The sequence below is a fragment of the Dactylosporangium darangshiense genome, assembly GCF_039537565.1.
Taxonomy (GTDB): domain Bacteria; phylum Actinomycetota; class Actinomycetes; order Mycobacteriales; family Micromonosporaceae; genus Dactylosporangium; species Dactylosporangium darangshiense.
Window position 1 is genome coordinate 168,839 of sequence record NZ_BAABAT010000009.1, and the last position, 110,061, is coordinate 278,899.

Below are 110,061 nucleotides of genomic sequence, written 5' to 3' on the forward strand. Positions count from 1 at the left end.
TGCGCTGCGTGGAGCAGGACCGGGTCGCCGGTACGCGCGTGCTCCCGGATCGCCGCCTCGGCCAGCTTGATCACATGCTCGTCGCCGTGTTCGACCGCACGCCCCAGCACGGTCTCCGGCGCCGGGGCCCGGTCGGGGACCTCCCGGCTCAGCCCGTCGGCGGCCGCGTCCGGGGAACTGGCGGCGATGATCCCGGCCAGCACCTGCCAGGCGGCGGCGATGGTGGGCCGGTGCTGGACCGCCGGCAGGTGGGACAGCACCAGCCGGATGGCCGCCGGAGCGGTCACCGCGTGACAGAAGCCGATGGGCTGGTCAGGATGGGTCCACAGCACCCGCGCCGCCGCGGCGATCAGCTCGTCCAGCGCCTCGTCGGGGTCGGCGGGAGCGCCGTAGGTGTCAAGCGCCGGAGCGAAGCCGTCCAACCGGACGAGCCGGCCCAGGGCACCGCCGATGCCGGGACCGGTGACCGGCTCGTCGGCGTCGCTGCGAGGCAGCCGTGCCAGCGCGTCGCGGGCACCGTACGGGCCGGCGAGGCGCGGGTTGCCCGGCAGCGGCTGGTAACGCGCTCCCCACAGCGCCAGCCCGTGCGCGAGCTCGTCCACGAGCAGCGGATCCGGATCGGCGCCCGCGTTGGCCAACGACCGGACCGCGTGGGCGGTGCGGATGACACCGTGGGTGGCGCTGGCCGCCAGCCCCGGCAGCAGCCGGGGCCACCAGGTGGCGAGCACGTCGCCCCACGGCGCCTCGGCCAGGTCGCGGCGGGTGGTGGCCACCCACCGGGCCAGCAGCCGGACATCGCCGGTGGCCTGCCGCCACTCATCGTCATGCAGCGGCCGGTCCGGCGCCGGCGCAGCCTCCAGGTCGCGGGCGCGCCGGTACCGGGTCGTCCACCCGGGTGCGTAGTCCCCGGCCCCCAGGGTCACCAGGGCCTCTGCGCCCATTGGCCCGTGGTTGGCGAGGAACCCGGCGAACTCGCTCCCGGTGCCACGTAGGCGCTCCAGCGAGTCGAGCAGTGTCTCCGACGTCATGGCGTGACGTTAGGACATATAGCCCGCTTGAGGTCAAGGCGGTGCCCGCCCCCGGCCACGCTTGGTGAAGGTCTAGGCCCCGCGGAGCCGGGCCCGCAGCTGGGCCTTGGCGATCTTGCCGCCGGAGCCGCGCGGGAGGTCGTCGACGATCTCCAGGCGCTCCGGCCAGTTCTCGCGGGACACGCCGCGGGCGTCGAGGTGGGCGCGCAGGGCGTCCAGGTCCAGGGTCGCGGCCTCGCGCAGCACGACGAAGGCGCAGACGCGCTCGCCGAACGTCGGGTCGGGCACCGCCACGGCGGCGACCATCGCCACCGCCGGGTGGGTGCCGACCTGGTCCTCGACGGCGGCGGCGCTGATGTTCTTGCCGCCGCGGATGATGAAGTCCGACACGCGGTCCACCACGCGCAGGTACCCGTCGGCGTCGATGGTGCAGATGTCGCCGGTGAGCATCCAGCCGTCCGGCGTGAAGAGGCGTTCGTTGGCCTCCGGGTCCGCGAAGTACCCCAGGCAGGTCGCCGGCCCGGCGCAGGCCGCCTGCCCGGGGCCGCCGGCGGCGGTGACGTCGGTGCCGTCGGCGGCGAACAGCCGCACCCGCATCTCGTCGATGACCCGCCCGGCGGTGCGCAGCCGCTGCTCGGTGGTGTCGCGCACCGACGTGCGCGACAGCGCGCCGGTCTCGTTGGAGCCGAAGAACTGCAGCACCTTCGCGCCGGTGCGCCGCTCGAACTCGGCGGCCCGCTCGAACGGCACCGCCTCGCCGCCGGTGAACATGCAGCGCAGCGAGGAGAGGTCGACCTCGTCGGCGACGGGCGAGTTGAGCATCATGATGAACTGGGTGCTCACGCAGCAGACCACGGTGACCCGTTCGCGCTCAATGAGGCGCAGCGCCTCGCCGGCGTCGAAGCGGGGCATGACCACTGTCGGCGCGCCGAGCAGCGTCGGGGTGAAGTTCGCCGTCCACTGCGCGAAGCCGTAGGGCGCCGGGATGACGGTCAGGAACACGTCGTCGCCGCGCAGGTCGCCGCACTCGACGGCGAGCTCGTGGTAGTAGAACCACCGGTTCTGGTTGTGCACCACGCACTTGGGCATCCCGGTGGTGCCGGACGTCGAGTTGAGCAGGTGGATGTCGCCGAGCCCGAGCTCGCGCCCGGCCAGGTCCTGTTCCGGGGTTTCGGCCGCCCAGTCGCCGTCGACGATGATGTGCCGCTCGATGCCGAGCCCCTCCACCATCTCGGCCACCGGCGCGCCGCGGTGCTCGGCCGGCGACACGAGCGCGGTGGCCCCGCCGACCGTGAGCAGGTGCCGCACCTCGAGGCGGGCGGCCCGCGGCCCGATCGCGACGACGACCACGCCGGCCTTCATCGCGGCGAGGTACACCACGTGCACCCCGACCCCGTCCGGCAGCAGCACCCCGACCCGCGCACCGCGCTCGAGCCCGGCGCCGGCCAGCCGCCCGGCGAACGCCGTCGACCACGCGTCGAACTGCCGCCACGTCATCCGCTCGTCGCCGGCGATGAACGCGAGCCCGTCCGGGTTCTGCGCGGCGTGCCCGCGCACCACGTCCGGCAGCGTCCGCGTCCCCCAGCGCCCGACGTCGGCGTCGCGCTCGGCGACGTACTTCTCGTGGACGCTTCCGGCCTCGGGAGCCGTTCCGGGTGGGAACTGCACGAGCCGACCCCTTTCCGCCTCTACCAAACAAGCGCTTGGTTGTGCCATTCTGATTCGGTCGGAGAGATCGTGTCAAGGCGGGAGCGCGCGTGGACGACATCTGGCTGGCACCCATCGGCAGGCCGCTCGACGTGCCGGTGAGCGCGGCGCTGCCGCCCATCCCGGTCCCGGAGGGCGACCACATCGAGCAGCTCCTGTGGCACGGCGACCCGCCCGGCACACATCTCGGCGCCCATGTCGCGGCCCGCGACGCCCGCACGGTCACGGTGCGCCTCACCGACGCCGGCCGGATCGTCGCCGACCTGCGCGTGCGCCGCGGCGCGGCCCGGGTGCCGCGACCGCACCCGCTGCTGCGCACCGAGCCGGCGCCCGGCACGACGTACACGCGCCTGTTCGCGGTGACCGCGGCCGACACCACCGACCACGTCCCGGACGCCGAGCCGGTCCTGAGCACCCCGTCGCTCATCGCCTTCATGGAGGACACCGCGGCGGACATCCTGCGCGCCCGCTTCGCGCCCGGCACGGCGTCGCTGGGCACCTGGATCGGCGTGCGCCACACCGGCCCGGCCCGCACCGGCCAGGAGGTCACCGTCACGGCCGTCGTGGCCGAGGCCCGCGGCCGCCGGTACCTCTTCGACGTCCTCGCCACCGTGGACACCCGCCCGATCGGCGACGGTCAGGTCGCGCAGACCCTCATCCACGTCCCGCCCGCCTGACCCGCCGCCGGCGCTACGGTCGAAGGGACCGGAACCCTTCGTCGCACGCGGGATGGCCAGTGGGAGCGCAGGCCGTGGTCGAACTGCCGGGGCGCACCGACGAGCTGCAGCGCATCGACTCGCTGCTGGCCGGGCGGTCCGCGGTGGAGCCGTGCCTGCTGCTGCGCGGCGAGCCCGGGATCGGCAAGACGGCCCTGCTGGACGCCGCCGCGGCGCGGGCCGAGGCGGCCGGGATGCGGGTGCTGCGCGCCGCCGGCGCACGATCTGAGGCCGGGATCGCCTTCTCCGCGCTGCACCAGCTGCTGTATCCGCTGCACGATCGCGGCGGCGGACTGCCGGGGGTGCCCGACCTCGCGCGCGCCGGCTCCCAGGACCCGGTTGCCGTCGCGACGGCGGTGCTCGCCCTCTTGGTGAAGATCGGCGCCGAACTCCCGGTGCTACTCACCGTCGACGACGTGGCTCGGCTGGACGACGCCAGCGCCAGGGTTCTCGGCTTCGTGGCCCGCCGCCTCGCCGGCACCGGCGTGACCTTCCTGGCCGCCGCGCGGACGGGGCCTGCCGGCGTCCTCGACGGCGCGGGGCTGCCGGAGGCGACGGTCGGGCCGCTGGCCGAGCGCTCGGCGGCCGCCGTGCTTGACGCCGAGGGCGACGACCTGGCGCCGCCGGTGCGGCGCCGGCTGCTGGACGAGGCGGGCGGCAACCCCCTCGCGTTGCGGGAACTGCCCGGGGCCCTGACCGAGCGGCAGCGCAGCGGCCAGGAGCCGTTGCCGACCTTCCTGCCGCTGTCGGGCCGGCTGGAGGCCGCCCTTGCGCCCGCGGTCGAGCGGCTGTCGGTGCCGACCCGGCGCCTGCTGCTGCTGGCCGCCCTGGAGCCCGGCGCGGGGCTCGCCACGCTGCTGCCGGCCGCGCGCGGGCGCGCGAGCGCCGACGACCTCGAGCCGGCGCGCCGTACCGGCCTCGTGCACGCCGACCCGGTCGGCATCCGCATCGCGTTTCGCCCGCCGGTGGTCCGCTCGGCGATCGTCCAACTGTGCGCGCCGGCCGACCGTCGATGGGCGCACCGAGGGCTGGCCGAGCGGGCCGAGGCGGCGAGCGACCGGGCGTGGCACCTGGCCGCGGCCGCACAGGGGCCGGACGAGGCGGTGGCCACCGCGCTGGAGCAGACCTTCCTCGCCGACTTCCGGCGCGGCCGTGCGGCGATTGCGGTGACCGCGCTGGTCCGCGCCGCCGAGCTGAGCCCGCGCGCGGCCGACCGCGCCCGGCGGCTGATTGAGGCGGCCTACCTGGCCAGCAGCACCGGGCCGCTGGAGCGGGTGACCCACCTGCTCGCCGACGCCCGGATGGCCGCCGACGCCCGATCGGCCTCGGACGCGCGCAGCGGATCGGTGTTCGCCGCGGCGACGGCGGTCTACCTGCTCAACGCCGACGGCGACGTCGATGGCGCCTACCGGCTGCTGTCGCGCGCCATCGAGGACGCCGACGCCGCCCAGACCGCCAGCCGCTAAATCGACGACCTGCTCGCCGCGCTGCTGTTCGTGTGCATCTACGCCGCCCGCGGCGACTTCTGGGACCTGCTTGGCGGCGCGCTGGCCCGGCACGACCCCGGACCGGCGGTGCCCCTGCGGCTGTGCTACGACGCCTTCACCCATCCGGAGCGGACCTACTCGACGCTGCATGCCGGCGTCGACCGTGCCTTCGCCGCCCTGCCCGCCGTGACCGCCCCCCGCTGGCTCATCCCGCTGGCGTTCGCGGCCCTGCGGCTCGACCTGCTGGGCGACTACCGCCACGCCTGCAAGGTCATGATTGAGGCGGAGCAGCGCGTCGGCGGCTCGAACGCGGTGGTGCTTGCCGGGCTGCTGCTGCTGAGCACCGACTCCTTCGCACACGGCCAATGGGACGACTCGGAGGCCCTCGCGCGGGAGGGGCTGGACCTGGCCGCGGCGTACGGGTACCACCTCATCGAGGCCCAGCTGCGCATCAGGCAGGCCTTCGTCGCGGCCGTGCGCGGCGACGCGGCCGCCGCCCGGGCCCTGACCGACGAGGTCACCACCTGGGCCGTGCCGCGGGGCCTCGGGCTGACCCAGGCGTTCGCCCGGCATGCGCGGGTCCTGGCGGCGCTCGCCGAGGGCGATTACGAGGAGGCCTACTCCCAGGCCTCCTGGATCGGCCGGCCCGAGATCCCCAGCACGGGCATCCCGGGCCGGTGGCTGGTCCTGGACCTGGTCGAGGCGGACGTCCACACCGGACGGACCGAGCGGGCCCGTGCCCACGTCGCCGCCGCCCGGCGGGCGGGGCTCTTCCACGCCTCGCCGCGCACCGAGCTGATCGCCGCCGGGGCGGCGGCGCTGGCAGCGCCGGACGACGAGGCCGGCCCGCTGTTCGCGGCCGCCCTGTCTCGGCCCGAGGCCGAGCGGTGGCCGTGGGAACAGGCCCGCATCCACCTCGCGTACGGGCGGTGGCTGCGCCGCGCCCGCGACACCACGGCGGCCCGCCTGCACCTGCGCGCCGCTGCCGAGACCTTCGAGCGACTGGGCGCCCGGCCGTGGGCTCGGCGGGCCCACGACGAGCTGCGCGCCACCGGGCTCGCCGCCGGAACCCCCGAGCGGCGCCCGGCGGCGCTGACCGCGCAGGAGCGGCAGATCGCCGAGCTGGCCGCCACCGGCATGACCAACAAGCAGATCGGCGAGCGGCTGTTCCTGTCGCACCGCACGGTGGGCGCCCACCTGCACCGGTTGTTCCCGAAGCTCGGGATCACGTCCCGCGCGGCCCTGCGCGACGCGCTCCGGGCGGTCAGGCCACAGGAGCCACCGCCGCCGCCGTGAGCGCCCCGGTCGCGCCGTGGATCGCGTCGCGCACCTTGTCGACGGTGCCCATCCCGTCGACACTGACCAGAACGCCCCGCCGGCCGTACCAGTCGAGGATCGGCGGCGTCGAGCTGTGGTACTGCCGCAGCCGGCGGTCGATGACCTCCGGCGTGTCGTCGCTGCGGTGCTCGACCGCCGCCCGCGCGAGCATCCGCCGCCGCACCTCGTGGTCATCGACGCGCAGGTGCAGCGCCATGTCGATCGTCATGTCCAGCCGCCGGGCCATGTCGAACCCGGCCCGCGCCTGCGCGATGGTGCGCGGAACCCCGTCGAGCACGTATCCGCGGCCGGTCGCCTGTGCGGCGACCATCGCCTGGCGGACCATCTCCAGCACGATGTCGTCGGGCACGAGACGGCCGTGGTCCAGATGGATGCGCACCGCCTGGCCGATCGCCGTGCGGCGGGCGACGTGGTCGCGCAGCAGGTCGCCCGTGGCGATGCGCGGGACGCCAAGGTCGGCGGCCAGCAGCGCGCCCTGCGTGCCCTTGCCCGCACCGGGCGGCGCGATCATCACGACTCTCATGTGTTCCTCCTGGCTCGGCGATGTGACCGCGGATGCATCGAATCCTGCGGCGGCCGGCAAATGGCCGGCATGGGTCAGATGACCGCATGCGCGTACGTCGCATCCCCGCCGCCGGACGGGTGCGTCGCCCATACGGTCATCTGACCCATGCGGCGGACCGGGCCGGTGCCGGACGGTGCGAGGAGGAACCACAGTCTGTCGCTGGAGGCGAGACAATGCGGATCATCCTGCTGGCATCGCCCGGCGCGGCCGGGAGCGCGTGGGGCGCGGCGATCGCAGCCCACTTCGACATCGCGCACCTGGCGATGCGGGAGCTGCTGCGCGACCAGATCGTCCGCGGCACCGACCTCGGCCGCGCCGCGCGCGAGCGACTGCTGCGCGGCGAGGTGGTGCCCGACCGGATCGCGCTCGAGCTGTTCCGCCGGGAGCTCGCCGGCGTGCGCGCCGGCGGCCAGTACCTGATGGAGGGCCTGCCGTGCACCCTGGACCAGGCCCGCGAGGGCTACAAGATCGCCCTGGACCTCGGTCTGACGGCGGACGTCGCCCTGCTGCCGAGGGCCGGGCACGACGCGGTGAGCGGGCCGCTCGTCGCGTGGTACCGCAGCCGGGGCATCCTGCTCAGCGCCGAGGCGCTCGGCACCGCACCCGAGGCCCGGCTCGAGATCGTCGCGGCGCTCGAGGCGATGCGCCCCCTGCTGGAGCACGTGCCCGAGCACATGCGCCGGCCGGTCGAGCTCAGCGGTGCGGGAGGTTTGCCGGGGGACCGGCCGGGCAGTGCGACGTGTCGGCCGATTCCGGAGGTGCGGCTATGCGGGTCGTAGTGAACCTCACGCGCTGCCAGTCGTACGCGCAGTGCGCCTTCCTCGCGCCGGATGTGTTCCGGATGCGCGGGACGGACTCGCTGATGTACGACCCGGCGCCCGACGACGCCCAGCGCGAACGCGTGCTGCGGGCCGCGGCGGCCTGCCCGGTGCAGGCGATCCTCGTCGACCGCGTCGACGACCCCGAGGCCGCCGTGGAGTCGGCGATGACCGTGGCCGGGATGCCCGAGCGGCCGCACACGCCGCCGTCGCACGACGGGCACGACGCCGCGACCGAGTCGCTGCGGCGCGCGGGACGGATCGTGGTCGTGGGCGCATCCCTTGCCGGGGCGGTCGCGGCGGCGACGTTGCGGCGTGAGGGGTTCAAGGGCTCGCTCACGCTGATCGGCGACGAGCCGTACCGGCCCTATGACCGGCCGCCGCTGTCGAAGCAGGTCCTGGGCGGGTGGGTGCCACCCGACCACACCGCGTTCCCGCGCGTCGACGAGCTCGACGTGCGGTGGATGCTCGGCGTGCCGGCCATCTGGCTGGACCAGCAGGCGCGGCAGGTGCGGCTCGCCGACGGCGGCGCCGTCGGCTACGACAAGCTGCTCATCGCCACCGGCACCCGGGCGCGGCCGTGGTTCGACCCGGACGAGGCGGCCCTCGACGGGGTGTTCGTGTTGCGCACCCGCGACGACGCGACCGGGCTGCGGGAGCGGCTCGCGCAGCGGCCCGGGCGCGTGCTCGTCATCGGCGGCGGGTTCACCGGCTCGGAGGTCGCCTCCGCCTGCCGCGACCAGGACCTGCCGGTCACGCTCGTCGAGCGCGGGTCCGCGCCGCTCGTGGGCGCGCTCGGCGGGGTCATCGGCGCCGTCGCCGCCGACCTGCAGCGCGAGCACGGCGTCGACCTGCGCTGCGGTGCCACCGTCACGCGGCTGGAGGGCGACACCGAAGGGCGGCTGCGCCGCGCGCACCTGTCCGACGGGACCACCGTCGACGCCGAGGTGGCCGTGGTCGCGCTCGGCGCCGTGCGCAACACCGAGTGGCTGCGCGACAGCGGCCTCGCCGTCGGCGACTGGGGCGTCGGCTGCGACGCCGGCTGCCGCGTCTTCGACTCCGCGGGCGTGGTCACCGACGACGTGTTCGTGGCCGGGGACGTGGCGCGGTTCCCGCACCCGCTGTACGACTTCCAGTTCCTGGCCCTGGAGCACTGGGGCAACGCCGTCGCGCAGGCGCAGATCGCCGCGCACAACATGGTCAGCCCGGCGACGCAGCGCTGGCCGCACCTGGCGGTGCCGGTGTTCTGGTCGGCGCAGTTCGACACGAACATCAAGTCCGTCGGGGTGCCGACGCTGGCCGACGAGGTCGTCATCGCGCAGGGGTCGGTCGCGCAGCGGCGGTTCGTGGCGGCGTACGGGTACCGTGGCCGCCTCACCGCTGCCGTCGGCTTCAACCAGACGCGGTGGCTGGAGGCGTACCAGGCGCTGATCGAGGCCGGCGCACCGTTCCCGCCGCAGCTGCACGGGGTCGACGAGCCCGCCGACGGCCGGCCGGAGCCGGCGCAGATCCCCGACCACACGACCCGCGGCCGGCACGCCACCGTCGCGGTGACCGGGCACGACCCCAGCGAGCGGCGCGCCGCGCTGATCCACAGCAGTTGAGCGAAGGGGATCGACATGGCGTCCGCCACCCTCTACCAGCAGGTCCTCGACCCGGCCAACCGGGCCGACCCCTATCCGCTGTACACCCAGATGCGCGAGACGCCGGTCGGGCGCGAGCCCGACGGCACCTACGTCGTCAGCACGTACCGCGAGATCGTCGCCCTCCTGCACGACCCGCGGCTGAGCTCCGACCCGCACAACCATCCCGACATGCCCGCCGAATCGCAGCAGGAGAACCCGACGGGGCTGCCGGCGGACTTCATCCGCCGCGACCCGCCCGAGCACGACCGGCTGCGTGAGCTGGCCACCCGCCCGTTCGGCCCGCCGTGCTCGCCCGGCCGCATCGACGGCATGCACCCGTGGCTCGCCGGGACGACCGAGCGGCTCATCGACGAGCTCGGCGGGCGGGACCGCGCCGACATCGTCGAGGACTTCGCGTACCGGCTGCCGGTCGCCGCGATCTGCGAGCTGCTCGGCGTGCCGCTGGAGGACCAGCCGCGCTTCCACCGCTGGGCCGACGCGTTCGTGAACACCTTCGACCCGGGCACCGGCACGTTCGCCGAGCGCCAGCAGGAGCGCAACCGGGTGCAGGGCGAGCTCGGCGGGTACCTCGCCGGGCTGATCGACGCCCGCGCCGACCGCCCCGGGAACGACCTCATCTCCGGCATGCTGATCGACACCGGCCCGGGCGCGCCCATGTCGCGCGCCGACCTCATCAGCACCTCGGTCCTGCTGCTCGTCGCCGGCCACGAGACCACCGTCAACCTCATCACCAACGGCATGCTCACGCTGCTGCGCCACCCGGAGATCCTCGACCGGCTGCGCGACGAGCCCGAACTCAGCACCCGCCTGGTCGAGGAGTTGCTGCGCTTCGAGCCCCCGGTGCAGATGCTCACCAACCGCAGCGCCCTGGCCGACATCGACGTCGCCGGCACCACCATCCCGAAGGGCGCCCCGATGGCGCTGATGCTCGCCGCCGGCGACCGCGACCCCACCCGGTTCCCCGACCCGGACCGCTTCGACCCCGACCGGGCCGACAACCCGCACCTGGGCTTCGGCAACGGCATCCACTACTGCTTCGGCGCGCCGCTCGCCCGGATCGAGGCGCAGATCGCACTGCCGGCGCTGGCCCGCCGGCTGCGCTCGCCGCGCCTGGCGGCGGACCCGCCGCCGTACCGCCCGAACCCGATCCTGCGCGGCCCGCGCCACCTGCCGATCGAGCTCGACGGCGTCGTACGCGGTCGCTAGATGGGCAGCACGCCGGGCGGCAGCGGCGCGCGCTCCTGCGCGTCGAGGAACGCCTTGACCACGGCGCTGTCGGCGCGCCGGCGCAGCCAGAACAGTGCCACGTTGCGGTGCGCGGTCGGCGAGTCGATGGTGCGGATCGTCAGCCCCTCGGTGCTGGTGGTCTGCAGCGCGAGGCGGTTGATGACGCCGATGCCGAACGCGGCGCGCACCAGCGCGACCAGCGTCGTGGGCTGGTCGGTCAGGTAGGCGATGCTGGCCCGGCCGGCGGCCTCGCCGAGCGTGTTGCGCAGGTCGAAGCCGCCGCCGTCCTCCTCGGTGCCGGCGGGGTTGCCGATCAGCGGCCGGGCCAGGAGGTCCTCGACGCCGACCGACTCCTGCGCGGCGAGGGGGTCGTGCTCGCGCATGACCACGACGATGTCCTCGTGCCAGATCGTGCGATGGCACAGGGTGGTCTCGCGCATCTTCGGCAGCAGCGGCCGGAAGGCCAGGTCGACGGTGCCGCTCGCGACCATCTCCTCGAGCGTCGCGGCGGTGCCCTCGTGCAGCTCGACGGTGACGCCGGGGTGGCAGGCCTGCAGCTCCTGCAGGATCCCCGGCAGGTAGGTCGAGCTGACGCTGGGGTAGCTGCCGATCGTCACCTGCGCGACGACGTTGTCCAGCGTGCTGCGCACGGCCTCGACGCCGCGCTGCAGCTCCAGCAGGGCCGCCATGGCGTGACCTCGGAACAGCTCGCCGGCCGCGGTCGTGCAGATCGGCCGGGCCTTGCGGTCGAACAGCGTCACGCCGAGGGTGTGCTCCAGCGCCGCGATGTGCGCGCTGACCCGCGACTGCGACAGGTGCAGCGCGGCGGTGGCGGCGCCGAAGCCGCCCTTGTCGGCCACCGCGAGGAAGCTGCGCAGCCAGGCGGTCTGCAGCGACATGGCATCGCGGGGGTCGCGCGGGACCAGGTCGCCCACGTCGAGGTCGTCGGGCTCCTCGGGCGCGCTCACCGGCGCTCGTCCCGGGCCGCGGCGACGAGCTCCGCCAGGTGCACCACCCGGGTGCGCAGCCCGGCGCGGCGGACCGCCGTCGTCAGCTGGCGCTGGCATCCCGGGTTGACCACGACCAGGAAGTCTAGATCCAGATCGGCCAGCGCGGCCAGCTTCGCGGCCAGGACCCGGCGCCCGTCGCGTGGGCGGAGGATGGCGTACGTCCCGGCGGCGCCGCAGCAGTCGCCGGCGCCCGGCACCTCGACGTAGTCGCCGAGCCGGCGCAGCACAACGCGCGGCGCCTCGTGCACGCCCAGCGCGTTGCGCAGGTGGCAGGACTCCTGCAGGCCGATGCGGGCGGGCCGGCCGCCGACGAGGACCGGGCCGGGCACCTCGCCGCGCTCCAGCAGCGCCTCGGAGTAGTCCAGCACCCGGTCGCGGCCGGCGACCGCGGCGAGGTGGGCCGAGCAGCCGCCGGCGGTGGAGACGATCCGCCCGGGCCGGTCGGCGAGCTGCTCGGCGAGGCGCTCGCCGCGGGCCAGGTCGCCGTTGTGGGCGTGCAGCGCGCCGCAGCAGCCCTGGTCGGGCGCGGCCCGCACACCGGGGAGGGTGTCCGCGGCCGCACGGCTGACCCCGGGGTACAACACCCGCTCGAAGCAGCCGAGCAGCAGCGTGTCGCCGTCGGCGGGCGTCGGCTCCGGCGGCGTGAACCGCGCATGGCGGCGCAGGCGGCCCAGCAGGCGGATGAGGCGGCGGCGTTTGGCGAAGGCGAGCAGGGGACGCACCAGCAGCGGGCGGCGCCGGCCCGTCCACTGCGCGTCGCGCAGCTGCTCCAGGAGCCGGCCGTACGGCACGCCGGCGGGGCAGGCGGGCTCGCAGGCGCGGCAGCCGAGGCAGAACGAGCCCTGATGGCGGGCGGCGGCGTCGAAGACGTCGACGGTGCCGTCGTCGATGGCGCGCATGAGCGCGATCCGGCCGCGCGGCGAGGACGCCTCGTCGCCGGTGAGCCGGTAGGTGGGGCAGGCGGGCAGGCAGAACCCGCAGGCGATGCAGGCGTCGAGGCCGGCCGGGTCGAAGACGCGTCCGGCGGTCATGAGCCGAGCTTCCCGGGGTTGAGGATGCCGGCGGGGTCGAAGGCGCGCTTGATGGCGGCCAGCAGCGCGGTCTGGCGCGGGCCCAGCTGTGCCTCGAGGTACGGCAGCTTCGCCGCACCGACGCCGTGCTCGCCGGTGATGGTGCCGCCGAGCTCGATCGCGGCGGCGAAGATGTCGTCGAACGCGGCCGCGACCCGGGCCCGCTGCCCGGCGTCGCCGGGTGCGAAGCAGCCGACGGGGTGGGCGTTGCCGTCGCCGGCGTGCCCGAAGGTGGCCATCGTGACCTCGTGCCGTTCGGCGATGGCGTCGATGCGCCGGACCAGCTCGGGCAGGCGCGAGCGCGGCACGCCGACGTCCTCGAGCATCGTCGCACCGCCGAGGCGCGACAGGGCCGGCAGCGCGCAGCGGCGGGCCGCGAGCAGCGCGTCGGACTCGGCGGCGGCCGTGGCGACCTGCACGGACGAGGCGCCGTGCGCGCGCATCACATCGGCCATCGCCGCCACGGTGCGGCGCACCTCGGCCTCGCCGCCGTCGTCGCCGAACAGCAGCATCGCGCCGGCCGTGGTGTCCAGGCCGAGCCGGGCGTGTGCCTCGACGGATCGGATGCACTTGGCGTCGAGGAACTCCAGCGTTGCGGGCAGGATGCCGGCGCCGATGACGCCGCGCACGGCGTCGCCGGCCGCCTCCAGGCCGGCGAAGTACGCCAGGCCCGTCGCGGCGGCCGCCGGCGCCGGTCGCAGGGCCAGGGTCAGCTCGGTGAGCACGGCGAGGGTGCCCTCGGAGCCGGTGAGGAGACGGACGAGGTCGTAGCCGGCGACGTCCTTGAGCAGCCGGCCGCCCGCGCGGATGACCTCTCCGTCGGCGAGGACGGCCTGCACGCCCAGCACGTAGCCGCCGGTGTTGCCGTACTTGAGCCCGTGCAGCCCGCCGGCGTTGGTGGCGACGTTGCCGCCGAGCGTGGACACGTGCCGGCTGCCGGGGTCGGGCGGGTAGTGGAGGGCGAGCCCGGCGGCCGCCCGGGCCAGTTCCTGCGTGGTGACGCCGGGCTGCACGACCGCGGTCAGGTCGACCGGGTCGATCGACTCGATGCGGTTCATGCGGGTCAGGGCGAGCACGATGCCGCCGCGGACCGGCACCGCGCCGGCGGCGAGGCTGGTGCCGGCGCCGCGCGGCACGACGGGGACGCCGTGCCGGTTCGCCCACGCCAGAATCTGCGACACCTCCTCGACGCAGCCGGGCCGCACGACGGCCGAGGGCGTGCCGGAGAAGCCGAACGTGGCGTCGCTGCGGTAGGGGACCAGGGCCGCCGGACGCACCTCCACGTTCGCCGCGCCGACGATGCTGCCGAGGTCGCCGGCCAGCGCCGAGGCGGTCATGCCGCCGTCATCCCGCCGTCGACGACGAGCGCCGCGCCGTTGATGAACCGGCCCTCGGGACCGGCGACGAACGACACCATGGCGGCGACCTCGTCCGGGGTGCCGAGGCGCCCGTCGAGCTGGCGGGCCGCCATCGCCTCGCGGGCGGCCGCCGGGTCGGGCGCGTTGGCCAGGATCTTGCCGATCCACTCGGTCTCCACCGTGCCGGGGCAGATCGCCACGCAGCGGATGCCGTCGCGGGCGTGGTCCACGGCGATCGCCCGCGTGAGCCCGATGAGGCCGGCCTTGGAGGCGCAGTACGCGGCCCGGCGGGCCAGCCCGACCAGGCCGCCGACCGAGGCGATGTTGACGATGACGCCGCTGCCCCGGTCGAGCATCAGCGGCAGCGTGGCGCGGGTGGTGAGGAATGGCCCGGTGAGGTTCACGGCCAGGACGCGGCTCCAGTCCTCGTCGCTGGTCTCCAGCACGGTCGCGGCCACGCCGATGCCGGCGACGTTCACCAGCACCTCCGGGGCGCCGATGGTCACGGCGATCTCCCGGGTGACGGATCCGACGGCGAGGGGGTCGCACAGGTCGAGGGCGAACTCGTGCGCCTTGCCGCCGCCGTCCTCGATCCGCTCGCGCGTGCCCGTCAGCCCGGCACCGTCGAGGTCGACCAGGGCGACCTCGTAGCCGTCGCGGGCCATCGTCAGCGCGGTGGCGCGGCCGATGCCGGAGGCGGCACCGGTCACCACGGCGACCGGGCTCACGAGTACGCCGTCCCGGGCAGCGAGCCGTCCATGGCGTAGCCGCCGTCGACGTCGAGGCTGGCGCCGGTGGTGTAGCAGGCCTCGTCGGAGGCGAGGTAGCAGATGGCCGAGGCCACCCACTCCGGCGGCGCGATCTTGCCCAGCGGGATCTTCGCCTGCAGGGAGCGCACGATCTGCGGGGTGTAGATGGGCGCGCTCATCCCGGTCCGGGTGGCGCCCGGGCGCACGCAGTTGACGGTGATGCCGTGCGGCGCGAGCTCGGAGGCCAGGGTGCGGGTCATGGCCTCCAGGCCGCCCTTGGTCGCCGTGTAGGGCGCCGCGTTGGGCTCGGAGACCACGGCGTGCACCGACGAGACGTTGACGATGCGCCCCTCGGTGCCCCGCTCGACCATGATGCGGGCGACGGCCTGGCTGAGGAAGAACACGCCGGTCAGGTTCACCGCGAGCACCCGGTCCCAGTCGCCGCGCTGAACCTCCAGGAAGGGCGCGATGTGCAGGACGCCGGCGACGTTGGCCAGCACGTCGACGCCCCCGGCCTCCTCGCGCAGCCGGTCGGCCAGCCGCTCGGGGGCGTTGGGGTCGGCGACGTCGAGCTCGACCGTGTGGAGCTGTCCGGCGCCGGACTCCGGCCACGGCTCGGTGTGGCGCAGGTCGGCGGCGTAGACGGTGGCCCCCTCGGCCAGCAGCCGCACCGCCGTGGCACGGCCGATGCCGGAGTTGGCGCCGGTGACGACGGCGACCTTGTCGGTGAATCGCATGGTGGTGCCCTTTCGATCGGTGGTGTTCACAGCACGGCCCCCATCCGCCACGGCACGATCTCATCGGTGCCGAAGCCGAGCGCCTCGGACCGGCTCGGCGCGCCCGAGGCCATGTCCACCAGGGCCTCGAACAGGCGGATCCCGTGCCGGATCTGATCGTCGCGCGACATGGCGGGCCCGGCGTCGAAGTCCATGTCGCCGCGCATGCGCTCGAAGAGCCGCGAGGTCGTGCTGATCTTGAGGCAGGGCGTGGGGCGCGAGCCGAACACCGAGCCGCGCCCGGTGGTGAACGCCAGCAGGTTCGCACCGCCGGCCACCATGCCGGTCGCCGACACCGGGTCGTAGCCGGGGGTGTCCATGAACGTCAGCCCGGGCGCGGTGACCGGCGCGGCGTAGGCGACGACGTCGTTGAGCGGGCTGGTGCCGGCCTTGAGGACCGCGCCCAGCGACTTCTCCCAGATCGTGGTGATGCCGCCGGCCTTGTTGCCCTTCGATGGATTGCTGTCCAACGCCGCGCCGTTGCGCGCCGTGTACTCCTGCCACCACCGGATCAGCTCGTCGATGCGCCGCGCGGCCTCGGGCGTGGCGGCCCGGTCGCGCAGCAGGTGCTCGGCACCGTAGATCTCCGGGGTCTCGCCGAGCACGACGCGGCCGCCGGCGGCGACGAGCAGGTCGGCCGCCACGCCGAGCGTCGGGTTGGCGGTCAGGCCGGAGTACGCGTCGCTGCCGCCGCACTGCAGCCCGAGCACCAGCTCCGAGACCGGGATCGGCTCGCGCCGCAGGTGCGCGACGCCGGCCACCATCTCCGCGACGCGCTCCAGCGCGACGTTGACGGTGGCGGCGGTCCCGCCCAGCTCCTGGATGCCCAGCGTCGCGGCCGGCACGTGCTCGCCGAAGACGTTCTCGGGCTGGTTGACCTCGCAGCCGAGGCTGATCGTCAGCACCGCGGCGATGTTCGGGTGTGCGGCGTATCCGCGCAGCGTGCGCCGCAGGATGTCGTCGCCGGTGGTGCCCTCGGCCATGCCGCAGCCCAGGTCGTGGGTCAGCGCGATCACGCCGTCCAGCCCCGGCGCGCCGGCGTGCGCGGCGGTGGCGGCCTGCGCGACCAGCCGGGCCACCGTCGCCGAGCAGTTGACCGTCGGCAGCACGGCGATGTAGTTGCGCGTCGCGGCCCGCCCGTCGGCGCGGCGGTAGCCCAGGAAGTGCTCGCGGGTCGGCGCGGCCGGCGGGCGCCAGGAAGCCGGCGCGCGGCGCGGCGCGGCGTGGGCCGCACCGTGCGGCCCGACCCCGAGGTTGTGCAGGTGCACGTGGGCCCCCGGCGGGATGTCCTCGCTGGCCGTGCCGATCACCTCGCCGTACTTGTGCACCGGCGCTCCCGCGGCGACCGGCCGCACGGCGACCTTGTGCCCGGCCGGGATGTCGTCGAGCGCGGCGACCACGCCCGCCGCGGTGCGCACCGGCGTGCCGCGGGCGACGTCGGCCTGGACCAGGCCGACGTCGTCCACCCCCGCCATGGGCACCAGCGGATCCACGACGCCGGCCGACGCGGTCGTCGTCATGAAAACACGACCCGGCGGACGATTCTTTCCGGCAATTCGGCGGCTCGATGCGGCGGCGTCATGTCACCGACCATAGGGGCCCGCGCGGCCGCGGCGAAGCGTGAGTAACAGAACGCCGCGATCCGTATCGCGAATGCCGCGGCCATCCGATTTTCGGATCGTCGCCTGCCGAAACATGCGCTTCACCGCGCATGATCGCCGGGCGTAACGTCGGGCCCACCTCGAGCCGGCCCAGGGCCGATTCCCGAAATGCACTGGAGGCCATTGATGATTGTGGCGCCCGCGGCGCCGGCCATCGCGGTCGGCAACGTGTCGAAGTCGTTCGGCGGCATCGCCGCCGTCGACGGCGTCTCGTTCACCGTCTCCGGCGGCGAGGTCGTCGCGCTCGTCGGGGAGAACGGCGCCGGCAAGTCCACCATCAAGAACATCATCGGCGGGACGCTGCGCCCCGACTCCGGCGGCGTGAGCTTCGGTGCCGGGCACTCCGCGGTGGCCACGGTGCACCAGGAGACGAGCCTGTTCCCGGACCTCACGGTGGCCGAGAACATCCTCATCGACCGGCTGCGCGCACCCGGCAGCGCGACGGTACGCCGCGCAACCCTGCGCCGGACCGCCGCGCCCGTGCTGCAACGCGTCGGCGCCGGTTTCGGCCCCGAGGCGGTGGTGCGCGACCTGTCGGCCGGGCAGCGGCAGCTGGTGGAGATCGCCAAGGCGCTCGCCGCCGGCCCGCGCGCGATCGTGTTCGACGAGCCGACCGCCTCGCTCAACCTCGTCGAGCGCGAGCTGGTCATGGGGATCGTGGAGCAGCTGCGCGCCGACGGCGTCGCCGTGCTCTACATCTCCCACTACCTCGAGGAGGTGGCCCGGCTCAGCCAGCGCGTCGTGGTGATGCGCGACGGGCGGGTGGTCGCCGACCGGCCGACCGGGGAGCTCGACCGGGCCGCGCTCGAGTCGCTCATGGTGGGCCGGGAGCTGGCCCGCGGCTATCCGGAGCCGGCGCCGCCGCGCGAGACGCCGGCGCTGTCGGTGCGCGACCTCGGCGACGGGTCCCGGGTCGCGGGGGTCTCGTTCGACGTCGCCGAGGGCGAGATCTTCGGCCTGGCCGGGCTGATGGGCTCCGGCCGCACCGAGGTCGCCCGCGCCGTCTTCGGCCTGGCCGGCGCGATCGGGCGGGTCGAGGTGTGCGGCCGGGCGCTGCGCCGCGGCAGCGTCCGGGCCAGCATCGAGGCCGGCATGGCGTTCGTGACCGAGGACCGCCGGCACGAGGGGCTGTTCCTGGACCGGCCGATCCGCGAGAGCCTGTCGATCGTCGGTCTCGGCGCGGTCTGCCGGTCCCGGCGCCTCGGATGGCTGGACCGCGGCCGCGAGCGGCGCCTGACGGAGGAGCTGGCCGGCCGGGTGCGCCTGGTCGCCCGCGGCGGCCTCGGCGCCGGCGGCGGCTCGCTCAGCGGCGGCAACCAGCAGAAGGTGGTCCTGGCCAAATGGCTGGTGGACCGGCCGCGCCTGATCATCCTCGACGAGCCGACCCGCGGCATCGACGTGGGCGCCAAGGCCGAGATCTACCGGCTGCTGGTCGACCTCGCGGGCGCCGGCACGGCGATCCTGCTGATCAGCTCGGAGATGGAGGAGGTGCTCGGGCTCAGCCATCGCGTCGGCGTCATGCACGACGGTCGCCTCGCCGGCGTGCTCGGGTCCGGGGCGACGCAGCAGGCCGTGATCCGCCTCGCCACGGGCGGTGCGGCGTGAGCGCGGTGTCCGGCGCCGCCGGGCGCCTGCGCGCGGCCGTGCGGCGCGAGCCGCTGCTGCCGGTGCTGGTCGTGCTGCTGCTCGGGCTGTCGCTCGCGTACCACGAGTTCGCGACCCTGGCGAACCTGCGCAACATCGCGGTGCAGGCGAGCCCGCTGATCGTCGCCGCCGTCGGCATGACCTACGTGATCATGACGGGCGGGATCGACCTGTCCGTCGGGTCGATGCTGTTCCTCGCCGCGGCGATCGAGACCGGCCGGGCCCTCGCCGGCCTGCCCACCGCCGCCGTCTTCGCCGTCGTCGCCCTCGTCGGCGTCGGCATGGGCCTGCTCAACGGGCTCGCCGTCGCCTTCACCCGGGTGCCCGCGCTCGTCGTCACCCTCGCCACGATGCAGGTGTTCCGCGGCGCGGGCGGCCACGTCACCGGCCAGCAGAACATCGACCTGCCGGCGCGCCTGCGCGGCATCGGCACCGCGAGCCTGCTCGGCGTGCCGGCGCCGGTCCTGCTCGCGGCGGCCGTCGCGCTCGCCGGGGCATTCGTCTTCGGCCGCACCACGTTCGGCCGGTACGTCCAGGCGGTGGGCTCCAGCCCCGACGCGGCGGCCAACGCCGGCCTGCCGGTGCGCGGCGTGCTCGTCGGCGCCTACGCGGTGGCCGGCCTGCTCGCCGCGGTCGCCTCGCTGACCCAGACCGCCCGGCTCGGCGCCGTGCAGCCCTCGATCGGGCAGGGCTACGAGCTGACCGTCATCACCGCCGTGGTCCTCGGCGGCACGACCCTGCTCGGCGGGCGGGGGAGCATCGGCGGCACCGTCCTGGGCGCGCTCGTGCTCACCACCGTCCAGACCGGCCTCGTGTTCTCCGGCGCCTCGCCGTACGTCTTCGACATCGTCCGCGGCGGCGTGCTGCTCGCCGCGGTCCTAGCCGCCGGCGCCCGATGGTTCGCGCGCCGGCGCGACCACACACCCCGTGCAGCACTCGGTTGGAATCGAATGGAGTTGTCGTGAAACGGTTCCGTGTTGTCAGTTGCCTTGCCGCGGCCGCCGCCGCGTCACTGTTGCTCGCCGCGTGCGGATCTTCCGCGGGCGGGAGCGGCTCGGACTCCGCCGCCAAGAAACGCACCATCGGCGTGAGCTTCGACCTGCTCAACGCGATCCGCCAGGCGGAGAAGGCGTCGATCCAGAAGGCGGCCGACGCCGCCGGGTACTCCGTGGTCTTCAACGTCGCCGACCAGGACGCCCAGAAGCAGGCCGCCCAGATCCAGGACCTGATCCAGACCAAGAAGGTCGACGCGGTCATCGTCATCGCGCAGGACGGCCAGCAGATCGCCGCCTCGGCGAGCCTGGCCAAGGCCCGCAACGTCCCGTTCCTGGCCATCGACCGCGCCGTCGCCGACCAGCAGAACGTCACCTTCCAGATCACCGGTGACCCGGTGGCCGACGGCAAGGCGGTCGCCGACGAGTTCCTCGCGGCGGCCAAGACCACCCCGCTCAAGGTCCTCGAGCTGGTCGGCGGCCTGACCGACCAGAACGCGATCGGCCGCCGCGACGGGTTCAACGCCGCCCTCGCCGGCCAGCCGAACATCACCGTCGTCAGCCAGGTGCCCACCGACTGGAACCCGGCGCAGGCCCTCGACGGCACGTCCAACGCGCTGCAGAAGGACCCCTCGATCAACGCGATCTACGTGCCGTCGGACTTCCTGCTGCCCTCGGTGCAGTCGGCGCTGACCGCGGCCGGCCGGCTCGCGCCGATCGGCGACCCCAAGCACGTGTTCATGGTGACCATCGACGGCGACCAGAACGGCTGCAAGGCCATGCAGGCCAAGACCCTCGACGCCGACATCGCCACACCCGTCGACGACTTCGGCAAGCAGTCGATCGCCGCGATCACCACGGCGCTGGGCGGCCAGCCGGTCGCGCCGAAGAGCGTCCAGGCCAAGGGGCTCACCCTCAACCAGGCGAACTTCGCCGCCACCAGCTCGCAGGTGTGGGGCTGTGCGTCCTGAGGCACTGATGTTGGCGGTGCGGGCGGCGGGCCAGGCCCGCCGCCGGCCCGAGTGGCTCGCCGACCTGGCGATGCTGCCCGCGCTGGTGGCGCTGGTCGCCGTCCTGAGCGTCGTGACCGACGGCGTGCTCAGCGCCTCGAACCTGGTCAACGTGCTGAGCCAGTCGGCGGTCGTGGCCATCGCGGCGATCGGCGCCACGTTCGTGATCCTGACCGGCGGGATCGACCTGTCGACCGGCAGCGTGATCGGGGCCAGCGGGGTCGCCGGGGCGTGGGTCATCACCGGCACCGGCAGCCTCGCCGGCGGTATCGCCGCCGGCCTGGCCACCGGGGCCGCGATCGGGCTGCTCGTCGGGGTCGTCGTGGCGCGGCTCGACGTCGTGCCGTTCGCCGTGACGCTCGCCGCGCTCTACGTCGTCGGCGGCGCCACCACGCTGCTCAGCCACGGCCGGACGATCGCGCCGATGCCGATCGGCTTCATCCGCTTCAGCATCGACGGGCCCGGCGGCGTGCCCTTCGCCGTCTGGCTCGCCCTCGCGCTGTACGTCGTCGCCCAGGTCGTGCTGACCCGCACCGCCTGGGGCCGCCGGGTCGTGCACGTGGGCGCCAACGCCGAGGTCGCGCGCATCAGCGGCGTCGACGTGGCCCGCACCCGCATCGGCGTCTACGCCGTCGCCGGGCTCTTCTCGGCGGTCGCCGGCATGGTGCTGACGTCGGGCCTGGCCGGCGCCGGCGCGAGCATGGGCGGCCCGCTGCTGCTCAACATCGTCGGCGCCGTCGTGCTGGGCGGCACCCGCCTCACCGGCGGGCGCGGCAGCCTGCTGCGCACCGGCATCGGCGTGCTGTTCCTGGGATTCCTCTCCAACGGGATGAGCCTTCTTGGGCTCGCGAGTTTCGATCAGCAGATGGTCACCGGCGCATTCATCTTCGCGGCGGCGGCCGCGGACGGAATCGTGCGGTGGCGGCGGCGTCGCAGCAAAGAGGCGTAGTCATTCGCCATACAGATCAGTCAATTCGAAAGATGCGATCGACGCGCATCTGCGGGGTCGCTAGCTTCATTTCCAACCGGTTGAATCCGCCGTACCGGAAAGGAAAGCCATGGCCGTTTCCGCACATGGGCTCAGACGCCGCCTGCTCACATTGGCCGCCGCCGCGCTCACCACCCTCGCGTCCGTCACGCTCGCGGTGGTGGTCGGCGCCGCCCGGTCCGAGGCCGCCGCGCCGCTGGACCCCAGCCAGTTCCGCGGCGTGCACTGGTCCCGCCTGGGCGACAACTTCAGCCCCGACCGGCTCGTCCTGCAGGGGCTGTCCGCGAACGACGACTACAACACCGCCCGCGGCAAGGCCGACGCCATGTTCGCGGCGTTCGCCAGCTCGCTCGGCGCCAACACCGTCCGGCTGCCGATCAACCCCGCCACCACGAGCTGGAACACGTACAACGGCGTCATCGACGCCGCCACCGCCCGCGGCTTCAAGGTCATCCTGTGCTACTGGTCGCAGGACGGCACCAACATGGTCCCGGCCGGCCTGCTGCCGGCCTGGAACCAGATGTGGGACACCCTCGCCGCGCGCTACCAGGCCAACCCGCTCATCTACTTCGACCCGATCAACGAGCCGATCGGCTTCAACACCACGCAGTGGCTGGACTTCGCCGCCACCTGGATCACCCGGATGAACGGGGCCGGCATCCCGAGCGGCCGGCTGTTCATCGAGGGCGCCCAGCTCGACGGCGGCGGCTGGGGCAGCGACCTGCGGCCCCTGTGCAACGACGCCCGGTTCAACGGGGTGTACCTCGGCATGCACCGCTACGCCTTCCCCTACGGCTCGCGGACGTACGCGCAGTGGGTCAGCGACATCACGACCCTCATGGGCAACTGCTCCTCGCGGACCGTCATCGAGGAGTTCGGCGCGTCGGCCGACACCGGCGTCGACTTCAACGCCACGCCCAGCGGCTCGACCGACAAGGAGGTCGCGTACCTGCGCGCCCTCACCGACGTCGTGCGCAACTACCACCTCGGCGCCATCTGGTGCCACGTCATCGGCGGGCGGACCACCACCCCCGACCACGACACGCTCAACATCCTGCGGCTGAACAGCGCCTTCGGCGGCGGCTCGGCGAACGTGCCGCTGTGGGTGCAGAACACGACCGCCGTCGACCGGCTCGAGTACGCCTGGGGCGGCCTCGGCTCGGGCACCACCGAGCTGCGCAACGCCGGCCTCAACACCTGTCTCGACGTGCCGAACTCCTCGCAGGCCAACGACGTGCAGGTCCAGGTGAAGGCCTGCCAGAACGCCACCAACCAGCGCTGGACCAGGCAGGCGAACGGTTCGATCACCGTCTACAACGGCACGAAGTGCCTGGACGCCTTCGGGTTCGGCAAGACCAACGGCACCCGGGTGGTCATCCATGACTGCCTGGGCAACGCCAACCAGCAGTGGCGGTTCTTCTCCGACGGCACGATCCGCGGCGTCGACTCCCGCCTCTGCCTCGACGCCGACCCGGCCAACCCGCAGAACCTGCGGCTGTGGGCCTGCGGCGGCGGCACGAACCAGAACTGGCGGCTCTTCGGCTCGGTGGTGGGCCTGCGCGCACACGCCAACGGCCAGATCGTGACCGCCGAGTCCGCCGGCGCCCAGCCGCTGATCGCCAACCGGGCCGTCGTCGACGGCTGGGAGACGTTCGACCTGATCGACAACGCCGACGGCAGCGTGAGCCTGCGCGCGCACGCGAACAACCGCTACGTCGACGCACCCAACGGCGGCGCCTCGTCGCTCATCGCCGACAGCACGGCCATCGGCGCCGCGCAGTCGTTCGACCTGGTGTACAACGGCGACGGCAGCATCAGCCTGCGCGCCCGCGTCAACAGCCGGCTCGTGGCCGCCGAGTCCGCCGGGGCCCAGCCGCTGATCGCCAACCGCACCGCGGTCGGGCCGTGGGAAGAGTTCGACCTGCTCGTGTAGCACCTCGACGGGCCGCGGCGCGGCGATCTATGCTGCGCCGCGGCCGCTGTGAAGGAGTACCCGTTGCCCCGCATCGACGCTCACCACCACTTCTGGGACCCGGCCCGGTACAGCTATCCCTGGATGACCGGCGAGGACCTGGACCCCGTCCGCCGCGCGTTCGGCCCCGACGACCTGCGGCCCAGCCTGCGCGCGGCGGGCATCGACGCGACGGTACTCGTGCAGACGATCTCCAGCCTCGCCGAGACCCGCGAGTTCCTGCAGGTCGCGGCGGACACGGCCGAGGTGCACGGCGTCGTCGGCTGGGTCGAGCTGACCTCCCCGTCCGTCGGCGACGACCTCGACGAGCTGCTCGCCGGGCCGACCGGCCGTTGGCTGGTCGGCGTGCGCCACCAGGTCCACGACGAGCCGGACCCGGACTGGCTGCGCCGCGACGACGTGCGCCGCGGCCTCGCCGAGGTCGAGCGCCGCGGCCTCGCCTACGACCTGCTGGTCCGCGCGCGCGAGCTGCCGGCGGCGATCGACACGGTGCGCCGCCTGCCGGGCCTGTGCTTCGTGCTCGACCACATCGCGAAGCCGCGCATCGCCGACGGCCGCGACGACCCGTGGACCGCGGCCATGCCGGCGCTGGCCGCCGAGCCGAACGTGTCGGTGAAGCTGTCCGGCATGGTCACCGAGGCCGACTGGGCGCGCTGGACCCCCGGCGACCTGCGCCCGTTCGTCGCCCGGGTCGTGGACTGGTTCACGCCCGGCCGGCTGCTCTTCGGTTCCGACTGGCCGGTCTGCCTGCTCGCCGCCTCCTACGAGTCGATGCTGGCGGGCCTGCGCGACGCGTTGCCCGCGCTGAGCCAGGACGAGCTCGAGCAGCTCTACGGCGCCAACGCGGCCCGTGTCTATCGCATCGCCAGCGCGTAGTCGGTGAGCAGCCGCAGCGCCTCGTGCGAGGGGCTGTCGTGTTCGGCGGTGAAGCACACGAGGTACTGGTCGCGCATCGGCACGGCCAGGGTGTCGCAGTTCAGGCGCAGGGTGCCGACAACCGGGTGCTGCATGATCTTGTAGTGGTGGAACCCCGTCTCCACGTGGTGGTCGTCCCACAGCTGCGCGAACTCGGCGCTGTGCTCGCGCAGCGTGGCGACCAGGGCTCGGGTGCGCGGATCGTTCGGGTAGCGCCCGGCCGCCGCGCGCAGCTGCCCGACGGCGAGCCGGCCGAACTCCTCCGCGCCGCTCATGCCGTAGTGGCGGGTGGCCGGATCCGGATGCATGAAGTGTCGGTACACCAGGTTGCGCCGCGAAGGCGGCACCGCCGAGAAGTCCTCGAACAGCGCCGCCGCGAGCGGGTTCCAGGCGATGACGTCGTAGCGCGCGTTGACCACGAACGCCGCGATGTCGCTCATGTGCTCCAGCAGGTTGAGCACCGTCGCCGGCACCTCGGACGGCGGCCCCTCCGGCGACTCGGGCGCCGCGCCGGCCAGCTCGAACAGGTGGCCCCGCTCGTCGGCGCTCAGCCGCAGGGCCCGGGCCAGCTCGCCGAGCACCCGCCGCGACGGGCTGGCCCCGACGGCCCGCTCCAGCCGCGCGTAGTACTCCACCGAGATGTGCGCCAGCCGGGCGACCTCCTCGCGGCGCAGCCCGGGGGTGCGCCGCGAGGAGCCGGCCGGCAGCCCGACGTCCTGCGGTCGCAGCCGTTCGCGGCGGCTGCGCAGGAACTCGGCCAGGTCGTTGCGGTCCATGCCCCCAGTATGGTCCGCGGTCAGGCATGCACCTGCGAGCCGAAGCCGAGGTCCAGCCGGATCGACTCCAGGATCGTCAGCGTGCTGCTGGCGGTGAACACGTCGGCGGCGGCGAGCACGCCGGTGTACTTGGCGATCACCGGCGCGGCCGCGAGGTCGGTGACGGCGTCGAGGTACGTCTTCACCGCCGCCCAGGTGTTCGCCCCGTACTTCACGAAGTACGGCGTCGGGTCGACGCTGGCCAAAGAGGTGCGCACGTTGGCGGCGATGTCGGCGACGTACTGCTGATGCAGCACGACGTCGTCGCGCGTGCCCAGCCGCCCCAGGTGCCCGGCGACGTAGTGCTTCCACGGGTACGACAGCGCGGTGCCCGGCGCGGCCATGAAGCCGGCCACGTCCTCGCTGAGGTTGAGGTTGTAGATCGGCACCCAGCCGGGCAGCGCGACGTCGACGAGCATGAGCGTGTCGTGGTCGGGGAAGTGGATGTACACGTTGTCGGGCGTGTGGTTGGTGCCGTGCCACGCGAGGTTCACGCGCTGCCCGCCGACCCGCAGCGTGTACCGGTCCTCGAAGGTCACGTCCGGCGCCGGCCGCGCCGGGTCGTTGTCGCGCCGCAGCAGCCGCTTGGTCTCCGCGTGCCCGATGCGCACCACGTTGCGCCCGAACAGCGACGAGGCGCCGAGGTGGTCGGCGTGGTGGTGGGAGTACACCAGATGCGTCACCTTGTTCGTCACGCCGTTGGCCGCGGCGATCTGGTCGATCGCCCGCTGCAGGTTGTGCCCGATCGTCGGCGGCGCGTCGAACAGCACGACGCCGTCCCGCGTGGTGAGGAACGCGGCCTGGTAGGTGCCGTCGGTGACCCAGTACAGGTTGCGCTCGATGCGCCCGACGTAGTACCCCTGCGCGTTGAGGGCCGGCCCGAGCGCCGAGGGCGGGATGGGCGCGTAGTCGGGCAGCGGGTCGGCCGCCGCGGCGGGCTCGCCGCCCGCGAGCGCGGCAACCACCGGCACGGCCACGACGGCAGCGGCGGCGGAACGCGCGATGAACGAGCGCCGGCTGTTCTCGGACACAATGATCTCCTTCATGCCTGCAGGGCATCCTTGTGCGCGCCCAGCCAGTCGCGGAAGGTCTGCAACCCGGGGTGCAGTTCGCGGACGAGGCTCAGGTCACGCGCGCCGGTGAACGCCTCGGCGGCGTCGGTGTAGAACTGGAACATGTTGCCGATCTCCGCGGCGGCGGGAATGCCGAACGCGCGGAACTGGTCGTGGGTCGGCGGCCGATAGTCGACGGGCTCGCCGTACAGCTCGGCGAACGCCGCCGCCATCTGCTCCCCGGTCAGGTGCTCCCCGGCGATGCTGACCGTGGCGCCGATGAGCTCCGGCCGCTCGAAGATGCCGAGGGCCACCCGCCCGATGTCGGCGGCCGCGATGCCGGCCAGCGGGCTCTCGCCCATCGGCAGGCTCAGCACCAGCCGCCCGTCCTCGCCCCGCCGCGGCGCGAAGCCCTGCAGGAACGCCTCCCAGTAGAAGGTGGTGCGCAGCAGCGTCGTCGGCACCCCGAGGTCGAGGAAGAACCGGTCGGCCTCAGCCTTGGCGTCGAAGTGCGGCACGCCGACCGGCAGGCGCTCGCGGGTGTCCTCGAGCGTCGACCAGATCACGTGCGCCAGCCCGGCATCCCGGGCCGCCCGCGCCGCGTTGCCGGCCTGGGCCAGCTCGACCTGCGCCGACATGGCCTCCCAGTAGTTCGTGACCACGTAGGCGCCGTGCGCGCCCTCGAACGCCCGGCGCAGGCTGCCCTCGTCACCGAGGTCCGCCTCGACGACCTCGGCGCCGCGCTCCGCGAGGTCCCGCGCCCGGTCCGAGCTCGCCCGCCTGGTGACCGCGCGCACCGCGAACGCCCCGCCGGGGTCGTCCAGGATGGCGTCGGCGAGCCCGCCGCCCTGCGCCCCCGTGGCCCCCAGTACCGCAATGATCCTTTTGTCCGTCACGGCTCGATCGTGCGGGCCCGCCGCGGGACGAGCCAGGCACAAATTGGGCGTGGCTCGCGCGCTCAGGAGGCTGGGCCGCGGCCAGCAGGGCATGCCCCGCCCGCCTCGAACCGATCCACCGGCCCATCATGGCTCAACGTGCTCGCGCGACGGCCGTCTACGCTGCGCCCATGCGTACGAGCCGTCGCTGCGTCAAATGCCAGTGCCCGCGCCTGTGGCACATCGACCCCGTCCTGCTCCCCGACACCGACAGCCGCAACTCCGTCGAGCTCCTGCCGGGCATCACCCGGCTGGCTTCCGGATCGGCGGTCGGCACCGACCTGGGCAAGCGCACCGAGGCGGGCCGCTTCGAGGTCTGGATCTGCACCGCGTGCGGCTACACGGAGTGGTATGCGCACCAGATCAACGAGGTGCTCGCCTGGCTGACGCGCAACCCGCGCTCGGGCGTGCACTACTACGACGCCGACGCGCCAACTGTCTAGGACGACTCGTCGCCGGTCACGGTCTTGACGAACCCGGCAGACCCCTGGTCATTCGGCTTCAACTGCCAACCGGGAGGGAGCACGGTCGTCGTCTCGAGCTGGGCGACCGCACCCGCCATGTCCGGTTCGTCGCTGAACGTGGCGTCGTCGAACGACACTTCCGCGCTGAAGGAGGCTTTGGCAAAGCTGACTCTTGCGCGGAAGCTGGCCTCGGTGAAGTGCGCTGCTGCGCCGAAGCGAGTGTCGACGAACCATGCGTCGGCTTCGAAGTCGCAGCCGCGAAACCACGCGTCGGCCTGGAACTGCGCACCGCCGAACACCGCAAAGCCCTCGAAGGTCGCGGACCCGAAATACGCTTCGCCCACGAACGTCACGTTGATGAAGGTTGCATCACGCAGCCGGCAACCGTGGAGGTTCCAGTCGAACAACGCGGCCCCGGTGAGGTCGACGTCGACATCCAGCCAGAGGCTGTCGGGCGGACCCGACATGCGCAGATGGCGGCAGATCACGCCCTGAGCCGCGCGACGCACATGCCGCTCGTTGTCGTCTTCGGAGCCGGCCGCGTCGGCCAACGGCATCCGCAGGTAGGCGCACAGCAGATCGACGATCGTCTGCCGGTGCTCCGGGTTGCCCTGCGCGAGTCGTTCGAGCGCCAGGAGGCCGGCCATCCGAACCGCGGCCTTGTCCGAGCCGAGCTGCTCCGCGGACTTGACGTACAGCTCAGTGACGCGCTTCTCGGCCGCGTCGTGCTCGATGCCCACCGCCGCCGCCTCCTGGTGGCGTTGACGCCTGAACGCCAGCATGAGCGCGGCGGCCGCTCCGACACCGCCCGCGCCCGTCAGCCCGGTCCGCACCGCCTCGATCCGCGCAGAAGCAGGATCGGCCGCCGATCGCGCATCCCTGAGCAACCAGTTGGTGGTCGCCCACATCGCCAGGAGGACGGCGGAGGCGGCCACAACCATCCACCAAGCGGACACGGTTCGCATCATGCGAACCCCGGGCGGCGTCAGCGGCGAGAAGCGATAGACCGGCCGCAGCCTGAAGGCCGCAACCAGACACGCTGTCGCCAACCCGAGCAGGACGAGACGGACCGCAGCAGTGGTCGAGACGATCCTGACCAACTCCGACCACGGCAGCAGTCCAACCAGTGCGGTTGCGGCGCCGAACAGGCCCAACGTCCAGCTCGCCCTGACGCTTCCACTCCAAATGGCATTGTCCCGATCCCCCGGCATGGCATCAGTTTGGTCAATGCCCCACCGGACGTCGATCCGCGAGACGGCCAGCTTCGGCGCTTGTCGCCTGACGCCGCAGGACCGCCGGAGCCCCGGCGCGGAAGCGGCGCCAGAATGCAGCGTCCTCTTCGAGCTGCGCCGCTCGCTTCTTCGCGGCCTCCGCGTGGAACAGCTCGACCGCCTCGCGGACGCGTCCCTGCCCGATCAGCACCTTGGCCAGGTGCGTCCTGATCGTGGTGCTTTGCTCGCCGGCTCGCAGAACCGCAACGGCCTCGTCCGCGCGTGCCGCATCAACGAGCAAGTCGGCCAGCATCGTGGTCACGTAGTCGGCGCCGGAGTCGGCGAAGTCGCGCAACTGGGCGATGGCCTGCTCGACCTGGCCGGACCGGGCCAGGACCTTGCTGCGTTCGCGGGCGATGTCGATCCTTGTGCCACCGCCGCGCGCCGCGAGGTCCTCGATGACGGCGAGCGCCTCGTCGGCCCGGCCTTGGTCGATCAGCAGGTTGCACAGCATGTCGACGATGCATTCGGGGTCGGCCGTCGCCTGCGGTACCGGACGTAGGACCTCGATCGCCTCGTCGACGCGGCCGTGCCGGACCAGCAGCCCGGCCAGCGCCGCGGCCGCGTTCGGCGAGCCGGCCGTTGCCAGAGGCCGCAGTACATCGATCGCCTCATCGGCGCGGGCCTGCTCCTCCAGCCAGCCGGCCAGGCGAAAGGCGGCCCCTTCGTCGCCCGGCCCGGCGGCGAGGTCGCGCTGCTCCGCCTCACGGTTGTGCCGGGCCAGCAGGTCGGCGAGCTGCTCGACGTAGTTGAGCGGCGCTTCGCCGCTGCGCAGGTGCGCCTGCAGCAACGCCACCGCGTCGCCGACCCGCCCCTGTCGCTCCAGGACCACGACCAGCAGCTCCTCGGCGTTCGACGGTTTGCTCCGCCATGGATCGCCGCCGTGCCAGTTTGGCGTCGATTCGGGCCCGCAGCAGCGAGGCCAACTCATCGTCATGACCCGCGCCGGCGGTCAGCGTGACCAGGGCATCGGCGTAGTGCGACTCTGCGATGTGCGGGCGGAGCATTGCGAGCACCTCGTCGGTGCGCCCCTGGCGAGCCAGCAGCGCAGCGAGCCGCGTTCCCGCGTGCGGGCCGCCGGCCGCGCCGTGACGGCGTACGAGCGCGATCGCCTCGTCGGTGAGGCCGCGCCCGTCGAGGATGCCGGCGAGCATCTCGACCGCGTTCCAATTGCCCCGGTCGGCGAACGGGCGAAGGATGTGGAGCGCCTCGTCAACCTGCTCCCGCTCGAGCAGTCCTGCGCCAGGGCGCGGAGCAGTGCCAGTCGCCGTGATCGGCGAGCTGCCGCGCCTCCGCCAGCTGGTCGTGCTCGACCAGCGCCGTCGCCACGTCCGGCGGGAGCCAGCTGTCAGCATCGCGAGGGCGCCGGTTCGACGCTTGGTCCGTCACGCCAACGCACGATACGGCTCGGTCGCTTCTGGCGGACTCCTTGCGGGAACCGGTCTCCGCTTAACCGCGACATTGCGGACGCCACGTGCCATCGAGCGGGACGCCGGCGGCCGCCGCGATTCGGTCGCGGGACTCGAGCAGGCGCGTCCTCAGCGCCGGCAGGTCCACGCCCACCAGCATGCCGTCGCGTTTGACCACGCGGCCGGCGACGAGCACCGTGTCGACCAGGCCGGGATGGCCGGCAGTGACGATCGTGCCGACCGGGTTGTTGGCCGGGAACACGGTCGGGTCGTCGGCGCGTAGCAGGATGATGTCGGCGTCCTTGCCGGGCGTGATGCTGCCCGTCCGGGCGCCGAGGCCGCACGCCCGGGCGCCGTCGATCGTTGCGAACTCCAGCACGTCCCGGGAACGCAGGCCCCCGTCCAGGCCGCGCTGCACGGCGTACGCGGTGCGCATGGTCGAGAACATGTCGCCGCCGCTGGCCGGGCAGTCGTCGGTGGACAGCGTCGGACGCAGGCCGGCGGCGAGCATCCGGCCGGTCTCCGGCCAGCCGATGCCCATCTTCAGCTCGACGTCGGGGCTGATCGACACCGAGCTGCCGGCGTCGGCGAGCATCCGCAGCTCGTCGTCGCCGATCCCGTTGGCGTGCACGAACGTCGTGGTGTCCCGCAGCAGGCCCTGCTCGAGGAGCTCGGCGATCGGGCGGCGAGTCCCTCCGGATTCGATGTGCACGCTGGTCCGCAGCCGGAGATCGGCGGCCAGCCTCAGCTCGTCCGCGACGGTGTCCATTGTGGTCAGTTCGGGCCCGCGCAGCCCCAAGGCCATGGTGACCAGGCCGTCCCCGGGAAGTGCAGACCGGACGCGGCGGACCTCGGCCTCGATGGGGTCGGTGGTGCCCCATCCCGCGCCGTAGCAGAAGATCGACCGTCCCGGCGTGTCCCGCAGTGCCGCGACGGCGGCGTCGGCGTGTTCGGGGCTCTGCGCGCAGTGGAACCAGTCCAGCATCGTGGTCACGCCGGAGTGCAGGGCCTCCAACCGGCCGAGCAGGTTGCCCAGGTAGACGTCCTCGGGCCGGTACCGGGGCCGCAACGTGCCGTGTACCGCCGCCAGGTACTCGGCGAAGGTCCAGTCCGCGCCGACACCGCGAAACGCGGTCTGCCAGGTGTGCCGGTGGGTGTCGACGAAGCCGGGCATCACGATCCGGTCGGTCGCGTCGATCACCTCGGCATCCGGCGCGTCGATCCGGTCGGCCACCTCGGCGATCACGCCGTCGTCGAGCAGCACGTCGGCGCGGTCGAGATCGCCGACCTCCGGGTCCATGCTGATCACGGTGCCGCCAGTGAGCAGGGTCCTCATCGGGTGAGCTCCTCTACGAACGCGTTGCAAGGAAGCGCGGCGAGCGCGTCGGCGACCAGATCGGCCGTGTCCTCGATGCCGGCGGCCAATCGGACCAGGCCCAGCGGTACCCCTGATGCGGCAATGTGTTCCTCGCTGAGCATCCCGCGCCACATGGACGCCGGGTGCACGGCCAGGGTCTCCACGCCGCCGAGGCTGGCCGACCGGCGGGCGTGACGCAGGCGGCCGAGGAACGCGTCGGCCGCCTCGAAACCGCTGGCGAGCTCGATGCCGAGCACCCCGCCGAAACCGCTCATCTGGCCGGCCGCCAACGCGTGCTGCGGGTGCGTCGCCAGGCCGGGATAGTGCACCCGGGCCACGGCCGGATGCTCGTGCAGCGCCTCCGCGAGCGCCTGGCCGTTGACGTTGTGCCGTGGCATGCGCAGCGGCAGGGTGCGCAGGCCGCGCAGCAGCAGCCACGCATCGAACGGGCCGAGCACGGCGCCGGTGAGCAGCGCGACGTCCCAGATCCGATCCAGGATCCGCGCCGGGCCGGCCAGCACTCCGGCGGACACGTCGGAATGGCCGTTGAGGTACTTGGTCGCGCTGTGCCAGACCAGGTCGATCCCGAAGTCCGCGGGCCGCTGGTTCATCGGGGTGGCGAAGGTGTTGTCCGCCATGGTCAGCACGTCGTGTGCGCGGGCCAGGTCCGCGACGGCACGCAGGTCGGTGATCTGCAGCAGCGGGTTGCTGGGCGATTCCAGCAGGATCAGGCGGGTCCGCGGGGTCAGCGCCTGCTCGAACGCCTCCGGGTCGGTCTGGTCGACCTGCGTGGTCGACACGCCCAGCCGCGGCAGCAGGTTGAGCAACACCGACGCCGTGCCCCCGTAGGTGGACCTCTGCCCGATCACGTGGTCGCCGGCGGACACCAGGGCCAGCACGGCGGTGGTCAGTGCGGCCATCCCGGACGCGGTGACCATCGCCGCCTCGGTGTGCTCCAGTTCCGCGACCACGGCCGCGACCTGCGCGTGGTTCGGGTTGCCGAAGCGGGTGTAGAAGTCCCGGCCCCGGCGGTCGACGGCGGCCCGCGCGAACTGCTGCGCATCCTCGGCCCAGAAGGCCGCCGTCCGGTAGATGGGCGGTGCCACGGCCCGGCTGGGATGGAGGTCGCGATCGGCGTGAACGGCGACCGTGCTGCTGCCCGACATGGTTTTCCTCCCGTGGACCACCTGCTGCGACGCGACCAGCGTGGCCGACCGGCGCGCCGCCGAGGAATCAATCCGGGCAACTTTGGCAGCAAATAGCGCCTCAGGCTGGGGCATCTGATGTGCTAGGGGCGGCGATGACGCAATATTCTGCCAAGGTGGATGATGTGGACCGGTCGATACTGGCCGTGCTGGAAGCGGACGGCCGGATCAGCAACGCCGACCTTGCCGCCCGGGTCGGCCTGTCGCCGTCGCCCTGCCTCCGGCGCGTGCGCCGGCTGGAGGAGACCGGGGTGATCCGCGGCTACCGGGCGGTGGTCGATCCCGCCGCGGTCGGCCGCAGCCTGCGGGTGTTCGCCGGTGTCCGGCTGGTGCGCCATACCCGCGCGGATGTGGTCGCCTTCGAGCGTGCGGTCGTGCGACTGCCCGAGGTGGTGCACACCCACCACGTCACCGGCCACTACGACTACCTGCTGCACGTCGAGGTCGCCGACCTGGCCGCCTACGAGGACTTCCACGCCAACCGGCTGGCCGGCCTGCCCGGCGTGGCCGCGGTGACGAGCTACGTCACCATGAAGACGCTCCCCGCCGAGGCTTCACGAGCCGGTGGCCGAAGCCGGGGCTGAGGAGGCGTAGGCGCCGACGAGCGAGGCGTCCTCGCGGGTCGGGCCCTCCGCCAGGCGGGCCGAGATGTCGCGCTGGAACTCCTGGAATGCGGCCACGCCGGGCAGGCCGTCGCCGTCCACGACGTGGACGAAGGTGACGCCGTCGGACAAACGGTAGGCGCTGTAGCGCAGGCCCGGAGGCGCGGCGGCGGCCAGCTCGGCGAAGACGGCCTCGATCAGGCGCTGGTTCTCCTCCGCGGCCTCCGGGCGGACGCGGTAGCGGATCACTGCGGTGCTCATGTCTGTACTCCTCCGTTGTGGGTTGCGTCACCGGTACAGACCGGGCGGACGGGACGGACTCATCGCCGCGATGAGTTTGCGATGCCGCCGTTGTCAGTACTCATGACAACGGAACAACTGGGGGAGGACCCTCGTGAACGGCAAGGAACGAACGACCGCCGAGCAGCGCTGGGTGCTGGCGCTCACCTCGATCGGGTCGGTCATGGTGGCGCTGGACGTGCTCGTCGTCGCGGCCGCGCTCACCACCATCCGCAACGATCTCGGCGCCGGCGTCGAGCAGCTCGAATGGACCGTCAACGCCTACAGCCTCAGCTTCGCCATGCTGCTCATGAGCGCGGCCGCGCTCGGCGACCGGTGGGGGCGGCGGCGGACGTTCGCCGCGGGGCTCGGGCTGTTCGCCGCGGCGTCCGTCGTCTGTGCGCTGGCGACCTCCGTGCCGATGCTGGTCACCGCCCGCGCGGTGCAGGGCGTCGGGGCCGCGGTCGTGATGCCGCTCGCGATGAGCCTGCTCGGTGCCGCGTTCCCGCCGCACCGGCGGGGGTGGGCGATCGGCGTGTTCAGCGGGCTCACCGGGCTCGCGGTGCTCGGCGGGCCGATGATCGGCGGCGCGGTGACCGAGGGGCTCGCCTGGCAGTGGATCTTCTGGATCAACGTGCCGGTCGGGGTCGTGGCCATTCCGCTGGTACTGCGCTTCGTCCCCGAGAGCCGCGGCGCCGCCCGCCGGCTCGACCCGGGCGGCGCGGTGCTCATCACGCTCTCGGTGCTCGGGCTCGTGTGGGGTACCGTGCGCGGCGCCCAGGCCGGCTGGGACAGCGCGGAGGTCGTCGGCTCGTTCGTGCTCGGCGCCCTGCTGCTGCTGGGCTTCGTGGTGTGGGAGCGGCGCGCGCCGCAGCCGATGGTCCCGCCGTCGTTCTTCCGCCACCCGGCCTTCACCGCCGGCAACGCGGCCGGCTTCTTCCTCACCGCCGCGCTGTTCGGCGCCGTGTTCTTCATGGCGCAGTACATGCAGGTCGCCTTCGGCTCCGGGCCGCTCAAGGCCGGCCTGCAGCTGCTGCCCTGGACGGCGACGCTGTTCATCGTGGCGCCGGTGGCCGGCAGGCTGGTCGACCGGATCGGCGAGCGCCCGCTCGTGGTCGCCGGGCTCGCGCTGCAGGGCGCCGGCATGTTCTGGATCAGCCAGGCGGCGAACGGCCGTGCGGACTACGCCGACCTGATCCTGCCGCTGATCGTCGCGGGATGTGGGGTGTCGATGGCGATGCCGGCGACGCAGAGCGCCAGCATCGGCGCGCTGCCCCGCGAGGCGGTGGGCATCGCCTCCGGCATCTACAGCATGATGCGCCAGCTCGGCGGCGTCGCCGGGGTCGCCGTCCTGGCCGCGGTGTTCGCGGCGGCGGGCGGCTACGGCGCCTTCGCGACCGGGTTCACCCGTGCGCTGGCCGTGTGCGGCGTACTGTCACTGCTCGGCGCGCTCGCCGGCCTCGGCATCGCCACCCGGCGCGGCACCGGCCCGCAGACGCCGGCGAGCGAGCGGGAGCTGGTGACGGAGCAGGTATGAACCTGGAGGACGAGTTCGCGCAGTACCGGGGCGAGCTGGTCGCGCACTGCTACCGCATGCTCGGCTCGCTGCACGACGCCGAGGACGCGGTCCAGGAGACCTACCTTCGGGCGTGGCGCGGCTTCGGGGAGTTCGAGGGGCGGGCGTCGGTCAAGACGTGGCTGTACCGCATCGCCACCCGCGTCTGCCTCAACGCCCTGCAGCACAGCAGCCGCCGGGTGGTGCCCTCCGCGCTGGGCGCCCCCGGCGCCGATCCGGACCGGCTGGCGCCGCACGCGCTGGAGACTCCGTGGCTGGAGCCCTTCCCGGACCTGATGCTGGCCGCCGACCCGGCGCGGATCGTCGGCACGCGGCAGAGCCTGCGCCTGGCGCTCGTCGCGGCGATGCAGCACCTGCCGCCGAAGCAGCGGGCCGTGCTCATCCTGCGCGACGTCCTCGCCTGGCCGGCCGCTGACGTCGCCGGCCTGCTCGAGACGACCACCGCGGCGGTCAACAGCTCCCTGCAGCGGGCCCGGGCCGAGATGGCCCGGCTCGCGCCGGAGGAGGAGCAGTTCAGCGAGCCGGCCGAGCCGGTGCGCCGGGCCCTGCTCGACGACTATGCGGCGGCGTTCGAGCGGGCCGACTTCGCCGCCCTGGAGGGGCTGCTCACCCGGGACACGCGGTGGGAGATGCCGCCGATCCCGACCTGGTTCCTCGGCCGCGACGCGGTGCTCGGCCTGCTCAAGGCCAAGATGTCCCGGGGCGTGGGCAAACGGATCATGGTGGAGACGCTCGCCAACGGCGGGCGGGCCTTCGCGTGGTACAACCGCGGCGGCGACGGCGCGTTCCACGCACACTCGATCCACGTGCCCACGGTCACGGCGGCCGGCGTGTCGGCGGTCATGGACTTCCATCGGGCCGACCTGTTCGCCGCGTTCGGCCTTCCCCTGCACCGCCCGGCACGAGACCATGACACGGCATAGAAAATCGTGAAATGTCCGATAAGTCAGGCGCGCCAGCGCCGGACTTATCGGACTACCAGTGGTTATCGGACTACCAGCGGTTACGAGCCTCCTCGGCCCAGCCGGTCAGCCCGTCGAGGTCGATGCGCGAACCGTCGTCGGTCTCGGCCCAGCCGGAGAAGTGGCCGAAGCACTGGTGCGTCTCGCTGGCGATCACGCCGAGGTTGGTGCGGGCGACGCGCTCGTGGAACGGCTCGAGGCGGGCGTCGACCCGCTCGCCGGCGATGCGCCACGGCCGGCGCCAGTCATTCCGGTCGTACGTCCACTGCAGCTCGGCGCCGATCTTGTGCAACCGCCCGTCGACGAACAGCGCGTTCTCGGTCAGGCCGGTGCCGTCCGTCCAGGCGCCGCCGAGCTGGATGGCGCGCCCGGGCCCGCTGCCGGCCGCCCAGTTCCAGCGCACGCTGTACGGCCACTTGCCCCGCCCGTGGTCGAGCACCGCGAACGCATCGTCGCCGACGCGGTGCTCGACGCCCTTGAGCCGCAGCGTGCCGTGGACGGGCCGTCCGACGTCCTTGACCGTGTACTGGAAACGGCGCGGCCCCCACGGCACGACCACGCCGAGCGACTGGTGGTCCGGCGGCAGCGGCACGTCGAGGTCGACCTCGACGCCCGGCGCGGTGGCGTGGATGACGCTGCCGCCGGGCCCCTGGTCGATCTGGATGGTCAGCCCGGAGCCCCGCGCGACGACGCGCCCGGCCCCGCTGCGCGCCGGCAGCTCGACCCCTCGGGCGAACGGCACGACCGCGTCGTGGTTAAGCTCGTCGCCGGTGGCGCGATCGAGCACGTAGACGCCGTGCACGCCCGCGTAGTCCAGCGACGACGCGACGAGCCCGACGATGTGCGCAGGCGTGACGATGCCCCAGTACTCCCACCGCTTGGCCCGGCCCCAGCCGCGCAGGTTGGCCCGGTGCAGCGGGCGCCGGCTCCAGCCGACCGCGGCGGGGTTGAGCCGCCCGTCGGGCCGGCACAGGTCGACCGGCTGGACGATCTCCTTCTCGTGCGTCACCGCCAAACCATAAGATGCGTCACCGCCCGACCATAGAATCAGCCGGCGTCACCGCCACGGGCAGGCTGGTCGGGCTGACCATCACCCACGGGTTGCGGAACGAGGCGGGCCGGGCGCGGTCGACGGCGATGTCGGCGTACCGGTGCAGGAGGATGCCCATCGCGACCCTCGCCTCGAGGCGGGCCAGCGGCGCGCCCAGGCAGAAGTGCAGTCCGTGGCCGAAGCCCAGGTGCGGGTTCGGGGTGCGCCGCGGGTCGAAGCGGTCCGGTTCGGCGAACACGCGCTCGTCGCGGTTGGCGGCGGCCAGCCACGGCACGACCAGCGCGCCGGCCGGGATACCCACCCCGGCGAGCTCGGTGTCGGCGGTGGCCCGGCGGACCAGGCGCGGGAACGGCGTGCGCAGCCGGATGACCTCCTCGATCGCCCCCGGCAGCAGCGCCGGGTCGGCCCGCACGTCCGCGCCGGCCGACGGGTGCTCGTCCAGGCACAGCACCGTGTTGCCCAGCGTCGCGGTCGTGGTGATGTGCCCGGCGAGCAGCAGCAGCCCGACGAAGCCCACGATCTCCTCGTCCGACAGCCGCGCGCCGTCCGCCTCGGCCTGCACGAGCCGGCTGGTCAGGTCGTCGCCGGGCGCGGCGCGCCGGGCGCGGATGTGCGCCAGCAGGTAGGCGTTCATCTCGCGGATCGCCGGTGCGAGCGCCGCCACGGCTTCTTCGTTCGCCAGCTGCGGCAGCGACTCGTCGGGCCCGGCGTCGTCGCGCTCGAAGAGGCGGTCGGCCCAGCTGCGAAACAGCGGCCGGTCCTCGGCCGGGATGCCGAGGAGCTCGGCGATCACGATGACCGGCAGCGGGTACGCCAGGTCCTCGATCAGGTCGAACCCGCGCTCGCCGCGGCGGGCCTCCAGCAGCCCCTCCGTCACCTCGACGATGCGCGGCTCCAGGTTGGCCACCACCCGGGGCGTGAACGCCTGGCCGGCCAGCCGCCGCAGCATGTCGTGGCGGGGCGGGTCCATGCGCACGAAGTTGCCCCGCTGGAACAGCTCGAAGTCCTCCTGGTCGGGCGTGAGCTCGTCGAGGTCGGAGGAGTACGTCGCAGCGTCCCCGAGCACCGCGAGGGTCTCCGGATGGCCGAGGACCGCGACGGTGCGCTGCTGCGGGTCGTAGGTGACCTGGCCGTCGCGGCGGCGCTGCTCCAGCCAGGCGTGCAGGTCGTCGAGGGTGAGGGTAGGCATCGGAGGCGGATACCCGCCCCTCGAAGGGGCAAACGCGCTGGTCAGCGGCGGGCGAGGCCGTCCAGGAACAGTGACGTGCAGTCCTCGGCCAGGCGGGTGATCGGGTACGCCGCCGTGGGCTTGAACCAACGCACGGACAGCCACACCGCGTCACGCATGAGGCGGTACAGGATCTTGGGGTCCAGGTCGTCGCGGATCACGCCCTGCGCGATGCCGGCCTCGATGACCTCCAGCCAGGTGGCCTGGACCTCCTTGCCGGCGTTGCGCAGGTATCCGAAACGCTCGATCTGGATCAGGTAGTTGACGTCGTTCTGGTAGATCTCGGTGGCATGCGGGTGTGCCTCGACCACCTCGAGCGAGGCCACGATCAGGTCGTGCAGCCGGGTGCGGGGGTCCGTGTCGGCGGCCATCACCCGCTTGTACCGCGTCCGCAGGTCGTCCAGGTAGGAGGTGACGATCTCGTCGACCATCGCCTCCTTGGACTCGAAGTGGTGATAGAGGCTGCCGGAGAGGATGCCGACCTCGTCGGCGATCTCGCGGACCGTCGTGGCGGCCACGCCCTTGTTGGCGAACAGCGCCGCCGCGCTGGCGAGAATCCGCTCGCGCCGGTCCCCAGATTCCCGCGCCATCCCGTGTCCTTTACAGAGAAGGTGATATATCCCGCCGAACCCAAGCACGGAGTGTACCGACCCGGTGAGAAACCGAGTGTAGCGTAATCAAGCAAGCGCTTGGTACGGTCATCGGGCAAGTCAGCCTGCGGGAGTTAGGCGGCCTAAAAGCAATGGTGAACAAACAGATGTCCCCAGACGAGGTCGTGTCCCGGCTGCGTTCGGGCATGACCATCGGGATCGGCGGGTGGGGGTCGCGGCGCAAGCCCATGGCCCTCGTGCGAGCCATCCTGCGCTCCGACCTCACCGACCTCACCGTCGTGAGCTACGGCGGACCCGACGTCGGGCTGCTGCTGGCGGCGAAGAAGGTCCGGCACCTGGTGTACGGCTTCGTGTCGCTGGACTCGATCCCGCTCGAACCGCACTTCCGGGCGGCCCGGCAGGCCGGAGCGCTCGAGGTGAGCGAGTACGACGAGGGGATGCTGCGCTGGGGGCTCTACGCGGCCACCTGCCGGCTGCCGTTCCTGCCCAGCCGGGTCGGGCTCGGCTCCGACGTGCTGCGGGTCAACCCGGGGCTGCGCACCGTCGCCTCGCCCTATGGCGGCGAGGAACTGGTCGCGATACCGGCGCTGCACCTCGATGCGGCCCTGGTGCACCTCAACCGGGCCGACGAGCACGGCAACGCCCAGTACCTCGGCCCCGATCCGTACTTCGACGACCTGTTCTGCACCGCAGCCGAGCGCGCCTACGTCTCCGTGGAGCGGATCGTGCCCACGGAAGAGCTCACCCGGCAGGCGCCCGTGCAGACCCTGCTGCTGCAGCGCTGGATGGTGCACGGCGTCGTCGAGGCGCCCGGCGGCGCACACTTCACCTCGTGCGATCCCGACTACGGCCGCGACGAGGCGTTCCAGCGCGAGTACGCCGACGCCGCCGCCGACCCGCAGCGCTGGACCGAGTTCTACGAGCGTTACCTGGCCGGCGACGAGGACGCCTACCGCGCGGCCGTCGAGCACCGGGGGGTTGCCGCATGAGCACAGCTACCAGGGCCGAGATCTGCATCGTGGCCTGCGCGGAAGCCTGGCGCGGCGATGGCGAGATCCTCGCCAGCCCCATCGGCCTGGTGCCGATGATCGCCGCCCGGCTGGCCCGCGCCACGTTCGAGCCCGACCTGCTGCTCTCCGACGGCGAGGCGATGCTGGCCCGGGGCACCTGGGCGATCGGCGAGGCGCCCCCGATGATCGAGGGCTGGATCCCGTTCCGGGCCGTGTTCGACCTGCTCTACGGCGGCCGCAGGCACGTCATGATGGGCCCGAGCCAGATCGACCGGTACGGCAACGCCAACATCTCCGCCATCGGCGACTTCGCCCGCCCGACCCGCCAGCTGCTCGGCGTGCGCGGCGCGCCCGGCAACACGGTCAACCACCCGACGAGCTACTGGGTGCCGCGCCACGGCAAGCGCTCGTTCGTCGCCGTCGTCGATATGGTCAGCGGCGTCGGCTACGACCGGGCGGCGGCGAACCCGGACGCCGGGCGCTTCCACGAGCTGCGGCGGGTCGTGAGCAACCTCGGCGTGTTCGACTTCGCCACCGCGGACCACCGCATGCGGCTGGTGTCGGTGCACCCCGGCGTGACGGTGCAGGAGGTGCTGGACGCCACCGATTTCGATTTGGTGGTACCCGCTGAGGTGCCCCGGACCCGCGAGCCCAGCGACGCCGAGCTGCAGCTGATCCGCGAGGTGATCGACCCCGCCGGCGTGCGCGCCCGGGAGGTGGCCGGGTGAGCCCGGCGGCGCTGCACACGCCGATCTGCGACCTGTTCGGGGTGCGGTACCCGATCGTGCAGACCGGCATGGGCTGGGTCTCCGACGCCCGCCTCACCGCCGCCACCGCCAACGCCGGCGGCCTGGGCATCCTGGCCAGTGCCACCCTCTCCTACGACGAGCTCGTCACGGCGATCGCCGACGTGCGGGCGCGCACCGACCGGCCCTTCGGGGTCAACCTGCGCGCCGACGCGCCCGACGCCATGAAACGGGCCGACCTGCTCATCCGGGAGGGCGTGCGGGTCGCCTCCTTCGCGCTCGCCCCGAAGCCGGAGCTCATCGAGCGGCTCAAGACGGCCGGGCTGGTCGTGGTGCCCTCCGTCGGCGCCCGCCGCCACGCCGAGAAGGTCGCCGCCTGGGGCGTCGACGCCGTCGTGGTCCAGGGCGGCGAGGGCGGCGGGCACACCGGCCCGGTGCCGACCTCGCTGCTGCTGCCGCAGGTCGTCGACGCCGTCGACATCCCGGTCATCGCCGCCGGCGGCTTCTACGAGGGCCGCGGCCTGGTGGCCGCCCTCGCCTACGGCGCCGCCGGCATCGCCATGGGCACCCGGTTCCTGCTCACCACCGACAGCCCGATCGCCGAGGACGTCAAGCGCCGCTACCTGGAGGCCACCGTCACCGGCACCGTGGTCACCGAGGCGCTGGACGGCGTGCCGCAGCGCGTGCTGCGCACCCCGTTCGTCGACGCGCTCGCCGCGCGCAGCGGTGGACGGCGGCTGGCCCGGGCCGTGGGCAGCGCCCGGGCGTTTCGCAAGCTGACCGGCCGGTCGTGGCTGTCGCTGCTGCGGGAGGGGCGCGCCATGCGCGGGCACGGGCTGCGCTACGACCAGGTGCTGCTGGCCGCCAACACGCCGATGCTCATCCGCGCCGCCATGGTCGACGGGCGCGCCGACGCCGGGGTGATGGCCAGCGGCCAGGTCGCCGGGCTCATCGACGACCTGCCCAGCTGCGCCGAGCTCGTCGAGCGGATCATGGCCGAGGCCGAGGCCGCGCTGAAACGGCTGGCCTGATGCCGTTCTACGCCATCGAGGGCGTCGTGCCGGTGGTGCACCCGACGGCCTTCGTGCATCCGACCGCCGTGATCATCGGCGACGTGCACGTCGGCGCCGGCTGCTACGTCGGCCCCCTGGCGAGCCTGCGCGGCGACTTCGGGCGCATCGAGATGCTGGACGGCTCCAACCTGCAGGACTCCTGCGTCTTCCATACGTTCCCGGGCACCACCGCGGTGCTCGGCCGCGACGGGCACGTCGGGCACGGCGCCGTGCTGCACGGCTGCCGGACGGGCACCGGCGTGCTCATCGGCATGAACGCGGTGGTCATGGACGGCGCCGAGGTCGGCGACGAGGCGTTCGTCGGCGCGCACGCCTTCGTGAAGGCCGGCTTCGTGGTGCCGCCGCGCACGCTCGTCGCCGGTTCGCCGGCCGGAGTGGTGCGCGACCTGACCGTGCAGGAGATCGCCTGGAAGGCCAACGGCACTCGGGTGTACCAGGAGCTGGCCGCCCGCAGCCGGGCCACCCTGCGCGAGGTCGCCCCCTTGGCCGAGGCCGAGCCCGGCCGCCCCGCGCTGTCCACGACGGCGGCCACCGCGGTACCGCTGGACGTGGCTAGAAAACCAAACAAGCGCTTGGTAGAGTGATCGCATGCTGAGCAAGACCCCCGGCCACGGCCTGCTCGCCGGGCGCACCGTCCTCGTGACCGCCGCCGCCGGCACCGGCATCGGCTACGCCACCGCCGAGCGCTGCGCGGAGGAGGGCGCCACCGTCGCCATCAGCGACCGCCACGAGCGGCGCCTCGCCGAGGCCGCCGAGCGCCTCGGCGCCCTCGCGGTGCCCTGCGACGTCACCGACGAGGCCCAGGTGCAGCGCCTCTTCGACACCGTCACCGACCGGCTCGGCGGCCTCGACGTGCTGGTCAACAACGCCGGCCTCGGCGGCACCGCCAACATCGTCGACATGACCGACGAGCAGTGGTCCGCGGTGCTGGACGTGACCCTGACGGGCACGTTCCGCTGCACCCGGGCGGCGCTGCGGCACATGATGCCGCGCGGGCGCGGGGTCATCGTCAACAACGCCTCCGTCATCGGCTGGCGGGCCCAGGAGGGGCAGGCGCACTATGCCGCGGCCAAGGCCGGGGTCATGGCGCTCACCCGGGTCTCCGCCGTCGAGGCGGCCGGCGGCGGGGTGCGGGTCAACGCCGTCGCGCCCAGCCTGGCGATGCACCCGCACCTGGCCAAGGTCACCAGCGAGGAGCTGCTCGCCGAGCTCGCCACCCGCGAGGCCTTCGGCCGGCCGGCCGAGCCGTGGGAGGTCGCCAACGTGATCGTCTTCCTGGCCAGCGACTACAGCACGTACATGACCGGCGAGGTCGTCTCCGTCAGCAGCCAGCACCCCTAGGAGGTTCCATGGTCGACGACAGCGCCGCCGGGGTGACCGGCGAGCCCTTCGTCCTCGACGTCGAGCGGGGCAAGATCCGCGAGTTCGCGGCGGCGACCCACTCGGCCAATCCGGCCTACCTCGACGAGGAGCGTCCGGTGGTACCGCCGACGTTCCTGACCACCGCGTTCTTCTGGCAGTCGGGCGCGAGCGACCCGTGGGCGGCGGTGGCGATGGACCAGCACCGCGGCCTGCACGCCGAGCAGGAGTTCGTCTTCCACGGCCCGCCGCCGCGCGCCGGCACCCGGCTGGTCGGGCAGTCCCGGATCGAGTCGGTGACCCGCAAGGAGGGCCGCTCCGGCCCCCTCGCGTTCGCCGTGATGGTCACCGAGTTCCGCGACGAGGCCGGCCGGCTCGTCGCCACCGCGCGCCTGACGGGGGTGGAGACCGGATGACGCCGTTCGTGGTCGGCCCGCTGACGCGTACCGACCTGGTCCGCTACCAGGGCGCCTCGGGCGACTTCAACCCGATCCACCACGACGAGGGCTTCGCCCGCGAGGCCGGGCTGGACGCCCCGCTGTCGCTGGGCATGCTGCAGGCCGGCTTCCTGGCCACCTGGGCCACCGACCGGTTCGGCGCGCAGAACGTGCGCGCCTTCCGGGTCCGCTTCGCCGCCCGCGTGTTCCCCGGCGACACCCTCACCTGCGACGGCGCCGTCACCGGCCGCCGGGCCGGCGACGGCGGCGAGCGGCTGCTCGACGTCGAGATGACCTGCACGAAACAGGACGGGACCGTCGCCGTGTACGGCTGGGCGACCTTCACCACCGATGAGGACGCATGATCGAGTCCAACACCGACGAGCGCGGCGTCGCCGAGATCGTCATGAACAACCCGCCCGTCAACGCGCTGCCGGTCAAGGGCTGGTTCGACCTCGCCGCGGCGCTGGACGCGGCCGGCGCCGACCCGGGCGTGCGGGCCGTGGTGCTGCGCGCCGAGGGCCGCGGCTTCAACGCCGGCGTCGACATCAAGGAGCTGCAGGCGGCCCGCGACTTCGGCGCGCTGGTCGGGGTCAACCGGGGCTGCGCGGCCGCGTTCGCCGCCGTGTACGACTGCCCGGTGCCCGTCATCGTGGCCGTGCACGGGTTCTGCCTCGGCGGCGGGATCGGCCTGTGCGGCAACGCGGACATCATCGTGGCCGCCGACGACGCCACCTTCGGGCTGCCGGAGGTCGACCGCGGTGCCCTCGGCGCGGCCACGCACCTGTCGCGGCTGGTGCCGCAGCACAAGATGCGGGCCATGATGTACACCTCCGCCTCGGCCACCGCCGCCGAGCTGCACGCGTTCGGCTCGGTGCTGCGCGTCGTGCCCCGCGACGAGCTGCGCGCGGCGGCGTTCGAGATCGCGCACGACATCGCCGGCAAGGACCCGCACGTCATCCGCGCGGCGAAGGAGTCGCTCAACGGCATCGACCCGTGGGATCCCAAGCGTAGCTACCGCTACGAACAGGGGTTCACCTTCGAGCTGAACCTCACCGGGGTCGCCGACCGCGTCCGGGACGAGTTCGGGCGATGACGCGGGTCGACCTCTCCGACACCCCCGCGGAGGCCGCCTTCCGCGAAGAGGCCCGGGCGTGGCTGCGGGCCAACGTGCCCGCGACCCCGCTGCCCTCCGGCGACACCCGCGAGGGCTTCGCCGCACACCTGGAGTGGGAGCGGCGCCTCTTCGACGCGGGCTGGGCCGTGGTGTCCTGGCCGAAGGAGTACGGCGGGCGCGACGCCAGCCTCTGGCAGTGGCTGGTCTTCGAGGAGGAGTACTACGCCGCCGGCGCGCCCCAGCGGGTCACCCAGAACGGCATCTTCCTGCTCGCACCGACATTGTTCGAGTTCGGCAGCCCCGAGCAGCGCGACACCCTCCTGCCGCGCATGGCCGCCGCGCAGGACCTGTGGTGCCAGGGCTGGTCCGAGCCCGGCGCCGGCAGCGACCTGGCCGCGATCGCCAGCCGCGCCGAGCGCGCCGACGGCGGCTGGCGCCTGTCCGGGCAGAAGACGTGGACCACCCGCGGCGCGTTCTGCACCCACCTCTTCGGCCTGTTCCGCACCGACCCGGCCGCGCCGCGCCACCGCGGCCTGACCTACTTCCTCGTCCCGCTCGACGCGCCCGGCGTCACCGTGCGCGGCTTCGGCCGCCTCGACGGCGACGAGGGCTTCGCCGAGGTCTTCTTCGACGACGTGTTCGTGCCCGACGGCGCCGTCCTCGGCGGCGTCGACGAGGGCTGGCGGGTGGCGATGGCGACCACCGGCTCCGAGCGCGGCCTCACGCTGCGCTCGCCGGGCCGCTTCCTGCACACCGCCGAGCGGCTCGTCGCCCTCGCCGTCGCGCAGGCCGACCGGCTGCGCCCGGCGACCCGCGAGCGGGTCACCCGCGCCTGGCTGCGCGCCCGGGCGTATCACCACTTCACCCTCCACCAGGTCACCGGCCTCGTCGAGGGCCGCCCGCCCGGCGCGCGGTCCAGCCTCAACAAGCTCTACTGGTCGCGGCTGGACATCGACCTGCACGAGGTCGCCCTGGAGCTCCTCGGCGCCGAGGCGGTCCTCGACACGCCGTGGACCCGCGGCTTCCAGTTCTCCCTCGCCGGCCCGATCTACGCCGGCACCAACGAGATCCAGCGCAACATCGTCGCCGAGCGCGTGCTCGGCCTGCCCCGCGCCTGAGAGGTTTGCCGCCGTGCGTTTCGCCCCGACCGACGACCAGACCGCCCTCGCCGAGGCGGTGCGGGAGCCGCTCGCCGCCGCCGACTGGGACGCCCTGGCCGGCATGGACGTCTTCGCCGCCCTCGTCCCCGCCGACGCCGGCGGGCTGGGCCTGGCCGAGACCGACCTCGTCGGCGTGCTCGAGGCGGCCGGGTACGCGGCCGTCGCCCTGCCGTTCTCGGCCACCGCGTTCGTCGCCGCGCCCCTGCTCGCCGGGGCCGGCGACCCCCGCGCCGCCGACGCGGCCGCCGGCCGGGCCCGGGTCGCGCTCGCCGGCCCGCGCGGCCTGACCCCGTTCGCGTTCCTGGGCAACGCCGACTGGGTCCTGCACCTCGACGACGGAGTCGCCCGGATCGGCGCGTCGGCCGGCGACCCGGCCGCCACCGTGGACACGACTCTTGCCGCCGCCTGGTCGACCGGTGCCGAGGTGCTCGCCGCCGGCCCCGAGCTCGTGCGCCGCGCCGAACTGCGCGCCGGGCTCGCCCTGGCGGCCGAGCTCGTCGGCCTCGGCCGGCGGATGCTCGACCTGACCGTCGGCTACGTCAAGCAGCGCCGGCAGTTCGGCGCGCCCGTCGGCAGCTTCCAGGCGGTCAAGCACCACCTCGCCGATGCCACCCTCGGCCTGGAGTTCGCCGCACCCGAGGTCCTCGCCGCCGCCTGGGCCGTCGAGCACGACACCGACGCCGGGCGGGCCGTCGACGCTGCCGTCGTCCTCGCCGCCGAGGCCGCGCACGACGCCGGCCGCGCCGCGATCCAGTGCCACGGCGCGATCGGCTACACCGTCGAGTACGAGCTGCACCGCTACGCCAAGCGGGCCTGGGCCCTCGAGGCCCTCGCCGCGACCGGCGCGCGCCTGGACCGCATCGCCGCATCCCTCGACCTTCCCGGAGGTGCCTCATGAGCGAGGAAGACGTCGTTCTCTATCGGACCGAGGGCCCGGTCGCGGTGGTCACGCTGCACCGGCCGCAGTACCGCAACGCCCAGAACTCCGCCATGACCTACGCCCTCGACGACGCCTTCTCCCGCGCCGCCGACGACGACGAGGTCAAGGTCGTCGTCCTCGGCGGCGCCGGCGAACACTTCAGCGCCGGCCACGACATCGGCACCCCCGGCCGCGACATCGACGTCACCTTCCCGCGCCGCGCCGGCCTGTGGTGGGACCACGTCGGCAAGCCCGGCGCGGAGTCCCGCTTCGCGCGGGAGTCCGAGGTGTACCTCGGGATGTGCCGCCGCTGGCGTGAGCTGCCCAAGCCGACGATCGCCATGGTGCAGGGCGCCTGCATCGCCGGCGGCCTCATGCTCGCCTGGTGCTGCGACCTCATCATCGCCGCCGACGACGCCTTCTTCGCCGACCCGGTGGTGCGCATGGGCATACCCGGCGTGGAGTACTTCGCGCACCCGTGGGTCATGGGTCCCCGCCAGGCCAAGGAGTTCCTGTTCCTCGGCGAGCGCGTGCCCGCCGAGCGCGCCCTGTCCCTCGGCATGGTCAACCGGGTCGTGCCCCGCGCCGACCTGGAGGCGTCCACCATGGACATCGCCAACCGGATCGCCACCATGCCCCGCCTCGGCCTGGCGCTGACGAAGAAGGCCGTGAACCAGGCCGAGGACCTCATGGGCCTGCGCGCCGGCATGGACTCCGTCTTCGGCCTGCACCACGTCGCGCACGCGCACAACGCCGAGGTCGGCGGCGACTCCCTCGCCGGGCACGACGCCCGCACCATGCGCGACGGCGGCCCCCGATGACGGGTGCCCGCTACGACGGCCTGGTCGCCCTGGTGACCGGCGCCGCCTCCGGCATCGGCGCCGCCACCGTCGAGCGGCTGCGTTCCGAGGGCGCCCGCGTCGCCGCCCTCGACGTCGCCGCGGTCCCGGCGGAGGACGGCGTGCTGCCCCTCGCCTGCGACGTGCGCGACGAGGCCGGGGTCGCCGCCGCCGTGGCCCGCGCCGCCTCCTGGTGCGGCCGGCTCGACCTCGTCGCCAACGTGGCCGGCGTCGCCTCCTATCAGCACACCACCGCCGTGGCCCTCGCCGAATGGGAGCGCATCCTCGGCGTGAACCTCACCGGCACGTTCCTGGTCTGCCGGGCCGCCCTGCCGCACCTCGTCGCCGCGCGCGGCGCCATCGTCAACGTCGCCTCCCTCGCCGGGGTGCGGGGCTGGCGGTACAGCGCCGCCTACTCGGCCGCGAAGGGCGGCGTCGTGGCGCTGAGCCGCTCCCTCGCCGTCGAGTACGCGCCGGACGGCGTCCGGGTCGCCTGCGTCTGCCCCGGTTCCGTGGACACCCCGCTGCGGGGCGGGCTCACTCCGGTACCAAACCCGCATCCGAGGCTCGACGGGCACGCCCGGGCCCTGCTGGACCCGCCGGTCGCGGACCCCGCCGAGATCGCCGCCGCGATCGCGTACCTCGGCGCGCCCGAGGCCCGCTTCGCCACCGGCGCCGTGCTGCGCCTGGACGGGGGAGCCGGTGTCTGAGCCGACGACGATCGCCGAGCTGGTGGCCCGCAACGACCCCGCCGGCGTCGCCTTCCACGCACCCGAGGGCACGTTCACCTGGGCCGAGTACGACGACCTGTCCGGCCGCCTCGCACAGGCCTATGCCGACGCCGGATTCGCGCCGGGCGACCGCATCGCGGTGCTGCTGACCGGCGGCGCGCTCACCCATGTCGCGTATCTGGCGGCGCAGAAGGCCGGCCTGGTGACGGTCGGCATCGGCCCTCGCGCCGGCGACGCCGAGATCACCCACCTGCTCGCCAAGACCGGCGCGGCGGCGCTGGCCACCCGGGAGTACCACCGCGGCCGCCCGGGCTCCGAGATCGCCGCCCGCTGCGGCGCACCCCGCCACGTCGTGCTCTCCCTCGACTCGCCGGCGGCCCGGCCGTTCACCGGCGCCGGCCTCGGCGCCGGGGACGTGTTCTTCCTCAACTCGACCTCCGGCACCACCGGCCGCCCGAAGGTCGTGCGGCAGACGATGGACAACCGCAAGTACTTCGGCCCCCTCGCGCACGCCGCCGCCCGCATGGGCCCCGACGAGGTCTTCGCGAGTGTCCTGCCGGCCCCGTACGGCTTCGGACTGTGGAGCGCCCACGTCGTCCCCGCCATGTACGGCTACCCGACGGTCCTCACCGCCGAGTTCGACGCCGCCGAGACCCTGCGCCTGATCGAGCGCCACCGCGTGACGGTCCTGTGCGCGGTCACCGCCCAGTTCATCATGCTGCTGAACCACGCGGACTTCGCCGGCGCCGACCTGTCGTCGCTGCGCGTCATGTTCACCGGCGGCGAGCGCGTGCCGCTGGCCCGCGCGCGGGAGTTCGAGGAGCGCACCGGCTGCGCCGTCCTGCAGTTCTACGGCTCCAACGAGGCCGGCCCGATCTCGGTGACCTCGCTCGACGACCCGCCCCGGCAGCGCCTGACGACCGCCGGGCGCCCCATCCCCGGCATGCGCGTGCGCCTGCTCGACCCTTCGGGCGAGAACGCCGCGGAGGGCCAGGTCGCCGCGCACGGCCCCGGCTGCACCCCCGGCTACCTCGACGACGAGCCCGCGAACGCCGCCCTCTTCCGCCCGGACGGCTGGCTGGTCACCGGCGACATCGGCACCCTCGACGCCGAGGGCTACCTGTCGATCACCGGCCGCATCGCCGACTTCATCATCCGCGGCGGCCACAACGTGAGCGCCCTGGTCGTCGAGGAGGCGGTGGCGGGACACCCTTCGGTGGCCGCGGTCGCCGTCGTCGCCGCACCCGACCCGGTGCTCGGCGAGCGGGCCTGCGCCTACGTGGTGACCCGCGCGCCGCTGGACCTGGACGACCTGCGCGCCCACCTCGACGCCGCCGGCGTGACGAAGCAGAACTGGCCCGAGCACCTGGTCGCCCTGCCCGAGCTCCCGCTGAGCACCGGCGGCAAGGTCGACAAGGCCGCCCTGCGCGCCGACGCCGCCACCCGCTTCGCCTGACCGAAGGTGTGGCGAGCCGAAAGCTGGGTAGCGTGCTCGCGTGGATGGCATCGCCGACATGGGCGGAACCGAGGGCTGGGGCCCCGTGCACCCGCCGAGCGCCGACGAGCCCGTCTTCGCCGAGCGATGGCAGGGCCGGGCGCTCGCGCTCGGGGTGCTGGCCATCCGGGTGTCCGGGCGGAACATCGACGCGTACCGGTACGCGCTCGAACGCCTGGACCGGACCGGCTACCTGGGCGACGGGTACTTCGGGCGCTGGCTCAACGGCGCGGAGCTGATGCTCGACGACAGCGCGATCCTGGCGCCGGACGCGGTCGACGCCCGGGCACGCAACCTGCGCGGGGAGAAGGTCGCGGAGCCGCCGGTGCCCGAGCCGAACCGGCCCGGCTACACGCCGGCCGCCCCCGGTTCGCTGCGCACCGTGGACGCCGCGCCGGCCTTTGCCACCGGCCAGCGGGTCCGCACCCGCGACATGTCGTCGCCCGGCCACACGCGGTTGCCGCGGTACCTGCGCGGGCACGCCGGCGTCGTCGAGCTCATCCAGCCGGCGGCGGTGCTGCCGGACACCAACGCCGAGTTCCTCGGCGAGAACCCGCAGCACGTGTACACCGTCCGCTTCGACGCCCGGGAGCTGTGGGGCGGCGAGGACTTCGCCGTCACCGCCGAGCTGTTCGAGTCCTACCTGGAGGCGGCCGCGTGAGCGAACGGCCACCCGTCGCGCTGCGCGCCGAGGCACTGGAGCAGCTGCTCACCGAGCGCGGCCTCATCGAAACGCAGGCGCTGGACCGGATCATCGCCGACTACGAGACGAACATCGGCCCGCTCAACGGCGCCAAGGTGGTGGCCCGGGCGTGGAGCGACCCGCAGTACCGCCGGCGTCTGCTCGACGACGGCACCGCCGCCATCGAGGAGCTGGGCTTCTCCGGCTCGCAGGGCGAGCACATCGTCGTCGTCGAGAACACCCCGGCCGTGCACAACGTCGTGGTCTGCACCCTGTGCTCGTGCTATCCGTGGCCCGTGCTCGGGCTCCCGCCGAGCTGGTACAAGGACCCCGCCTACCGCTCGCGCGTGGTCCGCGAGCCGCGCACGGTGCTCGCCGAGATGGGCCTCGAGCTCGCCGACGACGTGCGGATCGTCGTGCACGACTCCACCAGCGAGGTGCGCTGGCTGGTGCTGCCCGAGCGCCCGGCCGGCACCGAGCACCTGACCGAGGAGCAGCTCGTGCCGCTGGTGACCCGCGACGCGATGGTCGGCGTGGCGAAGGTGCAGGCGCCGTGAGCGCCCCGCTGGACATCGAGGGCGCCGCCGCACCGCCGCGCACCAACGGGGAGCTGCTGTTCGCCGAGCCGTGGGAGAGCCGCGCCTTCGGCATGGTGGTCGCGCTGCACGAGGCGGGCGTGTTCGGCTGGTCGCAGTTCCGCGATGCGCTCGTCGCCCGCATCGCGGCGGGGGAGGCGACCTACTACCAGCACTGGCTGGGCGCCGTGGAGGACGTGCTGGCCGCCCGTGGCACCGTGGCCGCGGGCGAGATCACCGCCCGTGTGCACCTGCTGGCGGACCGTCCCGCCGGCCATGACCACTTGCACTGACATGTAACCGGTAATATTTTACTTGCATGCTCCCATCCGTGCAGCGCACCAGCCTGCGGGACCAGGTCCTGACCGCGCTGCGCCAGGCGCTCGTCACGGGCCGGCTCGAGCCCGGCGTGGTGTACTCGGCCGGCTCCCTCGCCGCCGAGCTCGGCGTGTCGAACAGCCCGGTCCGCGAAGCCATGCTCGCGCTCGTCGACGACGGGCTGATGGAGGTCGCGCCCAACCGCGGCTACCGCGTGGTGGCGCTGACCGAGGCGGACCTGGCCGAGATCACGCAGCTGCGATACCTGCTCGAGGTGCCGGCCGCGGGCCTGGCCGCCGAGCGGGACCTCGGCGAGCGGCTCGAGGCCCTCTACGAGCTGGTCGACCGGATCGAGACCACCGCGGCCGCGGGCGACCTCGCCGGCAACCTCGACGCCGACCGCCGGTTCCACCTCCTGCTGGTCGAGGCGTGCGGCAACCGTCGGCTCACCGAACAGGTGGCCCGGCTGCGCGACCAGACGCGCCTGTTCAATCTGCGCGCCCTGGCCGAGAGCGGGGCCCTGGTCGCGTCCGCCGCCGAGCATCGCCCGCTGCTGGACGCGGTCGCCGCACGAGACCGCGCCACCGCGGAGACGCTCATGCGCGCGCACCTGGACCACATCGACACCGACTGGAGCCACTGATGAGCGTGTTGGCCTCCATTCGCGGTCCGGTTGACCTGAGGAGCCTCGACGCCGGCGAGCTGCCGCGGCTGGCCGCGGAGATCCGCGCCCATCTCGTCGCCGCGGTGTCCCGCAACGGTGGCCACCTCGGGCCGAACCTTGGCGTCGTCGAGCTGACCATCGCCCTGCACCGGGTGTTCGACTCGCCGCGCGACGCGATCGTCTTCGACGTCGGCCACCAGTCCTACGTCCACAAGCTGCTCACCGGGCGGCAGGACTTCGCCCTGCTGCGCCGGCAGGGCGGGCTGTCCGGCTACCCGTCGCGGTCGGAGTCGGCGCACGACATCGTGGAGAACCAGCACGCGTCCACCGCGCTCAGCTGGGCCGACGGGCTGGCGAACGGGCGCCGGCTGTCCGGTGTGGACGGCTGCGTGGTCGCGGTCGTCGGCGACGGCGCGCTCACCGGCGGCATGGTGTGGGAGGCGCTGAACAACATCGCGGCGCAGAAGGACCGGCCGCTGGTGATCGTGGTCAACGACAACGGCCGCTCCTACCAGCCCACGGTCGGCGGCCTGGCCGACCACCTGGCCCTGTGCGAGGACCTCGGTTTGCAGTACATCGGCCCGATCGACGGGCACGACGAGCCGGCGCTGGAGGTCGCCCTCGGCCGGGCCAAGCGCTGCCCCGGGCCGGTCGTCGTGCACTGCATCACCGAGAAGGGCCGCGGCCACCCCGAGGCCGAACGGGCCGACGAGCGCTACCACCAGGTAAAGCCCATCGACGCCGCCCCGCCCGGCCCGGAGAACTGGACCAACGCCTTCGCCGAGCAGCTGGTGACCCTCGGCGCGCAGCGCCCGGACATCGTGGCCGTCACCGCGGCCATGCGGCGCTCGACCGGGCTCGAGCCGTTCGCCGAGCGCTTCCCCGCCCGCTGCTTCGACGTGGGCATCGCCGAGCAGCACGCCGTCACCGCGGCGGCGGGAATGGCCACCGCCGGCCTGCACCCGGTCGTCGCGGTGTACGGCACCTTCCTCAACCGGGCCTTCGACCAGCTGCTGATGGACGTTGCGCTGCACCGCTGCGGCGTGACGTTCGCACTGGACCGCAGCGGCGTGACCGGCGAGGACGGCGCGTCCCACAACGGTGTCTGGGATTTGTCGGTACTGCAGGTCGTGCCCGGGCTGCGCATCGCCGCACCCCGCGACGCGGTGCAGCTGCGCGCCCAGCTGTGCGAGGCCGTCGAGGTGCGGGACGCCCCGACGCTGATCCGCTACCCGAAGGGCGATGCCGGATCGCCGATCGCCGCCGTCGGGCGGGTCGGCGCCATGGACATCCTGCGCCGGCCCGGCAACGCCGACGTGCTGATCGTCTCGGTCGGCTCCCTGGCCGACCTGTGCTGCTCGGTCGCCGACCGGCTGACCGCCGGCGGATACGGCGTCACGGTCGTCGACCCCCGCTGGGTCAAGCCGCTCGACCCGGCCCTGCCCGGGCTCGCCGCCCGCCACCGCCTCGTCGTCACCGTGGAGGACGGCGTCCGCGCCGGCGGCGTCGGAGCCATGGTCGGCCAGGCGCTGAGCGACGAGAACGTCTGGGTGCCCGTGCGCAGCTTCGGCACCCCCATCGAGTTCCTCGACCACGGCAGCCGCGACCAGGTGCTCGAGCGCTGCGGCCTCACCGCCGAGCACATCGCGGAGCTGACCTTCGCGGCCCTGGACCGGACCGGCACACCGACGTTCGCCTAATGCGGGTGAGCGCGCCGCCGCCCGCGCCTCGACACCGTTGAACGATGAGCGCGGCCAACAGCTCGTACCACGCGTTCCGCCGGTGGGCGCGCGCGACGCTGGCGCACGTCGCCGGGGTGCACGGCGGCGGCTCGGACGTCGCGCGCGAGGTGTACCAGACCTCGACCATGGGCGCGCTGCTCGACGGCGTGTACGACGGCGACGTGACCATCGGCGAGCTGCTCGAGCACGGCGACTTCGGCCTCGGCACGTTCAACCGGCTCGACGGCGAGATGCTGATCCTCGACGGCGTCTGCCACCACCTGCGCGCCGACGGCAGCGCCCGCATCGCCGAACTGACCGACCGCACGCCGTTCGCCGCCGTCACGTGGTTCACGCCCGAGACCCGGATCCCGGTGCCGCCGGGCAGCGATCGTGCGGCCGTGAAGGCGCTCATCGACGGCGCGCTTGCCAGCGTCAACCTGGTGTATGCCGTGCGGCTCGCCGGGACGTTCCGCGAGATCCGCACGCGCACGGTGATGGAGCAGCGCCCGCCGTACCCGCCGCTGACCGAGGCGACCAAGGGCCAGCAGGAGACCGTGCTGGACGGCGTGGACGGCACCCTCGCCGGGTACCGCACCCCGGACTACGAGCAGGGCATCTCCGTCGCCGGGTACCACCTGCACTTCATCGACGGCGACCACCGGCGCGGCGGCCACGCGCTCGACTTCCGGGTCGAGCGCGGCAGCGTCGAGATCAGCGCCCGTTCCGAGCTGCACGTGAGCCTGCCCCGGACACCACAGTTCCTCGCCTCGAACCTGACCCCGGCCAACATCGCCGGCCAGATCCGCCAGGCCGAAGGAGGCTGACATGGGTACCGCTCCGGTGCGCTCGGCGCAGCGTGTGATCGACACGCTGTCGGCACACGGCGTGCACGCCCAGTACGCCGGCGCGTTCGGCGCCCGCGGCGTGCGCGTCGACTCGATGGAGCAGCTGGAGACCGAGCTGCGCGCCTCCCTGTCCCACGAGACGCTGGCCGAGCCGGGCGTCACCATCATCGATGCCCGGGTCGACTACTCCCACAACACAGACCTGTTCGCCCACCTCCACGAGGGCGTCCTCGAGTGACACGCCGGCCGCTCAGGGTGCCGCGGTGAACGCCGTCCAGGTCTCCACCAGGCGGAAGCCCATCGACTCGTACAGCGCCCGGCCCGCCGGCGAGCTGATCAGGACGGCGGTGTCCGCGCCGCCGGCGAACCCGTCCGACATCGCCCGGGCGGTCAGCGCCCGGCCCAGCCCATGACCACGTGCGCCCGGAACGACCGCGATGTTGAACAGGACACACACGCCGGAGCCCCGGACCAGCAGCCCGGTCCCGGTCGGCCGATCCGGCGGGCCGGCGAGGTATGCGGTCGCCTTCGGCATGGCCAGCAGGTCTGCGCCCATCAACGTGCCGAACAGTTCGGCGGGAGCCTCGAACCCGGCGGCCACCGTCCTCGTGTAGACGTCGTGCTCGGCGGCGTCCGCCGCCCGGACCGACGCGCTGTGCTCGCGGCCGGCGCGCAGCACCGCGTCGGTGGCGGCGCAGGCCATCAACGGCAGGTCGCCGCGCTGTGTGAGCCCGAGCCGCGCCGCGAGATCGGCAACGGGGCCGGTCGCCGCGCCTCGCACGACGATCGACCACGGCCGCCCGGCCCCGCGCACGTCGTCGGCCGCCCGGCGCAGCGGCTCCAGCGACTCCGGGCCGGGGTTCGCCGTCGCGACGAACGCCGTGTTGAGCGACGCGAAGCCGGCGTCCGACACGAGCGCGAGCGCGCCATCGTCGCAGACGGCCCGGCCGTTGGAGTTCTCGCCGTATATGCGCACCATGGCGTCGGACCACGCGCCCGCCACCCGGTCGGCGGACGCCTGCTGTGCTCTGTTCATATCGGTTGTTCCTTCGGTATCTGCTGTTGCCTTGATTCGAGCCGCCCTCGGTGTACCGCGGCCTCAAGCTTCCGTAAGGGCGAACGCGGCCCGTGGCTCGAGCGCCCGGCCACGGGCACGCTCCGCGTCGAACGCCTCGGCGCCCAGCGCCTTCTCGGCCGCGGCGCCGACGGCTGCCAGATCGGCGGCGTCGTCGGGGTCGGGGACCTGGCCGAGCGCGGCGAAGGCGGCGTCGGTCACGCCTACCATCAACGCGGCGCGACGAAGATCACCCTCCGCGGAGGCGAGCGCGGCGCCGGCCACGCAGACGTACGGCACGAAGCTGTCCCAGCCTTCCCGGAACACCCGCTCGCGGCTCGTCGCGAACAGGCGGCGGGCCTCGCCCAGGTTGCCGAGGCCCAGCTCGCAGAAGGCGAGGTTGTGCATCTCGGAGTTGACCGTCTCCGCGTTCCCCAGCTCCTCGTTGAGCACGATGCTCGACCGATACAGCTCTCGCGCCCGCTCCAGGTCCCCGGCCATGCGCGCCACCGCGGCCAGCACGTGCCGGGGCCGTTCCTCGAGGGCGCGGTCGCCGGCCCGGACCGCCACCGCCAGCGCTGTCCGGGCCAGGCGGTCGCCCTCGGCCAGGTCGCCGCGCCGGATCGCCACCCGGGCCAGGCTGTAGACGGCCTCCACCTCGCCGGCCGGATCGCCGGCCGCGCGGGCGCGCAGGATCTCGGCCTCGCTCATCCGCACCACGGCCTCGTTCTCACCGCGGCGGAACGCGGCGCGTACGTCTGCGCTGAACCCCGTCGTCAACTCGCCACCCACCGTCCTGAGCGCGACCCGATGTCGCGGACCGGGCCAACCTAGCGGACCGCTCTTACCCAGAACTTGATCGCTTCCGCGGGCCGGCGGCTTTGCTTCCGCGCATGTTGCTACGCCCCCACGGCCCGGCCGCCGACGAGGAGCCCGCGCCTTGCCCGCCGTCGGCGGTCTGGCTGCTGCGCGAGCAGCTGGGCCGGGTGGTCGAGTGCCGGTTCAGCTATGTCAGGCCGCCGCAGCCTCGGTAGCCGTCCGCCCGCAGCGACAGCACAGCGGCGCGACCAGGACCACGAGCGTCGGCGGAAGCCGTCCGGACAGTTCGATGATCTCGTCGATGACGGCCGCGTCCGTGGCGTCGGTGCGCCCGGCGAACGTGAGCGCCCGGCGCCGCGCCTCCTGCAGGGCCGGCCCCGGATCGATGCCGAGTTCCTCCGCCAGGCGGGTGCGGATAGTCTGGTACACCGCCAGGGCCTCGGCCGGCCGGCCCACGGCGGCCAGCGCGTCGATCAGCCCGGCGTGGATCGGCTCGTTGAGCGGGCCCATCCTGGCCGCGAGCCGCAACGGCTCCAGCACCCGTGACGCGCGACCCAGCCGGACGGCGATCTCGGTGGCGGCGACGGCGGCGTCGTAGAACTCGCCGTCGATGGCCGCCAACGTCGCGACGGCCGGTGAGCTGTCGGCCAGGTCCTCGGCGGCCGAGCCCCGGCACAGCCGCAGGGCGTCGGCATAGCGGTCCAGTGCCTCCTCGTCGTGGCCCTGGCCCTGCTTCGACCTCGCTTCCGACAGGAGGCGGCGGAACGCGATCAGGTCGAGCGTGCGCGCATCGGCCGCGAAGCGGTAGCCGTTGCCGAACCGCAGCAGGTACGACCCGGCGGACCTCGGCCGCAGGTCCGGTTCCAGCAGCCGGCGCAGTGCACCGATGTACTTGTGGATGGCGTTCACCGCGCTGGCCGGAGCGTCGTGGCCCCAGAGCTGCTCGACCAGGCCGGCCGTGCTGATCGGCCGGCCCTCCCGCGCCATCAGCAGCGCCAGGACTCGGCGTTGCTGCCGCGGCCCGGTGTCGATCTCGGCATCGCCCCGCCAGACCCGCAACGGCCCAAGAATCTGCACCCGCAGCGCGCCCGCCGTCCGCTCGCCGCTTTCCCCAACGCCTCGTGGCATGCCCTGCTCCGATCCGCATGTGTTCTCCCGCTGGTGATGCGGCTCGGGTCCGGAAAAGTTCGACCCGCGGGCAGGAAACATGCGGCGGACCCCGGCGGCAAGCCCACCTAGGGCCTGCCCGCCCACGCCGCCCTGCAACGCCTCATCGCCACAACCCTCTGACCAAACGCACCGGGGTTTGTTATCGTTTCTTCCTAACTGGCTACCAGCCTCCTTCAGGAGGGCGCATGGCACTACGATGGAACCCCCGCGGCCTGCTCGGCGAACTCGCGGCCGAGTTCGCCGGCACGATGGTTCTCATCCTGTTCGGTGTCGGCGTGGTGGCCCAGGTGGCCGGCGGCGGCATCGGCGACCACGACAGCATCGCCTGGTCCTGGGGCCTGGGCGTGATGCTCGGCATCTACGTCGCCGGACGGATCAGCGGCGCACATCTCAATCCCGCCGTCACCATCGCGCTCGCGGCTTTCAAGGGCTTCGAGTGGCGCAAGGTGGCTCCCTACTCGATCGCCCAGTTCCTCGGCGCGTTCGTCGCCGCGCTGCTGGTGCGCTGGAACTACACCGAGGTCCTGCACGCCGCGGACCCCGGCCTCACCATCAGGACCCAGGGCGTCTTTTCCACGCTGCCCGGCAATGGCACGCTGCCGGTCGGCGAGTGGGGCGCCTTCCGCGACCAGGTGATCGGCACGGCCATCCTGCTGTTCCTGCTCCTCGCCATCGCCGACGCCGCGAGCACTCCCGCGGCCGCCAACCTGGCGCCGTTCGTCATCGGCCTGCTCGTCGTCGGCATCGGCATGGCGTGGGGCACGGACGCCGGATACGCGACCAACCCGGCCCGTGACTTCGGGCCGCGGCTCGCCAGCTTCCTCACGGGCTACGAAGGCGCATTCCGCGATCAGACGGGGTATCTGTACTTCTGGATCCCGATCGTCGGCCCCATCGTCGGCGGACTCGCCGGCGCCGGGCTCTACCAGCTGCTGATCGGCCGTTTCCTGCCTGCCGCCACCCCGCAGGTGCCGGGCGAGCTGCCGACTCCCGACCGTGCGGAGGCGACCCGCGGCTGATCAGCGCGTCATTGCCGGGCGGACCGCACTGGTGTGGCCGGTGGGCCGGTGGTGGCGGGCGGTTTCGGCGATCGGCTCGGTTCGGGGTTCCGGCTCGGGCAGTCCGGCGGCCGGCACGACGGGGTTGCCGTGGTCGGCTTGGCCGAGGGGGTCGCCGCCAGGCTCGTCGGCGGTGGCGCGCTGGTGCGGTCCTCGGCGAACGTCGGCTGCGCGAACCGGAAGGCGTTCTTGTCGAGCTTCAGGGCGGCGGTGGCGTCGACCATGAACTGCCGCCAGATCGCCCCCGGGTAGGTGGCGCCGTACACGTCGTACTTGCCGTCCTTGGTGACGAGGGCCTTGCCGTCGGTGGTGCCGAGCCAGACGGCCGCGGCCAGCGGCCTGGTGTAGCCGACCATCCACGTGTGCGCGTTCTCCTCGAGGCTGTCGCCGCGCTGCCAGGTGCCGGTCTTGCCGGCCGAGTCCCAGCCGTTGGGCAGTTTCGCCGCATCCACCTGCCGCAGCGTCCAGTTCAGCTCGTTGATCCGCTCCTGGTCCAGTCCGATGTCGCGTTGGCTGAGCTTTTCGGTGTACACCTCGTCGCCTCGCTTGGACACCGAGCGCACGAAGTGCGCGTCGGCCCGCTTGCCCGCCGCGGCGAAGGTGGCCATGCCGTTGGCGTGGTCGAGCACGGTGACCGGGTACTGGCCGATGCCGACCTCGTTGGAGAAGCGCGGTGCGACGTCCTGACCGGACACGCCGCGCAGGTCGACGCGGACCGGGTCGGCCTGACCGGGCTGGTTGGCCCACATCGAGTCGATGCCGGCCCGGCTCGCCGTGTCGATGATGTTCGCCGCCCCCAGCTTCTCCGTAAGCTCGAAGAACGTGACGTTGAGCGACGCGACCGTGGCCTCCCAGAGGGTGCAGTCGGGCTGGCACTTGGCGCTGGCCGCGTTGCGGATCGGGCCGGCGGGGCTGCCCTTGACGCGGCCGCTGGCGGGGAACTCCTTGCTGGCCGGAGAGTCCCAGTGCGACTTCATCGACACGTTCTGGTGCAGGGCCTCGGCGAGGTCGTACACCTTGAACGACGAGCCCGGCGGGTGGGCGCCGAAGCCGCGCGGCTTGCCGGACTCGTCGACGTACGAGCCCGCGTAGTCGGCGCCGGTGCCGCTGCTGCCACCGTAGTACCCAAGTACTCGTCCGGTGCCCGGTTCCACGGCGACGAGCGCGGCCTGCCAGTCCTGCGGCTGCCCGCGCACGATCTGCGGTGCGCTCGCGCGCCGGATGTCGGCGGTCGCCTCGGCGACGTCCTGCACCCGCTTGTCGATCGTCGTGACGATCCGGAAGCCGCCGTTGCGCAGGTAGTCCTCGGGCTTGTCGCGGAACCGGTCGGTCCGGCGCAGCTCGGCCATGGCCTGGCTCACCACCAGACCGGTCGGCCGGTCCAGGCCGGTCTGCCGGGCGGCCGGGTCGGGTCGCTTGACGGTGTCCGGGTAGGCGAGCGAGTCCGCCTGCGCGCGGGTGAGGTATCCGAGGCCGACCATGTTGTCGCGGACGTACGCCCACCGGCTCCTGGAGTTCTCCAGCGCCTTGGGGCCCCGGCTCGGGTCGTAGCCCGGGCTGCCCTGCGGGTCGTCGGGGTCGGCCTCGGGCTGCTTGATCATCGATGCCAGGACCATGGCCTCGGCGGTTGTGACCTGGCTTTCCGGCGGCGCGTTACGGTTGGCCGTCTTGCCGAAGAACGTCTGCGCGGCGGCCTCGATGCCGTAGGCGCCGCGACCGAAGGGAACCGTGTTGAGATAGAACTCCAGGATCTGCTGCTTCGAGTAGCGGTCGTCGAGCTTCCACGCCATGACCGCCTCGCGCAGCTTCCGGGAGTACGTCACGCCCTTGAGATCGGCCGCGATCCGCGCGTACTGCTGGGTGATGGTCGACGCACCCTGGGTCTGACCGCCCGTGGCGTTGTTGCGCACCGCCCGCAGGATGCCGCCGAAGTCCACCCCCGGGTTGGTCCAGAACGTCCGGTCCTCCGCGGCGACGACGCTCTGCCGCACCGCGTCGTTCATCTCGCCGTACTTGAGGATCGTCCGGTTCTCGGTGCCGAGCTTGGCCATCGGCGTCGTACCGTCCGCGTAGTACACGGTCGTCGACTCCGGCAGCGTGAGCTCCTCGGGCGTCGGCACGCTCTCGAAGTACAGCGCGCCGATCACCGCGCCGACGCCGGACAGCATCAGGACGACCACGAGCGCGAAGACCAGCCACGGCCGCCGGTACCACGGCGGGCGGGACCTCCGGGCCGGTTGCGGCAGGTCGGCCGGGGTTGTCGAAGGCACTTCAGCGACACGCTCGGCCGCCGGCTCGGTGTACTCCACACCGTGGACAGTTCCCGAGCTCGATGCCGCGAAAACACCGGCGAGACGGAGTTCGGGAAATGGCGTTGTGCCGTCGGGATAGCCCAGTAGCGTCATCGGGCATGGTGGATCACCAGGTGCTCCAGGATGAGCCACATCGTCGGGTGGTCCGCATCGCGGATACGGTCCGGCGGCCTGTGCACCCGTGGTCCACGACCATTCACGAACTTCTGCGGTACCTCGAGGAGATCGGTTTTCAGTACGCCCCTCGACTGCTCGGCATCGATGACGAGGGCCGGGAGATGCTCAGCTACATCGACGGGGAGTCCGGCGGTGCGGGCTGGGCCAAGGTCGTCGAGGACGAAGGCCTGGTGGCGATGGCCCGTCTCCTGCGCGAGTACCACGAGGCGGTGCGCGGGTTTCGTCCGGCCGCCGGCGGGGGGTGGGCGGCCCACGCCGGTGCTGTCGGCGCGGGCGAGCTGATCTGCCACGGCGACTTCGGCCCGTGGAACCTGGTGTGGCGCGGCAGCCGGCCCGTGGGCATCCTGGACTGGGACTACGCCTGGCCGGCACCGCCGATCCACGATGTCGCCTACGCGTTGGAGTACGTTGCGCCGTTTCGCGACGACCACACCTGCCTGCGGTGGCTGGGATACACCGCACCGCCGGACCGGCGACGCCGGATGCGGTTGTTCGCCGAGGCGTACGGTCTCAGCTCGACCGCCGGCCTCGTCGATGAGGTCATCGCGCAGCAGCGGGCGGTCTGGCAGCGGGCCCGCCGGCTCGCGACGCAGGGGCGGCAACCGCAGGTCGCATGGCGCGAGAGCGGAGTGCTCGACGCGGCGGTGGAACGGATCCGCTGGAGCCGGGCCAACCGGCACTTGTTCGAGTGACACCCTACGGGCCGTTTCGGCTGGTACGGCGGGGTATTCGTTACGTCTGCGAGGCCGCACCTGCAAGTTGAGGAGGCCGCAATGCGCCCGCTTCTGTTCCCGGACGACCAGCAGTTTTGGTTCGAAGCCCTGCGCAGCCTCGGCCACACCGCATACGGCGGCGCGGACATCGGCGAGGTCGTGAGCACCGCCGAGGCCATCACCGCCGGCGACTACGACGGCTGGCACGACCAGTGGCTCGCCACCGCCGACCGCGTCGCGATCGGTGCCGACAGGGCCGCCATGGCCGGGCATCGCGTCAGCGCGCGTGAGGGGTACCTGCGCGCCTCGAACTACTACCGCGCCGCCGAGTTCTTCCTGCACGGACGACCCGACGATCCGCGCATCCCGCACGCCTACGACCGCAGCGTCACCTGCTTCCGCACCGCGGCCGGACTGGCCACGCCGGCAATCGAGCCGATCGAGATCCCCTACGAGGGAACCACGCTGCCCGGGTACTTCTACCACGGCACTGGCAGCGGTACCGGCGAACGGCGCCCCACCGTCGTGATGTGCAACGGCTTCGACGGCACCGTGGAAGAGCTGCACTTCTATGGGGCTGTGGCCGCAATCGAGCGCGGCTACCACGTGCTGAGCTTCGACGGACCCGGCCAGCCCGGCCCGCGGCACCGGCAGGGCATGGGCTTCCGGCCCGACTGGGAAGACGTGGTCGGCCCGGTCATCGACTACGCGCTGACCCGGCCCGAGGTCGACCCGGATCACATCGCGCTGCTCGGCCTCAGCATGGGCGGCGAGCTCATGCCCCGCGCCGCCGCGTTCGAGCCCCGCCCGAACGCGCTCATCGCCCTCGACGGCGTCTACGACCTCGGCGACTTCGTCACAGCGGCGATCCCCGGCGACCGCGCCATCATCGACCCACGGTTGCTGGCGCCGGAAGACCCCGAGCTCGACACCGTGATCGCCGGCCTGATGACGGCCGACCCAACCGTCAGATGGATGATGGAGCAGGGCATGTGGACGTGCAACGCACCGTCGCCACGGGCGTTCTGTGCGGCCTTCCTCGCGTACCACCTCCGCAACGGCATCGCCGAGCAGATCGCCTGCCCGACCCTCGTCTGCGCAGCCGAGCAGGACCTGTTCTTCAGCGGCCAGCCGGAGCGCCTCTTCGAACACCTCACCTGCAAGAAGACGCTGCTCTCCTTCACCAGCGCCGAAGGCGCCGGAGCCCACTGCCAGTCGGGCGGCCAGCGACTGGCCTTCGCCCGGATCTACGACTGGCTCGACGAGGTCTTCGGCCGGCGCTAACCGGCCTCGGCAGCACGCGCCATCCGGTGTACCGCAAGTGTCGCCGGATGGTCCGGGCCCAACGCGCGCTCGTGGTCGGCGAGCAGGGCCTCCAACGTGTCCGTGGCCTCACCCTGCGCCTGCAGCCGCGCGGCGCGGGCGGCGAGCAACGCGGGATGGTCCGGGCGGTAGAGCCGCCGGCAGTCCTCCACCAGCCGGTCCCATGCGGCGGCATCGCCGCTCAGGCTCGACGCCTGCGCCAGGTTCCAGCGGGTTGTCAGGGTCAGCTGATGGTGGGGCCCGTGCAAGCGCTCGAACTCGGCCCGCAGCTCCCCGAACTCGACCGCGGCGCCGGCGGCGTCGCCCATGTCGAGCCGGCAGCGGGCGAGGTTGCCGCGAGCGTTGAGGGTCATCGGGTCAGCGGCGCCCCAGAGGCGCTGCGCTTCGGCGTAAAGTTCCTCCAAATCCGCCAGTGCGCTGACCAGGTCGCCCGTCTGTATCCGTACGTGAGCCAGGTCGGTGCGCATTCCGAAGGCCAGCGGGTGATCGGCGTCGTGGGTCTCCCGGCAGGCCCGTACCAGTTCCTCGGCAGTTTCGAGGGCGCCGCGCGCATCGCCGGCCTCTACCTGCCAGCGTGTGAGGCGCCGTCCGACATCGAGCGTGGCCGCGTGTGCGGGGCCGGAGTACTTGACGGACTCCTGATACAGCCGAAGCAGTTCCGCCGCGGCAAGCCCCGGTTCGCCCGCCAGGCCCCGCCGCTCCGCGCGGCGGCCGCGGAGGGCGGTCGTGCCCGGGTGCTTGGCGCCCAGAACCCGTTCGAAGTCGGCGAGGAGCCCGTCCGTCTCGGCGTAGTCGCCCGTCGCGGCGCGCCATTGCGCAATGCCGTAGCGGATGAGCAGGACCGCGGGGTGATCATCGGCGAGGTGGCGCCGCGTCTCGGCATGGAGCTGCGTGAAGAAGGCGACGGCATCCTGCGGGAAGCCGTTGGTGCCGAGGATCGCGCCGAGATAGAGCAGGACGCGGTGGGGGCCTCGCCGGGTGTCCCACAGCCGCAGTCCGGCGGTCGTGTGCAGGGCGGTCGCGTTGGCCTGGAACGACCGCTGGTTCGCCGCGAGCCACCGCACGTCGCGGTACACCAGCGCCAAGGCGTCCGCGGCCGCCGTCGCCAGGGTGAGCCGGCGCTGCTTGGGAACGGCCTCGCGCGTGGCGCGCTGGACGAGCGTGTGTACCGCAACGTTGGTGCCCGTCTCGTCGAGGTCGACGAGGCACAGCCGATCGAGCAGGCGCAGGGCGTCCCGGACCTGGTCCTCGGAGACCTTGCCGCAGTAGTTCAGGCCCGGGGCCGCGGTGAGCACGCGAACAGGCACCGCGCTGCTGTCGAGCAGCGCCGCGACCTCGAGGACGGACCGGGCCACGCCGGACGTCGCGCGGTCGGCGAGCTCGATGGACAGGCTCCAGGTCGTCGCGATCTCGGACGGTTGGTCGTCCGGCAGCGCGTACGGGGTCACCGCGGCCAGGCCGCGCTCCCGGAGCCGGCGCCGGTAGCCGGCGCAGTCCGTTCCCTTCTGGTCGAGGATGAACGCGGCCGCCTGCGCCAGGGCCAGCGGCAGGTGCCCGAGGTCGGCGGCGAGTTCGGCGGCCTCGGCGAGGCGCGACGGGCGGTCGCCCAGCTTGCCGGTCAGGTAGCCGGCGGCCTCCTCCGGGGTGAAGGCGCCGACCGGGATCTCGTTCCGGCCGGCCAGCAGGGAGCTGTCGCGGCGCCGAGCGGTGATCACGGTTCGACCGGCCGCTGTGATGGGCGGCCAGAGCCCGCGGGCCTGGCCAGGCTCGGTGAGGCCGTCGAGGACGACCAGCCAGCGGCGCGGGGTGGCGGCGAGCCACGCGAGGAAGCGGTCGGCGTCGGCGACGCCGGTCACGTCGGCGGCGGCCTGCGCGTACGTGGCGACGATGTCGGAGCGGGTCGTGGCCGTCACCCAGACGAGCAGGTCGACCTTGCCCTCGTCCCACCACCGGTTGGCGAGGTTTGCGGCGGCCTGCGTCTTGCCCACGCCGCCGAGGCCGACCAGCACCTCCGGCGTGGGGTCCGCGGCCAGGGCGCCGGCCAGCCGCCGGTCGGCCGGCCGGTCGATGCGCCGGTCGGCGGGCACGGGCACGACGCCGAGGCGGTGCGGCCAGGACTGCATCGCGGCGTTGACGGTGATGTTGCCGTACACGGAGCCGCTGACCGCCACACCGTGGTCGGCCCACGCCCATCCGGTGTTCTCGACGGAAGTCATCGCCTACCACCTCAGCCGATGAACGCCGGCTCCGCAGTCAGGCTCTTGTCAGCAGGCGACGCGCCTGCCGGGTCCGTAAGGTCGAGGAGCCCGCCGGCCGGGGCGTGGCCGAGCGCCGGCTGGAGCTCGAAGCCGCGCTCCGGTCGGCGCTCGCCCTCGGATCCCGGCGGTCAGGCCGCGAGCCTGGAGTACACCTCGAACTCCCACAGCGAGAGGCCCCATCCGGTGCCGCGCGCCGTGCCGAGCATGCGGATGTAGCGCCCAGTCCCGGCGGCGTCGATCGACTGGATGCCGCCGGCGCCGGTCGTCGTGGCGAAGATGGTGTACCACGACGTGCCGTTGTTGGACATCTGCAGCTGGAACGCCTTGGCGTATTGGAAGTCCCAGTTGAGCACGACCCGGCAGACGTTGTACGCGGCCCGCAGGTCGATGGTGATCCACTGCGACTCGCCGGGCCCGCTGACCCAGCGGGTGTGCGGGTTTCCGTCGATGGCGTTGGACGGCGGGTACAACGGATCCTGGCTCGAGGCGATGGCGCGGCCGCCGCGGGCGACGTTGGTCGTGCCGCAGGCCGGCGACGGCCCGGCGGCCTGCGCCGCGCCGGCCGGCATGACCAGCGCGGCGGCGAAGAGGACAAGCGCGACGAGCGCGCGACGCACTACGGGCATGGTGGGATGCCTCACCTTCAACATTGGCGGATGCTGAGAGAGCGCTCTCTTGCCTGTGCAGCCTCGATATTGATGACCCTCGGCGAGCGTGTCAAGGCCATACCAATGCCGTCATCGGGACCCGCACGACGATGTTCGGCGGCTGGTCGCGCCGTTCCGTTACCGTGTTCGGCATGCGTCGACCGGGGCTGTGGCTCGTCGCCGTCGAGGCGTTGCTGGTCCTCGTGCTGCTGCCCGTCACGGTGAACGTGGCCACCGGTGGGTCGGCGCCGCCCGGGTTCGGGGCGCTGCGGCCCCACGCCTGGTTGGCCGTGGCCGCCCTCGCGTGCATCGCGGTGGGGTTGCCGGTGTGGCAGTACCTCGGCGAAGGGCGGGTGCTCGGCGGCGCGCGCTACAGCAAGTACCACCGCGAAACCCAGCGCGCCAGGGTGCTGCAACTGCTGCGGGAGCGCGTCGACGCCGGCCTGGCGGGTGCGCTGGCCGACGTGCCCTGGATTCCGCCCCGGCTCGCGCTGCGGGCCGAAGCCGTGCGGCCGTCCGCCGACCTTCTCCCGGCCGTGCCGGACGACCGCGTGCCCGCGGACGTGCGCGACGCGTTCGAACGCTTCGACCGCAACCTGCTCATCCTCGGCGGGCCGGGCGCGGGCAAGTCGACGCTGCTGCTCGAGCTGGCGCGGCGGCTGCTGGCGGAGGACGGCGTGCCGGTGCTGCTCGGCCTGGGGCGCTGGACCGCGGTCGCAGAGGAGGGCCGGCCCCGATGGTGGCGCCGTCGTAGGCGGGCCGGACGGGAGTACTTCGCGCGCTGGTGCGTGGCGGAGATGGTGCGGTACAACGGGATCCCCAGGCCGCTCGCCGCGCAATGGCTGCAGGACGACGAGGTGGTGCTGCTGTTCGACGGGCTCGACGAGATGCCCGCCGGACCGCGCGTCGGGTTCGTCAAGGCCCTGGAGGAACTGCAGCAGGAGCGCGGTCCCCTGGCCATGGCGATGACGTGCCGGACCGGCGAGTACGCGGGCATGGCGCCGCTCGGGGTGCAGGGGGCCGTCGAGATCGAGCCGTTGGACAGGTCCGATGTGGATGGTCTGCTGGCCGGCGACGACGCGGCCGGCCTCGACGAGCTGCGGCGGGCCTGGCGGGCCGACGAAGGGTTGCGCGAGCTCGTCGACTCGCCGCTGCTGCTGGCGCTGCTCGCCGCGCAGTTGCGAGGCGGTGAGCACGACGTCGCTGCCGAGGGTGGGCGGTCGCGGCTGCTGGAGCGGTACCTCACCGTGGCGCTCGCCAGCCGGGCGTACCCGCCGCAGAGGCCCGCACCGACGTTGCGGCTGCGGCGCTGGCTCGGCACGGTCGCCGAAGCCAGCACGCCGTTCGGGCGACAGTGGTCCGCGGCGCTGCGCGCGGACGTGTCGCACGCGTTCGTCACCGGATTCCTGCCGGCGCTTGCCGCCGGGGCCGCCGCCGTGCTGGTCGCTGCCCCTGTGCCACGGTTCGGGCTGACGCAGGTCGCCGCGGTGGTGGTGCTCGTGGCCGCGTTCGGCCTGCCGGCCGGGTGGACGGTGTTCGCCTCGCTGACCCGGCGGCGGCTTTCGCCCGTGGGAGTCACCATGGGACTCGCCACCGGGCTCGCGTGCGGTGCGGCGGCTGCCGGCGCGATCGCCGGGGTGCTGGCGGCCGGGCTGTCGGACGAGGTGCTGGGGGTCGGTGTTTGCGTGCTCATCGTCGTCGGGGCGTACTCACTGGTGTACCACGCCTACCTGGCCGACCAGCGGACGCACCCGGAAGCGACCGCGGAGGTCAACGCCCGTTACCGGCGGGCGAGCAGCAGCCGGCGCCAGGTAAGGGCCGATCCGGAGGTGCGGGCGGAGATCAACGCCACCACGCCCGCAGTGCTGCTGGCCGGGCTCGCGCTTGCGGGACCGTTGATCATGCACCGGACCGTCGGGATCGCGCTGGCAGAGGCGGTCGGCCTGCTGCTCGGCGCGGCTGTGACCGCCGCCCGCGGCCTGGCCGGACTGCCCGGCGAGCATCCGGCCGCCCGGGCGGTCCGCCTCGTGCACCCCCGCCTCATTCTTGGTTTCGTGGTACTGCTGATCGCCGGCATATGCGGCGACATGATCAGCAACGACACGCTCAGCGACTGGCTCCTCCCGCACCTGCAATCCCTGGCCGGCTCCCGCCCGTGGGTCCTGGAACTGCCGGCAGTCCTGTTCGGCTTCATCGGTGGCCAGGTCGCCGCCCATCGGGTACTGCGCTGGAAGCGGTTCAGCAGCCCGTTCGCCGCCGCCGTGGCGCGGCTGCTGCTTGCCACCGAGGGCCGGCTGCCGTGGCGGGTTCGCCGCTACCTGACGTACGTGGCCGGCACCGGCATCATGCGCCGCGACGGCGACCGCTTCGTCTTCCGCCACGAACTCCTCGCCGAGCACTGCCGTCGCACCGAGTCCGGCGGCGCCCGGGGGTGATCGGGCTATCGGGCGGCGGTATGGTGCAGCGATGGATCGCACCGCGCTGGTCACCGGGGCATCGTCGGGGATCGGGAAGGCGACCGCCGCCGCGCTGGTTGCGCGTGGGTACAGGGTCATCGGGACCAGTCGCCGGCCGGAGGCGTTGAGCGCCGAGCAGCGGGCGGACGGGGTTGAGTACCTGGCGCTCGACCTCGAGGACGACGCGTCGATCGAGGCGCTCGCGGCCGCGGTGGGACCGGTCGACGTGCTGGTCAACAACGCGGGAGAGAGCCAGTCGGGGCCGTTCGAGGAGCTGCCCGGCGACGCGCTGCGGCGGCTGTTCCAGGTCAACGTGCTCGGGCCCGTCCATCTTGCGCAGCTGCTGCTGCCGGGCATGCGCGAGCGGCGGCGGGGGCGGGTGGTCATGGTCGGGTCGATGCTCGCGTCGTTCCCGCTGTCCTACCGCTCCTCCTACGTGGCGTCGAAGGCGGCGCTGAAGGGGTTCAGCGACGGGGCCCGGCACGAGTACTCGCCGTTCGGTGTCTGGCTGACCACCGTCGAGCCGGGGTCGATCAACACGGGGATCAGCGAGCGGCGCACGAAGTACACCTCGGAGGGCTCGCCGCACCGTGCGGACTTCGAACGGATGCTGGCCGCGCTCGACCGCAACGAGCGTCGCGGGGTGCCGGCCGAGCGGGTCGCGGCAACGATCGTCAAGGCGATCGAGGCGGCCAGGCCCAGGGCGCACTACGCGGTCGGGAGCAACGCGCCGATCGTGTTCCCGCTGCGGCGGCTGCTGCCGTCGGGGCTGGTGGCGAAGGCAACCCACCGCCGGCACGATCTGCGGCGCTGAGGTGGACTACGACGCCGGGCTCAGGCGATGACGCCCAGCGCGGTGATGCCGACGTCGCCGTCGCACGGCTGGATGAGGATCGGCCGCAGGATGACCGCGGCCTGGTCTCCGGGCACGCGGATCTCGACGTCGTAGGGGTCGGTGAACGACGGCTCCCCGCAGTTGGCGCGGTCGTACAGCTCGGTCCACAGCACCGAGAACGCCACGAACTCGCCGGGGTGCACGGTGTACACCTTCGGCTGCTCCAACTCGACCCGGGTGACCTTCTGGTCGCGGTGCGCCGCGTGGTCCGGCGGGCATACCGGCGGGTTGTAAGTGTTGATGCAGACCACGTCGTAGCCGACCATGGTGAACCCAGCCCAGCCGCTCAGCGTGCACACGCTCGACGAGCGGTTGGTCAGCTTGATGACGGTGACGATCGTCCACGGCGAGTCGGCCTTGGGAGCGTGGCGCAGGGAGTCGTCGGCCATGGCGGAGAGGTCGGCCGCCTTGCACGAACGGGTCGTCGCGTTCGCCGAGGGGCGGGCCGCTGGGGTGGCGTCGCCGCTCTTCGGGGTGCTCCCTGCGACCGCCGACACGCCCACGACGCTGGGCGTCGGCTGAACATCCTCGTCGGCCAACGCCCCGCCGCCCGCGTCGCAGCCGGCCAGGCCGGCGAGCGCCATGGCGACAACGAGCCCCGGTGTCCAACGTTTCACGATCATTGACGGTAGCGGCGCACGAACCCTGTCCCGCGAGCGCGCATCGACGTTCACGCGATTTTCTGCTACTTGTTCACTGGACCTACGACCGGAGCCCGGCCAGGGTTGGTCGACGATGTACTCCTTGACCGCCGTCAGCGGCGCACCGCCGCACGGCCCGGCGAAGTACGACGGGGACCACAGGTGTTCGCCCCACAGGTACTTGCGCAGATGTCCAGGGAACTCGCGCCGCAGTTAGCGCGCCGATACGCCCTTGAGGCTGTTGACCAGCCGCGACAGGGCGAAGCTCGGAGGGTAGTGGACGAGCAGATGCACGTGGTCGTCCTCGCCGTTGAACTCACGCAGGTCGGCGCCGAAGTCGACACGACCGAGCGACCACGGCGGACATCCGGGTCTGGGGTCCATCGGGGTGACATGGACCAAATGAGACGATGGCGGCGTGAAGTTGGTCGTGCAGGTGAAGCTCCTGCCGACGCCTGAGCAGGCGGCGGCGCTGGACGCGACACTGCGCGCCTGCAACGCCGCAGCGTCTGACGTTGCTGCACTGGCTCGGCACATCGACTGTTACCGCAACTACGACCTGCGGCGGCACACCTACCACGGCATCAAGGACGGCTATCTGCTCGGCGCCCAGGCCGCCCAGCACGTCATCAAGAAGGTAGCCGACTCGTACACCACGCTGAACGCGAACCTGCGCGCGGGCAACTACGGCAAGCCCGGCTCGAAACGCCGTCGCAAGGTCGAGACCAGCCCGGTCACGTTCCGATGGGATGCCGCGCAGCCGTACGACGCGCGAATGCTGTCGTGGCAGCACGATGCCAGCATCGTGTCGATCTGGACCGTGTCCGGCAGACTCAAGCAGGTCACGTTCACCGGCTCCCCGGACCAGGTCAAGGCCGTCGCCACCCATCCGATCGGCGAATCCGACCTGGTACACCGCGACAACACGTGGTTCCTGTACGCCACCATCGACGTGCCCGAGCCGACCGTATTCGAGCCCGACGGGTTCCTCGGCGTCGACATGGGCATCGCGAACATCGCCTACGACTCCGACGGCACCCGCTACGCCGGGACCAAGCTCAACGGCTACCGGCGGCGCCAGCAGCGGCTCAGGAAGCGGTTGCAGGCCAAGAACACCAAGTCCGCCCGGCGGCTGCTCGCCCGGCGCCGAAAGAAGGAAGCGCGGTACGCCGCGAACGTCAACCACACCATCGCCAAGAACATCGTGACCGAGGCTGCACGCACCGGTCGCGGGATCTCCGTTGAGAAGCTGACGGGTATCCGCGACCGGGTCCGGCTGCGCAAGCCCCAACGGGTCACGCTGCACTCGTGGGCGTTCCAGCAGCTCGGCGCGTTCCTTGTTTACAAGGCGCGCCGGACGGGTGTACCGCTGGTCGAGGTCGACCCTCGATACACCTCCCAGACCTGCGCAGCTTGCGGGTATCGGGACAAGCGGAACCGGCCCGACCAGGAAACCTTTACCTGTCGGTCGTGCGGGGTCGTTGCCCACGCCGACCACAATGCGGCTCGCAACATCGCTGCGCGCGGTGTTACGAGCTGGGGCGCAGTCAATCGCCCGCACGCGGCCTGACCTCGCAACCAGCGAGGACAGTGATCTGCAAGCCCGCTCATTCATGGGCGGGTAGTTGACCTGGCCTTCGTTACCATCGGGCGGTGCACGGCACACGGGGGTTTGACGAGCTGGTTGCCGAGGCGGCCGGGGTTGCGATCGAAGGCTGGGACTTCGGCTGGCTGGACGGGCGGGCCGTTGGCTCCGACCCGTCGTGGTCCTATCCGGCCATGGCCGCCGAGCTGGTGCGGTCCGCCGGCCGGCTGCTCGACATCGACACCGGCGGCGGGGAGTTCCTCGCCTCGCTGGCGCCGCTGGCCGCGCACACGATCGCCGTCGAAGGCTGGGCGCCCAACATGCCGGTCGCGCGGCGTCGGCTGGCGCCGCTCGGGGTCGAGGTCCGGTTCGCGCCTGACAAAACACTGCCGGTCGGCGATGCGGACGTTGACGTGGTGCTCGATCGGCACGGGCGGCTCGAGGCCGAGGAGATCGCGCGAGTCCTGCGGGCCGGCGGGTGGCTGCTGACCCAGCAGGTCGGCAGCGACGACTGTGCCGAGCTCAATGAGGCTCTGGGCGCCCCGGCTGCCCGCGGTACCGGATGGAATGCCGAGTCGGCCGCGCGGGCAGTGGCGGCGGCCGGACTCGACGTGGTCGACGTGCGGGAGGAGCGGCCGGGCCTGGCGTTCTACGACGTCGGGGCGGTCGTCTATCAGCTGCGCGCGGTGCCGTGGCAGGTGCCGGACTTCACGGTCGAGCGCTATGCCGACGGGCTGCGGCGCATCGACGAGCACATCCGCGGCCACGGCGAGTTCCGCGTCCACGCGCACCGGTTCCTCATCCGCGGGATCCTTCGCGGTTCACCAGCGCGGTGAACTCGCTCAGGATTCGGTCGGGGAAGAGGAACGGCGCCAGGTGGCCCAGGCCCTCCTGCGCCACGTACGCCTTGGCGGGCGCCTCGATCGAATCGACGTACTGTCTGGCCAGGTCCGGTATGGCGAAGCCGTCGTCCGCGCCCTGCAGGACCAGGATCGGCACCTCAAAGGTGGTGCCGAGCGTGTGGGGGGTGACCGCGACGGTCTCTTCGTACAGGTGCTGGGGGAAGGCCATGATGTCGGAGAACCAGCCGAGGATGTCCCGCACGGAGTAGCCCGGCGTGAGCAGGGTTCGGATGATCGAGACGTTCCGCCACGCCTTGGCCTCGGCGTCGACCTCCATTGTGTACTGCAGCAGGCGCATCCAGCCCATCCGGTCGGAGTACGGCGGCGGCCCGAGCCGGACGAGCTTCCCGGTCACGCTGCGCTGGCCGGCCGCCCGGGTCGCGGCGAGCACCCGCTCGTACACGATCGACGTGTTGCGGGCCATGTCCGCCATCTGGCCCATGCCGACGTAGGCGCGGATGAGGTCGGGGCGGCGGCGGGCCATGCCGAGGCCGACCACCGTGCCCTGGGAGTGGGCCGCGAGCGTCACCTGGTCGACGCCCAGGCGCTTTTGCAGGTGCTCGACGAGCTCGATGCCGTCGGTGATGAAGCGGTCGAAGGTCCAGTCCGCCTCGGTGCCGTGGTGTGGCGCGCGGCGGGTCCGGCCGACGGTGCGGCGGTCCCAGTGCACGACGGTGAAGTGCTGCTCCCAGGCGAGGTGCAGGGGCGTGAGCGGGATCATCGAGGCGCCGTGCGGGTGCAGCCACAGCAGGACCGGGTTGGACCGGTCGGTACCGCGGATCTGCACCCACTGGTCCACTCCGCCGATGCGCATGTAGCCCTGTTCGTTGATGCCCGCCGGTGGCAGGGCGAGTGTGCGCGCGACCGCGCGGCGGCGCAGCGCGACGAAACCGAGCGAGGCGACGATCGCGACGGCGAGGACGCCGGCGACCGCGAGCAGGATCGATGTCATAGGTAGAAAGTGACAGGACAAAATCTACCTGTCAATATCTAGGTGTGTACGGTTTCTGCGGGAGGTCCTGATGTCGCTGCGGTACGCCCTGTTGGGGCTGCTCGCCGAGGAGCCGGCGAGCGGGTACGACCTGGCCGGCAAGTTCGAGCGGAACCTGCGCCGGTACGCCTGGCACGCCCAGCGCAGCCAGATCTACCCGGAGCTGAACCGGCTCGCCGCCGACGGGCTCGTGTCCGTCGTGGAGGAAGGCGCGCGAGGCCGGCGCGCGTACGCGATCACCGACGTCGGGCGCATCGAGCTGCGCCGCTGGGTGCTGGACCCGAACGACGAGCCGGTCGTGCGCAACGAGCACACGCTCAAGCTGTTCCTGCTCGCGACCCTGGACGTCGAGGACGCCCGGAAGGTGCTGCGGCAGCAGGCGGAGGGGAGCCTGCACGAGCACGAGCGGCTCCGGGCGGCGATCGACCAGGCCGACGCGAGCGGGCGGGCGCCCGTCGAGTTCTTCGCCGCCGAGCTCGGCGCGCGGTACTTCCTGACCCTGCACGAGTGGGCGACGTGGGCGCTGAGCCGCCTCGACGAGACATAGAAAATCTTCGCGGGAGGTCCCAACCTTTTCGCGGGAGTTGTCGTCTTGGCTGGTATGGCTCCCATGGGTCAGCCGCTCGCCGCTGACTTCGACGCGTTCGTCCGGGCGCGAACACCCGCGCTGCTGCGCTCGGCGTACCTGCTGACCGGTGACCAGCACCTCGCCGAGGACCTCGTGCAGAGCGCCCTCGGGCTCACCCACCGCGCCTGGCGGCGGCTGCACGCCGACGGCAACGCCGAGGCCTACGTGCGCAAGACGATGTACCACCTGCAGGTCTCGCGATGGCGTCGCCGGCGCGTCGCCGAGGCGTTCCCGGGCGAGCTGCCCGACCGGGCCGGCGCAGAGTCCGACCACGCCGAGCGCACGGCGCTGCGGCTGTCGCTGCGCAGCGCGCTGTCCCGGCTGACCGTCAAGCAGCGGGCCGTCGTCGTGCTGCGGTTCTTCGACGACCTGACCGAGGCGCAGGCGGCGGACGTCCTCGGCGTCAGCGTCGGCACCGTCAAGAGCCACACCGCCAAGGCGCTGGAGCGGCTGCGGGCCCTCGCGCCGGAGCTCGCCGGCGTCGGCGTGAGCGGAGATGTCCGATGAGCGAGTTCGACAGCCTGCGCCGGGCGCTGGGCGACATCGCCGGCGAGGTCGACCCCGTCGACCTGCGCGACCGGGCCCTCGCCGAGTCGCGGCGCATCCGGACCCGCCGCGTCGGCGCCACCGCGGTGGCCGGGCTCGCGGTCCTCGCCGCGGCGCTGGGTGCCGCCGCCGTGCGCGGCGACGACCGGGCGCCGACGCCCGAGGTGAGCCCGCCGCCGGCCGTCGCTTCGCCGACGGTGCTGCCGAGCGAGCGCGCGGACCGCGGGCCAGACCTCGGCCCCTTCTCGTCGGCAACCATCACCGTGCCGAGCTGGGGCGCGGCCGCGGACGCCACCTGCACCAAGGGCAGGGTCACACTCAACGATGGGCAGGGCGTCAGCGGTACGCGGCGGCCGGTGAATGTCCTGGGGTACGTCACCGCCGACGTCGACCGCGACGGCGCCGACGACTACGTCGCCTACCTGCGCTGCGGCGAGGGCCCGGAGTCCGGCGGCGGCCAGGTCGTCGCGTTCCGGCAGGGCGCGTCGGAGCTGCAGGTGATCGGCCAGGTCATCGGCCCGCAGGACGGCTTCGCGATGATGGACCACATGCAGGCCCGCGACGGTGGCCGGATCGCGGTGCTGGTCTCGAAGGTGTACACCGACGGCGGCCAGAACACGGTCCCGAACCAGTGGCGCACGTACGCCTGGCAGGACGGCCGCTTCCGCCAGGTCGACGGCCCCACCACGTTCCCGGCCGACCCGCCGTCGTCACGCCTGACGGTGACCGCGTCGCCGCTGGCCTTCCAGGCGCAGGGCGCCGCCTTCACCGGGTCCACGACGGTCACGGTGCGCAACGACGGCAACGTCCCCGTCGCCCGCCTGGAGCTCCTGCTCATCCTGCCCGAAGGGGTCCGCCCGGCGGGCGACGGCTGGGAGGCCTGCTCGGTGCGCCCCGACCCGCAGCACAACGCGGTGGTCTGCACGCTCGACGGCCCGGGCGCCGGCGCGCAGGTCTCGTACGCGCTGACGTTCGTCGCCTCGAAGCGCCCCGTGCCGGTCGACGACCCGGTCAACATCGGCAACCACTATGTCGCGATCCGGCAGCTGACCCCGTTCGACGGCCAGGTCGTCATCGAGCACCCGGAGGCGGTCATCCCGATCACGGTGCCCTGAGGTCACGGCACCAGCACCAGCCGCCCGCGCTGCCGGCCCGCCTCGAGCCGGCGGTGCGCCTCGGCCACGTCCGCCAGTGGCAGGGTGCCGGCCACCCGCGTGGTGAGCCCGGCGGCGGCCAGGGCGGCCAGGCGTTCGCCGTCGGCGCGGATCCAGACGTGGTACACCCGGGTGCCCCGCAACGCCGGCGGCGCCGCGCCGCCGAGGACCGCCACGAACGCGCCGCCGCCGCGGACGGCGTCCAGGGCGCGCACGCCGAGGCTCGCGGCGTCCACGGCGGCGTCGACCCCGCCCGGCACCGCCGTACGCACCGCCTCGGCGAGGTCGCCGTCGCGCGGCACGACGCGCCAGGCGCCGAGCCCGCGCACGAGGTCCGCGTCGCGCCCGCCGGCGACCGCCACGACGCGGGCGCCGGACCGGGCGGCGATCTCGACGGTGTACCCGCCGACGGCGCCGGTCGCGCCGGTGACCAGCAGGGTCCCGCCGGGCTCGACGGCGGCGAGGTCGAGGGCCTGCGCCGCGGTGAGCGCGTTGAGCGGCAGCGTCGCCGCCGCGACGAGGTCCAGCCCGTCCGGCAGCAGCGCGACGGCACCGGCGTCCAGCACGGCGTACTCCGCCTGCGCCTTCAGCGCGAGCCCGGGCCGGTCGCACAGCCCCGCGACCCGGTCGCCGGCCGCGAACCCGCGGACCCCGGCGCCGACGGCGTCGACGGTGCCGGACACGTCCCAGCCGAGACCGAGCACGTCGCGCGGCGCGTGGATGCCGGCCCCGGCGAGGGCACCCGACCGCGTCTGCACATCGACCGGGTTCACGCCGGCCGCGGCCACCCGGATGCGCACCTGTCCCGGCCCCGGCTCCGGCCGCGGCACCTGCGCGACCTCGAGCACCTCCGGGCCGCCGAACGAACGAATGATCACAGCTCGCATGACACCCACCGTACGGAGAGCTACTCTCCAACGGGAAGTACGCACTTCGAGGTGCGTACCGCACGCAGGGGTGGGCGATGACGACGCGGACGGCGAGCCGGCGGCGGGCGGACGAGCGCCGCGAGTACGACGCGTTCATGGCCGACTGCCCGGCGCGCAAGCTGCTCGACCGGATCAGCGACAAGTGGGTGAGCCTGATCCTGACGGCGCTGGCCGGCGGCCCCATGCGGTACAGCGACATCAACCGCCGCATCGCGGGCGTCAGCCAGAAGATGCTGACCCAGACGCTGCGCACGATGGAGCGCGACGGCCTGTTGTCGCGCACGGTCACCGCATCGGTGCCGGTCCGCGTGGACTACCGGCTCACCTCGCTCGGCGAGAGCCTGCTGCCGCTCATGGCCGCGGTCAAGGCGTGGGCCGAGACGCACATGCCGCAGGTCGAGCGGGCCCAGGCGGCCTACGACGAGGCGCTCGCCCCATAGTCCGGGGCGTGTCGGAGACGGTGTTGCTGACGGCGGCGGTCGCGATCGCCGAGCCGTGTTCGGCGGCGCGGGGGACCGCGACTGAGAGTTCGACGTCCAGGTCGCGGCCGGGGACGGGGCACCATCGAACGGCCGGCCGCCGGGCGCGACTCACGCCGCGGCCGAGTGTGGCGCATTTGGCTGACCTGACCCCTGTGAGACACCCGGGCAGCTCGGTTAGGGTGCCAACCACAACAGTGAGACAGCCGTCTCACATTTCGGGCCAGCGTTGTCCCGTCGCGATCCGGATGCACCGCCAGGCAACGGAGGCCAGGATGCCCGACCCGATGGGATTCATGAAGTACCGCCGGCAGCTGCCGCTGCTGCGTCCGGTGCCCGACCGGGTCGCCGACTGGCGCGACGTGTACCAGCGGGTCGACGAGCAGATGATCCACGAGCAGTCCAGCCGGTGCATGAACTGCGGCGTCCCGTACTGCCACAACGGCTGCCCGCTGGGCAACCTGATCCCGGACTGGAACGACCTCGTGCGCGTCGGCGACTGGGAGCGCGCCGCGGAGACGTTGCACGCCACGAACAACTTCCCCGAGTTCACCGGGCGACTGTGCCCGGCACCGTGCGAGGCGGCCTGCGTCCTGGGCATCGGGGACGATCCGGTCACGATCAAGCAGGTCGAGGTCGAGATCATCAACCGGCTTGCCGACGCCGGGCCGCTTCAGCCCTTCACGGGCGCGACGCCCTCCGGTCGCAGCGTGGCCGTGGTCGGCTCCGGGCCGGCCGGTCTGGCCGCCGCGCAGCAGCTGGCGCGCGCCGGACACGCGACGACCGTGTACGAGCGCAGCGATGCCGTCGGCGGCCTGCTCCGCTACGGCATCCCCGACTTCAAGCTGGAGAAGGGTCATATCGACCGGCGGGCCGCGCAGCTCGCCGCCGAGGGAGTGGCGTTCGTCACCGGCTGCGAGGTCGGCGTCGACGTCTCGCTCGCCGAGCTGCGGGAGCGGCACGACGCGGTCGTCCTGGCCTGCGGCGCCCTCGACCCGCGCGACGTGCCGACCACGCCCGGTCGTGAGCTCAGCGGCATTCACCAGGCGATGGTGTACCTGGAGGGTGGCAACCGGGTCGTCGCCGGCTCGCTGGACGCGCCGCCGATCGACGCGGCCGGCCTGCACGTCATCGTCGTGGGCGGCGGCGACACGGCCGCCGACTGCCTCGGCACCGCGCACCGGCAGGGCGCGGCCAGCGTGCGACTGGTGGAGGTGGCGCCGCTGCCGCCGCAGCAGCGCGACGGAGGCCGCGATCCCTGGCCGACGTGGCCGACCATGCTGCGCAGCGGCTCGGCGCACGAGGAGGGCGGCGAGCGCAACTTCGGCTGCGCGGTGCGCCGGTTCCTCGGCGACGACGAGGGGCGGCTGCGCGCGGTCGAACTGGTGGACGTCCTCGTCGGCCCCGGCTTCACGCTGAGCGAGATCGAGGGCACGGTCCGCGAGGTGCCGGCCGACCTGGCGCTGCTGGCGATCGGCTTCGCCGGCACGCAGCCCGGACCGCATCTGGCCCAGGCTGCGCTCACCCGCAACGGTCGCGGCACGATCGACGCCGGCGCCGACTGGCAGACCGAGGCACCGGGCGTGTTCGTGGCCGGCGACGCCCGGCGGGGGCCGTCGTTGATCGTCTGGGCGATCGCGGAGGGCCGCTCGGCGGCCGCGGCGGTCCACCAGTACCTGATGAGCGACGGTGGGCGCCTGCCCGCCCCGGTCACCCCGTCCTCGATGCCGCTCAGCGCACGGTAGCCCGGGCGAGGACGCGGCCCCCCTATACACCACCCGAAACACCCACATCGGATGAACGGGATGCTTGTGATCTTATAGATGTATGTAAATACTTTGACCAATGCGTCAGGAAGCCGGTGGACCACCCCCTCCACCCGCCGGCCTGAAAGGAGCTGACGATGGTCAACGCAGTTCACGCACGACGCCACGTCGGACGGCTGATCGCCGTCGCCGCTGGTGCGCTCGCCCTCGGAGCGCTCGCCCTGCCCGGGGCCGCCTCCGCGGCGCCGGTCTCCTACAGCGGCGCGCAGCTGGCCGCGGCCGGCGACGCCGTCGAGCGCACCGGCGTCGCCGGCATCGCGTGGCACACCGACGCCGCAACCGGCCGCGTCGTGGTCACGGCCGACAGCAGCGTCTCCGACGCCGCGCTCGCCAAGGTCCGGCAGGCCTCGGGCGCCGTGCGCGTCGAGCGCACCGCCGGGGTGTTCTCGCCGCTGCTGTCCGCCGGGGCCGCGATCTACGGCGGGCAGTACCGCTGTTCGCTCGGCTTCAACGTGGTCAGCGGCAGCACGTACTACTTCCTCACCGCCGGCCACTGCGGCGCGGTGGCCTCGACGTGGTACACCAACTCGAGCCACGCCACGCTGATCGGCCCGAACGTCGGGTACACCTTCCCGGGCAGTGACTACGCCCTGGTGCGCTACCAGAACACGTCGCTGAGCCACCCCGGTGGCTTCACCGTCGCGGACGCCTTCGTGGGCGAGAACGTCACCCGCACCGGCTCCACCACCGGCACCCACACCGGCCGGGTGACCGCGCTCAACGCCACGGTCCGCTACAGCGGCAGCCCGGGCGGCACCGTGCGCGGCCTCATCCAGACCACCGTGTGCGCCGAGGGCGGCGACTCCGGCGGCCCGCTGTACGACGGCAACAAGGCCCTCGGCCTGACGTCGGGCGGCAGCGGCAACTGCAGCAGCGGCGGCACCACGTTCTTCCAGCCGGCCCGCGCGGCGGCCAGCCACTTCGGCGTGACGATCTACTGAAATCGCGCCGCTGACGGGGCCCGGCCGGTGAGCCGGGCCCCGTCAGTGCGTTACGGCGACGGCCGTTGCAGGAGGTCGCGCAGTCGGGAGCGCTGGATCTGGCCCGTCGCCGGGGTGCGCGGGATGGCGTCGACGACCGCGACCCGGCGCGGGCGCTGGTGCGAGGCCAGGCGGCCGTTCACGTGGGCGCGGACGTCGTCGACGGTCGGGGCCGCGGCGCCCGGCGGCAAAACCACGACGGCGCAGACCAGCTCGCCCCAGCGCGGGTCGGGCAGGCCGACCACGGCGACGTCGACGATGCCCGGCAGGTCGCGCAGGGCGTGCTCGACCTCGGCGGGGCCGACCGATTCGCCGCCGGTGCGGATCACCTCGCGGTTGCGGCCGGTCAGGTACAGGTAGCCGTCCTCGTCGAGGCGGCCGAGGTCGCCGGAGCGGTACACGCCGTCCAGGGGAGCCGCGCCCAGGTATCCGTTCATGACCGCCGGGCCGCTGGTGCAGACCTCGCCGGAGGCGTCCAGCCACAGGGCGTTCGGGGTGGCGGGGCGCCCGACGCTGCCGGGCTTGCGGTCCAGGTCCCAGTCGTGCAGGGCGGCCATGCGGCCGGCCTCCGTCGAGCCGTACAGGATCGTCGTCGTGGTGCCGGGCAGGCGGGCCTTGATGCGCTCGACCAGGTCGGCGGCGACGCTGGACGTGCCGGTGTCGGCGTGCTGCAGCGAGCGCAGGTCGGCGCGGCGGTGCTCGGGCTCCAGCAGGCGCTCCCACACCGCCGGGATGCAGTACAGCGCCGTCGGGCGGCGCCGCTGTACCACGTCGATCATGTCGGCGGCGTCGGCCCGGCGGACCAGGTGCACGGCGGTGCGGTGCTGCCAGGCCTCCATGACGTAGTGCCAGCCGCCGTAGTGGTACAGCGGGAAGGTGCACACCACGCCGCCGTCGCCGCGCAGGCCGGCGGTGAACGTGCCGCCGCCCGGCGCCGCGCGCAGCCAGCTGGCCCGGTGGCTGACCAGGGCGCCCTTCGGGGTGCCGGTGCTGCCGCTGGTGAGGTACAGGATGTGCGGGTCCGTGTCGCACAGCGGCCGCGGCACCGTGAAGCCGGGTGCGCCCTCGTCCAGCGTGGCCGGCGGCAGCACCGGGCCGGTGAACTCCACATCGGACAGCACGAGCCTCGGGTCCGCATAGGAGCGGATGCGGTCCCGCTCGGCGCCCGGCAGGGCGGGGTTGACGGGTGCGAAGACGGCCCCGACGCGGGCGCAGGCGACGAACGCCGCGAGCGAGCGCAGTGTCGGGCCCGCGCACCACAGGACGGTGTCGCCGCGGCGCACCCCCAGGCCGGTCAGGGCGTTGGCGGCGCGGTCGGCGGCGACGTCCAGGTCGCGGAAGGTCAGCGCGTCGGGGCCGAGGGTGGCGGCGAGCGCGCCCGGGGCGGTGCGCGCGGCCGTGATCACGATGTCGCCGATCAGCAGGCTCATGCGCGGTCCCAGTCGAAGACGTCGACCTGCGCGGGGCCCAGTGCGCCGTACCGCCGCTTGTCCCCGGTGATGGCGAGCGCCTCGGGCAGCGCCTCGATGCCGGCGAGGCGGTGGCTGATGAGCGCGGCCACGTCGACGTCGCCGCGCTCGACCAGGCGCAGCGCGTGCTCGAACGCGCCGCTGCCGGGCGCGTACCCGCCGGCGCCGGAGCGCGGGTGCAGCAGCGCGACCGAGCGCTCCCGCAGCAGCGCGAGGGGGGCCGGGGCGCCGGCCGGCAGGACCGACACCATGACGATGGTGCCGCCGCGGCGCACGCAGCGGGCGGCGAGCTCGAACGTGCCCTCGCCCGCGCACTCGAACACCACGTCGGCGCCGATGCCGTCGGTGGCCTCGAGGACCGCCGCGGCGACGTCGTCGGCCGCGTCGATGACGAGGTCGGCGCCCGCCCGCGCGGCGAGGTCGCGCTTGGCGGGGCTGCGGCCGGTGGCCATGACGAGGCCGGCGTTGCCGTGGCGGGCGACCTGCACGTGCAGTACCCCCATGACGCCCGCCCCGATGACCAGCACCGCGTCGCCGGGGCGGACGCCGGCGGCGGCGTGGCCGTGTATCGCGCCGGCGAGGGGCTGCACCGCGGCGGCCTCGGCGGCGTCGACCTTGGCGGGCACGCGCACGAGGGTCTTGGCCGGGACCCTGACCTGCTCGGCGAACGCGCCCGGACCGGTGAAGCCGAGTACCGCCGGGGAGGGGCAGGCGTCGGGGCGGTCGCGCCGGCAGGCGGCGCAGCGCCCGCACGCGGCCGTCTCCACCGCGGTCACCCGCGCGCCTTTCCACGCCGGGTCGACGCCCGGGCCGACGACGCCGACCACGCCGGCGAACTCGTGCCCGCCGAATCGGGTCGGCCCGGCGACCAGGCGTCTGGCGAGGGTGTCGTGCATGGCGACCGGGGCACCGGCCAGCAGCATGCACTCGGTGACGCTCGGCTGCACGCAGGCGACGTCGATCACGACCTCACCGGGCCCGGGTATCGGGTCGGGGACGTCCTCGACGGCCGCGTCGCCGAAGCCGCGCAGAACCAAAGCCCGCATGTCCGACCTCCCTTGACGCTTGGATCAGATTTTGTATTCAATATTCAAACCGCGTCAAGGTCTACGGCAGGAGGCGCCCCATGGAGCGAGAGGTGCTCGTCACGGGCATCGGCGGGCAGGGCATCCAGCTGCTCGCCAAGACCCTGGCGCTCGCCGCGACCCGCGAGGGCCGCTACGCCATGCTCGCCGCCGACTACGGCGGGGAGATGCGCGGCGGCCCCTCCAAGGCCGGCGTCGTCATCGGCGACGCCCCGCTGCGGGCGCTGCCGATCCTGCCGTCGGCCTGGTCGGCGATCTTCGCGCACCACCGCCACGCGGAGGGCGTCGAGGAGCGGCTGCGCACCGGCGCGCTCGTGGTGGCCAACACGCCGCTCGTCGACCCGGAGGCGTTCCGGGCGGACCTGCGGGTGTTCGCCGTGGACGCGAGCGGCGCCGCGCGGGCCGCCGAGGCGCCGAACGCGATCGGCTTCGTGCTGCTGGGGGCGTACAACGCGTTGACGCGGCTCGTTGCGGCGCAGTCGCTGGTGGAGGCGATGGGGGAGCTGCTGCCGCCGTACCGCCGCCAGCACGCCGCCGCCAACGAACGCGCGCTGCAGGCCGGTGCCGCGGCCATCGAGGGGGTGGCCGTATGACACTGGAGCTGCTCGAAGGCAGCGCAGCGATCGCCGAGGCCGCGATCGCCGCCGGATGCCGGTTCTTCGCGGGGTACCCCATGTCGCCCTTCACCGGCCTGCTGGAGCACATGTCCCGGCGCATGCCGGCGGCCGGCGGGGTGTGCCTCAACGCGGAGAGCGAGATCGAGGGCGTGAACATGACCCTCGGCGCCGCCGCTGCCGGGGCCAGGGCCGCCACCGGCTCGTGCGGCCAAGGCATCGCGCTCATGCAGGAGGCGATCGCCGAGGCCGCGCTCAACGAGACGCCGTTCGTGGTGTTCAACCTGGCCCGCAACCAGCAGGACTACTTCCAGGCCACGCGCGGCGGCGGGTGGGGCGACTACCGCACCATCACCCTCGCGCCCAAGGACATCCCGGAGGCGGTCGAGCACACGCAGCTGCTGTTCCACCTCGCCGACAAGCACCGCGCGCCGGTCATGCTCTACGGCGACCCGCTGCTGGCGCAGACCCGCGTCGGCGTCGAGATCGAGGCCCGCGACTTCGGGGCGCTGCCGGCCAAGGACTGGGCGCTGGACGGCACCGGCGGCGGCACCGGGCGCAGCCGGCAGGTGTGGACCTGGGCGATGGGCAAGGCCACCGACCCCGGGCCCGGGCCGGACGGGCACTGGCGGGCGATCGCCGAGAAGTTCGAGCGCATCGGCGAGCTCGAGGCGCGGCACGAGCAGTCCGATGTCGACGGCGCCGAGACCGTCGTGGTGTCGTTCGGCTCCGCGGCCAAGTTCGTCGAGCACGTCGTGGGGGAGCTGCGCGGGGAGGGGTACGACATCGGCTGGTTCCGCCCGATCACCCTCTGGCCCTTCCCCGGCGAAGCCCTCGCCGCCGCCACCCGCGCCGCCCGGCGGGTCCTCGTGTTCGAGCTCAACGCCGGGCAGATGCTCGACGACGTGCGCATCCACGCCCACGACCGGCGCGCGGTGCGGTTCGTCGGCGGGGTCAGCATCGCCGAGTCCGGCCTGTCCTACGGGCCCCTGCTGGACGCACCCGTGATCCGCCGACGCATCCTGGACGCGCTATGACCGCCGACAGTTCACAGACCATCGACACGACTCGTCCCCCGGACCGGCCGGCCCGGCAGGTCGCCGACTTCAAGCCGAGCCTCATCCTCGGCGAGCACTCGCTGTGCCCCGGCTGCGGTGAGCCCGTCGCGTTGCGGGTGCTGCTGGAGGTACTGCAGGAGCTCGACATCGTGCAAAAGACCATCGGCGTCGTCGGCCACGGCTGCTACGGCAGCTTCGTGCGCATCATGGACGTCGACGTGCTGCAGTGCCTGCACGGCCGGGCGCCGGCGTGCGCGACCGGCATCAAGCGGGTCCGCCCCGGCGTCGCCGTGTTCACCCTGCAGGGCGACGGCGACATGGCCAACGAGGGCCTGCAGGAGGTGTTGCACGCGGCCGCCCGAGGCGAGAACATCACCTGCGTCATGCTCAACAACGGCGTGTTCGGCGACACCGGCGGGCAGCAGACCGCCACCACCGTGCTCGGGCAGCGCACGAAGACCAGCATCGACGGCCGCGACCCGCAGGCGCACGGCTACCCGATCCCGGTCGCCGACCTCGTCGCCGGGCTGCAAGGCGTCGGCTACGTGGCCCGCGGCGCCGTCTCCACCGCCGGCGCGGTCCTGCAGACCCGCCGGATGCTGCGCAAGGCGTTCCAGACGCAGCTGGACGGCGGCGGGTTCTCGCTGGTGGAGATCCTCACCATGTGCCCGACCGGCTGGTTCGTGCCCACCGCCGAAGGCCCCGAATACCAGCAGGGCACCATGGAGCAGACCTACCGCCTGGGGGAGCTGGTCACACCGTGAAGCTCGAGCGCGCCAACACCAGCGAGGCCGTCGCCGCACACGTGCTGCGCCGCCTCTTCGCCGGCGACCTGCGCAGCGGACAGCGCGTCGACCTCGACGAGATCGCCGAGGAGCTCGGCGTGAGCCGCGTGCCGGTCCGCGAGGGCCTCATCCAGCTCGAGCGCGACGGCCTCGTCGAGCGGGCGCACTACCGCCGCGCGCACGTCGCCGACTTCGACGACGCCACGATCCGGGAGGCGTTCGAGCTGTACGGCATGCTGAGCGCCCTGACGAACCGGCGCGTCGCACGCCGGCGCGACCCCGGCATGCTCGAGGCGCTCGGCAAGCTCGACGAGGCCCTCGGCCGCTGCGACAGCCCCGACGAGTACGAGTCGCTGGCCCGCGAGTTCCGCCGCGTCGTCAACGTCGCCGGGGCCGGCAGCCACCTGCGGGCGCTGCTGCGCACCTTCAGCGGCCTGGTACCGGTCGCCGCCCGCTTCTCCATCGACGACGCCCTCGCCGAGGAGCGGGCCGCGCTGCACGCCGAGTACGTGGCCATCCGCGACGGCGACCCCGACGCCGCCGGCGAAGCCGCCCTGGCCCACCTGCGCCTCACCGCCGACAACGCCGTCGCGGCCCTGCGCCGCCGCGGCGTCTTCCCGCCGGGTGAGAGATCGCCCGACGCGTGGGCGGACGCCGCCCGGGTGGTCGAAGGGAGCGACTCGTGAGCGCCCGGACCGCACGCGGCACGCTGGTCATCGACGTCGAGCGCTGCAAGGGCTGCGAGCTGTGCATCGCGGCCTGCCCGCCGGACGTGCTGAGCATGTCGGCCGCGGTGAACGAGCAGGGATACCGCTATCCGGTGCTGCACGACGGCTGCACCGGCTGCACCGCCTGCCAGGTCGTGTGCCCGGATTTCGTCTTTTCCGTCTATCGCTATAACGACATTGCCGGTGCCCCTGACGTCTGAGGTCGCCCATCGCGGGCAACAATCGCCGCATGGAGACGATGACGGCGTGGCGGGTCGAGCGGCCCGGCCCGATCGCGACCCATCCCCTGCAGCGGGTGAGCCTGCCCGTGCCCGAGCCGGCCGACGACGAGATCCTCGTCCGGGTGCGCGCCTGCGGGGTCTGCCGCACGGACCTGCACCTGGCCGAGGGTGACCTGCCGCCGCACCGCCCCGGCACGGTGCCCGGCCACGAGGTCGTCGGCACCGTCGAGCGCACCGGCGCCGCGGTGACCGACCCGCCGCCGGGCACCCGCGTCGGCGTCGCCTGGCTGCGGTGGACCGACGGCGTGTGCCGCTACTGCCGGCGGGGCGCGGAGAACCTGTGCCCGCACTCGCGGTACACCGGCTGGGACGCCGACGGCGGCTACGCCCAGTTCTGCGTCGCACCCGCCGCCTACGTCTACCGCCTGCCGGCCGGCTACGGCGACGAGGAGGTCGCGCCGCTGCTGTGCGCCGGGATCGTCGGCTACCGGGCGCTGCGCCGCGCCGACCTGCCGCCCGGCGGCCGCCTCGGCATCTACGGCTTCGGCGCCTCGGCCCACCTCGTCGCGCAGGTCGCGATCGCCGAGGGCGCCACCGTCCACGTGGTCACCCGCTCGCCGGAGGACCGGGAGCTGGCCCTGTCGCTCGGCGCCGCGTCCGCCGTCGGCGACGCCCCGCCGGAGCCGCTGGACGCCGCGATCCTCTTCGCCCCGGTCGGCACCCTGGTCCCGCCGGCCCTGGCCGCGCTGGACCGCGGCGGCACGCTCGCGGTCGCCGGCATCCACCTCACCGACATCCCGCCGCTGCACTACCAGGAGCACCTGTTCCAGGAGCGCAGCCTGCGCAGCGTCACCGCGAACACCCGCCACGACGGCCGCGAGTTCCTCGCCCTGGCCGCGCACCACCGGCTGCGGGTCACCACCACCGCCTACCCGCTCGCCGAGGCCGACCGGGCGCTGGCCGACCTCGACGCGGACCGCTACTCGGGCGCGGCGGTGCTGGTGCCCTGACCCGCCTCCTTGACGGCCTACTTGACCACGGCCACCGGGCAGGCGCAGTGGTGGATGGCGGCCTGGCTCACCGAGCCCAGCAGCAGCCCCGCGAAGCCGCCCCGGCCGCGGGAGCCGACGACGAGCAGCTCCGCGCCCGCCGACCGGTCGGCGAGGGCCTCGGCCGGCCGGCCGTGCACGCCGTGGTAGCGCACGTCGACGTCCGGGTACTTCTCGGCCCAGCGGCTCGTCGTCTCCACCAGCCCGCGCTGCTCCTCGTCGCGGTCGTAGGCGTGCAGCGCGGTCAGCCCCGTGCCGCGGAACTCCGCCTCCTCGAACCCGAACTCCAGCGCCCGCTCGGCCTCGTGCGACCCGTCGATGCCGACGACGATCCGCCCCGCCTCCAGCCCGGCCGGCCGATCGGCGCGGCGCACGATGACGGCCGGGCACGCGGCGTGCGCGGCCAGGGCGACCCCGACGGAGCCGAGCATCAGCCCGGCGAACCCGCCGCGCCCCCGGTTGCCGACGACCACGACCGACGCGGGCTCCGAGGCGGCGATGAGCGACGCCGCCGGCTGCCCGACCGGCATCTGCGTCTCGATCTGCAGCCCTCGCGCCCCGACCCGCGCCCGCTCCTCGGCCTCCTTCAGGATCTCCGCGGCGGCCTCCTGCATCCCGGACTCGTAGGGCGCCGCCACGTGCGAGGCGATCGGCGCGTACATCGTCGGCCACACGTACGCATGCACGATGCGGAGCGCCTTCTGGCGGTGCAGGGCGTCCTTGGCCGCCCACTCGACGGCCCGCTGTCCCTCCGGCGACCCGTCGACGCCGACGACCACTGGCATTTCGCTACCCATCGCAGACCTCCTCGCCCGGTCTGGTCGTCCCCCTACCTCCAGCGTTACGCGGCGAGGTATGCGTCGGCGAGAGCCTGCGGTGCGCGCGAGAGCCAGCCGTCCTCGAGGGCTTCCTCGAGATCCCGCGGTTGTACCTCCTGGAGCTGGATCAACACCGCGGAGTACCCGTCGAAATGGGGAATCGTGAAGAAGCCCAGCCGGCCGGCGGCGAGCACCGCCTCCTTCTCGGCCAGGTCGGCGACCATGACCGCGAGGATGTCACCCGCCGGCGGCTCGGCGTCGCCGAAGCGCTTCACGTCGGCCTTGCTGAACGGCCGCTCCCACGCGAACGCCTTCCCGCGCACCGACCAGCTGCGGTTGCCGCGCCGCTCGTCCTCGACGGTCTCGGGCAGCCGGCGCGCGAGCTCGGCCGCCTCGTCCAGCGTCACCATGCCGAAACGGTACGCCTACTTCTGGTACCCGTTGTTGTCGCAGGTCCGCCGCTGCTGGACACAGTCCTTGGTCCGCTTGTTCATGGTGTCGACGTCCCACACCACGAACGCGTCGCCGTGCATCGACGAGGCGCTCTTGCCGGTCGGGTCGGAGGACAGGTAGTACCCCGCGGTCGTGCCCTTGGCGCCGTACTGGATGTCGAACGTGATCGCCGGGATCTTCACCGGATGGCTGGCCGGGCAGGCGTTGCCGGACCCGAACGCGACGTGGTCCTTGTGGTTGGGGCTGTCCAGGTTCTTGCCGTCCCAGCAGTCCGGGAACTGCAGCATGAAGTGCAGCGTCGCGTCGCCGCCGCAGATCGGCCAGTTGCCGTTGCTGCTGCGCGCGATCCCGTCGAGGTCGCCGGGCCCGTAGAACGCGCAGTAGAACTGCCCCTTGGCCCCGCGCGGCGTGGGCTGCGTCTTCTTGGCGTCCCCGGCGATCATCCGCAGCCCGGTCGGCATCGGCATCTGCCCGCTCGAGTTGCTCATCAGCGACCGGTAGTACACCCGGAACCCGGTCGTCTCCACGGGCTTGCCGGTCGCGGCGTCGAAGAGCGTCGGCACCCAGTAGGCGGAGTGGTCCTGCACCGGCTTGCAGGTCGTCGCCGTGAACTTCTGCAGGTCGCCGACCTGGGTACCGGCGCCGGTGGCCTTGTTGCCGACGAACGAGTGCATGTGCGATGCGCCCGGCAGCCCGGGGAAGACGATCGGGTCGTCCGCCGCCGAGTGGCTGTACTGGCAGTCGGCCCGGAACTCCGGCAGGTTCCCCACGCCGGCCGGCACCGGGTCGATCGCGAGCGCCTTGTACGCGTCGACCTGCGCCTTCCACGCCGCCTGATCCACGGGGACCCACCCCGTAGCCGGCGCCTTCGGCGCGGCAGCGCCCGACGGCGCCGCGGAGCCCTGCGCGCCCAGCCCGGCGTCGCCGGATCCGTCCGCCTGCCCAGCCTGCCCAGCCTGCCCAGCCGACGGCGAGCCGCCCGCGCTGCCGGATGCACCGGGGGTGCCGCCGTCGCCGGAGCAGCCGGCCGTGAAGGCGAGCCCCGCGGCCAGCAGGCCGGCCAATACGCGCTTGCCCATGATCAGTCGACGCAGCACGCGCGAATCGTAGACGCCGTCACCCGCGCCCGGAACGCTTCTAATCGGGGTTTAAGACAGCGGAAACGATGAGCCGGCAAGGATGTACCACGACAGGCAGCAGAACCCCGCGATGCCGATGCCCCACCCGAGCCACAGGCGCGTGGAGAGATCCGAGCGCCCACGCCCCGACAACACCCAGGCGGCGATCCCGACGCCGATGAGGATCGCGATCTCGGCGCCGATCGCGGGCCGGACGCCATAGCCCAGCGCGTCCAGCTCGGCGTCGGGCGGCGAGAGGAGGAACACGCCGGCGACGTAGGCAACGCCCGTGACGAAATGCGCGAACAACCCGATGACGATGGCGGTGGCCTGCTCGGTCTCCTCGCTGTCCACGGCGAGAGAATCTCACAACCGGGCGGCCCCGAAATGCCCGTGCGGCAAGGGATTCCGGCTGCCGGCCGAGTCGACCGCCGGTGTTCATCCGGCGCTCACGTTGCCCGCTGCTCCCTCTGCGCATGAGGAGCCCGCCGATCGCCGCGCGAGCGGGCCGAACCATACTGGGGCATGGCGACCCGACGAGCGCAGCGGCGAGCGGTCAAGCTGGACTGGCTGGCGGGCGAGAACCGCGGCCTGGAGCACGCCGACGCCCGCTTCGACGGCGCGGACCTGACCGAGGCGGTGCTCGCCGAGTCGGCGTTCCACCGTTGCGAGTTCGTCGGCGCGCGGTTCAACTGCGCGCGGCTGAGCGAGGTCGAGCTCGTCGACTGCGTGTTCAGCGGGTGCAACTTCTTCGACGCCGAGCTCGAGGGCTGCCGGCTGGCTGGGAGCGTGTTCGACCGGTGCTCGTTCAGCGGTACCGTCGTGACCGGCGGCGACTGGTCGGACGTGCGCCTGGCGGGGGCCGACCTGACCCTCGCCGAGTTCACGGACCTGCGCATGACGGGCGCGGACCTGAGCGCGGCCCGCTGCGGCGGTGCGGTGTTCACCGGCGTGGACCTCGCCAACGCCCGCCTGGCCGGCGCCGACTTTGCCGGCGCCGACCTTCGCCGCAGCATCCTGACCGCGTTCGACCCGCGGGTGGTGGAGCTGCGCTCGGCGATCATCACCGCGGACCAGGCCGTCGACCTCGCGATGGCCCTGGACCTCGCCATCCGCGACTAGAGGCTGAAGGTCCGGCGTAGCTCGCGCTTGAGGACCTTGTGGCTGGGGCCCAGCGGGAGCGCGTCGGTGAAGCGGACCTCGCGCGGGTACTTGTGCCGGCCGAGGCGCTCCTTCGACCACTCGATCAGCTCCTCGGCGGTGAGCGTCCCGTCGGCGACGACGACGGCGCAGATCTCCTCGCCGTGCACCGGGTGCGGCACGCCGATGACGGCGACCTGCACGACCCCGGGGTGGCGGGCCAGGGCCTCCTCGACCTCGCGCGGGTACACGTTGAACCCGCCCCGGATCACGATGTCCTTCTTGCGGTCGACGATCGTGATGAACCCGTCCTCGTCCTTCGTGCCCAGGTCGCCGGAGCGGAACCAGCCGTCGACGATGGCCTGGGCGGTGTCCTCGGGGCGGTTGAGGTACCCCGCGAACACGTTGTGGCCGCGGATGACGATCTCGCCGAGCTCGCCGGCGGGGAGCAGCTCGATGCGCTCCTCGATCTCCGGCCGGGCGATCTCGACCTCGACGCCCCAGACCGCGTGGCCGATGGTGCCGGCGCGCGTGCCGAAGTGGGGCTGGTTGGTGGTGGCGGTCGGTGACGTCTCCGACAGGCCGTACCCCTCGAAGATGGACGTCGAGAACGCGGCGTTGAACTTCTCTAGCACGGCGACGGGCAGCGCGGCGCCGCCGGAGATGCACAGCCGCAGGCGCGGCAGCTCGCTGCGGCCCTCGGCGGCGGCGAGCAGGGCGAGGTACATCGTCGGCACTCCGTGAAAGACCGTCACCTTCTCGCGGACCATGAGCTCCAGCGCGGCCTCGCCGGTGAAGCGGGCCAGCATGACGAGGGTGGCGCCGAGGCGGAAGGCGCCGTTCATCCCGACCGTCTGGCCGAACGTGTGGAACAGCGGCAGGCAGCCGAGCACGACGTCCTCGCTGCGCGCGTCGTTCGCGTCGAACACGTTGACCATCGAGTTCATGACCAGGTTGAGGTGCGTGAGCACGGCGCCCTTGGGCTCGCCGGTGGTGCCGCTGGTGTAGAGCACGACGGCCGGGTCCTCCGGCGCCCGCGAGGCGTAGGAGCGCAGCGGCTCGGCCTGCAGCAGGTCGGCCGGCGCGACGACCGGGATGCCGGCCGCCTCGGCCGCGGCCGCGCCCATCGCGGCCTGGCTCGGGTGGCAGACCAGCAGGCGGGCGCCGCTGTCCTTCAGGGTGTACGCCGCCTCGTCGGCGGTCAGCAGCAGGTGGACGGGTACGACGACGGCACCGAGGGCGAGCGCGCCGTAGTAGGCCCGCGGGAAGTCCACCACGTTGGGGATCTGCAGGGCCACCCGGTCGCCGGGGCGCACGCCGAGCGCGTGCAGGGCGGACGCGCACGTCAGCGCCTCGTGCCAGAGGTCGCGGTACGTCACGCGCTGGGTGCCGTCCACGACGGCGATCTTTCCGGGGTACCGCCGGGCCGACTCGGCGAGGATCGCGGCGAGGGACAGGGTCGCGCTCATGGCGTCCAAACTAACGCTGCAAGTTTTTCGGCGCTACCTTCTATTTGCACTGCGACTGCACTAATCTTCGCCGCCATGGTGTGGTCTGGACCTGGACCTCCTCAGCGCGTAAGGCCGCGCGCGGCGGGTAGAGCGCCGCCATGGACATCGCGGTACTCGGTATGGGGAACATGGGCCGCTCGATCGCGCGCCGGCTGCTGGGCGCCGGGCACGGGGTGACCGTCTGGAACCGCACGGAGGGCAAGGCCACCGAGATGGTGTACGCCGGTGCCCGGGAGGAGCGCGCCGTCGCCGACGCCGTGCGCGGCGCCGAGGCCGTGGTCACGATGCTGGCCAACGACGAAGCCGTGCGCTCGGTGGCGCTGGGCCAGCTGCGCCCGGTCATCGGCCCGGAAACGGTGTACGTGAACTGCTCGACGGTGTCGCCGGCACTCAGCACGGAGCTGGCCGCCGCTTTCCCGCAGCGGTTCCTGGCGCTGCCGATCATCGGCGCCCCGGCGGCGGTCGGCAGCGGCACCGCGACGCTGCTCGCCGGCGGCCACCGCGACGTGCTGGACCGGGTGAGCCCGCTGGTCTCCTCGCTGTCCGGGACGGTCCGGCTGTACGACACCCCGGCCCTGGCCATCGCGGCGAAGCTCGCCACCAACATGCTGCTGCTGTCGGAGGTCGTCGCCCTGGCCGAGTCCTTCGCCGTCGGCCGCGCCGGCGGCCTGCGCGACGACCAGCTGCGCGAGCTGCTCGGCGTCAGCCCGCTCGTCGGACCCGGCCTGCAGAACCGCTTCGAGGACCTGCTCACCGGCGCCGAGGAGGGCTGGTGGAGCACGGTGCTCGGTGCGAAGGACGCGGCCCTGGCCATCGAGGTCGCCCGCGAGTCCGGCGCCGACCTGCCGGTGGCGGACACGGTGCGCGGGATGTACGAGCGGGCCGCGATATCGGGCCTCAATGAGGCGGACATCGCCGCCGTCGGCCGGTTGTACCGGACCCCGGCCGGAAGCCGCGGCTAAGGGTTCGGCGCGCCGTCCCGTGCCGCGGTGGCCAGGGCGATGAACTGGCGGAACCGCTCGAACGTCGACGCGTCCATGTTCAGGTGCACCCCGCCCATGACGTCCTTGCCGACGAGGGTGCCGACCTGCACCTTGTACACGTCGCCGCGGGGCTTCACATAGACGCCCATGAACGCGACGTGGAACCGCATCGGCTCGCGCATGCCGCGGTGGAAGATGTCCAGCACGCGGCCGTCGAGCATCAGGATGTGGTCGTCGTGGAGGAACTCGGTCGGCATCGGATCAAGATATGGGTACGCCCGGGTCTCCCCGGCCGTACTGTCGCGTTTCAGAAACGCCTCCGGAACGGCAGCCGGCATCAGAACGGCGGCACGTCCGGATCCCCCTGCGGCGGCCGAACGCGTCCGGCGGCGGCATCGTCATGGCCCGCGCCGCCGCGAGCTTGTCCGCGATCCGCCCGATCCGCGCGTCGCTCATGCCCACCCCAGGTCCGCGTCCACGCCGGACAGTATGCCCGCGGTACGGTCCTCGTTGTGACCGTTGATCTCGACGCCGTCCGTCGCCTCGCCGCCGAGGTCGACACCACCGCCATCTGCGACACCGCCCGCGACACCCGCGTCATGTCGCCGGCGCTGCAATGCCGCTCGGCCAACCCGGTGCTGTGCGGCCCGGCGGTGACGGTGCGCTGCCGCGACGACTTCCTCGGCGTCATCCAGGCGATCGACGTCGCCAACTTCGGCGACGTGCTGGTCGTCGACGGTGGCGGCCGGGAGACCGCGCTGGCCGGCGAGCTGTTCGCCCGCGCCGCCCTGGCCAAGGGCCTGGCCGGCATCATCGTCGACGGCGGCTATCGGGACCTGCGGTACGTTGCCGGGTGCCCGCTGCCGGTGTACAGCCGCCACATCACCCCGATGGCCGGCACCACCTTGCGCCCGGCCAAGGTCGGCGAGCCGGTGTCGTGCGGCGGCGTGGTGGTACACGGCGGCGACATCGTCATCGCCGACCACGACGGCATCGTGGTGCTCGACCCGGCCACGGCTCAGACCCGGCTCACGGCGGCCGCCGAGGTGATGGCGGCGGAGGCCCGGGTCGTGGAGCGCCTGTCGGCGGGCGCGGCGCTGAGCGACTGCATCAACCTCGCCGAGCACGTCGCCCGCCTCGACCAGGGAGAGCCCTCGCGCCTGCGCTTCACCCTCTGACAGTGCGGACCGCTCATGTCGAGCTGGCCGGCATCCGCGGCCGGCGGCCCGCGTGACCGGGTCCGGGCAGTGGGTCTGCCCGGACCCCGCACGCGTTGCTGATCGATCAGGCCGGGGTCCAGCGCTGGTTCGCGGCGCCCGTGCACGTCCACAGGATCACGGCGCTGCCGTTGGCGGTGAGGTTGGCGTTGACGTCGAGGCACAGGCCGGACGACACGCTGCTGACGGTGCCGTTCGCGTTGAGGTTCCAGCGCTGGTTCGTGCCGCCGTTGCAGTCCCAGATCTGTACCTTCGTGCCGGCCGTGGCGCCGGTCGGGGCGTCCAGGCACTTGCCGAGGGCGCGCAGCGTCTGGCCGTTGAGGTTCCAGCGCTGGTTGGCGCCGCCGTTGCAGTCCCAGACGCCGGGCTGGGTGCCGTTGGCGGTGGTGCCGTACAGCACGTCCAGGCAGCGGCCCGACGCCGCGCCGACCAGCGGGGTGCTCAGGCCGGCGCTGCCGTCGAAGCCGACGAGCTGCCAGTCCTGCGAGCCGTCGGTGGCCGCGTTCTGCAGCGTCAGCGGTGCGCCCGCCGACGCGCCGGTCAGGTAGACGGCGGGGTTGGCCGCCGACATGAAGCGCAGGTACCCGTCGGCGGTCGTCACCAGCCGCCACAACCCGGCGGCGGTGTTGTCGACCCATTGGCCGATGCGCTGTCCGGCGGTGGCGTTGCCGCCCCAGATCGCCGCGGCCCGCCCGCCGGACTTGTTCAGCAGCGTCACGCCGCCGTCGGGCTTGCCGATGACGCGCCAGTACTGCGTGTCCGCGTTCGTCGCCGCACCCGCCGCCTCGAGCGCCACGTCGGGCACGTCGGCGTTGCCGAGGTTGGCGTCGTTGACGTGGCCGCCGGTGCCGATGACCTGGCCGGTCTTGCGGTTGACGATGCGGTGGTACGGTCCGGCCGAGTTGCCGAGGTCGACCTCGGCGTACACGATCGTCGACACCCCGCGGTTGGCGAGGACGGCGATGCGGCCGGTGCCCTGCACGTAGGTGAGGTTGCGGCTGTACGCGCCCGGCGCCGTCGTCTGGAACTCCGTCCACACGCCGTCGCTGCGGCCGCTGGCGTTCACCCACACGTTGCCGCTCCCGGCCGCGTTGTAGACCAGGCGGCCGTCGGTCAGGCGGACCAGGACCGGGCTGCCGCCCGTCGCGAGGCCGTGCGAGCCCGCGGCGACCGGCAGTGAGGTGACGCCGGTGCCGGTGTTGCCGCCGACGCTCCAGAAGTTCAGCGGGCTCGTGGAGATCTTGTATCGGACGTTGTCGCCGCCGCCTCCCCAGTTCTCGTACGTGAGCATCCATTTGCCGTCGGCCGTCGGCACGACGTTGGCCATGCCGGGGCGGCCGCCGCCGAGCGTCTGGCCGGTGAGGCCGGACACGTCGATGACGGGTGCGCTCCAGGCCGCGCTCGTGCCGTTCCAGGTGCGGTGCACGAGGACCTGGCTGATCGGGTCGGCGGCGGTGGTGTTGGCCGGGTCGAGGGCCGGGATCCCGGTCTGGGCGTTGTAGCCGGTGTACTCGTTCTCGTCGGAGTAGTAGGCGACGAGCTGGCCGTTGTAGACCATCAGGTACGGCTCCCAGACGGGGTCGACCTGGCGGTAGGTGTTCGCGGCCGCGACGTTGGCGCCGGGTGCGCCGGCGCTGCCGCCCTGCCAGCCGCCGGTGGCGATGATGTTGCGGAAGGCCCACGTGGCGCCCTGGTCGGTGCTGGAGTACAGCGCGAGCGCCAGGTCCCGGCGGTCGCCGTCGTTGCTCGGCGTCCAGTTCGGGTCGGCCGCCTTGTGCTCGGTGTAGTAGGCGTCCTCGCCGGACACGATGCTCGCCAGCAGCAGCGTGCCCGCCGCCAGGTTGCCCACGGCCTGCGGGAGCACGTACAGGTACGGGTTGGTCCAGTTGCTGGTGTACTTCGCGACCTGCGGATCGCTTGCGAGGTAGGCCGGCGCCTTCACCTCGGACAGCGCCTGCCAGGTGGCGCCGTTGTCGTCGCTCTTGTACACCGGCAGGGTCTCCCCGGTCGCGCCGCCGGTGGCGGCCACGACGGTCGCCTTCTCGAACGATGCGACGAGCCGCCCGCCGGGCAGTTGAGCCGCCTTCGGGTAGATCGCGCAGTTGCCGCGGCCCTTCAGGCAGGCCTGGGTGTCGGGGAGCTGGTAGATGACTCCGCCGGTGGGGGTGTAGGCGGATGCCGGCGCGCTCAGCAGCGTCGTTGCTGCGGCGAGGGTGACGAGTGCCGTGCCGAGTCTTCTCGGTGTCATGGGCGTTCTCTTCCGTGATGCGGCGGTAAGAGTTCGGGATGACTACGCAGTCAGGCGCCATGTCTACGTAGACATCGAACCAAAGTCAAGGGCTTGACTTTCCAGGGGTGACTACGTAGACATGGCATCGATTGGAGGGATCGTGGACGTGGTCAACGGGCGGGGACGCCGCCCCGGCGGTACCGATGTGGCGCGCCTGGCCGGCGTGTCGCAGAAGACGGTGTCCCGGGTGTTCAACAACGAGCCGAACGTGACGGAGGAGACCCGCGTGCGGGTCCTCGCCGCCGCCCAGGAGCTCGGCTACCGCCCCAACGGCGCCGCCCGGGCGCTGTTGACCGGCCGGACCCACCGCATCGGCGTGGTGTCGCTGGGCACGGCGCATTTCGGCCCGTCGTCGCTGCTCGTGGCCCTCGAACGCGAGGCCCGGCGGATCAACTACTCGCTGAGCATCGCCAACACGTTCGAGGAGGACGCCAGCGGGCTGGCGGCGGCCGTGGACAACCTGCTCGTGCAGGGCGTCGACGCGGTCATCCTGTCCGAGCCGGTCGACGACGGGGGAGAGCCGCTCACGGTGGACGTGCCGGTGCTGACCCTCGGCGCCGCACCGGTGGTGCACGCGCCGACGGTGCTGGCCGTCCACGCGGCCGAGGGCGGCGACGCCGCCGCCGAGCTGACCCGCTACCTGCTCGGCCTCGGACACCGCACCGTGCACCACATCGCCGGGCCGCAGCGCTGGTGGGCGGCCCGCGAACGCCGCCAGAACTGGCACGACAGCCTGGTGGCCGCCGGCGCGGAGGTACCGCCGCTGCTCGAAGGTGACTGGACCGCCGCGAGCGGCTTCGAGCTCGCCCGGGCCCTCGCCGGCGACCCGGACGTCACGGCGATCTTCGCCGCGAACGACGAGATGGCCATCGGCGTGATCCACGCGCTGCACGCGGCCGGCCGGTCGGTGCCCGGCGACGTGAGCGTCGCCGGCTTCGACGACATCCCCATCGCCGCGCACGTGTGGCCGCCGCTGACGACGGTCAGCTCCGACAACGCCGAGCTGGCCGCCACGGGACTCGGCTACCTGGTCGAGTTCCTCAACGCGCCGGACACCCCGCCGGCGCCGCCACCGAAGCACGTGCATCGGCTGGTGCTGCGTGACTCCACCGCACCGCCGTCGCCGCGGAAGGGAGGCACGTCGGCGGTCTGACCGCTCGGCAGCAAGAATGCCGGCCGCGCCGCCAGACGGGGCGCGGCCGACGCAGAAGCCATCATCACTCCCGTTGCCGCGGGAGCCGCACCGACGCGCCGAGACGCCGTCGGTTCCGTTCGGAGGAACGATCTCCCATGTGGACTTCCACGCATCAGCTTAACCGCCGCAAGTTGTTAGCGCTCACAGTGGCCGTGACCTTGGCGGCCGTCACACTGTCCGGCTGCACCGGATCGTCGTCGGGCCCGGGCGCGGCCGCGACCGCTCCGGTCGGGCAGGCCGACATCGACAAGGCGATGAGCACACCGACCACGCTGACGTTCTGGACCTGGGTGCCGAACATCGACCGGGAGGTGGCGCTCTTCCAGCAGAAGTACCCGGCGATCAAGGTCAACGTCCAGAACGTCGGGCAGGGCACCGACGCCTACACGAAGCTGCGCACCGCCCTCAAGGCCGGCACGGGGGCTCCGGACCTGGCCCAGATCGAGTACCAGTACATCCCCACCTTCTCCATCACCAAGAGCCTCGTCGACCTGCGCCCGTACGGCGCCGCCGACAACAGGTCCAAGTTCGTGGACTGGACGTGGAGCCAGGTGACCGGCCCGGGCGGCGAGATCCTGGCCTACCCGCAGGACACCGGCCCGATGGGCATGCTGTACCGGCAGGACATCTTCGACAAGTACGGCATCACCGTGCCCAAGACCTGGGACGAGTTCGCCGCCGCGGCGCGCAAGCTGCACGCCGCCGACCCCAACGTGTTCCTCACGAACATGTCGGCCAACGAGACCGCCGGCTGGCACGGCCTGATGTGGCAGGCGGGATCGCGGCCGTACAGCGTGAACGGCACCACCGTCGGCCTGGCCGTCGACGACGCCGCGTCGAAGAAGGTCGCCGGCTACTGGGGCGGCCTGGCCAAGGACGGCGTGGTCAGCACCGACCCGGACTTCACCGACAACTGGTTCCAGGGCTTCAACTCCGGCAAGTACGCGACCTGGCTCACCGCGGCCTGGGGCCCGGTGTTCCTCAGCGGCAGCGCGAAGGGCACCGCCGGCAAGTGGCGCGCGGCCCCGCTGCCGCAGTGGGACGCCGGCAAGCAGGCGTCGGGCAACTGGGGCGGCTCGACGACCGCGGTCATCCAGGGCACGAAGAACCCGATCGCCGCGGCGAAGTTCGCCGAGTTCCTCAACACCGACCCGGACTCGACGAAGCTGTTCAACTCGGTGCAGAACTTTTTCCCGGCGACGAAGGCGCTGCTGTCCGACCCCGCCTTCGCCGGGCAGAAGTCGGCGTTCTTCGGCGACCAGGCCGTCAACCAGCTCTTCGCCGACATCAGCGGCACCGTCGACCAGGGCTTCCAGTGGCCGCCGTTCCTGGACCAGTCGGTGAAGGACTGGACGGAGACGGCCGGCAAGGCCCTCGCCGACAAGGGCGACGTCGCCGCGGCCACCGATCAGTGGCAGTCCCGCCTGACGACCTACGCCAAGGACCAGGGCTTCACCGTCGCCGCGGGCTGAACCCGCCGGCGCCTCCCGCGCCGCCGCGGGCGGGAGGCGCCGCACCTCCAGTCGTGAAATGAGCCTCGCCATGACCGTACGCACCGCGCACCGCCGCGCCGGATACGTCTTCGTCGCCCCGTTCCTCGCCTGTTTCCTGCTGCTGTTCCTGCTGCCGCTCGGCTACGCCGCCTACCTGAGCCTGTTCAAGGACCAGCTCGTCGGCGGCACCGTCTTCGTCGGGCTGGACAACTACGCGCGGGCCCTCGCCGATGAGCGGCTCATCGGCGGCGTGGGCAGGGTCGCGCTGTTCTTCCTCATCCAGGTGCCCACGATGCTGCTCATCGCCCTGGTCGCCGCCCTCGCGATCGACAGCGGGCTGCTGCGGCTGGCCAACACGATCCGGCTGGGCATCTTCGTGCCGTACGCGGTGCCCAGCGTCGTGGCCACGCTGATGTGGGGCTACCTGTACGGGCCGGACTTCGGGCCCCTCGCACAGCTCGGCGACCGGCTCGGGTTCGCCGCGCCCGACCTGCTCGGCGACGGGCTCATGCTGCCGGCGCTGGGCAACATCGTCACCTGGGAGTTTGTCGGCTACAACATGATCATCCTGTACGCCGCGCTGCGGACTGTACCCGCCGAGCAGTACGAGGCCGCCAAGGTCGACGGCGCAAACGCGTGGCGGATCGCGTGGCACATCAAGATTCCGGCGCTGCGGCCCGCCCTGCTGCTGTGCCTGATCTTCTCCGTCATCGGCAGCTTCCAGCTCTTCGCCGAGCCCAACCTGATCCAGCGCCTCGCGCCGACCGTCATCAGCTCGGCGTACACCCCGAACCTCTACGCCTACAGCCTGGCCTTCACCTCCCAGCAGGTGCCCTACGCCGCCGCCGTGTCGTTCCTGCTCGGGTTCGTCATCCTCGTCGTGTCGTACATCGTGCTGGCCGCCACCGGACGGAGGGGCCGCCGATGAGCCGGCCGCGGCGCAAGAGCAACCTGCTGACCCTGTCCATGCTGGCGCTGCTGGCCTACTTCGTCTTCCCGCTGTTCTGGCTCGTCGTCGCCGCGACCAAGACCACGGGCGACCTGTTCTCCACGTTCGGGCTGTGGTTCGGCCGCGACTTCGCCTTCTTCGACAACGTGCGGGCGACGTTCACGCACAACCACGGCGAGTACGCCCGCTGGCTGCTCAACAGCCTGCTGTACGCGGCCGTCAGCTCCGCCGGGGCCGCGGCGCTGGCCACGTTCGCCGGCTACGGCTTCGCCCGCTACGTCTTCCGCGGCCACCGCGCGCTGCTGGGCAGCGTGCTCGGCACGATCATGGTCCCGACCACCGCGCTGGCCATTCCCACCTACCTGCTGTTCAGCAAGGTCGGGCTGGTCAACACGCCGTGGGCGGTCATCCTGCCGTCGCTGGTGAGCCCGTTCGGGCTGTTCCTCATGTGGGTGTACGCCCGGGACGCGATCTCCGACAGCGTCCTGGAGGCCGCCCGCATCGACGGCGCCGGCGAGCTCGCGATCTTCTTCAAGGTCACGCTGCGCAGCCTGGCCCCCGGGTTCGTGACGGTGCTGCTGTTCACGCTCGTGGCCACCTGGAACAACTACTTCCTGCCGCTGATCATGCTCAACGACCCGCGGTACTACCCGATCACGGTCGGCCTCAGCTCCTGGTCGGCGCAGGCCGTCGGCGGCAGCGGCGCCAACGCCGACCTGCTCGCCTCCGTCGTCACCGGCTCGCTGCTGTCGATCATCCCGCTCATCGCCGCCTTCGTCCTGCTGCAGCGTTTCTGGCAGTCGGGCCTGTCGGCCGGCGCCGTCAAGGAGTAAGAACATGGCACCACGACTTCCCGCGACCGTCCTGTTCGGCGCCGCCTACTACCACGAGTACCGGCCGGCCGAACGCCTCGACACCGACCTGGACCGGATGGCCGACGCCGGCTTCACCGTCATCCGCGTCGGCGAGTCGGTGTGGTCGACCTGGGAACCGGAGAACAACCGGTTCGACCTCGACTGGCTCGAGCCGGTCCTCGACGGCGCACACGAGCGTGCCATCGCGGTCATCCTCGGCACCCCGACCTACGCCGTCCCGCCGTGGCTGGCCCGCCTGCACCCGGAGATCGCCGGCGAGCGCGGCACCGGCCGGCCCATCGCATGGGGCGCGCGGCAGGAGGCCGACTTCACCCACCCCGCTTTCCGGTACCACGCCGAGCGCGTCATCCGCCGCATCGTCGCCCGCTACGCAGGGCATCCGGCCGTCATCGGCTACCAGGTGGACAACGAGCCCGGCCTTGAGCTGCTGCACAACCACGCCGTGTTCCAGCGCTTCGTCGACCACCTGCGCCACACCTACGGCACCGTCGAGCGGCTCAACGAGGAGTGGGGCCTGGTCTACTGGTCGCACCGCCTGTCGACCTGGTCCGACCTGTGGCGGCCGGACGGCAACGCCCAGCCGCAGTACGAGCTGGCCTGGCGGCGCTTCCAGGCCCTGCAGACCGAGGAGCTCATCGCCTGGCAGGCCGAGGTCGTCCGGGAGTACGCCACGCCGGAGCAGTTCGTGACCACCTGCCTGGCCTACGACCGCCCGGCCTACGACGACCGGCGCCTGTCGGAGCACCTCGACGTGACCGCCGGCAACGCCTACTACGTCATGCAGGACGGCCTCGCCGTGCCCGACGAGCGCACACCGACGCAGACGTGGACGACGGACGGCACCTGGGCGCTGTACCTCAGCGCCGACCGTATGTACTCCTCGAAGCAGGCGCCGTTCCTGGTGACCGAGACCAACGCGTCGAGCATCGGCTTCTCGTGGGACAGCCGCCCCGCCTACGACGGGCAGTGGCGCCAGGCCGCCTGGGCCCTCGTCGCCCGCGGCGCCCGCATGATCGGCTACTGGCACTGGCACACGCTGCACTTCGGCACCGAGACGTACTGGGGCGGCATCCTGCCGCACAGCGGCCGCCCCGGGCGCACCTACACCGAGCTCGCCGAGCTCGGCCGTGAGCTGCGCATGGCGGGCGACCTCGTCGCGGACCTGACCCCCGACGCCGACGTCGCCGTCGTGTTCGACATGCCGACCCGTTGGATCATGCAGCGGTACCCGGCGCTGTCCCACCCCGACGGTACGCCCGACGAGCGCGCGTACCAGGGACTCGTCGAACCGTTCTACCGCGGCGCCTTCGACGCCGGCCTGCAGGTCCGCGTCCTGCACACCGCCCAGCTCGGCGATCCCGCGGCGCTCGCCCGCCGGCACCCGGTCATGGTCGCCTCCGGCCTCTACGTCGCCGGCGACGAAGCCCTGGACCTGCTGCGCGATTATGCCCTGGCCGGCGGCCACCTCATCCTCGGCCCGCGCACCGGCTACGCCGACGAGGAGGCCCGCGCCCGCGCCGACCGGATGCCGGCCCGGCTCAGCGCGGCCGCCGGCGTCTGGTACGACGAGTTCAGCACCGTCCACACGCCGATCGAGGTGACCTCGGCCGACCCGAGCCGGTTCGCCGCACCCGCCGGCGCCGCCGCCACCCGCTGGGTCGACGGGCTGCACGCCACCGACGCCACCGTCCTGGCCACCTACCGGCACCCGCACTTCGGCCGCTGGCCCGCCGTCACCACCCGCGCGGCGGGCAAGGGCCGGATCACCCACGTCGGTACGGTCCCCAACGTTGCCCTCGCCACGGCCCTGATGCAGTGGGCGGCGCCCGCGCGGGCCGCCTGGCGGGGCCTGCCCGCCTCCGTCACCTGCACCGGCGCCACCGCCGCCGGCGGACGGCGGCTGCGGTTCCTGCACAACTGGTCGTGGACGCCGGCCGCCGTCGCCGCGCCGGTGGACTGCCGCGACGTGCTGTCCGGCAAGCCCGTCCCGGCCGGAGGCCAGGTCGAGCTCGGCGCCTGGGACGTCCGCGTGCTCGTCGAGGAGTAGCTGTGGGCGGCTGGCGCGGCGGCTGCCGTGCTGCGGTAGGCAGTGACGCCCGGTGGGAGCCACCTGCCGCCGCGCCGACCCCGTTCAAGCCCACCATCAACCGCGGTGTGCGCGGACGGGACGGATCGAAGCTTGCGGTGAGTGCGCAATGTCGCAACGGTGTGTAACGCTGGCGAGGCCCATGACGCTCCGTGCAACCCTCTGCGGCGGTGCTGCCGTTGTACGGGAAAGAGAGGAGACCGCATGCGGCACGGCGATGCGGACGACTTCCGGGCGTACGTCGGCGCCCGGATGGATCGATGGCGGCGCACCGCATACCTGTTGTGCCAGGACTGGCACACCGCCGACGACATCGTGGCGATCCTCGTCGGGAAGCTCTACACGCACTGGAACCGGGCCTCGGTGGTCGAGAATCGCGACGCCTACGCGCAGCGGGCGCTCACGCGGGTCTGGCTCGACGAGCGGCGGCGCCCGTGGGCCCGCGAGCAGGTGCAGGAGCGGCTGCCCGAGACCGCACTGGAGCAGGTCGACGGCATCACCGAGCGGGACCGGCTCGGGCGGCTGCTCGCCTCGCTCGGCCCGCGGCAGCGCGCGGTCGTGGTGCTGCGGTTCTACCTCGACTACTCGGTGGAGGAGACGGCCGACGTCCTCGGCATCTCCGCGGGCACGGTGAAGAGCCAGTCGGCGCGGGCGCTCGAAGCGGTGCGCAGCCTCGCCGCGGCGATGGGGGAGACGCGATGACCCAGCAACTCTTTGACGACTTCATCGGTACCCCTCCGCCCAGCACGGTCGACGTCGAGTGGATCATGGCCGACCAGGATCGCACGCGTCGCCGCCGGCGATGGCTGGCCAGTGGCGGGGCGGCGGCGGGGGTCGCGACGGTGCTCGCGCTCGCGGCAGTCATGCCGGCGCCGCCGGGCGGGGACAACGCGCAGGCGACGATGACTTCGACGCCGGGCCCGACCTACCTGCCGTACCAGCGCGACTTTGATGCCTGGCTCGACCGCGAGCTCCCGGCGACGGTTCAGGGCCTGCACTGGTACCCAGGAGAGCCCGAGGGGCGCCAGACGGACGGGCCGGTGCATCAACGCGGGCCTTACACGTACCAGCGCCCGTTCACCTACGGCACCTGGGCCGGGACCGTCTACGTGGACACCAGGCTCCCAGAGGGGCTGTGCGATTCCCGGGGCCCGCAGGTGGCGTGCGCGGTGGTCGACCCGTTCGTGGGCGGAGTCGAATGCGCCGTGTACAACGTCGTCTCGATCGTCTGTGTGCCGCAGGGCCGCGACGTCGAGGTCACGCTGACGACCTCCGCGCGCCCGACGAGCGCACCGGCGCCGTTCGACATGGGGCTGCTCGTGCCGATGCTGGCGCGCCTCGCGTTGATCGTGCCCGAGATGCCCGAGTAGGGCGGGGGCCGCGAGGACCAGCCGGTCCTCGCGGCCGTGGCGGAGCTCAGCCCTGCGGGTCGAACGCGATCCCGGCGGGCTTGGACGCGGCGAGCAGCGACTCGAACCGCCCGTCGCTGATCTTGATCGTGGCGGCACCGAAGTCGGCGGTCATGAGCCGGTCGCGCAGCTCCGTGCTGGGCCACCCGTTCCAGTCCACCAGCGGGGGGTACCGCCAGTTGTGGTAGTGGTTCTCCGGCGGCTCGTCATTGCTGTTGGCGAGCCGGAAGAAGTGCGTCGACGCGCCGTCCTTGTGGTAGACGGTCTTGGGGTGGGACCCGTCGAAGCGCACCTGCGAGCGCGGGTACGTCACCTGGCTGCTGTGCTGCGTCGTGGTCACGTACTCGACCTGGTTGGTCGCCTGGTTGACCCAGGAGATGACGTGCTCCCAGTCGTGGCGGTGGCCGCCCCAGCTGACGCCGGGCAGCGCCTGGTCCTTCTCGAAGTAGCTGGCGTACACGATCGCGCACCAGCCGTTGTTGCACTTCGACCGGGCGTAGGTCTGCGACCGGTCGAGGTCGGACTGGTCGCGGCAGTTGCCGTTGAGGGCACCGGTGGGGTTGAGCCCCGGATTCAACGTGCCGGCAGGGCTGATGGCCGCGACGGCGTAGCAGCCGTCGGTGTCGTAGTCGTAGGCGGGCGAGAACGACTGCTCGTAGCCTCCCGCGTTCTGCGGCAGGTTGGGCAGCGAATCGGCGTAGGCCGCCGTCGCGGGCAGCAGGACCCCGATCGCGGCCCCAACGGCCACGACCCAGGACACGGCCCGACGACGCGGCGATGACACGTGTTCCAACGCTTACCTTTCGTGGATCGACGCTCCCGGCCGCCAGGGTCGGCGACCGAGATGAATATCGATGACCACGAGTATGTAGCGCGACCGGCCCGGTGTGAACATCCCATGACCGCCCGACGTCGGGCTCAAGCCGGTGCGGGTCCCGGCCAGATCACCTGGCCGGCCATCGTCAAGGTCGCCGTGTCGGGCACCGGCAGCCCGGAGAGTCGGCACAGCTCGCGCACGGCGTCGGTCAGGGGATGGACCGTACCTCCGGGAAGGCCTTGCTCGGTCCTTCGAGCAGGCGCTGCCGCCGATGGCGCAGGTGCAGGTCGAAGAACGCGAGCGGGTACGCCTGCTGGATTCGCACGGCCCGCCCCGGGTCGAGGGTGCCGACCCAGGCGGCGAGGTCCTCGTCGCTCATGCCGGCGATCGTGGCCAGCTGCGGGATCAGCATCTGGTGGTCGCAGTACGCGCCGTGCAGCGCGCCGTCGGCCTGGACGTTGAGCCGCCATCCGCGCAGCTGCGACCAGAACTGCTCGACGCTCGGCTCGGCGGCCCGGTTGAACTCCGCGGTCATCAGCATGAACGGCCGGTCGAGGCCGGCGGGCGGCGGACCCGACTGCATCGGGCCGTCGAAGCTGAGCCCGGCCCGGACGCGGCGGTCCTGGTTCATGACGAGGGCGGTCGCGGTCGCGCCCTTCGACCAGCCGAACATGCCGATGCGGCGCAGGTCGAGCGCGGCGCCCAGGCCGGTCGGCAGCGCTCGGCGCCCGGCGTCGGGGTTGCGGCCGGCGGCGAGGTCCTCGATGCGGTCGAGGACGAACTGGACGTCGTGGGCGTGGTCCCACGGCGTGAACGACAGCTCGTCGGCGGGGACGGTGAGCCGGCCGTCGGGGAACTCGCTGTACCCGTCGTAGGTGTGGTCCACCGTGACCACGACGTAGCCGTGGCTGGCGAGCTCCTGGACCACGATGGTGGTCTCGGAACGGTGGCCGCCGGCGCCGTGCGAGTACAGGATCACGGGCAGGCGGTCGCGGGTCTGCAGTACCGCCGCTCCCTCATGGCCGGCGGTGAGGGGCGCCGCCGCGACGTCGGGGGCGAAGTCGTTGGCCGCGAGCAGCGCGCGCAGCGGCGCGGCGGTCATCCACGGCGCCACCGGGCGGCGCCGGGCGTCGCGGCCGGCGGGGTACCAGATGCTGGTCATCAGCTCGTGGAAGTGTCCCGGGCCCGCGACCGGATCCGGACGGGACCGGTCGACGAGGTGCAGCGACACGGTGCCGACCGGGTGCGGCCCGGTGGGCGGGGGCAGCGTGAGCCGGGCCGGGCCGGAAGCGCCCAGTGCCGCCGACCCGCGGCCGGCGCCGAGCGGCACGGCGACCCCGGTGGCGAGCGCGGCCGCGAGCAGGTGCCGGCGGGTCAGTGCGGTGGTCATCGGTCCTCCGGAGCGTCTGTGGTCTCGACTCGGGCGATGAGCAGCTTGAGCCGCGCGATCTCGTCGGCGAGCGCGGTGTCCCCGGCTGCGGTGAGGGTGATCCAGGTGCGGCCGCGCTTGCCGGCGTACCCCTTCTCGACCTCGATCAGCCCGGCCGCCTCCAGCACGCTCAGGTGCTTGGAGAGGTTCCCGGCGGTCAGGTCCAGCTGGGTGCGCAGGTATCCGAACTCCGCCCGGCGGGCCTCGTGCGCGATGGTGAGGATGCCCAGCCGGACCCGCTGGTGCACGACCTCGTCCAGCCCGTTGACCGGGTGGGCGGGCTCGTCCGGGTCCGGGGCCCCGGTCTCGGCGGTCATCTGCGCCGCCGGTCGGCCAGCCGGAAGCCGATCGCGCCCAGCAGCAGCACGGTGCCGTTGATGCACTGCTGCGACAGGAACCATGTGCCTTCCTGGCTACCCCAGTGCCAGCCGAGGTCGATCGGCACGAGCGCCACGGTCAGGTACACGAGGGTGAACACCAGCAGCCCGAGGTTGCGCTCCAGCCGGGCCAGCACGAGCAGCGCCACCCCGATCGTGCCCCACGGCGCGATCAGCCGGTCCAGCACCATCACCCAGTACGGGAACGGGTTCTGGCGGGGATGGCTCGGCAGGTACAGGCGCGCCGCGATCCAGGCGGCGGTGAACAGCACGGTCAGTGTGATGCCGGTGATCGCGTACGGCAGCACCCGGGCGCCCAGCCCCCGCGCCCGGGCGACCCGCACGTAGCAGACGGCGATCGCGATGTAGGTCAGCAGCAGCGCCGGCGGCCAGTAGATCAGCACGCCGCGACGCCAGAACTCGCACGCGCCCGTGCCGGTGCAGTGGGAGACGTAGAAGTACCGGTCGAACGGGATCCCGACAAACGTCGCCGCGGCCAGCACGAGCAGCGCGAACCAGGTCACCCGCTGGTCCACCCGCACTCGGCGGGCGAGGCCGCGCGCCTCCGACAGCAGCCGACGGGGATCAGCGCCGGCGGGCACCGCATCATTGGTCATGCCGATAGGTTTCCACAGCAAACCTATTTCCGCTAGTGCCAACCGCGACCGGTACGCTCGCCGGTCATGGAAGACATCAACCCGATCGCGGACCGTGAGGGTCAGGTGGGCGGCATCGAATCCATGGTGGTCGACGGGCGCCGGTGGTTCTTCGGGCTCGACTACAGCATGGACACGGCGGTCTCGCCGCTGATCGAGGACCCGGCACGGATGGCGGAGTTCGCGAGCAGGTACATGCTCCAGACCGACGGGGAACACGACGTCGCCTATTGGCGGGACCTGGTCGACTCGTCGGTCGGGATGTCCGGCATCGTCGGTGACGACGAGCATCGCACCTACGACAGCGAAAGCCTTGCGGCGCAACGGCTGTCGCCCAGTTCGCAGCTCATCTACCTAATGGGCGCGGCGACGGCGTGGGACGAGTCGTTCTTCGAGGACGAGGCCGTCCAGGCGGTGCTCGCCACGATGGGCGTGCGGGAGCGCGATCGCGAGGACTGGGACTGCCTCGATCAGTGCCTGGCGGCTCTGGGCTCGGACCGCGCCGAGGTGAGCGGGGCCGCGGCGCGGTTCATGACGCTGTACCAGCGATTCATCGTCGACAACCTGCCGGCCAACTGGCCCGAGGTCTTCGCCGCCCTGCGGCCGAGCTGACGACTCTTTTCCGGTGTCGTGAAGCGTCGCAATTGTATGATCATCGACGCGCCTGGAGAATCGGCTGCGCTAATCGCCGCGGACATCGTGGAGAGTCGCATCATCAGATAGCCGTCCGGCGAACAGGGTAAGCCGTTCGGCCGAATCGTTCATCGTCGTGACGAAGGTATTGGTTTGCTGACGGATTGTCGATAGGTTGCGCGTGAGCAGCGCAGACACCTGGGAGTTCATGGTCGCCGACGGGGGTTTTCCGTGGGACGGGTCCTGGTGGTGGAGGACGACGAGCGGATCGCCCGTCTCGTTTCGCGCGCCCTCGAGGCCGACGGGTTTTCGGTCGACCGGGCGTACAACGGCCTGGACGCGCTGGCCATTGCGCTCGATCGGAATTTCGACCTGCTCCTGCTGGACCTGATGCTTCCCGGCATGGACGGCACGGAGGTGCTGAGTCGCGTCATCGAGGAACGCCCCGGCCAGCGCGTGATCGTGGTTTCCGCGATAATGGAGGTCGGCCTGCGAGTGGCGTGCCTCGATGCCGGTGCGGTCGACTTCGTATCGAAGCCGTTCGCGCTCGCCGAGCTGACGGCGCGGGTGCGGGCCCGCATGCGTGATCCGGTCCCGGGTGGCAGACCGTGGCTTGTCGCGGGACGGGTCAAGCTGGACATCCGGCAACGCCTGGCGCTGGTCGCGGACCGACGGGTCGACCTGTCGTTGCGCGAGGCCCTGCTGCTGGGCCACCTGATACAACGAGCCGGTCAGGCGTGCAGCCGTTCGGAGCTGCTGGCCGATGTCTGGGGGCTGTCCTTCGACCCGGGCAGCAACGTGGTCGATGTCTGCGTGCGGCGGCTGCGCGGCAAACTGGGCGCCGCGGCGCGAGTGGAGACTGTTCGCAACGT

Annotated in this window: 112 protein-coding genes and 1 pseudogene (2 of these 113 only partly in view); 68 read left to right on the forward strand and 45 right to left on the reverse strand. The window is 72.9% G+C overall.

Annotation, left to right across the window (positions count from 1 at the left end):
* Positions 1–1,028 carry the 5' portion of a hypothetical protein gene (locus ABD901_RS19230; RefSeq protein WP_345128405.1) on the reverse strand. The gene continues 34 nt to the left of window position 1, outside the view, so only the first 1,028 of its 1,062 coding nucleotides appear in the window; its start codon is at positions 1,026–1,028; the stop codon falls past the left edge of the window.
* Between the two features lie 72 nt (positions 1,029–1,100).
* Positions 1,101–2,696 carry a class I adenylate-forming enzyme family protein gene (locus ABD901_RS19235; RefSeq protein WP_345128406.1) on the reverse strand — a complete coding sequence of 532 codons (1,596 nt, stop codon included), beginning with the start codon at positions 2,694–2,696 and terminating at the stop codon, positions 1,101–1,103.
* 89 nt (positions 2,697–2,785) lie between these two features.
* Here ABD901_RS19235 and ABD901_RS19240 point away from each other — a divergent pair, with 89 nt between their 5' ends.
* The 3 genes from ABD901_RS19240 (at position 2,786) to ABD901_RS19250 (ending at position 6,234) form a co-directional block, all read left to right on the forward strand.
* On the forward strand, positions 2,786–3,412 hold the full coding sequence (locus tag ABD901_RS19240) for a thioesterase family protein (RefSeq protein ID WP_345128407.1): 627 nt from the start codon (positions 2,786–2,788) through the stop codon (positions 3,410–3,412).
* Between the two features lie 74 nt (positions 3,413–3,486).
* Positions 3,487–4,917 (forward strand): AAA family ATPase, encoded by a 1,431-nt coding sequence (locus ABD901_RS19245; RefSeq protein WP_345128409.1) that lies wholly within the window; start codon positions 3,487–3,489, stop codon positions 4,915–4,917.
* A gap of 30 nt (positions 4,918–4,947) precedes the next feature.
* Positions 4,948–6,234 (forward strand): LuxR C-terminal-related transcriptional regulator, encoded by a 1,287-nt coding sequence (locus tag ABD901_RS19250; protein ID WP_345128410.1) that lies wholly within the window; start codon positions 4,948–4,950, stop codon positions 6,232–6,234.
* Here ABD901_RS19250 and ABD901_RS19255 read toward each other — a convergent pair.
* Positions 6,203–6,799, reverse strand: a complete 597-nt coding sequence (locus ABD901_RS19255; protein ID WP_345128411.1) for an adenylate kinase — start codon at positions 6,797–6,799, stop codon at positions 6,203–6,205. The two genes, ABD901_RS19250 and ABD901_RS19255, sit on opposite strands and share 32 nt — an antisense overlap.
* A 215-nt stretch (positions 6,800–7,014) precedes the next feature.
* Between ABD901_RS19255 and ABD901_RS19260 the strand changes: the two genes are divergently transcribed.
* From ABD901_RS19260 to ABD901_RS19270, 3 genes are read left to right on the forward strand one after another with little or no spacing between them, the layout of a single operon-like run.
* Entirely contained in the window at positions 7,015–7,620 is a 606-nt protein-coding gene (locus tag ABD901_RS19260; RefSeq protein ID WP_345128413.1) for a nucleoside monophosphate kinase, read from the forward strand.
* A complete protein-coding gene (locus ABD901_RS19265) occupies positions 7,608–9,263 on the forward strand; it encodes an FAD-dependent oxidoreductase (protein WP_345128415.1) in 1,656 nt (551 codons plus the stop codon). The genes ABD901_RS19260 and ABD901_RS19265 overlap by 13 nt, the downstream gene beginning before the upstream one ends.
* Positions 9,264–9,278: 15 nt before the next feature.
* Positions 9,279–10,511 carry a cytochrome P450 gene (locus ABD901_RS19270; RefSeq protein WP_345128417.1) on the forward strand — a complete coding sequence of 411 codons (1,233 nt, stop codon included), beginning with the start codon at positions 9,279–9,281 and terminating at the stop codon, positions 10,509–10,511.
* Here ABD901_RS19270 and ABD901_RS19275 read toward each other — a convergent pair.
* The 6 genes from ABD901_RS19275 to ABD901_RS19300 are packed head-to-tail and all read right to left on the reverse strand — an operon-like array spanning position 10,508 to position 17,015.
* Entirely contained in the window at positions 10,508–11,500 is a 993-nt protein-coding gene (locus ABD901_RS19275; protein WP_345128418.1) for a LysR family transcriptional regulator, read from the reverse strand. The two genes, ABD901_RS19270 and ABD901_RS19275, sit on opposite strands and share 4 nt — an antisense overlap.
* Positions 11,497–12,573: a (Fe-S)-binding protein gene (locus tag ABD901_RS19280; RefSeq protein ID WP_345128420.1), complete on the reverse strand. Its 1,077-nt coding sequence runs from the start codon at positions 12,571–12,573 to the stop codon at positions 11,497–11,499. Before ABD901_RS19280 ends, ABD901_RS19275 begins: the two co-directional genes overlap by 4 nt.
* Complete coding sequence (locus ABD901_RS19285) at positions 12,570–13,949, reverse strand: FAD-binding oxidoreductase (protein WP_345128423.1); 1,380 nt, start codon at positions 13,947–13,949, stop codon at positions 12,570–12,572. The genes ABD901_RS19280 and ABD901_RS19285 overlap by 4 nt, the downstream gene beginning before the upstream one ends.
* Positions 13,946–14,698, reverse strand: coding sequence for an SDR family NAD(P)-dependent oxidoreductase (locus tag ABD901_RS19290; RefSeq protein WP_345128425.1), 753 nt, complete (start codon positions 14,696–14,698; stop codon positions 13,946–13,948). The genes ABD901_RS19285 and ABD901_RS19290 overlap by 4 nt, the downstream gene beginning before the upstream one ends.
* The gene (locus tag ABD901_RS19295) at positions 14,695–15,456 is read right to left on the reverse strand and encodes an SDR family NAD(P)-dependent oxidoreductase (RefSeq protein ID WP_345128427.1); all 762 of its coding nucleotides are present in this window, start codon (positions 15,454–15,456) and stop codon (positions 14,695–14,697) included. Before ABD901_RS19295 ends, ABD901_RS19290 begins: the two co-directional genes overlap by 4 nt.
* A 26-nt stretch (positions 15,457–15,482) precedes the next feature.
* A complete protein-coding gene (locus tag ABD901_RS19300; RefSeq protein WP_345128429.1) occupies positions 15,483–17,015 on the reverse strand; it encodes a UxaA family hydrolase in 1,533 nt (510 codons plus the stop codon).
* A gap of 267 nt (positions 17,016–17,282) precedes the next feature.
* On the opposite strand from ABD901_RS19300, the gene ABD901_RS19305 reads away from it, so the two are divergent.
* From ABD901_RS19305 to ABD901_RS19330, 6 genes are all read left to right on the forward strand, one after another.
* On the forward strand, positions 17,283–18,761 hold the full coding sequence (locus ABD901_RS19305) for a sugar ABC transporter ATP-binding protein (protein ID WP_345128432.1): 1,479 nt from the start codon (positions 17,283–17,285) through the stop codon (positions 18,759–18,761).
* Complete coding sequence (locus ABD901_RS19310; RefSeq protein WP_345128434.1) at positions 18,758–19,765, forward strand: ABC transporter permease; 1,008 nt, start codon at positions 18,758–18,760, stop codon at positions 19,763–19,765. Before ABD901_RS19305 ends, ABD901_RS19310 begins: the two co-directional genes overlap by 4 nt.
* On the forward strand, positions 19,762–20,763 hold the full coding sequence (locus ABD901_RS19315) for a sugar ABC transporter substrate-binding protein (protein WP_345128436.1): 1,002 nt from the start codon (positions 19,762–19,764) through the stop codon (positions 20,761–20,763). The genes ABD901_RS19310 and ABD901_RS19315 overlap by 4 nt, the downstream gene beginning before the upstream one ends.
* Entirely contained in the window at positions 20,753–21,751 is a 999-nt protein-coding gene (locus ABD901_RS19320) for an ABC transporter permease (protein ID WP_345128438.1), read from the forward strand. The genes ABD901_RS19315 and ABD901_RS19320 overlap by 11 nt, the downstream gene beginning before the upstream one ends.
* 109 nt (positions 21,752–21,860) lie before the next feature.
* Entirely contained in the window at positions 21,861–23,723 is a 1,863-nt protein-coding gene (locus tag ABD901_RS19325) for an RICIN domain-containing protein (protein WP_345128441.1), read from the forward strand.
* A gap of 63 nt (positions 23,724–23,786) precedes the next feature.
* Complete coding sequence (locus ABD901_RS19330) at positions 23,787–24,638, forward strand: amidohydrolase family protein (protein ID WP_345128443.1); 852 nt, start codon at positions 23,787–23,789, stop codon at positions 24,636–24,638.
* On the opposite strand, the gene ABD901_RS19335 is transcribed toward ABD901_RS19330, so the two are convergent.
* The 3 genes from ABD901_RS19335 to ABD901_RS19345 are packed head-to-tail and all read right to left on the reverse strand — an operon-like array spanning position 24,617 to position 27,440.
* Positions 24,617–25,453: a helix-turn-helix transcriptional regulator gene (locus ABD901_RS19335; protein WP_345128446.1), complete on the reverse strand. Its 837-nt coding sequence runs from the start codon at positions 25,451–25,453 to the stop codon at positions 24,617–24,619. The two genes, ABD901_RS19330 and ABD901_RS19335, sit on opposite strands and share 22 nt — an antisense overlap.
* A gap of 20 nt (positions 25,454–25,473) precedes the next feature.
* The gene (locus tag ABD901_RS19340; protein ID WP_345128448.1) at positions 25,474–26,538 is read right to left on the reverse strand and encodes an MBL fold metallo-hydrolase; all 1,065 of its coding nucleotides are present in this window, start codon (positions 26,536–26,538) and stop codon (positions 25,474–25,476) included.
* Entirely contained in the window at positions 26,535–27,440 is a 906-nt protein-coding gene (locus ABD901_RS19345) for an NmrA/HSCARG family protein (protein WP_345128450.1), read from the reverse strand. Before ABD901_RS19345 ends, ABD901_RS19340 begins: the two co-directional genes overlap by 4 nt.
* Positions 27,441–27,610: 170 nt before the next feature.
* On the opposite strand from ABD901_RS19345, the gene ABD901_RS19350 reads away from it, so the two are divergent.
* A complete protein-coding gene (locus tag ABD901_RS19350; RefSeq protein ID WP_345128452.1) occupies positions 27,611–27,922 on the forward strand; it encodes a hypothetical protein in 312 nt (103 codons plus the stop codon).
* Here ABD901_RS19350 and ABD901_RS19355 read toward each other — a convergent pair.
* From ABD901_RS19355 to ABD901_RS19375, 5 genes are all read right to left on the reverse strand, one after another.
* Entirely contained in the window at positions 27,919–29,097 is a 1,179-nt protein-coding gene (locus ABD901_RS19355) for a pentapeptide repeat-containing protein (RefSeq protein WP_345128454.1), read from the reverse strand. The genes ABD901_RS19350 and ABD901_RS19355 overlap by 4 nt on opposite strands.
* A gap of 70 nt (positions 29,098–29,167) precedes the next feature.
* Positions 29,168–30,046 (reverse strand): tetratricopeptide repeat protein, encoded by an 879-nt coding sequence (locus ABD901_RS19360; RefSeq protein ID WP_345128456.1) that lies wholly within the window; start codon positions 30,044–30,046, stop codon positions 29,168–29,170.
* Positions 30,047–30,426: 380 nt separating this feature from the next.
* Complete coding sequence (locus ABD901_RS19365) at positions 30,427–30,603, reverse strand: hypothetical protein (RefSeq protein WP_345128458.1); 177 nt, start codon at positions 30,601–30,603, stop codon at positions 30,427–30,429.
* 60 nt (positions 30,604–30,663) lie between these two features.
* Positions 30,664–31,959 carry an amidohydrolase family protein gene (locus ABD901_RS19370; protein ID WP_345128460.1) on the reverse strand — a complete coding sequence of 432 codons (1,296 nt, stop codon included), beginning with the start codon at positions 31,957–31,959 and terminating at the stop codon, positions 30,664–30,666.
* Entirely contained in the window at positions 31,956–33,146 is a 1,191-nt protein-coding gene (locus ABD901_RS19375; protein WP_345128462.1) for a trans-sulfuration enzyme family protein, read from the reverse strand. Before ABD901_RS19375 ends, ABD901_RS19370 begins: the two co-directional genes overlap by 4 nt.
* Positions 33,147–33,301: 155 nt before the next feature.
* On the opposite strand from ABD901_RS19375, the gene ABD901_RS19380 reads away from it, so the two are divergent.
* Positions 33,302–33,769 (forward strand): Lrp/AsnC family transcriptional regulator, encoded by a 468-nt coding sequence (locus ABD901_RS19380; protein ID WP_345128466.1) that lies wholly within the window; start codon positions 33,302–33,304, stop codon positions 33,767–33,769.
* On the opposite strand, the gene ABD901_RS19385 is transcribed toward ABD901_RS19380, so the two are convergent.
* Complete coding sequence (locus tag ABD901_RS19385; protein WP_345128468.1) at positions 33,740–34,048, reverse strand: hypothetical protein; 309 nt, start codon at positions 34,046–34,048, stop codon at positions 33,740–33,742. The genes ABD901_RS19380 and ABD901_RS19385 overlap by 30 nt on opposite strands.
* Before the next feature lie 133 nt (positions 34,049–34,181).
* Here ABD901_RS19385 and ABD901_RS19390 point away from each other — a divergent pair, with 133 nt between their 5' ends.
* Together ABD901_RS19390 and ABD901_RS19395 are read left to right on the forward strand one after the other, a co-directional pair.
* Positions 34,182–35,603: a DHA2 family efflux MFS transporter permease subunit gene (locus ABD901_RS19390; protein WP_345128470.1), complete on the forward strand. Its 1,422-nt coding sequence runs from the start codon at positions 34,182–34,184 to the stop codon at positions 35,601–35,603.
* Complete coding sequence (locus ABD901_RS19395) at positions 35,600–36,565, forward strand: sigma-70 family RNA polymerase sigma factor (RefSeq protein WP_345128472.1); 966 nt, start codon at positions 35,600–35,602, stop codon at positions 36,563–36,565. Before ABD901_RS19390 ends, ABD901_RS19395 begins: the two co-directional genes overlap by 4 nt.
* Positions 36,566–36,635: 70 nt before the next feature.
* On the opposite strand, the gene ABD901_RS19400 is transcribed toward ABD901_RS19395, so the two are convergent.
* The 3 genes from ABD901_RS19400 to ABD901_RS19410 are packed head-to-tail and all read right to left on the reverse strand — an operon-like array spanning position 36,636 to position 39,473.
* Positions 36,636–37,613, reverse strand: a complete 978-nt coding sequence (locus tag ABD901_RS19400) for a DUF2804 domain-containing protein (protein ID WP_345128474.1) — start codon at positions 37,611–37,613, stop codon at positions 36,636–36,638.
* A gap of 19 nt (positions 37,614–37,632) precedes the next feature.
* Entirely contained in the window at positions 37,633–38,844 is a 1,212-nt protein-coding gene (locus ABD901_RS19405) for a cytochrome P450 (protein WP_345128477.1), read from the reverse strand.
* 41 nt (positions 38,845–38,885) lie between these two features.
* Positions 38,886–39,473 carry a TetR/AcrR family transcriptional regulator gene (locus tag ABD901_RS19410; RefSeq protein ID WP_345128480.1) on the reverse strand — a complete coding sequence of 196 codons (588 nt, stop codon included), beginning with the start codon at positions 39,471–39,473 and terminating at the stop codon, positions 38,886–38,888.
* A gap of 152 nt (positions 39,474–39,625) precedes the next feature.
* Between ABD901_RS19410 and ABD901_RS19415 the strand changes: the two genes are divergently transcribed.
* The 20 genes from ABD901_RS19415 to ABD901_RS19510 are packed head-to-tail and all read left to right on the forward strand — an operon-like array spanning position 39,626 to position 55,426.
* Positions 39,626–40,483 (forward strand): CoA transferase subunit A, encoded by an 858-nt coding sequence (locus ABD901_RS19415; protein WP_380133998.1) that lies wholly within the window; start codon positions 39,626–39,628, stop codon positions 40,481–40,483.
* Positions 40,480–41,232: a CoA-transferase subunit beta gene (locus ABD901_RS19420; RefSeq protein WP_345128484.1), complete on the forward strand. Its 753-nt coding sequence runs from the start codon at positions 40,480–40,482 to the stop codon at positions 41,230–41,232. The genes ABD901_RS19415 and ABD901_RS19420 overlap by 4 nt, the downstream gene beginning before the upstream one ends.
* The gene (locus tag ABD901_RS19425) at positions 41,229–42,281 is read left to right on the forward strand and encodes an NAD(P)H-dependent flavin oxidoreductase (protein WP_345128486.1); all 1,053 of its coding nucleotides are present in this window, start codon (positions 41,229–41,231) and stop codon (positions 42,279–42,281) included. Before ABD901_RS19420 ends, ABD901_RS19425 begins: the two co-directional genes overlap by 4 nt.
* Positions 42,281–42,907, forward strand: a complete 627-nt coding sequence (locus ABD901_RS19430) for a gamma carbonic anhydrase family protein (RefSeq protein WP_345128489.1) — start codon at positions 42,281–42,283, stop codon at positions 42,905–42,907. Before ABD901_RS19425 ends, ABD901_RS19430 begins: the two co-directional genes overlap by 1 nt.
* A gap of 4 nt (positions 42,908–42,911) precedes the next feature.
* Entirely contained in the window at positions 42,912–43,664 is a 753-nt protein-coding gene (locus ABD901_RS19435; RefSeq protein WP_345128491.1) for an SDR family oxidoreductase, read from the forward strand.
* An 8-nt stretch (positions 43,665–43,672) separates the two neighbouring features.
* Positions 43,673–44,098: an FAS1-like dehydratase domain-containing protein gene (locus ABD901_RS19440; protein ID WP_345128493.1), complete on the forward strand. Its 426-nt coding sequence runs from the start codon at positions 43,673–43,675 to the stop codon at positions 44,096–44,098.
* Positions 44,095–44,484, forward strand: coding sequence for a MaoC/PaaZ C-terminal domain-containing protein (locus ABD901_RS19445; protein WP_345128494.1), 390 nt, complete (start codon positions 44,095–44,097; stop codon positions 44,482–44,484). The genes ABD901_RS19440 and ABD901_RS19445 overlap by 4 nt, the downstream gene beginning before the upstream one ends.
* Positions 44,481–45,215, forward strand: coding sequence for an enoyl-CoA hydratase family protein (locus tag ABD901_RS19450; RefSeq protein ID WP_345128495.1), 735 nt, complete (start codon positions 44,481–44,483; stop codon positions 45,213–45,215). The genes ABD901_RS19445 and ABD901_RS19450 overlap by 4 nt, the downstream gene beginning before the upstream one ends.
* Positions 45,212–46,354, forward strand: coding sequence for an acyl-CoA dehydrogenase family protein (locus tag ABD901_RS19455; RefSeq protein ID WP_345128496.1), 1,143 nt, complete (start codon positions 45,212–45,214; stop codon positions 46,352–46,354). Before ABD901_RS19450 ends, ABD901_RS19455 begins: the two co-directional genes overlap by 4 nt.
* Before the next feature lie 13 nt (positions 46,355–46,367).
* A complete protein-coding gene (locus ABD901_RS19460) occupies positions 46,368–47,294 on the forward strand; it encodes an acyl-CoA dehydrogenase family protein (RefSeq protein WP_345128497.1) in 927 nt (308 codons plus the stop codon).
* Positions 47,291–48,136 (forward strand): enoyl-CoA hydratase, encoded by an 846-nt coding sequence (locus tag ABD901_RS19465; RefSeq protein ID WP_345128498.1) that lies wholly within the window; start codon positions 47,291–47,293, stop codon positions 48,134–48,136. The genes ABD901_RS19460 and ABD901_RS19465 overlap by 4 nt, the downstream gene beginning before the upstream one ends.
* Positions 48,133–48,864, forward strand: a complete 732-nt coding sequence (locus ABD901_RS19470; RefSeq protein WP_345128499.1) for an SDR family NAD(P)-dependent oxidoreductase — start codon at positions 48,133–48,135, stop codon at positions 48,862–48,864. Before ABD901_RS19465 ends, ABD901_RS19470 begins: the two co-directional genes overlap by 4 nt.
* On the forward strand, positions 48,857–50,341 hold the full coding sequence (locus tag ABD901_RS19475) for a class I adenylate-forming enzyme family protein (RefSeq protein ID WP_345128500.1): 1,485 nt from the start codon (positions 48,857–48,859) through the stop codon (positions 50,339–50,341). The genes ABD901_RS19470 and ABD901_RS19475 overlap by 8 nt, the downstream gene beginning before the upstream one ends.
* Before the next feature lie 40 nt (positions 50,342–50,381).
* Positions 50,382–51,041 carry a nitrile hydratase subunit beta gene (gene nthB / locus ABD901_RS19480; RefSeq protein WP_345128501.1) on the forward strand — a complete coding sequence of 220 codons (660 nt, stop codon included), beginning with the start codon at positions 50,382–50,384 and terminating at the stop codon, positions 51,039–51,041.
* Positions 51,038–51,619, forward strand: coding sequence for a nitrile hydratase subunit alpha (gene nthA, locus ABD901_RS19485; protein ID WP_345128502.1), 582 nt, complete (start codon positions 51,038–51,040; stop codon positions 51,617–51,619). The genes nthB and nthA overlap by 4 nt, the downstream gene beginning before the upstream one ends.
* Positions 51,616–51,930 (forward strand): nitrile hydratase accessory protein, encoded by a 315-nt coding sequence (locus ABD901_RS19490; RefSeq protein ID WP_345128503.1) that lies wholly within the window; start codon positions 51,616–51,618, stop codon positions 51,928–51,930. The genes nthA and ABD901_RS19490 overlap by 4 nt, the downstream gene beginning before the upstream one ends.
* A 26-nt stretch (positions 51,931–51,956) precedes the next feature.
* The gene (locus ABD901_RS19495) at positions 51,957–52,598 is read left to right on the forward strand and encodes a GntR family transcriptional regulator (RefSeq protein WP_345128504.1); all 642 of its coding nucleotides are present in this window, start codon (positions 51,957–51,959) and stop codon (positions 52,596–52,598) included.
* Complete coding sequence (locus tag ABD901_RS19500) at positions 52,598–54,319, forward strand: 1-deoxy-D-xylulose-5-phosphate synthase (RefSeq protein ID WP_345128505.1); 1,722 nt, start codon at positions 52,598–52,600, stop codon at positions 54,317–54,319. The genes ABD901_RS19495 and ABD901_RS19500 overlap by 1 nt, the downstream gene beginning before the upstream one ends.
* Before the next feature lie 44 nt (positions 54,320–54,363).
* On the forward strand, positions 54,364–55,167 hold the full coding sequence (budA, locus tag ABD901_RS19505) for an acetolactate decarboxylase (protein WP_345128506.1): 804 nt from the start codon (positions 54,364–54,366) through the stop codon (positions 55,165–55,167).
* Position 55,168: 1 nt separating this feature from the next.
* Positions 55,169–55,426 (forward strand): hypothetical protein, encoded by a 258-nt coding sequence (locus tag ABD901_RS19510; RefSeq protein ID WP_345128507.1) that lies wholly within the window; start codon positions 55,169–55,171, stop codon positions 55,424–55,426.
* A 12-nt stretch (positions 55,427–55,438) separates the two neighbouring features.
* Here the strand turns inward: ABD901_RS19510 and ABD901_RS19515 are convergent, their stop codons facing one another.
* Both ABD901_RS19515 and ABD901_RS19520 read right to left on the reverse strand, forming a co-directional pair.
* Positions 55,439–56,224, reverse strand: a complete 786-nt coding sequence (locus ABD901_RS19515) for a GNAT family N-acetyltransferase (RefSeq protein WP_345128508.1) — start codon at positions 56,222–56,224, stop codon at positions 55,439–55,441.
* A gap of 63 nt (positions 56,225–56,287) precedes the next feature.
* Positions 56,288–57,022, reverse strand: a complete 735-nt coding sequence (locus ABD901_RS19520; RefSeq protein WP_345128509.1) for a tetratricopeptide repeat protein — start codon at positions 57,020–57,022, stop codon at positions 56,288–56,290.
* 113 nt (positions 57,023–57,135) lie between these two features.
* Here ABD901_RS19520 and ABD901_RS19525 point away from each other — a divergent pair, with 113 nt between their 5' ends.
* A complete protein-coding gene (locus tag ABD901_RS19525; RefSeq protein WP_345128510.1) occupies positions 57,136–57,276 on the forward strand; it encodes a hypothetical protein in 141 nt (46 codons plus the stop codon).
* Here ABD901_RS19525 and ABD901_RS19530 read toward each other — a convergent pair.
* Positions 57,254–58,189 (reverse strand): AfsR/SARP family transcriptional regulator, encoded by a 936-nt coding sequence (locus ABD901_RS19530; RefSeq protein ID WP_345128511.1) that lies wholly within the window; start codon positions 58,187–58,189, stop codon positions 57,254–57,256. The two genes, ABD901_RS19525 and ABD901_RS19530, sit on opposite strands and share 23 nt — an antisense overlap.
* Positions 58,190–58,416: 227 nt before the next feature.
* Between ABD901_RS19530 and ABD901_RS19535 the strand changes: the two genes are divergently transcribed.
* Positions 58,417–59,250 (forward strand): MIP/aquaporin family protein, encoded by an 834-nt coding sequence (locus tag ABD901_RS19535; protein WP_345128512.1) that lies wholly within the window; start codon positions 58,417–58,419, stop codon positions 59,248–59,250.
* Positions 59,251–59,258: 8 nt separating this feature from the next.
* Here ABD901_RS19535 and ABD901_RS19540 read toward each other — a convergent pair whose 3' ends face one another.
* The gene (locus tag ABD901_RS19540) at positions 59,259–61,598 is read right to left on the reverse strand and encodes a transglycosylase domain-containing protein (protein WP_345128513.1); all 2,340 of its coding nucleotides are present in this window, start codon (positions 61,596–61,598) and stop codon (positions 59,259–59,261) included.
* 176 nt (positions 61,599–61,774) lie between these two features.
* On the opposite strand from ABD901_RS19540, the gene ABD901_RS19545 reads away from it, so the two are divergent.
* Both ABD901_RS19545 and ABD901_RS19550 read left to right on the forward strand, forming a co-directional pair.
* A complete protein-coding gene (locus tag ABD901_RS19545; protein WP_345128514.1) occupies positions 61,775–62,470 on the forward strand; it encodes an aminoglycoside phosphotransferase family protein in 696 nt (231 codons plus the stop codon).
* Between the two features lie 81 nt (positions 62,471–62,551).
* Entirely contained in the window at positions 62,552–63,775 is a 1,224-nt protein-coding gene (locus ABD901_RS19550) for an alpha/beta hydrolase family protein (RefSeq protein ID WP_345128515.1), read from the forward strand.
* Here the strand turns inward: ABD901_RS19550 and ABD901_RS19555 are convergent.
* Together ABD901_RS19555 and ABD901_RS19560 are read right to left on the reverse strand one after the other, a co-directional pair.
* On the reverse strand, positions 63,772–66,030 hold the full coding sequence (locus ABD901_RS19555; protein ID WP_345128516.1) for a tetratricopeptide repeat protein: 2,259 nt from the start codon (positions 66,028–66,030) through the stop codon (positions 63,772–63,774). The genes ABD901_RS19550 and ABD901_RS19555 overlap by 4 nt on opposite strands.
* Positions 66,031–66,200: 170 nt before the next feature.
* Complete coding sequence (locus ABD901_RS19560) at positions 66,201–66,698, reverse strand: discoidin domain-containing protein (protein ID WP_345128517.1); 498 nt, start codon at positions 66,696–66,698, stop codon at positions 66,201–66,203.
* A 173-nt stretch (positions 66,699–66,871) separates the two neighbouring features.
* Here ABD901_RS19560 and ABD901_RS19565 point away from each other — a divergent pair, with 173 nt between their 5' ends.
* Both ABD901_RS19565 and ABD901_RS19570 read left to right on the forward strand, forming a co-directional pair.
* Positions 66,872–69,154: an NACHT domain-containing protein gene (locus ABD901_RS19565; RefSeq protein ID WP_345128518.1), complete on the forward strand. Its 2,283-nt coding sequence runs from the start codon at positions 66,872–66,874 to the stop codon at positions 69,152–69,154.
* 31 nt (positions 69,155–69,185) lie between these two features.
* Positions 69,186–69,989 (forward strand): SDR family oxidoreductase, encoded by an 804-nt coding sequence (locus ABD901_RS19570; RefSeq protein WP_345128519.1) that lies wholly within the window; start codon positions 69,186–69,188, stop codon positions 69,987–69,989.
* 20 nt (positions 69,990–70,009) lie between these two features.
* Here ABD901_RS19570 and ABD901_RS19575 read toward each other — a convergent pair whose 3' ends face one another.
* On the reverse strand, positions 70,010–70,687 hold the full coding sequence (locus ABD901_RS19575) for a hypothetical protein (RefSeq protein WP_345128588.1): 678 nt from the start codon (positions 70,685–70,687) through the stop codon (positions 70,010–70,012).
* A 99-nt stretch (positions 70,688–70,786) separates the two neighbouring features.
* Positions 70,787–71,050: pseudogene (gene tnpA, locus ABD901_RS19580) on the reverse strand (IS200/IS605 family transposase); the annotation flags it as partial.
* Positions 71,051–71,129: 79 nt separating this feature from the next.
* Here tnpA and ABD901_RS19585 point away from each other — a divergent pair.
* Together ABD901_RS19585 and ABD901_RS19590 are read left to right on the forward strand one after the other, a co-directional pair.
* Complete coding sequence (locus ABD901_RS19585; protein WP_345128520.1) at positions 71,130–72,281, forward strand: RNA-guided endonuclease InsQ/TnpB family protein; 1,152 nt, start codon at positions 71,130–71,132, stop codon at positions 72,279–72,281.
* An 83-nt stretch (positions 72,282–72,364) separates the two neighbouring features.
* Complete coding sequence (locus ABD901_RS19590; protein WP_345128521.1) at positions 72,365–73,132, forward strand: class I SAM-dependent methyltransferase; 768 nt, start codon at positions 72,365–72,367, stop codon at positions 73,130–73,132.
* Here ABD901_RS19590 and ABD901_RS19595 read toward each other — a convergent pair.
* Positions 73,095–74,150, reverse strand: a complete 1,056-nt coding sequence (locus tag ABD901_RS19595; protein WP_345128522.1) for an alpha/beta fold hydrolase — start codon at positions 74,148–74,150, stop codon at positions 73,095–73,097. The genes ABD901_RS19590 and ABD901_RS19595 overlap by 38 nt on opposite strands.
* A gap of 70 nt (positions 74,151–74,220) precedes the next feature.
* Between ABD901_RS19595 and ABD901_RS19600 the strand changes: the two genes are divergently transcribed.
* The 3 genes from ABD901_RS19600 (at position 74,221) to ABD901_RS19610 (ending at position 76,478) form a co-directional block, all read left to right on the forward strand.
* Entirely contained in the window at positions 74,221–74,736 is a 516-nt protein-coding gene (locus tag ABD901_RS19600; RefSeq protein ID WP_345128523.1) for a PadR family transcriptional regulator, read from the forward strand.
* Between the two features lie 63 nt (positions 74,737–74,799).
* Positions 74,800–75,324, forward strand: coding sequence for a SigE family RNA polymerase sigma factor (locus ABD901_RS19605; RefSeq protein WP_345128524.1), 525 nt, complete (start codon positions 74,800–74,802; stop codon positions 75,322–75,324).
* Positions 75,321–76,478, forward strand: a complete 1,158-nt coding sequence (locus ABD901_RS19610) for a hypothetical protein (RefSeq protein WP_345128525.1) — start codon at positions 75,321–75,323, stop codon at positions 76,476–76,478. Before ABD901_RS19605 ends, ABD901_RS19610 begins: the two co-directional genes overlap by 4 nt.
* A gap of 2 nt (positions 76,479–76,480) precedes the next feature.
* On the opposite strand, the gene ABD901_RS19615 is transcribed toward ABD901_RS19610, so the two are convergent.
* Complete coding sequence (locus tag ABD901_RS19615) at positions 76,481–77,404, reverse strand: NADP-dependent oxidoreductase (protein ID WP_345128526.1); 924 nt, start codon at positions 77,402–77,404, stop codon at positions 76,481–76,483.
* Between the two features lie 77 nt (positions 77,405–77,481).
* Between ABD901_RS19615 and ABD901_RS19620 the strand changes: the two genes are divergently transcribed.
* The 3 genes from ABD901_RS19620 (at position 77,482) to ABD901_RS19630 (ending at position 80,692) form a co-directional block, all read left to right on the forward strand.
* Complete coding sequence (locus ABD901_RS19620) at positions 77,482–77,886, forward strand: winged helix-turn-helix transcriptional regulator (RefSeq protein WP_345128527.1); 405 nt, start codon at positions 77,482–77,484, stop codon at positions 77,884–77,886.
* A 314-nt stretch (positions 77,887–78,200) separates the two neighbouring features.
* Entirely contained in the window at positions 78,201–79,670 is a 1,470-nt protein-coding gene (locus tag ABD901_RS19625; RefSeq protein WP_345128528.1) for a glutamate synthase subunit beta, read from the forward strand.
* 158 nt (positions 79,671–79,828) lie between these two features.
* Positions 79,829–80,692: a S1 family peptidase gene (locus ABD901_RS19630; protein ID WP_345128529.1), complete on the forward strand. Its 864-nt coding sequence runs from the start codon at positions 79,829–79,831 to the stop codon at positions 80,690–80,692.
* A 50-nt stretch (positions 80,693–80,742) separates the two neighbouring features.
* Here ABD901_RS19630 and ABD901_RS19635 read toward each other — a convergent pair whose 3' ends face one another.
* Positions 80,743–82,161: a class I adenylate-forming enzyme family protein gene (locus ABD901_RS19635; protein ID WP_345128530.1), complete on the reverse strand. Its 1,419-nt coding sequence runs from the start codon at positions 82,159–82,161 to the stop codon at positions 80,743–80,745.
* A complete protein-coding gene (locus ABD901_RS19640) occupies positions 82,158–83,246 on the reverse strand; it encodes a zinc-dependent alcohol dehydrogenase (RefSeq protein WP_345128531.1) in 1,089 nt (362 codons plus the stop codon). Before ABD901_RS19640 ends, ABD901_RS19635 begins: the two co-directional genes overlap by 4 nt.
* 80 nt (positions 83,247–83,326) lie before the next feature.
* On the opposite strand from ABD901_RS19640, the gene ABD901_RS19645 reads away from it, so the two are divergent.
* From ABD901_RS19645 to ABD901_RS19670, 6 genes are read left to right on the forward strand one after another with little or no spacing between them, the layout of a single operon-like run.
* Positions 83,327–83,878 (forward strand): 2-oxoacid:ferredoxin oxidoreductase subunit gamma family protein, encoded by a 552-nt coding sequence (locus ABD901_RS19645; RefSeq protein ID WP_345128532.1) that lies wholly within the window; start codon positions 83,327–83,329, stop codon positions 83,876–83,878.
* Positions 83,875–84,936: a hypothetical protein gene (locus ABD901_RS19650; RefSeq protein WP_345128533.1), complete on the forward strand. Its 1,062-nt coding sequence runs from the start codon at positions 83,875–83,877 to the stop codon at positions 84,934–84,936. Before ABD901_RS19645 ends, ABD901_RS19650 begins: the two co-directional genes overlap by 4 nt.
* A complete protein-coding gene (locus tag ABD901_RS19655) occupies positions 84,933–85,721 on the forward strand; it encodes a thiamine pyrophosphate-dependent enzyme (RefSeq protein WP_345128534.1) in 789 nt (262 codons plus the stop codon). Before ABD901_RS19650 ends, ABD901_RS19655 begins: the two co-directional genes overlap by 4 nt.
* Positions 85,718–86,428: a GntR family transcriptional regulator gene (locus ABD901_RS19660; RefSeq protein WP_345128535.1), complete on the forward strand. Its 711-nt coding sequence runs from the start codon at positions 85,718–85,720 to the stop codon at positions 86,426–86,428. The genes ABD901_RS19655 and ABD901_RS19660 overlap by 4 nt, the downstream gene beginning before the upstream one ends.
* Positions 86,425–86,670, forward strand: a complete 246-nt coding sequence (locus ABD901_RS19665; RefSeq protein ID WP_345128536.1) for a 4Fe-4S dicluster domain-containing protein — start codon at positions 86,425–86,427, stop codon at positions 86,668–86,670. Before ABD901_RS19660 ends, ABD901_RS19665 begins: the two co-directional genes overlap by 4 nt.
* A 29-nt stretch (positions 86,671–86,699) precedes the next feature.
* Positions 86,700–87,701, forward strand: a complete 1,002-nt coding sequence (locus tag ABD901_RS19670; RefSeq protein WP_345128537.1) for a zinc-binding alcohol dehydrogenase family protein — start codon at positions 86,700–86,702, stop codon at positions 87,699–87,701.
* A 17-nt stretch (positions 87,702–87,718) separates the two neighbouring features.
* Here the strand turns inward: ABD901_RS19670 and ABD901_RS19675 are convergent, their stop codons facing one another.
* From ABD901_RS19675 to ABD901_RS19690, 4 genes are read right to left on the reverse strand one after another with little or no spacing between them, the layout of a single operon-like run.
* Positions 87,719–88,537 carry a universal stress protein gene (locus tag ABD901_RS19675; protein WP_345128538.1) on the reverse strand — a complete coding sequence of 273 codons (819 nt, stop codon included), beginning with the start codon at positions 88,535–88,537 and terminating at the stop codon, positions 87,719–87,721.
* A gap of 44 nt (positions 88,538–88,581) precedes the next feature.
* Complete coding sequence (locus ABD901_RS19680) at positions 88,582–88,968, reverse strand: MmcQ/YjbR family DNA-binding protein (protein WP_345128539.1); 387 nt, start codon at positions 88,966–88,968, stop codon at positions 88,582–88,584.
* A gap of 15 nt (positions 88,969–88,983) precedes the next feature.
* On the reverse strand, positions 88,984–90,108 hold the full coding sequence (locus ABD901_RS19685) for a DUF1996 domain-containing protein (protein WP_345128540.1): 1,125 nt from the start codon (positions 90,106–90,108) through the stop codon (positions 88,984–88,986).
* Positions 90,109–90,159: 51 nt separating this feature from the next.
* Positions 90,160–90,483: a hypothetical protein gene (locus ABD901_RS19690; RefSeq protein WP_345128541.1), complete on the reverse strand. Its 324-nt coding sequence runs from the start codon at positions 90,481–90,483 to the stop codon at positions 90,160–90,162.
* 171 nt (positions 90,484–90,654) lie between these two features.
* Here ABD901_RS19690 and ABD901_RS19695 point away from each other — a divergent pair, with 171 nt between their 5' ends.
* Positions 90,655–91,251 carry a pentapeptide repeat-containing protein gene (locus tag ABD901_RS19695; protein ID WP_345128542.1) on the forward strand — a complete coding sequence of 199 codons (597 nt, stop codon included), beginning with the start codon at positions 90,655–90,657 and terminating at the stop codon, positions 91,249–91,251.
* Here ABD901_RS19695 and ABD901_RS19700 read toward each other — a convergent pair.
* Entirely contained in the window at positions 91,248–92,738 is a 1,491-nt protein-coding gene (locus ABD901_RS19700; protein WP_345128543.1) for a long-chain-fatty-acid--CoA ligase, read from the reverse strand. The two genes, ABD901_RS19695 and ABD901_RS19700, sit on opposite strands and share 4 nt — an antisense overlap.
* A gap of 140 nt (positions 92,739–92,878) precedes the next feature.
* Between ABD901_RS19700 and ABD901_RS19705 the strand changes: the two genes are divergently transcribed.
* On the forward strand, positions 92,879–93,742 hold the full coding sequence (locus tag ABD901_RS19705; protein ID WP_345128544.1) for an NAD(P)-dependent oxidoreductase: 864 nt from the start codon (positions 92,879–92,881) through the stop codon (positions 93,740–93,742).
* Here ABD901_RS19705 and ABD901_RS19710 read toward each other — a convergent pair.
* Complete coding sequence (locus ABD901_RS19710) at positions 93,739–94,020, reverse strand: hypothetical protein (RefSeq protein ID WP_345128545.1); 282 nt, start codon at positions 94,018–94,020, stop codon at positions 93,739–93,741. The genes ABD901_RS19705 and ABD901_RS19710 overlap by 4 nt on opposite strands.
* A 255-nt stretch (positions 94,021–94,275) precedes the next feature.
* Between ABD901_RS19710 and ABD901_RS19715 the strand changes: the two genes are divergently transcribed.
* Positions 94,276–94,941 (forward strand): RraA family protein, encoded by a 666-nt coding sequence (locus tag ABD901_RS19715; protein ID WP_345128546.1) that lies wholly within the window; start codon positions 94,276–94,278, stop codon positions 94,939–94,941.
* 106 nt (positions 94,942–95,047) lie between these two features.
* On the opposite strand, the gene ABD901_RS19720 is transcribed toward ABD901_RS19715, so the two are convergent.
* Entirely contained in the window at positions 95,048–97,228 is a 2,181-nt protein-coding gene (locus ABD901_RS19720; RefSeq protein WP_345128547.1) for an RICIN domain-containing protein, read from the reverse strand.
* Positions 97,229–97,349: 121 nt separating this feature from the next.
* Here ABD901_RS19720 and ABD901_RS19725 point away from each other — a divergent pair, with 121 nt between their 5' ends.
* From ABD901_RS19725 to ABD901_RS19755, 7 genes are all read left to right on the forward strand, one after another.
* Positions 97,350–98,423 carry a LacI family DNA-binding transcriptional regulator gene (locus tag ABD901_RS19725; protein WP_345128548.1) on the forward strand — a complete coding sequence of 358 codons (1,074 nt, stop codon included), beginning with the start codon at positions 97,350–97,352 and terminating at the stop codon, positions 98,421–98,423.
* Positions 98,424–98,617: 194 nt separating this feature from the next.
* The gene (locus ABD901_RS19730; RefSeq protein ID WP_345128549.1) at positions 98,618–99,937 is read left to right on the forward strand and encodes an ABC transporter substrate-binding protein; all 1,320 of its coding nucleotides are present in this window, start codon (positions 98,618–98,620) and stop codon (positions 99,935–99,937) included.
* Positions 99,938–100,007: 70 nt separating this feature from the next.
* Positions 100,008–100,886, forward strand: a complete 879-nt coding sequence (locus ABD901_RS19735) for a carbohydrate ABC transporter permease (protein ID WP_345128550.1) — start codon at positions 100,008–100,010, stop codon at positions 100,884–100,886.
* Positions 100,883–101,740: a carbohydrate ABC transporter permease gene (locus ABD901_RS19740; protein ID WP_345128551.1), complete on the forward strand. Its 858-nt coding sequence runs from the start codon at positions 100,883–100,885 to the stop codon at positions 101,738–101,740. Before ABD901_RS19735 ends, ABD901_RS19740 begins: the two co-directional genes overlap by 4 nt.
* Before the next feature lie 4 nt (positions 101,741–101,744).
* A complete protein-coding gene (locus tag ABD901_RS19745; RefSeq protein WP_345128552.1) occupies positions 101,745–103,829 on the forward strand; it encodes a beta-galactosidase in 2,085 nt (694 codons plus the stop codon).
* Positions 103,830–104,072: 243 nt separating this feature from the next.
* A complete protein-coding gene (locus tag ABD901_RS19750; protein WP_345128553.1) occupies positions 104,073–104,570 on the forward strand; it encodes a SigE family RNA polymerase sigma factor in 498 nt (165 codons plus the stop codon).
* On the forward strand, positions 104,567–105,238 hold the full coding sequence (locus tag ABD901_RS19755; RefSeq protein ID WP_345128554.1) for a hypothetical protein: 672 nt from the start codon (positions 104,567–104,569) through the stop codon (positions 105,236–105,238). The genes ABD901_RS19750 and ABD901_RS19755 overlap by 4 nt, the downstream gene beginning before the upstream one ends.
* Positions 105,239–105,284: 46 nt before the next feature.
* Here the strand turns inward: ABD901_RS19755 and ABD901_RS19760 are convergent, their stop codons facing one another.
* The 4 genes from ABD901_RS19760 to ABD901_RS19775 form a co-directional block, all read right to left on the reverse strand.
* Positions 105,285–106,037, reverse strand: coding sequence for an NPP1 family protein (locus tag ABD901_RS19760; protein WP_345128555.1), 753 nt, complete (start codon positions 106,035–106,037; stop codon positions 105,285–105,287).
* 265 nt (positions 106,038–106,302) lie between these two features.
* Positions 106,303–107,484 carry an alpha/beta hydrolase family protein gene (locus ABD901_RS19765; protein WP_345128556.1) on the reverse strand — a complete coding sequence of 394 codons (1,182 nt, stop codon included), beginning with the start codon at positions 107,482–107,484 and terminating at the stop codon, positions 106,303–106,305.
* Positions 107,481–107,840: a transcriptional regulator gene (locus tag ABD901_RS19770; protein WP_345128557.1), complete on the reverse strand. Its 360-nt coding sequence runs from the start codon at positions 107,838–107,840 to the stop codon at positions 107,481–107,483. Before ABD901_RS19770 ends, ABD901_RS19765 begins: the two co-directional genes overlap by 4 nt.
* Positions 107,837–108,517 (reverse strand): hypothetical protein, encoded by a 681-nt coding sequence (locus ABD901_RS19775; RefSeq protein WP_345128558.1) that lies wholly within the window; start codon positions 108,515–108,517, stop codon positions 107,837–107,839. The genes ABD901_RS19770 and ABD901_RS19775 overlap by 4 nt, the downstream gene beginning before the upstream one ends.
* A 66-nt stretch (positions 108,518–108,583) precedes the next feature.
* Between ABD901_RS19775 and ABD901_RS19780 the strand changes: the two genes are divergently transcribed.
* Positions 108,584–109,168, forward strand: a complete 585-nt coding sequence (locus ABD901_RS19780) for a hypothetical protein (protein WP_345128559.1) — start codon at positions 108,584–108,586, stop codon at positions 109,166–109,168.
* A gap of 69 nt (positions 109,169–109,237) precedes the next feature.
* Here the strand turns inward: ABD901_RS19780 and ABD901_RS19785 are convergent, their stop codons facing one another.
* Positions 109,238–109,387, reverse strand: a complete 150-nt coding sequence (locus ABD901_RS19785; protein WP_345128560.1) for a hypothetical protein — start codon at positions 109,385–109,387, stop codon at positions 109,238–109,240.
* A 33-nt stretch (positions 109,388–109,420) separates the two neighbouring features.
* Here ABD901_RS19785 and ABD901_RS19790 point away from each other — a divergent pair, with 33 nt between their 5' ends.
* On the forward strand, positions 109,421–110,061 hold the 5' portion of the coding sequence (locus tag ABD901_RS19790) for a response regulator transcription factor (protein ID WP_345128561.1). The gene runs 25 nt beyond the window's last position; the window shows 641 of its 666 coding nt (coding positions 1–641); the start codon lies at positions 109,421–109,423; the stop codon falls past the right edge of the window.

Excerpts from the sequence above, each read along its gene's own strand:
- ABD901_RS19255 (WP_345128411.1), bottom strand. The coding sequence starts at position 6,799 with ATGAGAGTCGTGATGATCGCGCCGCCCGGTGCGGGCAAGGGCACGCAG.
- ABD901_RS19260 (WP_345128413.1), top strand. The coding sequence starts at position 7,015 with ATGCGGATCATCCTGCTGGCATCGCCCGGCGCGGCCGGGAGCGCGTGG.
- ABD901_RS19265 (WP_345128415.1), top strand. The coding sequence starts at position 7,608 with ATGCGGGTCGTAGTGAACCTCACGCGCTGCCAGTCGTACGCGCAGTGC.
- ABD901_RS19270 (WP_345128417.1), top strand. The coding sequence starts at position 9,279 with ATGGCGTCCGCCACCCTCTACCAGCAGGTCCTCGACCCGGCCAACCGG.
- ABD901_RS19280 (WP_345128420.1), bottom strand. The coding sequence starts at position 12,573 with ATGACCGCCGGACGCGTCTTCGACCCGGCCGGCCTCGACGCCTGCATC.
- ABD901_RS19285 (WP_345128423.1), bottom strand. The coding sequence starts at position 13,949 with ATGACCGCCTCGGCGCTGGCCGGCGACCTCGGCAGCATCGTCGGCGCG.
- ABD901_RS19295 (WP_345128427.1), bottom strand. The coding sequence starts at position 15,456 with ATGCGATTCACCGACAAGGTCGCCGTCGTCACCGGCGCCAACTCCGGC.
- ABD901_RS19300 (WP_345128429.1), bottom strand. The coding sequence starts at position 17,015 with ATGACGACGACCGCGTCGGCCGGCGTCGTGGATCCGCTGGTGCCCATG.
- ABD901_RS19305 (WP_345128432.1), top strand. The coding sequence starts at position 17,283 with ATGATTGTGGCGCCCGCGGCGCCGGCCATCGCGGTCGGCAACGTGTCG.
- ABD901_RS19325 (WP_345128441.1), top strand. The coding sequence starts at position 21,861 with ATGGCCGTTTCCGCACATGGGCTCAGACGCCGCCTGCTCACATTGGCC.
- ABD901_RS19335 (WP_345128446.1), bottom strand. The coding sequence starts at position 25,453 with ATGGACCGCAACGACCTGGCCGAGTTCCTGCGCAGCCGCCGCGAACGG.
- ABD901_RS19340 (WP_345128448.1), bottom strand. The coding sequence starts at position 26,538 with ATGAAGGAGATCATTGTGTCCGAGAACAGCCGGCGCTCGTTCATCGCG.
- ABD901_RS19350 (WP_345128452.1), top strand. The coding sequence starts at position 27,611 with ATGCGTACGAGCCGTCGCTGCGTCAAATGCCAGTGCCCGCGCCTGTGG.
- ABD901_RS19370 (WP_345128460.1), bottom strand. The coding sequence starts at position 31,959 with ATGAGGACCCTGCTCACTGGCGGCACCGTGATCAGCATGGACCCGGAG.
- ABD901_RS19375 (WP_345128462.1), bottom strand. The coding sequence starts at position 33,146 with ATGTCGGGCAGCAGCACGGTCGCCGTTCACGCCGATCGCGACCTCCAT.
- ABD901_RS19385 (WP_345128468.1), bottom strand. The coding sequence starts at position 34,048 with ATGAGCACCGCAGTGATCCGCTACCGCGTCCGCCCGGAGGCCGCGGAG.
- ABD901_RS19395 (WP_345128472.1), top strand. The coding sequence starts at position 35,600 with ATGAACCTGGAGGACGAGTTCGCGCAGTACCGGGGCGAGCTGGTCGCG.
- ABD901_RS19405 (WP_345128477.1), bottom strand. The coding sequence starts at position 38,844 with ATGCCTACCCTCACCCTCGACGACCTGCACGCCTGGCTGGAGCAGCGC.
- ABD901_RS19410 (WP_345128480.1), bottom strand. The coding sequence starts at position 39,473 with ATGGCGCGGGAATCTGGGGACCGGCGCGAGCGGATTCTCGCCAGCGCG.
- ABD901_RS19415 (WP_380133998.1), top strand. The coding sequence starts at position 39,626 with ATGGTGAACAAACAGATGTCCCCAGACGAGGTCGTGTCCCGGCTGCGT.
- ABD901_RS19420 (WP_345128484.1), top strand. The coding sequence starts at position 40,480 with ATGAGCACAGCTACCAGGGCCGAGATCTGCATCGTGGCCTGCGCGGAA.
- ABD901_RS19430 (WP_345128489.1), top strand. The coding sequence starts at position 42,281 with ATGCCGTTCTACGCCATCGAGGGCGTCGTGCCGGTGGTGCACCCGACG.
- ABD901_RS19435 (WP_345128491.1), top strand. The coding sequence starts at position 42,912 with ATGCTGAGCAAGACCCCCGGCCACGGCCTGCTCGCCGGGCGCACCGTC.
- ABD901_RS19440 (WP_345128493.1), top strand. The coding sequence starts at position 43,673 with ATGGTCGACGACAGCGCCGCCGGGGTGACCGGCGAGCCCTTCGTCCTC.
- ABD901_RS19445 (WP_345128494.1), top strand. The coding sequence starts at position 44,095 with ATGACGCCGTTCGTGGTCGGCCCGCTGACGCGTACCGACCTGGTCCGC.
- ABD901_RS19450 (WP_345128495.1), top strand. The coding sequence starts at position 44,481 with ATGATCGAGTCCAACACCGACGAGCGCGGCGTCGCCGAGATCGTCATG.
- ABD901_RS19455 (WP_345128496.1), top strand. The coding sequence starts at position 45,212 with ATGACGCGGGTCGACCTCTCCGACACCCCCGCGGAGGCCGCCTTCCGC.
- ABD901_RS19465 (WP_345128498.1), top strand. The coding sequence starts at position 47,291 with ATGAGCGAGGAAGACGTCGTTCTCTATCGGACCGAGGGCCCGGTCGCG.
- ABD901_RS19470 (WP_345128499.1), top strand. The coding sequence starts at position 48,133 with ATGACGGGTGCCCGCTACGACGGCCTGGTCGCCCTGGTGACCGGCGCC.
- ABD901_RS19495 (WP_345128504.1), top strand. The coding sequence starts at position 51,957 with ATGCTCCCATCCGTGCAGCGCACCAGCCTGCGGGACCAGGTCCTGACC.
- ABD901_RS19500 (WP_345128505.1), top strand. The coding sequence starts at position 52,598 with ATGAGCGTGTTGGCCTCCATTCGCGGTCCGGTTGACCTGAGGAGCCTC.
- budA (WP_345128506.1), top strand. The coding sequence starts at position 54,364 with ATGAGCGCGGCCAACAGCTCGTACCACGCGTTCCGCCGGTGGGCGCGC.
- ABD901_RS19510 (WP_345128507.1), top strand. The coding sequence starts at position 55,169 with ATGGGTACCGCTCCGGTGCGCTCGGCGCAGCGTGTGATCGACACGCTG.
- ABD901_RS19515 (WP_345128508.1), bottom strand. The coding sequence starts at position 56,224 with ATGAACAGAGCACAGCAGGCGTCCGCCGACCGGGTGGCGGGCGCGTGG.
- ABD901_RS19525 (WP_345128510.1), top strand. The coding sequence starts at position 57,136 with ATGTTGCTACGCCCCCACGGCCCGGCCGCCGACGAGGAGCCCGCGCCT.
- ABD901_RS19530 (WP_345128511.1), bottom strand. The coding sequence starts at position 58,189 with ATGCCACGAGGCGTTGGGGAAAGCGGCGAGCGGACGGCGGGCGCGCTG.
- ABD901_RS19535 (WP_345128512.1), top strand. The coding sequence starts at position 58,417 with ATGGCACTACGATGGAACCCCCGCGGCCTGCTCGGCGAACTCGCGGCC.
- ABD901_RS19550 (WP_345128515.1), top strand. The coding sequence starts at position 62,552 with ATGCGCCCGCTTCTGTTCCCGGACGACCAGCAGTTTTGGTTCGAAGCC.
- ABD901_RS19555 (WP_345128516.1), bottom strand. The coding sequence starts at position 66,030 with ATGACTTCCGTCGAGAACACCGGATGGGCGTGGGCCGACCACGGTGTG.
- ABD901_RS19560 (WP_345128517.1), bottom strand. The coding sequence starts at position 66,698 with ATGCCCGTAGTGCGTCGCGCGCTCGTCGCGCTTGTCCTCTTCGCCGCC.
- ABD901_RS19565 (WP_345128518.1), top strand. The coding sequence starts at position 66,872 with ATGCGTCGACCGGGGCTGTGGCTCGTCGCCGTCGAGGCGTTGCTGGTC.
- ABD901_RS19570 (WP_345128519.1), top strand. The coding sequence starts at position 69,186 with ATGGATCGCACCGCGCTGGTCACCGGGGCATCGTCGGGGATCGGGAAG.
- ABD901_RS19595 (WP_345128522.1), bottom strand. The coding sequence starts at position 74,150 with ATGACATCGATCCTGCTCGCGGTCGCCGGCGTCCTCGCCGTCGCGATC.
- ABD901_RS19600 (WP_345128523.1), top strand. The coding sequence starts at position 74,221 with ATGTCGCTGCGGTACGCCCTGTTGGGGCTGCTCGCCGAGGAGCCGGCG.
- ABD901_RS19605 (WP_345128524.1), top strand. The coding sequence starts at position 74,800 with ATGGGTCAGCCGCTCGCCGCTGACTTCGACGCGTTCGTCCGGGCGCGA.
- ABD901_RS19610 (WP_345128525.1), top strand. The coding sequence starts at position 75,321 with ATGAGCGAGTTCGACAGCCTGCGCCGGGCGCTGGGCGACATCGCCGGC.
- ABD901_RS19615 (WP_345128526.1), bottom strand. The coding sequence starts at position 77,404 with ATGCGAGCTGTGATCATTCGTTCGTTCGGCGGCCCGGAGGTGCTCGAG.
- ABD901_RS19620 (WP_345128527.1), top strand. The coding sequence starts at position 77,482 with ATGACGACGCGGACGGCGAGCCGGCGGCGGGCGGACGAGCGCCGCGAG.
- ABD901_RS19625 (WP_345128528.1), top strand. The coding sequence starts at position 78,201 with ATGCCCGACCCGATGGGATTCATGAAGTACCGCCGGCAGCTGCCGCTG.
- ABD901_RS19630 (WP_345128529.1), top strand. The coding sequence starts at position 79,829 with ATGGTCAACGCAGTTCACGCACGACGCCACGTCGGACGGCTGATCGCC.
- ABD901_RS19635 (WP_345128530.1), bottom strand. The coding sequence starts at position 82,161 with ATGAGCCTGCTGATCGGCGACATCGTGATCACGGCCGCGCGCACCGCC.
- ABD901_RS19640 (WP_345128531.1), bottom strand. The coding sequence starts at position 83,246 with ATGCGGGCTTTGGTTCTGCGCGGCTTCGGCGACGCGGCCGTCGAGGAC.
- ABD901_RS19645 (WP_345128532.1), top strand. The coding sequence starts at position 83,327 with ATGGAGCGAGAGGTGCTCGTCACGGGCATCGGCGGGCAGGGCATCCAG.
- ABD901_RS19650 (WP_345128533.1), top strand. The coding sequence starts at position 83,875 with ATGACACTGGAGCTGCTCGAAGGCAGCGCAGCGATCGCCGAGGCCGCG.
- ABD901_RS19655 (WP_345128534.1), top strand. The coding sequence starts at position 84,933 with ATGACCGCCGACAGTTCACAGACCATCGACACGACTCGTCCCCCGGAC.
- ABD901_RS19670 (WP_345128537.1), top strand. The coding sequence starts at position 86,700 with ATGGAGACGATGACGGCGTGGCGGGTCGAGCGGCCCGGCCCGATCGCG.
- ABD901_RS19675 (WP_345128538.1), bottom strand. The coding sequence starts at position 88,537 with ATGGGTAGCGAAATGCCAGTGGTCGTCGGCGTCGACGGGTCGCCGGAG.
- ABD901_RS19680 (WP_345128539.1), bottom strand. The coding sequence starts at position 88,968 with ATGGTGACGCTGGACGAGGCGGCCGAGCTCGCGCGCCGGCTGCCCGAG.
- ABD901_RS19695 (WP_345128542.1), top strand. The coding sequence starts at position 90,655 with ATGGCGACCCGACGAGCGCAGCGGCGAGCGGTCAAGCTGGACTGGCTG.
- ABD901_RS19700 (WP_345128543.1), bottom strand. The coding sequence starts at position 92,738 with ATGAGCGCGACCCTGTCCCTCGCCGCGATCCTCGCCGAGTCGGCCCGG.
- ABD901_RS19705 (WP_345128544.1), top strand. The coding sequence starts at position 92,879 with ATGGACATCGCGGTACTCGGTATGGGGAACATGGGCCGCTCGATCGCG.
- ABD901_RS19710 (WP_345128545.1), bottom strand. The coding sequence starts at position 94,020 with ATGCCGACCGAGTTCCTCCACGACGACCACATCCTGATGCTCGACGGC.
- ABD901_RS19720 (WP_345128547.1), bottom strand. The coding sequence starts at position 97,228 with ATGACACCGAGAAGACTCGGCACGGCACTCGTCACCCTCGCCGCAGCA.
- ABD901_RS19725 (WP_345128548.1), top strand. The coding sequence starts at position 97,350 with ATGGCATCGATTGGAGGGATCGTGGACGTGGTCAACGGGCGGGGACGC.
- ABD901_RS19735 (WP_345128550.1), top strand. The coding sequence starts at position 100,008 with ATGACCGTACGCACCGCGCACCGCCGCGCCGGATACGTCTTCGTCGCC.
- ABD901_RS19740 (WP_345128551.1), top strand. The coding sequence starts at position 100,883 with ATGAGCCGGCCGCGGCGCAAGAGCAACCTGCTGACCCTGTCCATGCTG.
- ABD901_RS19745 (WP_345128552.1), top strand. The coding sequence starts at position 101,745 with ATGGCACCACGACTTCCCGCGACCGTCCTGTTCGGCGCCGCCTACTAC.
- ABD901_RS19750 (WP_345128553.1), top strand. The coding sequence starts at position 104,073 with ATGCGGCACGGCGATGCGGACGACTTCCGGGCGTACGTCGGCGCCCGG.
- ABD901_RS19755 (WP_345128554.1), top strand. The coding sequence starts at position 104,567 with ATGACCCAGCAACTCTTTGACGACTTCATCGGTACCCCTCCGCCCAGC.
- ABD901_RS19765 (WP_345128556.1), bottom strand. The coding sequence starts at position 107,484 with ATGACCACCGCACTGACCCGCCGGCACCTGCTCGCGGCCGCGCTCGCC.
- ABD901_RS19770 (WP_345128557.1), bottom strand. The coding sequence starts at position 107,840 with ATGACCGCCGAGACCGGGGCCCCGGACCCGGACGAGCCCGCCCACCCG.
- ABD901_RS19775 (WP_345128558.1), bottom strand. The coding sequence starts at position 108,517 with ATGACCAATGATGCGGTGCCCGCCGGCGCTGATCCCCGTCGGCTGCTG.
- ABD901_RS19780 (WP_345128559.1), top strand. The coding sequence starts at position 108,584 with ATGGAAGACATCAACCCGATCGCGGACCGTGAGGGTCAGGTGGGCGGC.